This is a genomic window from Pseudomonas sp. BN411 (genome assembly GCF_029871235.1).
Classification (GTDB): Bacteria; Pseudomonadota; Gammaproteobacteria; order Pseudomonadales; family Pseudomonadaceae; genus Metapseudomonas.
This window is the reverse complement of record NZ_SSOM01000080.1, coordinates 152-113507: the sequence shown is the minus strand read 5'-3', so window position 1 is coordinate 113507 and position 113356 is coordinate 152. Positions and strand designations below refer to the sequence as shown.

The 113356-nt window shown below is 63.6% G+C and carries 106 protein-coding genes (1 of these 106 only partly in view); 54 read left to right on the top strand and 52 right to left on the bottom strand.

The window, feature by feature from the left end; genetic code table 11:
* The 3 genes from E8F06_RS23485 to E8F06_RS23475 form a co-directional block, all read left to right on the top strand.
* Window positions 1-299, top strand: partial view of a GlxA family transcriptional regulator gene (locus tag E8F06_RS23485; RefSeq protein ID WP_280371559.1) — the 3' portion only. Its footprint begins 652 nt before the window's first position; only the last 299 of its 951 coding nucleotides appear in the window; its start codon lies beyond the left edge, outside the window; its stop codon occupies window positions 297-299.
* Between the two features lie 205 nt (window positions 300-504).
* A complete protein-coding gene (locus tag E8F06_RS23480) occupies window positions 505-696 on the top strand; it encodes a hypothetical protein (protein ID WP_280371557.1) in 192 nt (63 codons plus the stop codon).
* A 91-nt stretch (window positions 697-787) separates the two neighbouring features.
* A complete protein-coding gene (locus E8F06_RS23475) occupies window positions 788-1519 on the top strand; it encodes a hypothetical protein (RefSeq protein ID WP_280371555.1) in 732 nt (243 codons plus the stop codon).
* A 125-nt stretch (window positions 1520-1644) separates the two neighbouring features.
* On the opposite strand, the gene E8F06_RS23470 is transcribed toward E8F06_RS23475, so the two are convergent.
* The 3 genes from E8F06_RS23470 to E8F06_RS23460 all read right to left on the bottom strand — a co-directional run bounded on the left by E8F06_RS23470 (window position 1645) and on the right by E8F06_RS23460 (window position 3695).
* Complete coding sequence (locus E8F06_RS23470; protein WP_280371553.1) at window positions 1645-2673, bottom strand: D-cysteine desulfhydrase family protein; 1029 nt, start codon at window positions 2671-2673, stop codon at window positions 1645-1647.
* 42 nt (window positions 2674-2715) lie between these two features.
* Window positions 2716-3363 carry a DsbA family oxidoreductase gene (locus tag E8F06_RS23465; RefSeq protein WP_280371551.1) on the bottom strand — a complete coding sequence of 216 codons (648 nt, stop codon included), beginning with the start codon at window positions 3361-3363 and terminating at the stop codon, window positions 2716-2718.
* 125 nt (window positions 3364-3488) lie between these two features.
* Window positions 3489-3695 carry a 4-oxalocrotonate tautomerase family protein gene (locus E8F06_RS23460; protein WP_271407487.1) on the bottom strand — a complete coding sequence of 69 codons (207 nt, stop codon included), beginning with the start codon at window positions 3693-3695 and terminating at the stop codon, window positions 3489-3491.
* Window positions 3696-3889: 194 nt separating this feature from the next.
* Between E8F06_RS23460 and E8F06_RS23455 the strand changes: the two genes are divergently transcribed.
* The 10 genes from E8F06_RS23455 to cax all read left to right on the top strand — a co-directional run bounded on the left by E8F06_RS23455 (window position 3890) and on the right by cax (window position 16674).
* A complete protein-coding gene (locus E8F06_RS23455) occupies window positions 3890-4810 on the top strand; it encodes a LysR family transcriptional regulator (RefSeq protein WP_280371547.1) in 921 nt (306 codons plus the stop codon).
* Window positions 4811-5106: 296 nt separating this feature from the next.
* Window positions 5107-6432: an acetamidase/formamidase family protein gene (locus tag E8F06_RS23450; protein WP_280371545.1), complete on the top strand. Its 1326-nt coding sequence runs from the start codon at window positions 5107-5109 to the stop codon at window positions 6430-6432.
* Window positions 6433-6779: 347 nt separating this feature from the next.
* The gene (gene katG, locus E8F06_RS23445; protein WP_280371543.1) at window positions 6780-8975 is read left to right on the top strand and encodes a catalase/peroxidase HPI; all 2196 of its coding nucleotides are present in this window, start codon (window positions 6780-6782) and stop codon (window positions 8973-8975) included.
* Between the two features lie 334 nt (window positions 8976-9309).
* Window positions 9310-10116 (top strand): hypothetical protein, encoded by an 807-nt coding sequence (locus E8F06_RS23440; RefSeq protein WP_280371541.1) that lies wholly within the window; start codon window positions 9310-9312, stop codon window positions 10114-10116.
* Window positions 10117-10324: 208 nt separating this feature from the next.
* On the top strand, window positions 10325-11179 hold the full coding sequence (locus E8F06_RS23435) for a DUF6502 family protein (protein ID WP_280371539.1): 855 nt from the start codon (window positions 10325-10327) through the stop codon (window positions 11177-11179).
* A gap of 104 nt (window positions 11180-11283) precedes the next feature.
* Complete coding sequence (locus tag E8F06_RS23430; RefSeq protein WP_280371537.1) at window positions 11284-12681, top strand: DUF5666 domain-containing protein; 1398 nt, start codon at window positions 11284-11286, stop codon at window positions 12679-12681.
* Between the two features lie 159 nt (window positions 12682-12840).
* Window positions 12841-13593 (top strand): hypothetical protein, encoded by a 753-nt coding sequence (locus E8F06_RS23425; protein WP_280371536.1) that lies wholly within the window; start codon window positions 12841-12843, stop codon window positions 13591-13593.
* 179 nt (window positions 13594-13772) lie between these two features.
* On the top strand, window positions 13773-14426 hold the full coding sequence (nfsB, locus tag E8F06_RS23420; RefSeq protein WP_280371534.1) for an oxygen-insensitive NAD(P)H nitroreductase: 654 nt from the start codon (window positions 13773-13775) through the stop codon (window positions 14424-14426).
* A gap of 269 nt (window positions 14427-14695) precedes the next feature.
* Entirely contained in the window at window positions 14696-15364 is a 669-nt protein-coding gene (locus E8F06_RS23415) for a TIGR04211 family SH3 domain-containing protein (protein WP_280371532.1), read from the top strand.
* Window positions 15365-15600: 236 nt separating this feature from the next.
* Complete coding sequence (cax, locus tag E8F06_RS23410) at window positions 15601-16674, top strand: calcium/proton exchanger (RefSeq protein WP_280371530.1); 1074 nt, start codon at window positions 15601-15603, stop codon at window positions 16672-16674.
* 41 nt (window positions 16675-16715) lie between these two features.
* Here the strand turns inward: cax and E8F06_RS23405 are convergent, their stop codons facing one another.
* The 7 genes from E8F06_RS23405 to E8F06_RS23375 all read right to left on the bottom strand — a co-directional run bounded on the left by E8F06_RS23405 (window position 16716) and on the right by E8F06_RS23375 (window position 24503).
* Window positions 16716-18143, bottom strand: coding sequence for a TolC family protein (locus E8F06_RS23405; protein WP_280371528.1), 1428 nt, complete (start codon window positions 18141-18143; stop codon window positions 16716-16718).
* Window positions 18144-18160: 17 nt separating this feature from the next.
* Complete coding sequence (locus tag E8F06_RS23400; RefSeq protein ID WP_280371882.1) at window positions 18161-19648, bottom strand: DHA2 family efflux MFS transporter permease subunit; 1488 nt, start codon at window positions 19646-19648, stop codon at window positions 18161-18163.
* A 71-nt stretch (window positions 19649-19719) separates the two neighbouring features.
* Window positions 19720-20844 carry an HlyD family secretion protein gene (locus E8F06_RS23395; protein WP_280371526.1) on the bottom strand — a complete coding sequence of 375 codons (1125 nt, stop codon included), beginning with the start codon at window positions 20842-20844 and terminating at the stop codon, window positions 19720-19722.
* A gap of 411 nt (window positions 20845-21255) precedes the next feature.
* Window positions 21256-21750 (bottom strand): helix-turn-helix domain-containing protein, encoded by a 495-nt coding sequence (locus tag E8F06_RS23390; protein ID WP_280371524.1) that lies wholly within the window; start codon window positions 21748-21750, stop codon window positions 21256-21258.
* 100 nt (window positions 21751-21850) lie between these two features.
* Window positions 21851-22171: a rhodanese-like domain-containing protein gene (locus E8F06_RS23385; protein ID WP_280371522.1), complete on the bottom strand. Its 321-nt coding sequence runs from the start codon at window positions 22169-22171 to the stop codon at window positions 21851-21853.
* Window positions 22172-22201: 30 nt separating this feature from the next.
* Window positions 22202-23566, bottom strand: a complete 1365-nt coding sequence (gene chrA / locus E8F06_RS23380) for a chromate efflux transporter (RefSeq protein ID WP_280371520.1) — start codon at window positions 23564-23566, stop codon at window positions 22202-22204.
* Window positions 23559-24503 (bottom strand): chromate resistance protein ChrB domain-containing protein, encoded by a 945-nt coding sequence (locus E8F06_RS23375; RefSeq protein ID WP_280371518.1) that lies wholly within the window; start codon window positions 24501-24503, stop codon window positions 23559-23561. Before E8F06_RS23375 ends, chrA begins: the two co-directional genes overlap by 8 nt.
* A gap of 142 nt (window positions 24504-24645) precedes the next feature.
* On the opposite strand from E8F06_RS23375, the gene E8F06_RS23370 reads away from it, so the two are divergent.
* On the top strand, window positions 24646-25518 hold the full coding sequence (locus E8F06_RS23370; protein ID WP_280371516.1) for a CAP domain-containing protein: 873 nt from the start codon (window positions 24646-24648) through the stop codon (window positions 25516-25518).
* 48 nt (window positions 25519-25566) lie between these two features.
* Here the strand turns inward: E8F06_RS23370 and E8F06_RS23365 are convergent, their stop codons facing one another.
* Both E8F06_RS23365 and E8F06_RS23360 read right to left on the bottom strand, forming a co-directional pair.
* Entirely contained in the window at window positions 25567-27570 is a 2004-nt protein-coding gene (locus tag E8F06_RS23365; RefSeq protein ID WP_280371514.1) for a U32 family peptidase, read from the bottom strand.
* 106 nt (window positions 27571-27676) lie between these two features.
* Window positions 27677-28093, bottom strand: a complete 417-nt coding sequence (locus E8F06_RS23360; protein ID WP_280371512.1) for a PaaI family thioesterase — start codon at window positions 28091-28093, stop codon at window positions 27677-27679.
* A gap of 163 nt (window positions 28094-28256) precedes the next feature.
* Between E8F06_RS23360 and E8F06_RS23355 the strand changes: the two genes are divergently transcribed.
* Window positions 28257-29045, top strand: a complete 789-nt coding sequence (locus tag E8F06_RS23355) for a CHAD domain-containing protein (protein WP_280371510.1) — start codon at window positions 28257-28259, stop codon at window positions 29043-29045.
* A 51-nt stretch (window positions 29046-29096) separates the two neighbouring features.
* On the opposite strand, the gene E8F06_RS23350 is transcribed toward E8F06_RS23355, so the two are convergent.
* Both E8F06_RS23350 and E8F06_RS23345 read right to left on the bottom strand, forming a co-directional pair.
* The gene (locus tag E8F06_RS23350) at window positions 29097-30320 is read right to left on the bottom strand and encodes a diaminopropionate ammonia-lyase (protein WP_280371508.1); all 1224 of its coding nucleotides are present in this window, start codon (window positions 30318-30320) and stop codon (window positions 29097-29099) included.
* A 35-nt stretch (window positions 30321-30355) separates the two neighbouring features.
* Window positions 30356-31603: a Zn-dependent hydrolase gene (locus tag E8F06_RS23345; RefSeq protein WP_280371506.1), complete on the bottom strand. Its 1248-nt coding sequence runs from the start codon at window positions 31601-31603 to the stop codon at window positions 30356-30358.
* Window positions 31604-31747: 144 nt separating this feature from the next.
* Between E8F06_RS23345 and E8F06_RS23340 the strand changes: the two genes are divergently transcribed.
* On the top strand, window positions 31748-32224 hold the full coding sequence (locus E8F06_RS23340) for an Lrp/AsnC family transcriptional regulator (protein WP_280371504.1): 477 nt from the start codon (window positions 31748-31750) through the stop codon (window positions 32222-32224).
* Between the two features lie 19 nt (window positions 32225-32243).
* Here E8F06_RS23340 and E8F06_RS23335 read toward each other — a convergent pair whose 3' ends face one another.
* From E8F06_RS23335 to E8F06_RS23325, 3 genes are all read right to left on the bottom strand, one after another.
* On the bottom strand, window positions 32244-33089 hold the full coding sequence (locus E8F06_RS23335; RefSeq protein ID WP_280371502.1) for an alpha/beta hydrolase: 846 nt from the start codon (window positions 33087-33089) through the stop codon (window positions 32244-32246).
* Window positions 33090-33304: 215 nt separating this feature from the next.
* The gene (gene nhaA, locus E8F06_RS23330; protein WP_280371501.1) at window positions 33305-34657 is read right to left on the bottom strand and encodes a Na+/H+ antiporter NhaA; all 1353 of its coding nucleotides are present in this window, start codon (window positions 34655-34657) and stop codon (window positions 33305-33307) included.
* 164 nt (window positions 34658-34821) lie between these two features.
* Window positions 34822-35385 carry a GNAT family N-acetyltransferase gene (locus E8F06_RS23325; protein ID WP_280371499.1) on the bottom strand — a complete coding sequence of 188 codons (564 nt, stop codon included), beginning with the start codon at window positions 35383-35385 and terminating at the stop codon, window positions 34822-34824.
* 219 nt (window positions 35386-35604) lie between these two features.
* Here E8F06_RS23325 and E8F06_RS23320 point away from each other — a divergent pair, with 219 nt between their 5' ends.
* Window positions 35605-35790: a hypothetical protein gene (locus tag E8F06_RS23320; RefSeq protein ID WP_280371497.1), complete on the top strand. Its 186-nt coding sequence runs from the start codon at window positions 35605-35607 to the stop codon at window positions 35788-35790.
* A gap of 56 nt (window positions 35791-35846) precedes the next feature.
* Here E8F06_RS23320 and E8F06_RS23315 read toward each other — a convergent pair whose 3' ends face one another.
* Window positions 35847-37103, bottom strand: coding sequence for an OprD family porin (locus tag E8F06_RS23315; RefSeq protein ID WP_280371495.1), 1257 nt, complete (start codon window positions 37101-37103; stop codon window positions 35847-35849).
* Window positions 37104-37358: 255 nt separating this feature from the next.
* On the opposite strand from E8F06_RS23315, the gene E8F06_RS23310 reads away from it, so the two are divergent.
* The 6 genes from E8F06_RS23310 (at window position 37359) to E8F06_RS23285 (ending at window position 41781) form a co-directional block, all read left to right on the top strand.
* Window positions 37359-37535 (top strand): hypothetical protein, encoded by a 177-nt coding sequence (locus E8F06_RS23310; RefSeq protein WP_280371493.1) that lies wholly within the window; start codon window positions 37359-37361, stop codon window positions 37533-37535.
* Window positions 37536-37573: 38 nt separating this feature from the next.
* A complete protein-coding gene (locus tag E8F06_RS23305; protein ID WP_280371491.1) occupies window positions 37574-37870 on the top strand; it encodes a hypothetical protein in 297 nt (98 codons plus the stop codon).
* Between the two features lie 205 nt (window positions 37871-38075).
* Complete coding sequence (locus tag E8F06_RS23300) at window positions 38076-39575, top strand: diguanylate cyclase (protein ID WP_280371489.1); 1500 nt, start codon at window positions 38076-38078, stop codon at window positions 39573-39575.
* 2 nt (window positions 39576-39577) lie between these two features.
* Window positions 39578-40252, top strand: coding sequence for a nitroreductase (locus E8F06_RS23295; protein ID WP_280371487.1), 675 nt, complete (start codon window positions 39578-39580; stop codon window positions 40250-40252).
* Between the two features lie 25 nt (window positions 40253-40277).
* Window positions 40278-40979, top strand: coding sequence for a helix-turn-helix transcriptional regulator (locus E8F06_RS23290; protein WP_280371485.1), 702 nt, complete (start codon window positions 40278-40280; stop codon window positions 40977-40979).
* A 43-nt stretch (window positions 40980-41022) separates the two neighbouring features.
* A complete protein-coding gene (locus E8F06_RS23285) occupies window positions 41023-41781 on the top strand; it encodes a hypothetical protein (protein ID WP_280371483.1) in 759 nt (252 codons plus the stop codon).
* Between the two features lie 35 nt (window positions 41782-41816).
* Here E8F06_RS23285 and E8F06_RS23280 read toward each other — a convergent pair whose 3' ends face one another.
* Together E8F06_RS23280 and E8F06_RS23275 are read right to left on the bottom strand one after the other, a co-directional pair.
* Entirely contained in the window at window positions 41817-42053 is a 237-nt protein-coding gene (locus E8F06_RS23280; protein ID WP_280371481.1) for a DUF2798 domain-containing protein, read from the bottom strand.
* A gap of 60 nt (window positions 42054-42113) precedes the next feature.
* A complete protein-coding gene (locus E8F06_RS23275) occupies window positions 42114-42827 on the bottom strand; it encodes a cysteine hydrolase (RefSeq protein WP_280371479.1) in 714 nt (237 codons plus the stop codon).
* A gap of 150 nt (window positions 42828-42977) precedes the next feature.
* On the opposite strand from E8F06_RS23275, the gene E8F06_RS23270 reads away from it, so the two are divergent.
* The gene (locus E8F06_RS23270; RefSeq protein ID WP_280371477.1) at window positions 42978-43838 is read left to right on the top strand and encodes an AraC family transcriptional regulator; all 861 of its coding nucleotides are present in this window, start codon (window positions 42978-42980) and stop codon (window positions 43836-43838) included.
* Window positions 43839-44134: 296 nt separating this feature from the next.
* Complete coding sequence (locus E8F06_RS23265; RefSeq protein ID WP_280371476.1) at window positions 44135-45727, top strand: NAD(P)/FAD-dependent oxidoreductase; 1593 nt, start codon at window positions 44135-44137, stop codon at window positions 45725-45727.
* Window positions 45728-45841: 114 nt separating this feature from the next.
* Here E8F06_RS23265 and E8F06_RS23260 read toward each other — a convergent pair whose 3' ends face one another.
* Entirely contained in the window at window positions 45842-46819 is a 978-nt protein-coding gene (locus tag E8F06_RS23260) for a LysR family transcriptional regulator (RefSeq protein ID WP_280371474.1), read from the bottom strand.
* A 158-nt stretch (window positions 46820-46977) separates the two neighbouring features.
* Between E8F06_RS23260 and E8F06_RS23255 the strand changes: the two genes are divergently transcribed.
* From E8F06_RS23255 to E8F06_RS23195, 13 genes are all read left to right on the top strand, one after another.
* Window positions 46978-48270, top strand: coding sequence for an MFS transporter (locus E8F06_RS23255; RefSeq protein WP_280371471.1), 1293 nt, complete (start codon window positions 46978-46980; stop codon window positions 48268-48270).
* A gap of 12 nt (window positions 48271-48282) precedes the next feature.
* The gene (locus E8F06_RS23250; protein WP_280371469.1) at window positions 48283-49038 is read left to right on the top strand and encodes a class II aldolase/adducin family protein; all 756 of its coding nucleotides are present in this window, start codon (window positions 48283-48285) and stop codon (window positions 49036-49038) included.
* Window positions 49035-49964, top strand: a complete 930-nt coding sequence (locus E8F06_RS23245; protein ID WP_280371468.1) for a glyoxylate/hydroxypyruvate reductase A — start codon at window positions 49035-49037, stop codon at window positions 49962-49964. The genes E8F06_RS23250 and E8F06_RS23245 overlap by 4 nt, the downstream gene beginning before the upstream one ends.
* 28 nt (window positions 49965-49992) lie before the next feature.
* Window positions 49993-51222, top strand: coding sequence for a Zn-dependent hydrolase (locus tag E8F06_RS23240; RefSeq protein WP_280371880.1), 1230 nt, complete (start codon window positions 49993-49995; stop codon window positions 51220-51222).
* Window positions 51223-51375: 153 nt separating this feature from the next.
* Window positions 51376-52719, top strand: coding sequence for an MFS transporter (locus E8F06_RS23235; protein ID WP_280371466.1), 1344 nt, complete (start codon window positions 51376-51378; stop codon window positions 52717-52719).
* A gap of 70 nt (window positions 52720-52789) precedes the next feature.
* Window positions 52790-54115: an OprD family porin gene (locus tag E8F06_RS23230; protein ID WP_280371463.1), complete on the top strand. Its 1326-nt coding sequence runs from the start codon at window positions 52790-52792 to the stop codon at window positions 54113-54115.
* A 54-nt stretch (window positions 54116-54169) separates the two neighbouring features.
* Complete coding sequence (locus E8F06_RS23225; protein ID WP_280371461.1) at window positions 54170-54556, top strand: RidA family protein; 387 nt, start codon at window positions 54170-54172, stop codon at window positions 54554-54556.
* Window positions 54556-55182, top strand: coding sequence for an RraA family protein (locus E8F06_RS23220; protein WP_280371459.1), 627 nt, complete (start codon window positions 54556-54558; stop codon window positions 55180-55182). Before E8F06_RS23225 ends, E8F06_RS23220 begins: the two co-directional genes overlap by 1 nt.
* A 312-nt stretch (window positions 55183-55494) precedes the next feature.
* Entirely contained in the window at window positions 55495-56274 is a 780-nt protein-coding gene (locus tag E8F06_RS23215; protein ID WP_280371457.1) for an ABC transporter substrate-binding protein, read from the top strand.
* 65 nt (window positions 56275-56339) lie between these two features.
* Window positions 56340-57053 (top strand): ABC transporter permease subunit, encoded by a 714-nt coding sequence (locus E8F06_RS23210; RefSeq protein ID WP_280371456.1) that lies wholly within the window; start codon window positions 56340-56342, stop codon window positions 57051-57053.
* Window positions 57046-57756 carry an ABC transporter permease gene (locus E8F06_RS23205; protein ID WP_280371454.1) on the top strand — a complete coding sequence of 237 codons (711 nt, stop codon included), beginning with the start codon at window positions 57046-57048 and terminating at the stop codon, window positions 57754-57756. The genes E8F06_RS23210 and E8F06_RS23205 overlap by 8 nt, the downstream gene beginning before the upstream one ends.
* Before the next feature lie 63 nt (window positions 57757-57819).
* Window positions 57820-58581 carry an ATP-binding cassette domain-containing protein gene (locus E8F06_RS23200; protein ID WP_280371452.1) on the top strand — a complete coding sequence of 254 codons (762 nt, stop codon included), beginning with the start codon at window positions 57820-57822 and terminating at the stop codon, window positions 58579-58581.
* 10 nt (window positions 58582-58591) lie between these two features.
* A complete protein-coding gene (locus E8F06_RS23195) occupies window positions 58592-59071 on the top strand; it encodes an Lrp/AsnC family transcriptional regulator (RefSeq protein ID WP_280371451.1) in 480 nt (159 codons plus the stop codon).
* Between the two features lie 149 nt (window positions 59072-59220).
* Here E8F06_RS23195 and alr read toward each other — a convergent pair whose 3' ends face one another.
* Entirely contained in the window at window positions 59221-60459 is a 1239-nt protein-coding gene (gene alr, locus E8F06_RS23190; RefSeq protein WP_280371449.1) for an alanine racemase, read from the bottom strand.
* Between the two features lie 351 nt (window positions 60460-60810).
* On the opposite strand from alr, the gene E8F06_RS23185 reads away from it, so the two are divergent.
* Genes E8F06_RS23185 through E8F06_RS23175 form a run of 3 tightly spaced genes read left to right on the top strand, consistent with a single transcriptional unit; the run spans window position 60811 to window position 63103 of the window.
* The gene (locus E8F06_RS23185; RefSeq protein ID WP_280371448.1) at window positions 60811-61758 is read left to right on the top strand and encodes an arginine deiminase-related protein; all 948 of its coding nucleotides are present in this window, start codon (window positions 60811-60813) and stop codon (window positions 61756-61758) included.
* Window positions 61755-62798, top strand: a complete 1044-nt coding sequence (gene astA / locus E8F06_RS23180) for an arginine N-succinyltransferase (RefSeq protein WP_280371446.1) — start codon at window positions 61755-61757, stop codon at window positions 62796-62798. Before E8F06_RS23185 ends, astA begins: the two co-directional genes overlap by 4 nt.
* Window positions 62795-63103, top strand: coding sequence for a hypothetical protein (locus E8F06_RS23175; protein ID WP_280371444.1), 309 nt, complete (start codon window positions 62795-62797; stop codon window positions 63101-63103). The genes astA and E8F06_RS23175 overlap by 4 nt, the downstream gene beginning before the upstream one ends.
* Before the next feature lie 199 nt (window positions 63104-63302).
* Here the strand turns inward: E8F06_RS23175 and E8F06_RS23170 are convergent, their stop codons facing one another.
* The 4 genes from E8F06_RS23170 to E8F06_RS23155 all read right to left on the bottom strand — a co-directional run bounded on the left by E8F06_RS23170 (window position 63303) and on the right by E8F06_RS23155 (window position 67323).
* Window positions 63303-64889, bottom strand: a complete 1587-nt coding sequence (locus E8F06_RS23170) for a DHA2 family efflux MFS transporter permease subunit (protein ID WP_280371442.1) — start codon at window positions 64887-64889, stop codon at window positions 63303-63305.
* A gap of 2 nt (window positions 64890-64891) precedes the next feature.
* The gene (locus E8F06_RS23165; protein ID WP_280371441.1) at window positions 64892-65989 is read right to left on the bottom strand and encodes an HlyD family secretion protein; all 1098 of its coding nucleotides are present in this window, start codon (window positions 65987-65989) and stop codon (window positions 64892-64894) included.
* A gap of 90 nt (window positions 65990-66079) precedes the next feature.
* On the bottom strand, window positions 66080-66493 hold the full coding sequence (locus tag E8F06_RS23160; protein WP_280371439.1) for a cupin domain-containing protein: 414 nt from the start codon (window positions 66491-66493) through the stop codon (window positions 66080-66082).
* 80 nt (window positions 66494-66573) lie between these two features.
* The gene (locus E8F06_RS23155; RefSeq protein WP_280371437.1) at window positions 66574-67323 is read right to left on the bottom strand and encodes an SDR family oxidoreductase; all 750 of its coding nucleotides are present in this window, start codon (window positions 67321-67323) and stop codon (window positions 66574-66576) included.
* A 247-nt stretch (window positions 67324-67570) separates the two neighbouring features.
* Here E8F06_RS23155 and E8F06_RS23150 point away from each other — a divergent pair, with 247 nt between their 5' ends.
* Window positions 67571-69169: a winged helix-turn-helix domain-containing tetratricopeptide repeat protein gene (locus E8F06_RS23150; protein WP_280371879.1), complete on the top strand. Its 1599-nt coding sequence runs from the start codon at window positions 67571-67573 to the stop codon at window positions 69167-69169.
* Between the two features lie 136 nt (window positions 69170-69305).
* On the opposite strand, the gene E8F06_RS23145 is transcribed toward E8F06_RS23150, so the two are convergent.
* Complete coding sequence (locus E8F06_RS23145; RefSeq protein ID WP_280371436.1) at window positions 69306-70256, bottom strand: RnfABCDGE type electron transport complex subunit D; 951 nt, start codon at window positions 70254-70256, stop codon at window positions 69306-69308.
* A complete protein-coding gene (gene rsxC / locus E8F06_RS23140) occupies window positions 70253-71707 on the bottom strand; it encodes an electron transport complex subunit RsxC (protein WP_280371434.1) in 1455 nt (484 codons plus the stop codon). The genes E8F06_RS23145 and rsxC overlap by 4 nt, the downstream gene beginning before the upstream one ends.
* 317 nt (window positions 71708-72024) lie before the next feature.
* Here rsxC and E8F06_RS23135 point away from each other — a divergent pair, with 317 nt between their 5' ends.
* Window positions 72025-73038, top strand: a complete 1014-nt coding sequence (locus E8F06_RS23135) for an FAD:protein FMN transferase (RefSeq protein WP_280371432.1) — start codon at window positions 72025-72027, stop codon at window positions 73036-73038.
* 143 nt (window positions 73039-73181) lie between these two features.
* On the opposite strand, the gene E8F06_RS23130 is transcribed toward E8F06_RS23135, so the two are convergent.
* Window positions 73182-74126 (bottom strand): transporter, encoded by a 945-nt coding sequence (locus tag E8F06_RS23130; protein ID WP_280371430.1) that lies wholly within the window; start codon window positions 74124-74126, stop codon window positions 73182-73184.
* A gap of 489 nt (window positions 74127-74615) precedes the next feature.
* Here E8F06_RS23130 and E8F06_RS23125 point away from each other — a divergent pair, with 489 nt between their 5' ends.
* Complete coding sequence (locus tag E8F06_RS23125; RefSeq protein WP_280371428.1) at window positions 74616-75530, top strand: hypothetical protein; 915 nt, start codon at window positions 74616-74618, stop codon at window positions 75528-75530.
* Between the two features lie 57 nt (window positions 75531-75587).
* Here the strand turns inward: E8F06_RS23125 and E8F06_RS23120 are convergent, their stop codons facing one another.
* The 13 genes from E8F06_RS23120 to E8F06_RS23060 form a co-directional block, all read right to left on the bottom strand.
* Window positions 75588-76283 carry a histidine phosphatase family protein gene (locus E8F06_RS23120; RefSeq protein ID WP_280371426.1) on the bottom strand — a complete coding sequence of 232 codons (696 nt, stop codon included), beginning with the start codon at window positions 76281-76283 and terminating at the stop codon, window positions 75588-75590.
* Window positions 76284-76520: 237 nt separating this feature from the next.
* A complete protein-coding gene (locus tag E8F06_RS23115; protein ID WP_280371424.1) occupies window positions 76521-77951 on the bottom strand; it encodes a glycosyltransferase family 39 protein in 1431 nt (476 codons plus the stop codon).
* A 657-nt stretch (window positions 77952-78608) separates the two neighbouring features.
* On the bottom strand, window positions 78609-79070 hold the full coding sequence (locus tag E8F06_RS23110; RefSeq protein WP_280371422.1) for a PA2169 family four-helix-bundle protein: 462 nt from the start codon (window positions 79068-79070) through the stop codon (window positions 78609-78611).
* 139 nt (window positions 79071-79209) lie between these two features.
* A complete protein-coding gene (locus E8F06_RS23105; RefSeq protein WP_280371420.1) occupies window positions 79210-79650 on the bottom strand; it encodes an ion channel in 441 nt (146 codons plus the stop codon).
* A 12-nt stretch (window positions 79651-79662) separates the two neighbouring features.
* Window positions 79663-80694, bottom strand: a complete 1032-nt coding sequence (locus E8F06_RS23100; RefSeq protein WP_280371418.1) for a DUF2955 domain-containing protein — start codon at window positions 80692-80694, stop codon at window positions 79663-79665.
* Window positions 80684-81814 carry an HlyD family secretion protein gene (locus tag E8F06_RS23095; RefSeq protein ID WP_280371415.1) on the bottom strand — a complete coding sequence of 377 codons (1131 nt, stop codon included), beginning with the start codon at window positions 81812-81814 and terminating at the stop codon, window positions 80684-80686. Before E8F06_RS23095 ends, E8F06_RS23100 begins: the two co-directional genes overlap by 11 nt.
* Window positions 81811-83346, bottom strand: coding sequence for a TolC family protein (locus E8F06_RS23090; RefSeq protein WP_280371413.1), 1536 nt, complete (start codon window positions 83344-83346; stop codon window positions 81811-81813). Before E8F06_RS23090 ends, E8F06_RS23095 begins: the two co-directional genes overlap by 4 nt.
* Window positions 83347-83361: 15 nt before the next feature.
* Window positions 83362-84471, bottom strand: a complete 1110-nt coding sequence (locus E8F06_RS23085) for an AI-2E family transporter (protein ID WP_280371411.1) — start codon at window positions 84469-84471, stop codon at window positions 83362-83364.
* Between the two features lie 397 nt (window positions 84472-84868).
* Window positions 84869-85510, bottom strand: coding sequence for an SCO family protein (locus tag E8F06_RS23080; RefSeq protein ID WP_280371409.1), 642 nt, complete (start codon window positions 85508-85510; stop codon window positions 84869-84871).
* A 13-nt stretch (window positions 85511-85523) separates the two neighbouring features.
* Window positions 85524-87176: a multicopper oxidase domain-containing protein gene (locus E8F06_RS23075; RefSeq protein ID WP_280371407.1), complete on the bottom strand. Its 1653-nt coding sequence runs from the start codon at window positions 87174-87176 to the stop codon at window positions 85524-85526.
* 355 nt (window positions 87177-87531) lie between these two features.
* The gene (arsJ, locus tag E8F06_RS23070) at window positions 87532-88764 is read right to left on the bottom strand and encodes an organoarsenical effux MFS transporter ArsJ (RefSeq protein ID WP_280371405.1); all 1233 of its coding nucleotides are present in this window, start codon (window positions 88762-88764) and stop codon (window positions 87532-87534) included.
* A gap of 18 nt (window positions 88765-88782) precedes the next feature.
* Entirely contained in the window at window positions 88783-89787 is a 1005-nt protein-coding gene (locus E8F06_RS23065) for an ArsJ-associated glyceraldehyde-3-phosphate dehydrogenase (protein WP_280371403.1), read from the bottom strand.
* 58 nt (window positions 89788-89845) lie between these two features.
* Window positions 89846-90202: a metalloregulator ArsR/SmtB family transcription factor gene (locus E8F06_RS23060; protein ID WP_280371401.1), complete on the bottom strand. Its 357-nt coding sequence runs from the start codon at window positions 90200-90202 to the stop codon at window positions 89846-89848.
* Window positions 90203-90353: 151 nt separating this feature from the next.
* Here E8F06_RS23060 and E8F06_RS23055 point away from each other — a divergent pair, with 151 nt between their 5' ends.
* The 6 genes from E8F06_RS23055 to E8F06_RS23030 all read left to right on the top strand — a co-directional run bounded on the left by E8F06_RS23055 (window position 90354) and on the right by E8F06_RS23030 (window position 102254).
* The gene (locus tag E8F06_RS23055; protein ID WP_280371399.1) at window positions 90354-90698 is read left to right on the top strand and encodes a hypothetical protein; all 345 of its coding nucleotides are present in this window, start codon (window positions 90354-90356) and stop codon (window positions 90696-90698) included.
* Between the two features lie 89 nt (window positions 90699-90787).
* Window positions 90788-92044, top strand: a complete 1257-nt coding sequence (locus E8F06_RS23050; protein WP_280371397.1) for a TolC family protein — start codon at window positions 90788-90790, stop codon at window positions 92042-92044.
* Window positions 92041-93522, top strand: a complete 1482-nt coding sequence (locus E8F06_RS23045) for an efflux RND transporter periplasmic adaptor subunit (RefSeq protein ID WP_280371395.1) — start codon at window positions 92041-92043, stop codon at window positions 93520-93522. Before E8F06_RS23050 ends, E8F06_RS23045 begins: the two co-directional genes overlap by 4 nt.
* On the top strand, window positions 93519-96680 hold the full coding sequence (locus E8F06_RS23040; protein WP_280371394.1) for an efflux RND transporter permease subunit: 3162 nt from the start codon (window positions 93519-93521) through the stop codon (window positions 96678-96680). The genes E8F06_RS23045 and E8F06_RS23040 overlap by 4 nt, the downstream gene beginning before the upstream one ends.
* 336 nt (window positions 96681-97016) lie before the next feature.
* The gene (locus E8F06_RS23035; RefSeq protein WP_280371392.1) at window positions 97017-98174 is read left to right on the top strand and encodes a two-component system response regulator; all 1158 of its coding nucleotides are present in this window, start codon (window positions 97017-97019) and stop codon (window positions 98172-98174) included.
* A gap of 42 nt (window positions 98175-98216) precedes the next feature.
* The gene (locus tag E8F06_RS23030) at window positions 98217-102254 is read left to right on the top strand and encodes a response regulator (RefSeq protein ID WP_280371390.1); all 4038 of its coding nucleotides are present in this window, start codon (window positions 98217-98219) and stop codon (window positions 102252-102254) included.
* 90 nt (window positions 102255-102344) lie between these two features.
* On the opposite strand, the gene E8F06_RS23025 is transcribed toward E8F06_RS23030, so the two are convergent.
* The 6 genes from E8F06_RS23025 to E8F06_RS23000 all read right to left on the bottom strand — a co-directional run bounded on the left by E8F06_RS23025 (window position 102345) and on the right by E8F06_RS23000 (window position 106177).
* Window positions 102345-103007 (bottom strand): VIT1/CCC1 transporter family protein, encoded by a 663-nt coding sequence (locus tag E8F06_RS23025; RefSeq protein ID WP_280371388.1) that lies wholly within the window; start codon window positions 103005-103007, stop codon window positions 102345-102347.
* A gap of 69 nt (window positions 103008-103076) precedes the next feature.
* Complete coding sequence (gene arcD / locus E8F06_RS23020; RefSeq protein WP_280371387.1) at window positions 103077-104567, bottom strand: arginine-ornithine antiporter; 1491 nt, start codon at window positions 104565-104567, stop codon at window positions 103077-103079.
* 188 nt (window positions 104568-104755) lie between these two features.
* Window positions 104756-105142 carry a hypothetical protein gene (locus E8F06_RS23015; protein WP_280371385.1) on the bottom strand — a complete coding sequence of 129 codons (387 nt, stop codon included), beginning with the start codon at window positions 105140-105142 and terminating at the stop codon, window positions 104756-104758.
* 5 nt (window positions 105143-105147) lie between these two features.
* The gene (locus E8F06_RS23010; RefSeq protein WP_280371383.1) at window positions 105148-105390 is read right to left on the bottom strand and encodes a hypothetical protein; all 243 of its coding nucleotides are present in this window, start codon (window positions 105388-105390) and stop codon (window positions 105148-105150) included.
* 170 nt (window positions 105391-105560) lie between these two features.
* Complete coding sequence (locus E8F06_RS23005) at window positions 105561-105785, bottom strand: YMGG-like glycine zipper-containing protein (RefSeq protein WP_280371381.1); 225 nt, start codon at window positions 105783-105785, stop codon at window positions 105561-105563.
* Window positions 105786-105796: 11 nt separating this feature from the next.
* Window positions 105797-106177 carry a hypothetical protein gene (locus tag E8F06_RS23000; RefSeq protein WP_280371379.1) on the bottom strand — a complete coding sequence of 127 codons (381 nt, stop codon included), beginning with the start codon at window positions 106175-106177 and terminating at the stop codon, window positions 105797-105799.
* A gap of 187 nt (window positions 106178-106364) precedes the next feature.
* Here E8F06_RS23000 and E8F06_RS22995 point away from each other — a divergent pair, with 187 nt between their 5' ends.
* Together E8F06_RS22995 and E8F06_RS22990 are read left to right on the top strand one after the other, a co-directional pair.
* Window positions 106365-106856, top strand: a complete 492-nt coding sequence (locus E8F06_RS22995) for a GNAT family N-acetyltransferase (protein ID WP_280371377.1) — start codon at window positions 106365-106367, stop codon at window positions 106854-106856.
* Window positions 106857-107070: 214 nt separating this feature from the next.
* Window positions 107071-107382, top strand: coding sequence for a hypothetical protein (locus E8F06_RS22990; RefSeq protein ID WP_280371375.1), 312 nt, complete (start codon window positions 107071-107073; stop codon window positions 107380-107382).
* A 51-nt stretch (window positions 107383-107433) separates the two neighbouring features.
* On the opposite strand, the gene dapF is transcribed toward E8F06_RS22990, so the two are convergent.
* Both dapF and E8F06_RS22980 read right to left on the bottom strand, forming a co-directional pair.
* Window positions 107434-108231, bottom strand: coding sequence for a diaminopimelate epimerase (dapF, locus tag E8F06_RS22985; protein WP_280371373.1), 798 nt, complete (start codon window positions 108229-108231; stop codon window positions 107434-107436).
* 139 nt (window positions 108232-108370) lie between these two features.
* Window positions 108371-109606, bottom strand: coding sequence for an NADH:flavin oxidoreductase/NADH oxidase family protein (locus E8F06_RS22980; RefSeq protein WP_280371372.1), 1236 nt, complete (start codon window positions 109604-109606; stop codon window positions 108371-108373).
* Between the two features lie 120 nt (window positions 109607-109726).
* On the opposite strand from E8F06_RS22980, the gene E8F06_RS22975 reads away from it, so the two are divergent.
* The gene (locus E8F06_RS22975) at window positions 109727-110152 is read left to right on the top strand and encodes a MerR family transcriptional regulator (protein ID WP_280371370.1); all 426 of its coding nucleotides are present in this window, start codon (window positions 109727-109729) and stop codon (window positions 110150-110152) included.
* A 529-nt stretch (window positions 110153-110681) separates the two neighbouring features.
* Window positions 110682-111065 (top strand): hypothetical protein, encoded by a 384-nt coding sequence (locus tag E8F06_RS22970; RefSeq protein WP_280371368.1) that lies wholly within the window; start codon window positions 110682-110684, stop codon window positions 111063-111065.
* 105 nt (window positions 111066-111170) lie between these two features.
* Here E8F06_RS22970 and E8F06_RS22965 read toward each other — a convergent pair whose 3' ends face one another.
* Together E8F06_RS22965 and E8F06_RS22960 are read right to left on the bottom strand one after the other, a co-directional pair.
* Window positions 111171-112208, bottom strand: a complete 1038-nt coding sequence (locus tag E8F06_RS22965; protein ID WP_280371366.1) for a fimbrial protein — start codon at window positions 112206-112208, stop codon at window positions 111171-111173.
* A gap of 61 nt (window positions 112209-112269) precedes the next feature.
* Entirely contained in the window at window positions 112270-112776 is a 507-nt protein-coding gene (locus tag E8F06_RS22960) for a BRO family protein (RefSeq protein WP_280371364.1), read from the bottom strand.
* Window positions 112777-113356: the final 580 nt, after the last annotated feature.

The window sequence follows — 113356 nt, the reverse complement described above, 5'->3', positions numbered from 1 at the left end:
CACGCAATCACCTGAATCGCCCGCTTGGCGTTGAGGAGCTGGCGGAAGTCGTGCACCTGAGCCCGCGTCAGTTCACCCGGGTATTCACCGCCGAAACCGGACAGTCGCCCGCCAAGGCCATCGAGGGGCTGCGGCTGGAGGCGGCACGGCTGATGATCGAACAGAGCCGTCATTCCCTGGATGTGGTCGCCAGGGAAACCGGGTTCCGCGACCGGCGCCACATGCGCGAGGCCTTCATACGTGGTTTTGGCGTGCCGCCCCAGGCCGTGAGACGGGATGCGCGCGGCGTGACGGTTTGAAGGGCAGGGCGCCGCTCCGTGCTCCGCGCTCGGGTTGTGTCCCTCTGTATCCAGGCGCCGCCGGATACATGAGCACGCAAAACAAGTGCTGGGCGACACACGCAGGGCACCGGCCCCGTCGAGACTGAGCTGGCCACCAGCGACAGCCTCGATGGCCTGGAGCTGGTTGGGCCCGATGCCCACAACCTGAGCGGAATCCAGTTCGATGAAGACCCTGAAGAGCCTGCTGACCTCCATCGCCTTTTCCCTGGCCGGTGTTGCCGTGCACAGCAACGCCGCCACCGAGAATCACCGCAACTCCAGCGGTGTCTGCTTCCAGACGACGCCGCTGGGTAGCAAGAAGGTATCGCCGCAGTCGGCCGAGGCCGGTTCCAGCGGCGATCCGCTCGACCGCTGAAGACGACTTTCCGTGCTGCTCGCCCACGATCCGCCGTTGGTGGGCGCGGGCTACAACTGACCACCACAACCTGCTGCCGAGGACTTCCGCCATGAGTGATGGGAACTGCGAATTGCTGAAACAGGTGCTGAACGCCCACGGCGGACTGGACCGCTGGAACCGCTTCAATACGGTGCGCGCCAGCATAGTGACCGGAGGCACCCTGTGGGGCCTGAAGGGCCTGACCCAGGACAGCGACCCACGGGAGATGACCGTCTGGCTGCATGAGCAGCGGGCGTCGGTCACGCCCTTTGGCGCGCCAGACAAACGCACCGCCTACACGCCTGGGCGCATCGCAATCGAGACCATCAGCGGACAGTTGGTGGCCGAGCGTGCAGACCCCATAGCGTCATTCCACGGCCACGGCGAAACCACACCCTGGGACCCGCTTCAGCGGGCCTACTTCAACGGCTACGCGCTCTGGTCCTATCTGACCATGCCATTCCTGTTCACCTGGCCAGGCGTCAGGGTCGAAGAGTTGGCGCCGTGGGAAGAGGGCGCGGAAACCTGGCGCCGGCTGCGGGTGCATTTCCCGGAGAGCGTGGCGACCCACTGCGCGGTACAGGACTTCTACTTCGGCGAGGATTTCCTGCTGCGTCGGCACGACTATCAGCTTGACGTCAGCGCAGGCTTGCCGGCCGCGCAGTACGTTTCCGACTACATCGAAGCGGAGGGCCTGCGCACGCCCGGCAAACGGCGGGCCTATCGACGTGACGAGCAAGGCCGGGCCATCGAGGCGCAATTGCTGGTGTCCATCGACATCAGCCAGCTCCGCTATGAATGAGCTGCCGGGATGGCGGCCGATTGGGCATTGAGAGCAGGAAAGGGGAGGCGTTGCCTCCCTTTTCCATTCAGGCCATTACCACTTGCCAGTGCTTTGGCCACCGTCCATGGCCAGATTCCGGCCGGTCAGCTGTAGGCGCTGCGGTAGGCGAAGATGCCCGGCAGCCCACCCGTCATCACGAACAGCAGGTTGCTGCCGGGCGGAAACTCACCGTTGCGAGCGGCAGCCAGCAATCCCGCGAATGCCTTGCCGCCGTAGACGGGGTCGATCAGCAGCCCCTCGTGGGAGGCGAGCAGACGGGTTGCTTCCAGCATCGCCTGGGTGGGGGCGCCATAGGCTTCGCCGCGCTGTGTCCCATCCACCTTGACCGCGCTTTCGTCCAGCGACGTGGATGGAGCGAGTAACTGCAGTGTCTGCCGGGTCTTTTCCACGGTCGTTGCGAGCGTCTGCTCGGCGGTTCCCAGTACGGAGTAACCAGTGATTCCTGTTGAGGAGCCGGCCAGGGTAACCCCGGACAGCAGGCCTGCCTGGGTTCCGCTGCTGCCGTTGGGCACGATGATCTGCTGGAACTGCACGCCGACTTCGTCTGCCTGTTGCAGGATTTCGGCCGCGCAAGCGGCATAGCCCAGCGCGCCGGTCGGGCTGGAACCGCCAAGTGGCATGACGAAGGGCTTCCTGCCCTGGCGTGTAAGACGGTCCACCTGTTCGGCGGCATAGGCGTCCGGGGCCGCTCCGAGGGGCAGGCGATGGATGGTCGCACCGAACAGGGCGTCCAGCAGGACATTGCCGTTGAGCTGATAGTCATCGTCCGTGCGCACGCCGGACTGGGTGAGGATCAACTCGCAGGCCAGGCCGTGGCGCGCGGCCACCGCCGCGGTCAGGCGGGCGTGATTGGACTGCAGGCCGCCCCAGGTCACCAGGGTATCGGCGCCGGCTGCGAACGCCTCGCCGAGCAGGAACTCCAGCTTGCGCAGTTTGTTCCCGCCGCCACCCAGGCTCGTGAGGTCGTCACGCTTTACGTAGAAGTTGCAGCCGTTGAATTCGGCCAGCTGGCTCAGACGAGATAGCTTCTGGATCGGCGTGGGGGCATCCACCAGCACCATCCGGGGATGGCTGGCGAGGGCCGCCTCGAGACGGTTCAGGTCATGTGACATTGAGGTTCCCTCCGGGCACGGGAAAAGTCGTGTTGGTGTTTTTCAGCGCTCCACAGCGACCTGCCGGAGCGCTTTTTCGTAGTAGTCCGCCGCTTGTGCGCCGCTGATCAGGTGCTTGCCGTTGAGGACGACGGCCGGGACAGCGTGCACGCCGCGGCTGGTGTAGTAGTGCTCGCGCTCCTGGACTTCCCGGCTGAACTGCCCTGAGGAGAGGACTTCCAGCGCCGCGTCGCGGGCGAGGCCCACATCGCCGGCCAGGCTGGCAAGCGTTTCGCGATCGCTGATGTTCCGGCCATCGGTGAAGTAGGCGCGGAACAGCAGGTGGGCAAGCGGCCGCTCCCGCCCCCTGGTTTCGGCCCAGCGCATCAGGCGGTGGGCATCAAAGGTGTTGTAGAAGTGCGTGCGCTTCTTGAGGTCGAAGTGGAAGCCGATCTCCAGTCCACGGGCGGTGATGTTCTCCTGGCTGCGGGCGACATCCGCGGCGCTACGCCCGTATTTCTGCATGATGTGTTCGACCGCATCCTGACCGGCTGCCGGCATATCGGGATTCAGTTCGAACGGCTGGAAGGCCAGTTCGATCTCCAATTCCGCCGGCAATCGTTCCAGGGCTTGCGCCAGTTCTTCCAGTGCAATGGCGCACCAGGGGCAGACGGGGTCCGAGATGAAGTCGATTCGGATGGGTTCACTCACGGAATGTTCTCCGTTTTCCTTCAGGCGTTACGTGACTGTGGACGTTGCGTTCACCCTTGCCTCCGGTTCGAGGACAGGGGATTCCCGCCCGGCCGTGTGCCAGGCGGGAGGCACTGGAATGGGCGTCATCCAGGCTGGTTCTTGCGGTACTCCGTGGTCGTCATGCCGGCATAGCCCCAGTTATCGGTGTCCACTTCTTCGATGACGATGTGGGTGAGATCCGGGCGTTTGCCCAGCACGCGTTGCAGGGTGTCGGTGATTTCGGCGATGACCTGGGCCTTCTGTTCCCGGGTAACCCCGTCACGGGTGATACGTACGCTTACGAACGGCATCTTGAACCTCCTGGGAGGACTGGTGGGTGGTGGCACCGGGTCAGCGCTCGGCTGTGACTTGCCCGTGGGCAGGGCGCGCCTTGGCAGTGGCCGGAAGGTGCCGGGATCGACTGCACGGGACGAACTATATTTGTGCGTATTCGGACGATAAATGTAGGCTCGGATACTTCAGTTGATACCCGGTGTAATGAATCGTGAAGCGCCACTTTGATGACATCCAGTTAGGCAGCATCGAGCTCTTCTGTCTTGCCGCGGAGGAGGGAAGTTTCACTGCGGCGGCGCTGTCGGCAGGGGTCACGCCGGCGGCGGTGAGCCGCTCGATTTCGCGCTTGGAGGAACGACTCGGCACGCGGCTGTTCGTGCGGACGACCCGCAGTATCCGCCTCACGGAAAGCGGTCGCTCCTACTTCGAACAATGCCGGCAGGCGCTGACCCAACTGGTGGAAGCAGAGCGTGAAGTGATGGGCAAGCAGCTCGAACCCACGGGCGAGTTGCGCATCAGCATTCCCACCACCTACGGCCACTACCGCATCCTGCCGCTGCTCGCGCGATTCCGCGAGCGCCACCCGGGCGTGAGGGTCGACATCCACCTGAGCAACCGCAATATCGACTTCGTGGGGGAGGGCTATGATCTGGCGATCCGTGTGCGCGCCCAGCCTGACTCGACGCTGATTGCCCGGCATCTCGAAGATGCACGGCTGGTGGTGATCGCCACGCCGCAATACCTCGCCAAGGTGGGCACGCCCACTTCCCTGGATGATCTCGACCGGCACGACTGCATCCAGTTCGAGCTTCCCAGCAGTGGGCGCCGCATTTCCTGGCTATTCACCGAGAACGGCAAGGAACGGGAAATCTTTGCCAACGGCAATTACTGCTGCTCGGATGACGTTCTCGGCGGGGTGACCCTGGCCAAGCACGGCGCCGGGCTGTTCCAGACCTATCGCTTCATTGTCGAGCGGGAGCTGGAAGAGGGCTCGCTGGTGGAGGTACTCCAGGAGTTCGGCGGGCGCTCCCGCCCTTACACGCTGCTGTATCCCCATGGCCGCCACGTCCCGCTGCGCCTGCGTGCGTTCGTCGACTTCCTGATGGAGTGCAAACGGGAGTGGAGCGTCTAAGGGGCGTGCCAATGATTGACCACGCCATATCCCTCCTGAGGTTCCCGGCCTGACGTTCACTGTTGGCGGCTGGTTTCTGTATCGGCCTGTGTCTGGGGCCATCCTCGTTACATGTGCTTGTGAATCCAGCCCCCGAGCAATACATCCCGGATACAAGCCTGGGTTGAACTGCCTCCGCCGACCGGTGCTACCAGCAGGGCACCGGACCACGGCTCTTGCCAATCATTGCCCGGAAGTGGGTCAGTCCCGCTCTCCGGGCTTTTTTTCCGCAGGCAATGCGGGCCCAGGGAGACAACATGTCGAGAAACCTGCCTGATACGAATTACGCCGTGGACCAGCTCCGGGTCCAGACCTACACCAACGGCATCATCGGTCCCAGCCTGCCCATGCTGGGACCACTGGCCGATGGCGGCACCCTGATCACGGGCACGCCGCCGGGGTGCTGGGGGCCAATGATCACGCCGGCTTTCCAGGGTGGCCACGAGGTGACACAACCGGTGGCGATCGAAGGCGCTGAAGTGGGTGACGCCGTGGCGCTGAAGATCCGGCGGATGCGCGTCACCTCACTGGCGACTTCCTCCGGCGTGATGAAGTTCGTCGAGGGTCGCTACAACGGCGATCCCTTCGTTGCCAAATTCTGTTCGTCCTGCGGTACCGAGCACCCGGCCAGCCATGTCGAAGGCATTGGTGAAGACGCCATCCGCTGCGACCACTGCGGCGCGGAAGTCAGCGCCTTCCGCTTCAGCCACGGCTACGTGATCGTGTTCGACCAGGAAAACCAGGTCAGTCTGACGGTGAACCAGGACGTGGCCAACGGCCTGGCCGGCAACGCCCCGGAAATGTCCGCCTTGCCGGAGCTGGCCGCGCAACATTCGATCCTTTCCCTGGCGCGCGCCGATATGCCCGGCGTGGCCGCCCACATGCGGCCGTTCCTCGGCAACATCGGCACCACGCCAGCCATCGACATGCCCGACTCGCACAACTGCGCCGATTTCGGCCAGCACCTGGTCGACGCGCCGCATCGCTACGGCCTGACCCGCGAAGCGCTGCATGCGGCCAAGACCGATGGCCATATGGACACCAACTCGGTGCGCGAGGGCTGCATCCTGATCTGCCCGGTGAAGGTGCCCGGCGCCGGCGTGTACATGGGCGATATGCACGCACAGCAGGGCAATGGCGAGATCGCCGGCCACGCGACGGATGTCTCGGGGGAAACGGAGCTGACGGTGGAGGTGATCAAGCACCTGAGGCTGGATGGTCCGATCCTGTTGCAGAACCTCGATGACCTTCCGCCCATGGCTCGCCCCATGAGCGCCGAACAACGCCGCAAGGTCGGCGAGCTGGGCGCGCGCTGGGGGCAACACGAAGTCGAACGCAATGGCCCCATCACCTTCATCGGCAGTGGCGAGGACCTCAACGCCGCCACCAAGAATGGCCTGCAGCGTGCCGCCGACGTTACCGGGCTGCCCTACGATGAGGTGCTGAACCGGGCCACCATCACCGGCTCCATCGAAATCAGCCGCCTGCCGGGGACCGTGCGCGTCACCTTGCTGTGCCCGATGGACATTCTCGACCGTATGGGGATCGGGCATCTGGTGCGGGAGAAATATCAGCTCGATTGACCGGCAGGGAAAAGGCAATTGCCAGCATGCGAAGGGTGGAGATCGTCCAGCGGTCTCCACCCTTTGCACATGCCGCACGATTAAATTCGCCTATGGACGAAACTTCGCTCCATCAACCCGCTGAATCTCCTCAGCACTTTGCGCGATAAACCCCAGAAGCCATTGATCTACCGCGATATCTCGACGGGCGAGCCGTGTAGATCAAGGCTTGCAGGCGGTCGCTGCAAACGTGGGATTCATAATCCTTGTCTACTATGAATGCCATTTCCAAAACCTATTGGCTGGGACGCTACCTCGATTCCAAGCTGAATAGAGTGGTTGGCTGAAGACAAAAAGAGGAGATAAGCATGTCAAGCGAAGCAAAATGCCCTTTCTCAGGGAAGAATGTGATCGCCGGTGTAGTGCCATCGAATGCGGAGTGGTGGCCCAACCAACTTAATCTCAAGATCCTTCATCAGCACTCGGCTGAATCCAACCCGCTGGGTGGGGAATTCAACTACGCCGAAGCTTTCAAGACCCTCGACCTCAATGCGGTGATCAAGGACCTCACTGCCCTGATGACCGACTCCCAGGAATGGTGGCCGGCGGACTACGGCCATTACGGCCCACTGTTCATTCGCATGGCCTGGCACGCCGCGGGTACCTACCGCGTCGCTGACGGGCGTGGGGGTGCCGGTACCGGCAACCAGCGTTTCGCACCGCTCAACAGCTGGCCGGACAACGGCAACCTCGACAAGGCTCGCCGCCTGCTGTGGCCGATCAAGCAGAAGTACGGCAACAAGCTGTCCTGGGGCGACCTGCTGGTCCTCACCGGTAACGTTGCGCTGGAGTCCATGGGCTTCAAGACCTTCGGCTTCGGCGGTGGTCGCGTGGATATCTACGAGCCGGAAGACGACGTCTACTGGGGCGCCGAGCATGAATGGCTGGCCACCAGCGACAAGCCCAACAGCCGCTACTCCGGCGACCGGCAATTGGAAAATCCGCTGGCCGCGGTGCAGATGGGCCTGATCTACGTGAACCCGCAAGGTCCGGACGGCAATCCCGACCCCGTGGCTTCCGGCCGCGACGTGCGCGAAACCTTCGCCCGCATGGCGATGAACGATGAAGAAACCGTAGCCCTTACCGTGGGCGGCCACACCTTCGGCAAGTGCCATGGTGCAGGCGACGCGGCCAATGTGGGTGCGGAACCCGAGGCAGCCGATATCACCGAAATGGGCCTGGGCTGGAAGAACGCCTTCGGTAGCGGCAAAGCCGACGACGCCATCACCAGCGGCCTGGAAGGCGCCTGGACGCCGACTCCCACCCAATGGGACAACAGCTACCTGGAAACCCTGTACGGCTATGAGTGGGAGCTGACCAAGAGCCCGGCAGGCGCCCATCAGTGGAAGCCCAAGGGAACGACGGGTGACGGCGTGGTGCCGGACGCCCACGACCCGAGCAAGCGCCACGCGCCGATGATGACCACCGCCGACATGGCGATGCGCATGGACCCGGCTTACGAGAAGATTTCCCGGCGCTTCAAGGACAACCCCAAGGAGCTGGAAGACGCCTTCGCCCGCGCCTGGTTCAAGCTGACCCACCGCGACATGGGCCCGCGCAGCCGCTACCTCGGCCCGCTGGTGCCGAAAGAAGAGCTGATCTGGCAAGACCCGGTCCCGGCTGTCGACCATCCGCTGGTGAACGACCAGGACGTGGCTGCCCTGAAGGCCAAGATCGCCGCGACCGGCCTGTCCGTTTCGCAGCTGGTCGGCACCGCCTGGGCTGCCGCCGCTTCCTTCCGTGGCAGCGACAAGCGCGGTGGCGCCAACGGTGCCCGTCTGCGTCTCGCTCCGCAGAAGGACTGGGAAGCCAACCAACCGGCTGAAGTGGCCAAGGTCATCGCGGCACTGGAAGGCGTGCAGAAAGACTTCAATGCCTCCGGCAAGAAAGTCTCCCTCGCCGACCTGATCGTGCTGGCCGGTGGCGTCGGTATCGAAACTGCTGCGAAGAATGCTGGCGTCAGCGTGACCGTTCCCTTCGCTCCGGGCCGTACCGATGCGTCGCAGGCTCAGACCGATGTCGAGTCCTTCGCGGTGCTGGAACCGCTCGCCGATGGATTCCGCAACTACGCGAAGAAGGGTTACGAGGGCTCGACTGCGGAAATGCTCGTGGACAAGGCGCAACTGCTCAAGCTGAGCGCCCCCGAGATGACTGTCCTGGTGGGTGGCCTGCGTGTCCTGGGCGCCAACTTCGGCAAGTCGCAGCACGGCGTCTTCACCAAGCGCCCGGAAACGCTGACCAACGACTTCTTCGTGAACCTGCTGGACATGAGCACGAAGTGGCAGCGCTCCGCCTCCAACGAGCATGTACTGGAAGGCCGTGATCGCGCGAGCGGAAGCGTCAAGTGGACCGCCACCGTGGCCGACCTGGTCTTCGGCTCCAACTCTCAGCTCCGGGCCATTGCGGAGATCTACGCCAGCAGCGACTCGCCGCAGGCCTTCGTACGCGACTTCGTCGCCGCCTGGACCAAGGTGATGAACCTGGATCGCTACGACCTCAAGTGACCGCATCTGGCAGGCCCTGACAGGCCTGCCATTCCCAGCCCCAACCCAACGCCGCCGGCAGAATTACCTGCCGGCGGCGTTGTTCTGTGCGCGTGCATCACCGGATAGCCGGTCGTTGACACCCATCCTCATAGGTCTAACCTGAGGATGTGGGAAATTTTCCCACGGCAAGTTCCAAACTGGCTTACACGGACCGCTTGATGTTGACGGTTGACTCTACCGCTGTCAGCAACTGCCAAGCCAGTTATTGGGCCGCTTCAACCGGGCGGTCGCGAATTTCTAACCCGTGCGTTCGATAGGGAGATGACTACGCATCACCGTGTGGAGGTTCATCATGCTTCTGAAGAAATGCTTGCTGGCTCTGGCCATTGGTGGCGTTCTCTCAGCGTCGACAGTCCTTCTGCCCGATTCCATCGGCAGCTTCTCCCACGTATACGCCAAGGATGGTGGCAGCGGCGGCGGCGGAGGTGGTAGCGGCAGTGGTGGCGGCGGCCATGGCGGTGGCGGCAGTGGCAGTGGGGGCGGCGGTGGCCACGGTGGTGGCGGCAGCGGCGGCGGGAGTGGTGGCGGCCACGGTGGTGGCGGCAGTGGTAGCGGCGGTGGTGGTGGCGGTCATGGAGGTAGCGGCAGCGGTGGTGGCCACGGTGGCGATGGCGGCGGTCATTCTGGTAATGGCGGTGGCCATAGCGGATCGGGTCACGGCGGTGATGGTGCCGATAACGGCGGCAACAGTGGACCGGGTAGCGCCAACAGCGGTCGCAATGGCGCGGACGACGGACCCGACCACGACGTCGGTGAAGCCCATGGCATCGGCCATGGTGCGGACGACGGCCCTGACCACGACGTTGGTGAAGCCCATGGCGTCGGCCATGGTGCGGACGACGGCCCTGACCACGACGTCGGTGAAGCCCATGGCATCGGCCATGGTGCGGACGACGGACCCGACCATGACGTCGGTGAAGCCCACGGCGTTGGTCAGGGTGCGGACGACGGACCCGACCACGACGTTGGTGAAGCCCACGGCGTTGGCCAGGGTGCGGACGACGGACCTGACCACGACGTCGGTGAAGTCCATGGTGTAGGCCATGGCGCGGACGATGGTCCTGACCACGACGTAGGCGATGATCGCGGAGGCGCCTGATAGGTCCGTCCGCTTGTCCACAAGACCCGGCGTAGCTCCGGGTTTTGTGGCATCTGTGAAGACGGTGGTGATGGTCGCCCCTGGGAGCCAAAGTAGGGTCACCGGTCGACCAGCACCGTCGAAGTGAGTGGGGTGGCGCTACGGACAGCTTGCCCAGCGGCGTTGTCCCCACTTCGCTTTTGTATTCATTTCAACAGGAGTGCCTTGAATGCAAATACCCACTTTCCCGCCCTCACTATTGCCGGCGCTGCAGCACGTCATGCGCCCGATTGTGAGGTTGATGCTGCGGAAAGGGGTGACCTACAACTGCTTCGCCGACCTGCTCAAACAGATCTTCGTCGACGTCGCCGAGAGTGAATTCCGCCTCGACGACAAGAGCCCTACCGACAGCAGGATCAGCCTGCTCACCGGCGTCCATCGCAAGGACGTCAAACGGCTCCGTTCGAAGGCTGGCGGCGAGGAGAACGAGTTACCGGAAAACGTGTCCTTCGGCGCCCATCTGGTCAGCGTCTGGATGAACAACGCACCGTTCTGCGCCAAGCCCGGGAAGCCGTTGCCGCTGGCACGGCTGGCGAGCGTTGGCGGAGAAGGTTCGTTCGACGGGCTGGTGGCGAAGGTCAGCAAGGACATTCGTGCCCGCGTGGTGCTGGATGAGTGGCAACGCCTCGGTATCGTGCGGATAGACGACCAGGATCGTGTGCACCTGGAAACCATGGCCTTCATTCCGCAGCGCGGGTTCGACGAGATGGCGGCCTACTTCCGCCACAACCTCCACGATCATGCCTGCGCCGCCGTACACAACCTCACCGAGACGGCTGATCCGTTCTTCGAGCGAAGCGTCCACTACGACAGCCTTTCCCTGGCCAGCGTCGACCAGCTTCGCGAAGCTGTCAGGGCCGAAGGCATGCAGGTGCTGATCGCCTTCAACCAGATGGCCGCTGATCTGGAAAACAAGGACATTCCTCCTCCCGAGGCTCGCCAGCGCATCACCATCGGCTTGTATTTCTACACTGAACCTAATCCCCCGGCGGCTTCCAAGCCGAAGACACCTGGATCGTCATGAACATCGCCACGCGCATTCTGTGCACCTTGGCCGTGGTTTGTGGGCCATTGCTTGTTGCCATTCCTTCCGCGAACGCAGCACCCGCCTGCCTTGAGCCAGGTGGCATGGGCGGCACGGGTGCGGTGGCTACCGGTGGGATGGGGGGTACCGGCGCGCCAATGGAGAACGGCGGCATCGGCGGTACCGGTGCTCCGGCCGAGCATGGCGGTATTGGCGGCACCGGAGCGCCTGCCGGAGAGGGTGGCATCGGTGGCACGGGCATCGTCGGCACGATCACCGGCTTCGGCTCCATTTGTGTCAATGGCGTTGAGGTGCACTTCGACAACAAGGTTGCGCTCAGCGAAAACGGCGTGCCCGCCAGTGCCAATCGCCTGGCCATCGGACAGGTGGTCGCGGTGGAAGCTGGCACTTCGGCTCGGGGTCTGGAAGCGCGGAGCATCGCAATTCTCCATGCCTATGAAGGCCCGGTGACCCAGGCCGCGAAGGGAACCGCCGCCCTGCGGGTGATGGGGCAGCCGGTGCGTCTCGCTCCAGGGGCACGGGTGGCCGAAGGCCTGCGCATTGGTGAGCCGGTGCGGGTGAGCGGCCTGCGCAATGCGCTGGGCGAAGTGGTTGCCAGCCGCATTGACCGGGCACCGAAGTTGACCCAGGTCAGCGCCATCGGCGCCATCCAGCGACCCGGCGAGTTGCAAGGACTGGCGTTGAGCAAACCGTTGCCGCGCAGCGCCGAGGTGCTGGTCCGCGGTACCTGGAACGGCAAAGAACTGAATGTGGCCGAGACCCGTGCCGATCCGGGGCTGCCCTTTGGCGGGCGTGCCGGCAAGGCACTGATTGAAGGCCTGGTGTATTCGCAACAGGGCAACCGCATTGAATTCGGTGGCTTCACGGCGTTCGTGGGTGACAAGACGGCCTTCGCCGGTGGCAAACACGCCGAACTCGCGGTGGGTCAGCGCATCCGGGTGCGGGGCGTGTTCGACAAGGGACGTACCATCCGCGCTGACCACATCGAGTTCCTCCGCGAACGTCAGGACGGCGCGTCCCACCAGGGTTCTGGCCATCTCGACGAGGATTCGGACGATTCAGGCAAATCGGGCGACTCGAGTGGCTCGGATGACTCGCGTGACTCGAGCGGTCACGGCAGTGACAACTCCGGTTCTGGCAGCGGCAATGAGACCCGCGTGCGCGTCGAGAATGGCGAGACCCGGCAACGTGTCGAGCGGCAGGTGGTATCACCCACGGGCGAGCTGCAACGTCGGGAACGCATAGAAACCCGCCAGTCCGGCGACCGCGTGGAAACCCGCGAACGGATCGAGATCTTCCAGGACGGCGTTCGCGTGGAACGAATCGAACGGATAGAGCGGATCGACCGTCCCGACAAGGTCGACAAACCGGACCGGGTCGAAAAGGTCGAGCGGGTGGAAAGGGTCGAGCGGCCTGAGTCGGTGGAACGGCCGGAACCGGTGGAGCGGGCCGAACGGGTGGATCATTCCGGTCCTCATTGAGCGCGGTTTTTGCGAGGCCAGCTAAGCTGGGGAAAGCACATTGCCCGGAGGCTTAGTCGCGGGGCAGGGTGCAATCAGCTGCCGCGCCCCGAATGGCCCTGTCTGTCTCGGGCAATGCGCCGGCGTGAAGGTCGAAGTCCGCTCCGCAACGAGGTAGACATGAGCCCCACCCGCGCGCTTGTCCCCGGTCTGTTGCTGTTCCTGGCGCTGCCAGCTCAATCTGATGTCTTCTCCATGTCCACTGGCCTTGACTACTCGCAAGGCTCCTACGGAACCCCCGCGACCAGCGAAACCTGGTACGTCCCGGTGATCGCCAAGTACGAAACCGGTCCGATGATCTACAAGCTGACCGTTCCCTACCTGCGCATCACCAATCCTGCCGTGGGGCCGGATGGCGTGCCCGTTGCCGGCGATTGCGGCAGCGTGGAGGAGGGCGTGGGCGACACTGTGGCCAGCGCCGACTACGCGCTACTGGATGGCAGTGACGGTGGAGGCCTGCTGGTGGACCTGATCGGCAAGGTGAAGGTGCCGACGGCCGATGAGGACAAATGCCTGGGAACCGGCAAGACCGACTTTGCCGCGCAGGTCGATCTCACCAAGGGCTTCGGGTCGTTCAGCGGCTTCGCCACCCTCGGCTGGCGCAAGTTTGGCGATCCTTCGGACACCGACTTCCGCGATCCCATCTACACCTCGGTCGGCCTGGTTACCCGGGTGGCGCCGAACACCTCCGTGGGCGCGGCCTATGACTGGCGGCAGAAGGTGACGTCCGACGGCGATGAGATTCAGGAATTCAGCCTGTTCCTGACGCAACGGCTGGGGCCGGAGTGGAAGGTCCAGCTGTACGCCTTGGCGGGCTTCTCCGATGCCAGCCCGGAGTCCGGCGGCGGCGTGCTGCTCAGCCATTCCTTCTGATCCAGGCTTATCGCTGACGCGAAAATAACCAGCTCACCCTGTTTATTTTCGCTTTTCCTTTGAAAGTCCTTCTTCGCCTCGCTGCTGTTTGCTACGGCGAATCCTCGGCAGACTCCCCTCCCATACGCTGGCTGGGTGAGTTCGTCCCGGCTGGCCCTCACAGACAATGGAGCCCAGCCATGAACCTCGCTTCCCTCGCCAGCCAGCGTTACACCACCAAGGCCTACGATCCGGCCCGCCGCATTCCCCAGGCGACCATCGACGAATTGCTGGCGATGCTTCACCAGGCACCGTCTTCGGTGAACTCCCAGCCCTGGCACTTCGTGGTCGCCAATACCGAGGCAGGCAAGGCCCGCCTGGCCAAGGGGACCCACGGCAACTACGCCTACAACCAGCCCAAGGTGCTGGACGCTTCCCACGTCATCCTCATCTGCGCCCGCACGGATCTGACCGAAGCCCACTTGGCGCAGGTGCTCCAGCAGGAGCAGGAGGACGGGCGTTTCCGTGATGCCGAAGCGCGTGCCGCGCAGTTCCGCACCCGCCAGGGCTACGTGGACCTGCACCGCTTCGAGCGCAAGGACCTGCAGCACTGGATGGAGAAGCAGGCTTACCTGGCACTGGGCACCCTGTTGCTCGGCGCCGCCGCGCTGAGTGTGGATGCCACTCCCATGGAAGGGTTCGATGCCCTGGCCCTGGACGCCGAACTGGGCCTGCGCGAGCGTGGCTTCACCAGCGTGGTGATGGTCTCCCTCGGCCACCGCAGCGAGAAGGACTTCAACGCCGCACTGCCCAAGTCGCGCCTGCCGGCCGAGCAGGTCATCACTGCGCTCTGACCCTCCACTGCCGCCACAGCGCCCCGCCATTGCGGGGCGTTTTCGTATCGCACCGCCTATCCTGTCCCGTCGGGTGTAAATGAACTCATTCCGCAATCGCGCTGTCTGTCCGCTGTCGGCCCCGCGGGGAATCGGCATGGCCAGTCGCTAGCGGGCGACTGCGCTGCGCCGAATTTCACCCCGTGGTTTTCCTATCCAGAACTATTTGCCCGGCCGGCTTTTCGCGCCCGTACTTCGGGTTTCATTCCATCGCCATGTGAAGATTGCCCATGTCCCGACACTGTTCTTTCCCCGCCCGTGTTTCCCCGTTCCCACGCCGCCTGCTAGGCGCCATCCTGCTGGGTGGCCTGGCGATAGCCGGAGCATCGGCGCAGGCCGAGGAACCCGCGAGCAACGCGCGCTGGGTAAGCGACAGCCTGACCACCTACGTACGCAGCGGCCCAACCGACGGCTACCGCATCGTTGGCACTCTGACGTCGGGGCAGAAGGTGGAGCTGCTGAGCACCCAGGGCGACTACAGCCAGGTGCGCAGCGAGAGCGGCAACAGCGTGTGGATTCCCAACCGCGACCTGCAGACGGTGCCCGGCCAGACCGAGCGTCTGCCGCAACTGGAACAGAAAGTGGCCGAACTGACGGCGCAGCTCGACGGTATCGACGGCACCTGGAAGAACCGCGTGCAAGGCATGCAAGAGACCCTGGACTCCCGCAAGAAGCTGATCGATGAACTCCAGGCGGCACGTTCGGCGCTGGATTCCGAACTGACCCAGGTGCGCTCCGAGCTGCGGGATGCCCAGGCGCAGCTGGGGGACGAGAACAAGCAGGTGCTGATGCGCTACATGGTCTACGGCGGCAGCATCGCCGGCGCTGGGCTGCTGGCCGGCCTGATCCTGCCGACCTTGCTGCGGGTCAAGCGCAAGCGCAACGACCAGTGGGTCTGAGCCACCTCGTCGAACTCGAATCCTGATGCCGTAGGGTGCGCCATGCGCACCGGCTCCGGAATCGTCCCCGGTGCGGCTGAAGTTCTCGGTGCGCGGGGCGCACCCTACTGGCAATTCGCATCCTCTTGGCATTTCCGCACGCGGTCGGTGCAGCACTATCCTCAGCAGGTGCTTAGACGAGTCTAAGTAGGCGAGCCATCCTTAATGGAATTCACTGCTTCGATGGAGCGACCTGGATGCTCAACTGGATGCTGGTTTTCGTCCCAATCGCTGTCCTCCTGGAGTACGTCGCCGGGGAGTATCACCTGCTGGTATTCCTGGCGGCGGCGCTCGCCATCGTACCGCTGGCGGGTTGGCTGGGCCGAGCTACCGAACAACTCGCGGAGCGTTCCGGAGAGGGTGTAGGCGGGCTGCTCAATGCCACTTTCGGAAATGCCACGGAGTTGATCATCGCGCTCAGCGCGTTGCGCGCCGGGCTGCATGATGTGGTGAAAGCCTCCATCGCCGGTTCCATCGTTGGCAATATTCTGCTGGTTCTGGGCGCCGCCATGCTGGCGGGGGGACTGCGGTATCCGGAGCAACAGTACAACGCGTCCGCTGCCCGTTCGCAGGCCACGCTACTGACACTGGCCGCCATCGCGCTGATCCTGCCCGCTGCCTACAACGCCGTAGTCTCATCGCGTGCCCCCTATGGGCTCCAGGCACTCAGCCTGTACATCTCGCTGGTCCTGCTGCTGGTGTATGGCTTGTTCCTGGTGTATTCGCTGATCACCCACAAGAAACTGTTCGCGGGCTCCCCGGATGTCCGGAGCGATCCGCATCAGGCTCATCTCTGGCCGTTGGGAAAGGCGTTGGCAGTACTGGCAGTGGCAACAGTGCTGATCGCCTGGATCAGTGAAATCCTGGTGGGCGCAATCGAACCCAGCGCCCACCAACTCGGGCTCAGCAACCTGTTCGTCGGGGTGTTTGTCGTGGCCATCCTTGGCAATGCCGCCGAGCATGCGTCGGCAATTTCGGCGGCGATGAAGAATCGCATGGATCTCTCGCTTTCCATCGCAATCGGTTCCAGTGTCCAGGTAGCCCTGTTCGTCGCACCGGTCCTGGTGCTGGCGAGTTATGGCATTGGTGCTCGTCCAATGGACCTGGCCTTCTCCGGCGGCCTGGTACTGAGCGTCCTTCTGGCGGTCCTTATTACCGGCCAGGTGGCTGGCGATGGCCGCTCGGATTGGCTCAAGGGCGTGCAGTTGCTGGCCGTCTACCTGATTCTCGGCCTGGCCTACTTCTTCACGCCTGACGCGTCGGTCGTCTGATCCTTCGTAGCAAAGCAGGAGCAGCCGTAGCCACCCCTGTATCACCAACCCCCGCCCAGCGCTCGAAACGTGGCGACCGCCGCACGGGCGTCATTCGCGGCCAATTGCGCCTGCAGGTCTCGTGCTGCCAGGAGCTGTTGATCCTCATCCAGCACCTCCCGCAGGCTCACCGCACCACCTTCATAGGCCTGCCGGGCTGCCTCGCGCGCGACATGGTGAGCCTCGATTTCCGCATCCAGCTCCTGGCGTTGAACGCTGAGATGCACCTGGGTGGTGATGGCGTTCTCCACGTCTTCGGCGGCCCGCAACATGGTTTGACGGTACTCGGCCAGCGCCTGGGCTTCCGTGCCCCGGGCCTGGGCGACTTCCGCATCGACACGGCCGAAGTCGAACAATCGCCAGTGCAGGCCAATGAAGGCCTGGGGCTGGAAGGCATCGCTGCTGAACAGCCCACCGTGCAGGCTCTGGCTGCCGAGAATGCCGCCAAGCGTCACGTGCGGGTAGTACTCCGCCACGGCCACACCAATGCGCGCCGTGCTGGCCGCGAGTCGACGTTCAGCGGCGATCACGTCAGGGCGCCGGCGCAGCAGGCTGGCTGGCGAGAGGTCGGCGGTGACGCTTGGTACCTGATAGCCCTGCGGGTGCTCCAGTAGCACCTTGGCGTAGGTGCCGGGCTGCACGCCGAGCAACACATCCAGTCGATTGAGCTGCACCGCCAACTCCGTGCGCAGTGGCGGCGGCACGGTCCTCGCTTGCAGCAGCAATGCCTTGGCCTGAGCCAGTTCGCGTTGCGTGGCCACTCCACCGTTGAAGCGATCCTGAACCAGCGCGAGGAGGTCTTGCTGGGTCTGGATCTGCTCTTGCGCCACCTGAATGCGTCGTTGCGCACCGCGGATTCGGAAGTAGGCATCGGCCGCTTCAGCCGCGATCGAAACGCGCACCCCAGCCCGGCTCGCCTCGGCCGCCTGGAGTTCCGCCAGGGCCGCTTCATCGCTGCGTTTCAGGCCGCCGGCCAGATCAGCTTCCCACGATGCTCCAACACCGAGGCTGAGAATGTCCTGATTGCGATCGAACCCCGGAGAGGTGCTGGCCAGTTGGCCCTCCGGGCTTTTCAGGGATTGCCGCTGGTGCAGGTAGCGCCCGTCGAGACTTCCCTCAGGCAGACGTGCCGCGCCCGCCAGGTTCGCCGCCGCACGGGCCTGTTCGACACGGGCCAGGGCAATCGCCATATCGAGGTTCTGATCCAGCGCGCGCTGGACAATGCCGTCGAGCACCGGATCGGCGAAGCCTTTCCACCACTGCTCAAGCGGCGGCGCCGGTGCCCGCATGGGTAACTCCGGTGTGGCGCCGCCTGCCAGCGGAACGCTGAGATTGCTTGCCGGGGTGTGGTAGTCGGGGCCGACCGTGCAGCCGGCGAGCTGGTAAAGCATCAAGCCGATTGCAGTGGTCTTTGCGAGGGTCGAAGGCATTGCGGGTGGTCCTCGGGTCAGTGGGCGTCAGCCGACGGCTGAGAGGGCGGGGCGATCTTGTGCAGCAGGGGAATCAGCACCACGGCGAACGCGAAGCAGACACCGATGATCAGGAACGAGTCGGCAAAGGTGAGCGTCTGTGCCTCGCGGTAAGTCAGGTTCCACAGCTGCCGCAAGGCCTGTTCGCTGTACTGCCCGGACGCGCCGAGGCTCGGGGCCAACCAGTTGTTGAGGGCTTCGTTGCTGGCATTCAGGTGTTCAGCCAGACGCAGGAAGTGAAGATTGGTGCGGTCGTTGAGGATGGTGGCGCAAGCCGCAATGCCGATGGCGCCGCCGAGGTTGCGCATCAGGTTGAACAATCCCGAGGCGAGCTTGAGTCGTGCGGGCGGTAGCGAGCCCAGGGCCAGGGTCACGGTAGGGGCCACGGCAAATTGCTGGGCCATGCCGCGCAGCGCCTGGGGCAGCAGCAGTTCGGCGGCACCCCATTCATGGGTGATCGGCGAGAACTCCCACATCGACAGGCAAAACAGCGTCATACCCAGCGCCAGCAACCAGCGCAGGTCGAAGCGACGCGCCAGCGCGGCGTACAGCGGAATGGTCATGACCTGGAAAATGCCGGTGGAGAACACCGCCAGGCCGATATCGAGGGCGCCGTAACCGCGCACGCGACCGAGGAACAGCGGGGTGAGGTAGATGGTGGCGAAGATGCCGATGCCGGTGATGAAGGAGAACAGGCAGCCGAGAGCGAAGTTGCGCTCACGCAGCGCGCGCAAGTCGACGATCGGGTTGGCAGACGTGAGGCTGCGCGCGATGAACGCGAGCCCGCTCAGGCCGGAGATCCAGGCGGTGGCGAGGATGGTGTCGTCGCTGAACCAGTTCCAGCGCGGGCCTTCTTCCATGGTGTATTCCAGGCAGCCGAGGAACACCGCCATGAGCAGCATGGCCGGGTAGTCGGCGCCCTTGATCAAGGACCATTCGGGCTTGTCGAGACGCACCATGATCGGCACCACGATGGTGACGAACAGTCCCGGCAGCAGGTTCACGTAGAACAGCCAGGGCCAGGAAGCGATGTCGGTGATCCAGCCGCCGACCACCGGGCCCAGGGTCGGCGCCAGGGAGGCGATGGCGCCGATGGTGGCGGCTACCAGTACGCGCTGGCGGCCGTCGAAGTAGATGAAGCCGGTGGTGAACACCATGGGAATCATCGAGCCGCCGAGGAAACCCTGCAGGGCGCGGAATGCGATCATGCTCTGGATGTTCCAGGCCAATGCGCAGAGCAGGCTGGCCAGGGTGAAGCCCAGGGCCGAGGCGGCGAATAGCCAGCGCGTGGACATCACCTTCGACAGCCAGCCCGACAGCGGGATCACGATGATTTCGGCGATCAGGTAGCTGGTCTGTACCCAGGCGGTGTCATCCGCACCTGCCGAGAGCCCGCCGCCGATGTCGCGCAAGGACGCGGACACGATCTGGATGTCGATCAGGGCGATGAACATGCCCATGCACATGCAGGCGAAGGCGAGCGTCTTCTGCCGGGTCGAGAGCTGCTCCACCGGCACCACTTCGGATGACCAGAAGTTCACGGCCGTTGCTCCAGGGCGAGCGCCTGGCCTTGCTGTTGCTCATGCGCCCTGGTGTCGACTTCGACCACCACCGAGAGCCCCGGGCGGAGCTCGCCAAGACGGTTGTCGGCGGGATCGAGATGGATGCGTACCGGGACGCGCTGAACGATCTTGGTGAAGTTGCCGGTGGCGTTTTCCGGCGGAAGGATGCTGAACTGCGCGCCGGTTGCCGGCGCCAGGCTGTCGAGGTGGCCATGGAAAACCTTGCCCGGCAGCACATCGGCTTCCACCGTTACAGCTTGCCCGGGCGTCATCCCGGCCAGCTGGTCTTCCTTGAAATTGGCATCGATCCACAGCCCTTGGGCGGGGACCACTGCCAGCAGTTGCGTGCCGGCGGAGACATAGCCGCCAACCCGTCCCCGGCGATTGCCGATATAGCCATCGACCGGCGCGCGCAGTTCGGTGTAGCCGAGGTCGAGGCGGGCCAGGTCGCGCTTGGCGATGGCTTGCTCAAGGGCGGCCACGGCCTGCTCGCGCTGGCTGTGTATGACATCGAGCTGGCGCTGGGCAGCGAGCAGGGTGGCCTTTGCCTTTTCACTGTTGGCGCGTGCGGTCTTCCAGGTGGCTTCGGCCCGCTGGGCGCTTTCCACGGAGACGGCGGCGCGCTGGACCAACGTGCGGTAGCGCTTGTCATCGTCCCGCGCCCGGTCCTCTTCGGCAGCGGTGGCGTCGATTTCCGCCTGGCCCTGGCGGATCACCGCCTGCTGCAACTGGGCCTGGGCGTCGATGTTGCCCAGCAGGGCCTGTTCGGCATGCACCTCACCTTCGGCCTTGGCCAGGGCGGCGCGGTAATCACGGTCGTCGATGCGCGCGAGCAGGTCGCCGGCATGGACGAACTGGTTGTCGCTCACTGCCAGCTCGGCGATGTAGCCGGCAACCCGGGGGCTTATGACGGTGACGTCACCGCCCACGTAGGCATCGTCCGTTTCTTCCATGTAACGAGCTGTGTTCCACCAATGGGCGCCATAAAGGCCTGCGCCGACCATGACCAGGCCGGCGACGGCCAGCTTGATGAGCTTGCGGGACTTCGGCCGGGCCACAGCGGTGGCTTCGCTGACGGGGATCTGCTCGGGCTGATTCATGGCGGGCTCCGATGGGGTGGTTTCAGGTGGGCGTTGGTCCGGACAGTTCCGCAGGTGCTTCAAGGTGCCTTGCAGTGATTCGGCAGGGGATTGGCGAGGACCATTTCACATGGTGATCATCATTCAATCAGTCCGATCGAAACCTGCTTCCGCACGGTGAAAGCAACGACTGTTCGGGGCATATGATGGCCATAATCCAAACATGGTTACTTCCATCATGCAAGTGATGAAATGACGCTGGAGACGGGCGGTAGGATTCCGCGCGCGGGGAGGGCGAAAGGCAGGAAATTCGGGCTATGCCAGAGGTTCGGCAATACGGAGTCAAGCCGGCTGTGTCAGGGACGCAGCCAGGTCGTCATGGGAATGGGACGCTACCAATGAGCTGCGGACGGCCACAGAAAGGCCGGTCGTTCAGCTCGGCTCGGCTTGAGGTTCGGGGAAGGCGTAGGAAACAGGAGTGGCCTCATCGCGACGCTGTCGAAGCACGCGATGCCGCGAGCTGACTGGCAGTCCGGTGGCACGGTCGATCAGGACGAGGTCCACCGGCTTTCCGGTAACGCTGTCCACCAGCATGGTCCGCCGTTGGCCCAGGTTGCCGTGGCGATTTCCCCACTCAAGCAGTACGAGCATCAGCGGCCGTAGCTCCCGTGCCTTTTCGCTGAGCAGGTACTCGTATCGTGTCGGCTTTTCGCTGTACGGATGCCGCTCCAGGAGCCCTCCGGCCACCAGGTCCTTGAGTCGTCGGGTCAGGGTGTTCGTTGGAATCCCCAAGGCTCGGGCGAAATCATCGAAACGGGAGGCGCCATAAAAGGCTTCGCGAAGAATCAGCACGTTCCAGCTATCACCTATCACCTCCAGGGCTTGGGCGACCGGGCAGGGCATGTCCTGGAAACTGGTTCTTTTCATGGGACCTCGCGTTGCCCCCTGGAGCTAGGCGGCAGATCGTTGAATGATGATCAAAATATAATCAGGCTACTTGCATCACACAAGTGACCATCCATCACCTTCACAAGCCCTGAGTGGGACGTCCGGCTTCGCGCCAACCGGTGAAGCCGTCGATGAGATAACGCGCATCCAGCCCCATGGCGGCCAGCGTGGCAGCGATGCCCTGGCTGATTTCGTGGCCGTGGGCGCAATAGAGCACCACAGGCCTGTCGCGAGGTATCGAGTCCTTCCAGGTGAACACCGCTTCCGGGTCCAGCCAGCGCGCGCCGGGAATCTCGGCTGCATCCGCGCTGCGGACGCTGGCGCGGCGCACATCCAAAAGGCTGAAGCTGCGTGCCGACGCCTGCCATTCCGCCAATTCGCAAATGCTGATGCGGTCCATGGATCACCTCCCGGCCCGGTGGGGCCATCGTCAGATTCGCAGCAAGTGCACCGCCAGGCCGGTTACGGCGCAGGCCAGCAGTACCTGGATGACGCCACGCTTGAAGCGGAACAGCGCGACGGCGGCGGCCAGGGCGATCACCGCCGAGGGCCAGTCGAAGCGGCCCTCGAACCCCTCCGGCCAGAGCACGTGGTAGCCGAAGAACAGCGCCAGGTTGAGGATCACGCCCACTACGGCGGCGGTGATGCCGGTGAGTGGCGCGGTGAACTTCAGTTCGTTGTGGGTGGATTCCACCAGCGGCCCGCCAGCGAGGATGAACAGGAAGGAGGGCAGGAAGGTGAACCAGGTCACTAGGCTGGCGGCGATGGCGCCGGCGAGGAATGCCTGGTCGGCGCCGAACATCGGATGCACGTAGCCGCCCACGAAACCCACGAAGGCAACCACCATGATCAGCGGCCCCGGCGTGGTTTCGCCCAGGGCCAGGCCGTCGATCATCTGGCTCGGGCTCAGCCAGCCGTAGTGGCCCACCGCGCCTTGGTAGACGTAAGGCAGCACGGCATAAGCGCCGCCGAAGGTGAGCAGCGCCGCTTTGGTGAAGAACCAGCTCATCTGGGTGAGGGTGCCTTGCCAGCCGAAGACGGCGGTGAGCAGGCCCATGGGCAGCACCCAGAGCAGGGCGCCGACCATAACCAGCAGCAACAGGCGGGACCAGCGGAAACGCGCATGCTCGGGCGTCGGTGTGTGGTCATCGATCAGCGCTGGCCCGTAGCTGGCCTTGGCCGCGTTGTGTCCACCGCCGAGCGCGAACTTGTCCGGCGCTACGCGGCCACCGATATAGCCGATCACGGCTGCACCCAGCACGATCAGCGGGAAGGGCAGGTCGAGGGCGAAGATCGCCACGAAGGAGGCTGCGGCAATCCCCCACAGCCAGCCGTTCTTCAGTGCCCGTGAGCCGATGCGATGGGCCGCGTGGACCACGATGGCAGTCACCGCCGGCTTGATGCCATAGAAGAGTCCGGCCACCACCGGCACTTCGCCAAATGCGATGTAGACCCAGGACAGCAGGATCAGGATGAACAGCGAGGGCAGCACGAAAAGCGCCCCGGCGATGACGCCACCCCAGGTCCGGTGCATCAGCCAGCCGATGTAGGTCGCCAGCTGCTGAGCCTCCGGGCCGGGCAGCAACATGCAGTAGTTCAGGGCATGGAGAAAGCGCCGCTCGCTGATCCAGCGGCGCCGCTCCACCAGCTCCTGGTGCATGATCGCGATCTGCCCGGCCGGGCCGCCGAAGCTGATGAAGCCCAGCTTGAGCCAGAACAGGAACGCCTCGAACAGGCCCACGGGGGTGGCGAGGGGGCGCGACTCCCCGGTCGGACGCAGGGTGGTTTCATCCATCGTTTTTCTCTTCTCTCGCGAAGGCTGCCAGCAGGCCATCGAAGATGGCTCCCGCTGCGGCCAGGAGTTGATCGTCATCGGCAATGCTCTCGCGCAGGCCGGCCAGGACCCGCTCGACTCCCGCGGCTTCCGCTGGCTGGACACCGCCGACGTCAAGGTAATGCACCAGGGCTGCAACCCGATGAAGGGCGGGCGCGTCCAGCTGGAAACTGTCTTTCAGGGTCTCGAAGGTGACGCGATTGCCCACATGGCTGAAAGTCGCGCCGTCGAAATCGAAGCCCAGCGCGTCGGCCGGGCAATCCCCTGGTGACTCCAGCCAGAGGAAGCGTGCATCCGCGTCGATGAAGCGGCGGATCAGCCAGGCGCTGGCCAGGCGGTCGACCCAGGGCCGCTTGCGGGTGGCCCAAAGGCGGCCCTGATAATCGCGCTGCTTGAGTGCCCTGATCGGTTGCTGATGGCTGCTCGGTTCATCCGCCGACAGAGCACGGCTGACCGACGTTTCCAGTTCGTGCAAGGCGGCATCCAGCTGTTGCCGGGGCTTTCCGGGGAAGAAGTCGATTCCCGTCAATTGCGCGAATGCTTTGCGCAACTTGCGGATCTGCCGGGTGCTGGCCAAGGCGTTCCCGGCGGTCAGCTGGTTGCGGCAGGCTTCGACTTCGTCGCGCAGGGCCTGGTAATCCTCGCTTCGGTCGAACAAGGGGATGAAGCGTTCGCCTTGCGGGTCCTGTACGGGGAGAAGGTAGGCGGTGCCGTTGATGGCGAGGATGTCTCGTTCGACCTCGGAGAGGGCTTCGCGGCATTCCGGTCTATCCGGCAGCAGGTACACACCGTCGCGAAGCACCGCCGCACCGCTGGCCTTCAATGCGCGCCAGGCCCGCATTCGCGCAGTGGCGTTGGAGGTCGGGAGGCCGATGACCAGGGAAAGCCAGCTTTCCATGTAGAGTCTCTAACAAAATATGTATGAAGCATTACATTACTCTCCATTCCACGCACGGAAAAGCACCGTTCGCCCAAGCAACGCGGAGGGTTTGGGCGGGTCGAATATTGGGAGTGCTGCGTCGTTTGACGGAGGTTTTGCCATGCCGGTACTTCATTCGTGGACAAGCACCACTGCAAACGGGCTCAAGACCCTTGGGTTGCTGCTCGGGCTTCTCGCCGGCAGCGCCCAGGCCGCGGGCTCGGACGTGCAGCTGGTCGAGGCGATCAACTCCTACCGTACCCACCCGCAGAGCTGCGCCAGGCAGCAGGCCGACGTCCTGACGCCGCTGGTGGCGGATCCACGCCTGGTGCTTCCAGTGGAAGACAGTGGCTACTGGCAGGACCATCTGGTGCGTTCCGGTTATCAGGCGGCCAGCGCGAAGACCATCCGTCTGACTGGCCCAGTCGACGCGCAAGCGGCCTTCGCGATGCTGCAGGCGCGGCACTGCAATTCGTTGTTGGATCCCCAATTCATCGATATCGGCGTCAGCCAGGCCGGCAGCAGCTGGCGCATCGTGTTGGCGCGGCCATTGCTGGATGACGATCTCGGGGAGTGGCAGGAGGAAGGACAGGTGCTACTGGTGCTGGTCAACGCGCTGCGTACTCGCTCACGCAACTGTGGTGACGTTGCATTCTCCTCGGCGCCGCCAGTGGTCTGGAACACTGCCCTCGGCACAGCGGCCGAGCGCTACAGCCGGGCCATGGCCAACGACAATTTCTTCGCCCGCAAGTCTGGCGCTGGCCTGCAACCGGCCGATCTGGCCCGGGCCGCCGGTTACCGTGGCCAGCAGCTCGACGAGAACATCGCCGCCGGTTTTGGCAGGTCGGTGAGTGTGGTCCAAGGCTGGTTGGCCACCCCGGAGTATTGCGCCAGGATGATGGACCCGAGGTTCACTGAATTGGGCGCAGGCTACGCGGTGGACCCGCAGAGCGATGCCGGAATCTACTGGACCCTGCTGCTAGGAACGCACTGAAGGCCGCCCCTGCACGCCGTATGAAGCGGCGCGAGGGGCAGAACGTGCTTAGTGCGGTGCGCGGTGGCGGATGGTTTTCAGCAGATCATCCGGGGTGATCTGCCCGACTACATTGCTCGCATCGCTGCCCGGCTGCGGCAGGTCGAGGATATGGCCCTTGATCTTGCCGATTACGTGCATTTCACAGGGCTTACAGTCGAACTTCAGGGTCAGCACCTCGTCGCCGTGCACCAGCTGCATCGGCGCGACCTTGGTGCGCACGCCGGTCACGCCCTTGGCCTGTTTGGGGCAGAGGTTGAAGGAGAAACGCAGGCAGTGCTTGGTGACCATCACCGGCACTTCGCCCGTTTCTTCATGCGCCTCGTAGGCAGCATCGATCAGTTGCACGCCGTGGCGCTGATAGAAGTCGCGGGCCTTCTGGTTGTACACGTTGAACAGGAAGGACAGGTGCGCATCCGGGTACACCGGCGGCGGGTTGGTTTCGGCCTTCCGGCTGCCGCGCGGGTGGGCCTTTACGCGGGCCTCGGTCAGGGCCTCGATGGCTTCGCGGCGCAGCGCCTTGAGTTGCGAGTTCGGGATGAAGAAGGCCTGCGGTGCATCCAGCTCGATCTTCTCGGCGTGGTACTGGGTGGTACCCAACTGGCCGAGCAGGTCGTGCAGTTGTTCCAGGGCCTGCTCAGGCTTGTTGGCGGCGCCGAAGGGGCCGTCCAGCTTGACGCTGGCGCTCACGCCTTCCTCGCTGGTGGCGGTCAGCTCCAGGGCTTCTTCGCGCAAGCTGGCTTTCCAGTCGAGGCCGATCCGGCGCTCGGCGGACGTCTTCAGCAGGGCCTGCTGCCAGTTGTGGTCCAGATTGCGCGACAGCGGATGGTTCGGGCGCAGGCGGGAGAGGGCGGCCGGCATCTCGTTGGGTTCGACGCGGTAGCGCCAGCGCTTCTCGCCGTCTTCCTCGAACTCGCCCTTCAGCTCGGCGATGTTGGCGCGGAAGCCCACCACCTCGCGCTTGATCAGCACGTTGAGGCCGTCGCCGTTGGACAGCGGATCATGGGTCACGACCAGCAGATCGCGCTTGCCGACTTTCTCCACCTGACCCACCGGCAGGCCGGTGAAGGTCGGGGTGTCGAAGGCGCCGATGTCGATCTTGCGGTCGGTGACGAAGTAGTCGGTGCTGCCGCGGTGGAAAGTCTTGTCCGGGTCCGGCACGAAGAAGTGGTCCGTGCGGCCGCTGGACGCGCGGGCCAGGTCCGGGCGTCCTTCGAGGATGCCGTCCAGGCGCTGGCGGTAGTAGGCGGTGATGTTCTTGACGTAGCTCGCGTCCTTGTAGCGCCCTTCGATCTTGAAGGAGCGTACGCCGGCATCCACCAGGGCGCTGAGGTTGGCGCTCTGGTTGTTGTCCTTCATCGACAGCAGGTGCTTTTCGAAGGCCACGACGCGGCCCTGGTCGTCCTTCAGGGTATAGGGCAGGCGGCAGGCCTGGGAGCAGTCGCCACGGTTGGCGCTGCGGCCGGTCTGGGCGTGGGAGATGTTGCACTGGCCGGAGAAGGCGACGCACAGGGCACCGTGAATGAAGAACTCGATGGCCGCGTCGGTTTCGTCGGCGATGGCGCGGATCTGCTTGAGGTTCAGCTCGCGGGCCAGCACCAACTGGGAGAAGCCTGCCTGGTCGAGGAACTTGGCGCGTTCCAGGGTGCGGATGTCGGTCTGGGTGCTGGCGTGCAGCTCGATGGGCGGGATGTCCAGATCGAGGACGCCCATGTCCTGCACGATCAGCGCGTCGACGCCGGCGTCGTAGAGCTCGTGGATCAGCTTGCGCGCCGGTTCCAGCTCGTCGTCGTGGAGGATGGTGTTGATGGTGACGAACACTCGCACGTGGAAGCGGTGGGCGAACTCCACCAGCTTGGCGATTTCCGCCACTTCGTTGCATGCGTTGTGGCGGGCGCCGAAGCTCGGGCCGCCGATATACACGGCGTCGGCGCCATGCAAGATGGCCTCGCGGGCGATATTGACGTCGCGGGCGGGGCTGAGCAGTTCTAATTGGTTCTTGGGCAAAGACATGGCAATCACGGTCCGGCACGTATGCAGGGGGCGCATTGTACCGGGCCTGCGACGCCCGGGCATCCATGGGGTGCCGGATGGTGGACGGGAGGGTGCGTTTTCCCGCCTAGCGCATGTGTGCCGGCGGAATCGAATAGGTGCCCACCACGTGAGCCACCGGTTCATCCATCCCTTCCGAATAGAGCGAAACCTCACCCACCGCGAGGGTCTTGCCGACTTTCATCAGCTGGCATTCGCCGATGACGCGCTTGCTGGCTTCGGGTTTGCGCAGGAAGTTGATGGTCAGGCTGGTGGTCACCGCCAGCGGCACGATTCCGATTTCCCCGAGCAGGGCGACGTACAGCGCGACGTCCGCCAGAGCCATCAGCGTGGGGCCGGAAACCGTGCCGCCGGGTCGCAGGTCGCATTCGTCCACCGCCTGGGACACCCGGGCGCTACGTTCGCCCACGGCGTCGACCTCGACGCGGGTCTGGGGAAATTCCTGCTTGATGAATTGCGCGATCGCTTCTGTCTTGTCAGCCACACCGGACTCCCTGGTTTGCCAATTTCGACCGGACGCTGACACAACCTCCGTCCCCTGTCCACGCTGGCCGAAGTGCCGGCTCGTGACGAAATTGACCTGATGCAACATCACTCTCATTTTCCTTGGCTAATCTCCTGGCACACCGTTTCGAAGGGTAGTCAGGATGTCATTCGTCGATTCGCTCATCGCTCAGGTACTGGAACTGGAAGTCAAGCTTCACCACGCCTATGCGCGGCTCGCCTGCCGCACGGATGTCGAGGCACTGCACGATCTGCGAATCGGCTTGCGCAAGTTGCGCAGCCTGTTGCGGCCGATGCGTCGGCTGGAGCCCACCAGGGAGCTGGATGCGGCGGCGGCCGATGTCGGTCGGCTGACTACGCCGGTGCGTGACCTTGAGGTGTTGATCGTCGAGCTGGACCGCCAGGGTTTCCACGACCAGGCGGAGCGCCGCAAGCATCTGCTGGAGTCCCGCTACGCCATCATCGAAGCCAGCGCCACGGTACAACGCTTCATGACGGTGCTCGACGGCTGGCCGGCGCGGATGCGCGCAGCCGAGCGCGATGGCGACCTGGACAAGCTTCGCGAGCGCGTGAAGATTCGGCTGCGGCGCCAGTTGCAGCGCCTGCGCGAGGCACTGGCCGACCCGGAGTACGACCGCCATGCGCTGCGCCTCCTGGTCAAACGCATGCGCTACGTCCACGAGGCATACCCGAAGCTTTCACCCATTTCCCAGGACGCCTTCTACGCTCTGAAGGCCGTGCAGTCCGCACTGGGCGACTGGCACGACCATTTCCAGTGGTGCCTGAAGGCCGATCAGGAAGCTGATTTGCTGGTGCTCAAGGATCGCTGGGAGATTGCCGGGGAGGCGGAACTGAAGGCTGCCGAAGTCGAACTGTCGATCCTTGCCGAGCACCTCTCGGAAGCGGCGCCCATGGAAGAGCAGGGCGCCTGAGCTGGAGTCGCGATGGTCGAGCGCAGCGCCCAGCGAGCCTGAGTGCTCCCCTCAGCGCGTCTCCAGCCAGGCGCGCTGACGCTCCTGCACAGTGGCGGCCGCCTCGCCCACCAGCTCGGCATAAAGCGCCGGTGCGGTGGCGCCTTCGGTGCTGATCAGCAGCACACGGGATCGTCCATCGAACCCCAACAGGGCAGCCTTGCCGGGTGACTCCAGCAGTCGCAGTAAACCCGCCAGTCCCGCCACAGCGGACTCGCCGGCCACCAGCGGCAGGTCGTTCTCGCTGCCCTTGGCCAGTCGTCGCATGGCATCGACGGCCTCCTGGTCCTCGATGGTCATGAAGGCATCGATGCAGCCTTCCAGGAACTTCCACGCGAGAGGCGAGGTTTCGCCACAGGCCAGCCCGGCCATCACCGAATCCACCGATCCACTGGCCTTCGCCGCGTGCCCCACCAGGGCGCTCTGGTAGAGGCAGTCGGCCTGGCGCGGCTCGACCACGATCATGGTCGGCCGCGCTGCGCCGTAGCGCTCCCACAGATAGCTGGCAATTCCGGCGGCCAGCCCGCCCACGCCGCCCTGGAGGAATACGTGGCTGAAGGGGCAGGCGCCGTCGTTCGCGCCAAGGGCTTCCAGCGCCTCGGCGGCGATGATCCCGTAGCCCTGCATCACATCGCGGGGAATTTCCTCGTAGCCCTCATAGGACGTGTCCGAAACCACGGTCCAACCATTTTCCTGCGACAACCTGGCGGCTTCTTGGACCGAGTCGTCGTAGTTGCCTCGGATGCGGATGATTCGTGCACCAAAGGCTGCAATCGCCTGTTCACGTTCTTCGCTGACGTGGGCATGGAGGACGATCACGCAGTGACAGCCGACGCTCTGTGCGGCAGCCGCCAGGGCCCGGCCGTGGTTGCCGTCGGTGGCGCTGATCACGGTGAACCCGGCCAGCTCCTGGGCATGCTTACCAGCGAGCAGGGCACTGGGTTCGAAAGCGCGTTCGGGGAAGCGCTGGAGGATCAGGCGCAGGAGCGCGATGGGGGCGCCCAGCACCTTGAAGCTGGCCAGCGGCGAGCGCACGGATTCGTCCTTGATCAGTACCTGGGCAAGGCCCAGTTCGGCAGCCAGGTCGGGCATCTCGAACAATGGCGTGACCGACCGCTCGAAGCGATTCCAGGTGGACAGCCAGACTCGGCTTTCGGCGGCCTGCTGCATGTTCATGACGGTACGCAGGGCTTCGGGATAGGGGCGGCGCGCGGCCTTGGAATTGACGATCAGCATCTGGGGCTCCGAACGATTGAAGGCGAGCAGGATGGTCAGGACCGGGCGAGGCGCTGGCGAACGACGTCGAGCAGCACGTCGGCACCGGCCAGCAGGAGTTCGTCGCTGGTGTGTTCGCGCGGGTTGTGGCTGACGCCGCCCTGGCTGGGCACGAAGATCATGGCGGCCGGGGCGATGCGCGCGATCATCTGTGCATCGTGGCCGGCACCCGAGGTCATGCGCCTGTGGCTGAACCCCAGGCGACTGGCCGAGGCGGCGATTGTGCTGGCGAGGTCGCTGTCGAAGACCACGGGTTCGAAGCGCACCAGTTGCTCGCTGTGGATCTCGACGCCTTCGGTTTCGGCCAGGTGCGCAAGCAGGTCGGCCAGGCGTTTCTCGGCAGCCTGCAAACGGGCTTCGTCGGGATCGCGCAGATCGACGGTGAAGACGGCCTTGCGCGGAATCACGTTGATCAGGTTCGGCTCAAGGCGCAGGCACCCGACGGTGGCCAGGGTGCCGTCCACGGCGATCTCGCGCAGGTGGGTGATGGCAGCGGCAGCGACTGAACCTGCGTCGTGGCGCAAGTGCATCGGTGTAGTGCCCGCATGGTTGGCGCTGCCCTTGACCGTGACCTGTTGCCAGGAAATGCCCTGGAGATTTTCCACCACGCCGATCTGCAAGCCTTCGGCTTCGAGAATCGGCCCCTGCTCGATATGCAGCTCCAGGTACTCGTGGGGCACCAGCGCGCCGGGCTCCAGATCGCCGGCATAGCCGATGCGGGCCAGCTCATCGCCCAGGCGGGTGCCGTCGGTGCCCAGGGTGTCCAGCGCCACGTCGACGTCCAGACCGCCCGCATGCACCAGCGAGCCCATCATGTCCGGCTGGTAGCGCACGCCTTCTTCATTGGTGAACGCCGCCACGGTGATCGGGCGGGAGGGAAGGACGCCAGCCTGGCGAAACGCCCGCACCACCGCGAGCCCGGCCAGCACACCGTAGCAGCCGTCCAGCGCACCTGCGTTGGCCACACTGTCGATGTGCGAGCCGATCATCAGGGGCGCCTGCTGGTCACCGTCGGCACGCAAGGTGCCGAAGATGTTGCCGATCCGGTCGATCCGTACTTCCAGGTCCAGTGCCTCCATCCAGCGCAGCAACTGGTCGCGGCCAGCCTTGTCGGCATCGGTCAGTGCGATGCGGGTGCGGCCGTCCTGCTCCGGCTCTGCGCCGATTTCGCCCAGCAGCCGGATCTGCAGCAGCAGGGCCTGGCCATCGAGAAGCACGGCGGAGGAAGGGGAGAGCGGACTCATCAGAGAAACTCCAGCAGGGCAGATTGAATGACTGCGTAATAATATTTCTTCGATGCAGTAACGATTTCTCTACTTAGCGGGTAATTGCGTACTTTTATTCCGCTATCGCGCCTTCACAAACAATTTCATTGCGAGCCACCGCCCATGAGCCTGGATGCCTTCGACCTCAAGCTGATCCACCACGTCCAGCAGGACGCCAGCCTGTCACAGGCGGAGCTGGGCAACCGGGTGAATCTGTCCTCCGCAGCGGTCAATCGTCGGCTGAAGCGCCTGAGTGAGGAGGGTGTGATCCGCAAGACGGTGGCGCTGGTCGATCCGCAACAGCTGGGCCACGGGCTGACCATCATCGCCGAGGTGGAAGTGGAGAGCGAACGGCTCGACCTGCTGGACGCGATGAAGCGCAGTTTCCTCGCCTGTCCGCAGGTGCAGCAGTGCTACTACGTCGCCGGCGAGTTTGATTTCGTGCTGGTCCTGGCCTGCAGGAGCATGGAGCAGTACACCGAACTGACCCGGCAGCTGTTCTTCGAGAGCAACAACGTCAAGCGCTTCCGCACCCTGGTGTCGATGAACAACGTGAAAGTGGGGCTGGAGGTGCCGGTCGAACTGGCCACCGACGCCTGACGCCCCACAGCGGAATCCATCAGCCGGCAACGAAGGCCGCAATGTGCCGGGCGGCGGCCTGCGGGTACTGCATGTGCGGCCCGTGCCCCGTGCTCGGCAGGGTCACCAGGTGCAGCGTGGGCAGGGCGCGGTTGAGCGCGTACCAGTTCTCCACCGGGAAGACGATGTCGTGGTCACCGCCAAGGTGCAGGACCGGTGTGCGGGTGGTGCGCAATGCATCCAGCGCCGGTTGCAGCGGGAACATCGGGTTGCGGGGACCGTCTCCCAGCTGCTGGCCGGCCCACTCGTGGGGCACTTCCGGGCAGCGACCGTCCTGGCGTGCCGCAATGCGCTCAGCACAGAGAACGGCGGCTTCGCGACTGGCGGTCGACGTTGGCTCGAAGAAGAGCTTCACGAAGTCCTCGAAGTCGTTCTCGCGGCCCGCCAGCTCATAGAACAGAGGCTCACCGGTCTGCACCAGATGGCCGGGCGGAGTCGTGCCGATCAGCACCAGGTGGCTGACCAGTTGCGGCGCCTGCAACATGGCCACCTGTGCCGCAATGCCACCGAGGGACCAGCCGCCAAGCACCACCTTGCTGAGTCCTAGCGCGGCGATCAGTTCGAGGGTGTCGCGGGCGAGCGAAGCGGGGTCGTAGGTGCGGGTCCCACCGGACAGGCCCAGCCCGCTGTAGTCGAACACATGCACCTTGAAGCCCAGCTCGGCGAGTTCGTCGAGAAAGGCCGGGTCCCACGAATCCATCACACCGCGAAAGCGCAGGCACAGGACCATTGGCGTCCCATCCCCGATCACGCGGTAGGCCAGGCGACGGCCATTGCATTCGACGAACTGATTGGGGACCTGGCTGGCGGACAGGGCGTTCGGCATGAGGCTGCTCCTTCCTGGCATTGGGGCGCGGGAACAAGGTTCGCGGTAATGCCGTCATCGCGGTCCGCGACCGCAACACAGGAGAGGAAAGGGCGCCTACCCCAGTGCACGCATGCGATGCCGGCAACCATGCAGGGTAGTCCAGGCGCCTGGAGAGGGCCGGCAAGAACGCAGCCGCCAATCGGGTTGGCGGCCTGTCCAATAGTCGGAAGGACTTAGCGGCGCTTCGCTCGGGCCACCAGCACGCGGCCGTAGAGCAGCCCGATCACGCCGGCAGTTACCGAAGCCACCAGCACGCCGAGCTTGGCGGCGCTCAGCAGGTCCTGTTGGGTGAAGGCGAGGTTGGCGATGAAGATCGACATGGTGAACCCGATCCCCGCCAGGCAGCCGATCAGTCCCATCCAGGCCCAGGTCATGCCCGGTGGCAGGCTGCACCAGCCCATGCGCACCATCAGCCAGCTACTGGTGAGAACGCCCAGCGGCTTGCCCAGCACCAGGGCCAGGGCCGCGCCGGAGAACACCATCATGGAAGCGCCTTCACCGAGGTTGACGCCGTCGAGGCTCACTCCGGCATTGGCCAGCGCGAACAGCGGCATCACCAGGTAGGCGACCCAGGGATGCAGCGCCATCTGTACGCGCATCACCGGGGGCAGCAGTTCGCGCTGGGCGTGACGAAGCTGCTTGATGGGTTCCATGAGTTCGCTGGCGCCGCTGTCGGCGGCCTGTTTGCGCTCGGCGAATTCACTGATGGCCTTCGAGGCGGTCTGCAGGGGAGGCGCCATCACCTTGACCGGGCGAACCGGCGTCATCAGGCCGAGCACCACGCCCGCCAGGGTCGGGTGGGCGCCGGTCTTCAGCAGGCCGAACCAGAGCAATGCACCCGGCAACACATAGGCATAGGCGGAACCGATGCCGATGTGCTGCAAGCCAAGCACCAGCAGGATGCCGGCACCGGCGATGGCGAAGCCCAGCGGGTCAAGGCCGCCGGAATAGAACAGCGCAATGATCAGCACCGCGACAATGTCGTCGATGATCGCCAGGGCCAGCAGGAAGACGCGCACCGAGCCGGGCACGGAGCGGCCCAGCAAGGCGAGGACGCCAACGGCGAAAGCGATATCCGTGGCAGTCGGGACCGCCCAGCCCTGGCGCAACCCTTCAGTGTTGTTGAGGGTGAGATAGACCAGGGCCGGTACCAGCACGCCGCCGAACGCGGCGATCATCGGCAGGGCGGCAAGCTTGAGATTGGCCAGCGCGCCTTCGTGTATCTCCCGGCGGATTTCCATGCCGACCACTAGGAAGAACACCGTCATCAGGGCGTCGTTGATCCAGAAATGCAGGGAGTTGGAAACGACGAAATCACCGATGCCGAACGAAAGCGGCATGTGCCAGAGGTGCTCGTAGCTGCTGGCGTAGGGCGAGTTGGCCCAGATCAGCGCAGCGGCGGCGGCGATCAGCAGGACGATGCCGCTGACGGCTTCGATGTGGAGGAATTTCTCGAACGCGGAGAATGCCTTGTCGGCAATACGCTGCGCAGCCGGCAGCGCCTTTGGGGAAGGGGCTTGGTTCATGGTCGCTAATACTCAGCAGCTTGTGCGGCGGCCCGACCAACACATGAAACCTGTCGGGCCGCATGAGCGACCCGACACCCGGCGCGTAAAGTACAGCGCCTTTTCCGATTTGACCAGCCGATTTTTCCCCGTCGCCTAACCGCGGGCGTTCCAGAGGCGAGGGTTCAAAGCTCCAGGCTGTGGATCAGTTGCGAGGCTTCCCGAGGGTCTCGCCGGCAGTTGAATCCCAGTTCGCGGGCGAGGCGTTGCATCCGCACGTTCGACACAGCGTCGATGGAGTACAGGCGCTTGAAGCCGTTCTCGCGGGCCGAATCAATGAGGTGGCGGAGCAGGACCTCGCCCAGCCCCAGTTCGTCCCAGCCATCGGCGATGGTCACCGCGAACTCGCACTCGCCGGCATCACCGACAGCGGCGTAGCGGCTGATACCGATCTCTACCAACTCGCCATCCCGATGTACCAGGGCGACGTAGGCCATCTTTTGCTGGTAGTCGACCTCCATCAGGTGATCGAGCAAGGTGGGGCTGACTTCCTTGACCGCGCAGAGGAAGCGGAAGTGACGGGTTTCGGGAGAGAGGTTGCGGATGAATTCGACCTCGCGCTCCCGGTCTTCCGGACGCAGGGGGCGGACCAGGACATGGCTGCCGTCCTTCAAGGGTTCGACCCAATGCTCACCAGCGAGTGCATCGGGAATGGCGGCGTGAGACCGCGAGCTCTGTAGCGTCGACATGGCTGCGTACTCCGATTGGAAATCCTGCCTTTTTTTTTACGCCGAATCCGCTGCGTGGATTTGATGAGGATCAAGCTAATCGGGATGAAGCAGTGGGAGCCGACGAAGCGCAGGTTTCCGCATGGAAACACGCCAAAGCGGTTGCTGCAGATCAACGTGGGGAGGGTGGCTCACGCGCAGGCTGGCGTTATCAGCGTGAAGTCTGAAGAGGGCACTACCATGGCCAAAATCATCCCCATTCGTCCCGATTCGGCGGTGCCGCCGAAACCCGCCGGCCTGCGCGTCTGGATTGCGCGATTGCGCAACCGGCTCGATCGGCTGGTGTTCCAGATCATCAGAGTGCCGTCCCGGCAAGCGCGTGGCCCCGTGGAAGGGAGGGCTGGTAAAGAGAGAGGCAGGCACTAGACGCGCCCGCCCCGAGGAGGGGAGATCGCGCCGGCGAACCGGCGCGACCTTGTGCATCAGAGGATGCTGAGGGGGTACTCGATGAAGGCACGTACTTCGTTGAGGTCCGGCCCCACCTGGTTGTCGGCGCGGTAGATGGAATTGCGCAGCTTGAAGGACAGGTCCTTCGCCGGGCCGTCCTGCACCACGTACTTGAACTGGTTGAAGATCTCGCGCTCGGTGCCGTCGTTCTCGCCACCGGCGACGATGTCGGTGCCGCGCACGTAGGCGAATTTGTAGCTCAGGCCCGGCACGCCATAGGCGCCGAAATCCAGCTCGTAGCTGGCCTGCCAGGAGCGCTCGTCCTTCAGGTTGAAGTCCGAATAGTAGGAGTTGGCCACGTAGATGGTGCTGCCGCCGTCGCCGAAGTCGTAGGCATAACCCGCGTCACCGGTGTTGCGCTGGTGGGCGACGATGAAGGCGTGGGCACCGATGCTGTACTTGGCCGCCAGGCTCCACAGGGTGTTCTTGTCGTCATGGCCATCGCCGCCGAAGTCCAGCGCGGCCGCAGAGCCGTCGTCGTACTTGGTGCGGTAGATGTTGAAGTCGAAGTTCAGCGCCTGCCGGTCATTGAACGGGATGTTGTAGTTCAGGTTGGCGTAGTACTTCTTGTACACGTCCTCCACATCGGAGTGGTACAGCGCCACGCTGAAGTCATCGGTGACGGCGTAGCTACCGCCGACCACGTCGATGCTCTTCAGATGATTCGGGTCGCGCGCCGGATCACCCATGGGGCTGTCGCCGGTGAAGCGTCCGACGTTGAGTTCCAGACCCTCGATCTCCTTGCTGGTGAGCAGGGTGCCGGTGAAGGCCTGGGGCAGCAGACGGCTGTCGTCATGGGCCAGCACGGGCAGGTTGGGGAACTGGTTGCCGTACTTCAGCACGGTGTTGGAGAAGCGCAGTTTCACCGCCGCACCGGCCTCGGAGAGGTCATCCACCGGGTGACCGTTGCTGTCAGTGTCGAAGAACGCGCTGTAGTTACGGCCGCGGCCGCTGTCCAGTTTCACGCCGAGCAGGCCATAGGCGTCGACGCCGAAACCAATGGTGCCTTGGGTGAAGCCCGACTCGAAGGTACCGATGAAGCCCTGGCCCCAGGTCTTGGCGTCGTTGGTGTGGTCCTTGAAGTCACGGTTGAAGTAGGCGTTGCGCAGCAGCAGGGTGGCGCTGGCATCTTCGACGAAACCCTGGGATTCGGACTGCTCGCTGGCAAGGGCGGGCAGGCTGATGGCGGCGGAAACCGCCAGCGCCAGGGCGCTCAGGGGATTGAGTTGCATCACGGGTGCTCCTGATGGTCGTTTTGTTGGTATTGGAAAAGGCAGGAAGGGGAGGAACTGTCGATGCCCGCGAGCCTTGAAGCTCAACGGGTCGACAGGCAAATCCATTCATTGTCGTTGTGGTTGCCGGTTGTACCGGCGCGATGCGCGCAAACAGTTATCACGATGAGTTCCAACTAAAAAACTGTAAGCATCAATTTCAAATATCAATGAGATCAATATTTAAGGAATTTACCTGTCGTTACGATGTGCGGGATGAAGCATGTAATCGCCAACCAACTCCGCCGGACGGCAGATGTTTCATCGAGTTACTCTCTGACTTTGGCTGCTTCTCTTGAGGTGGCCATTTTTTTGTTTCCACAAATTGCGCGGCGGAAATACTGGAAGACGATCATGGTGCGCATGATTAGCTTTGAAATCATTGTCAAGTGAGTTGACAGATGGGGCTTTTAGGTGATTTAGAGGGGCTCATGGATTTTCTCTCTGAATATCTAAAAGAGTTGTCAAGAGTACTTTTTGATGATCTTTCTGGCGGCCTAACAGCTGAAGACAAAGAAACCCATGTATTGACGTTGATAGTGGCTATCAAGGTGTTTGATTTGGGCGGCCGAGTGAAATCGGTAAACTTGCCCTCGATGAAGATTTTTGCCGAGTGCACTTTCTGGTCTCCCCCAAGAATTGCACTCGGCGCCTCCACTTCATCAATCCTTTGGTTTTTATTCATGGCCGCCTTGCCCCAAGGCGGCCTTTTTTTATTTGGCATCTGAAACAAGGGCCGGACCCTCTGCCGAACCTGGGGTAGCCGGTGGCCCGTCGGCCAATGCGTTTTGCGCCAGGCGCAGTAGAATCCGCGCCATCCCTGATCGCCGGTCCAGGACGGGCCGTTTCACGGGATGGAGGATGTAGAACCGTCGTGCCTTCGATACGGCGGAACCTGCAGTCCGGAAACTGGACTTTCCGCGTGGTACCTGGATGAAGCGTGATATCCGCCTGGCCGTACTCTTGCTGTTCGTTGTCTGCCTGTCGCTGTCTCTGGCCACCGCCTGGCAGGTCTGGTCGGCGCGCGATCGCACGTTGGCTGAAATCGACACCAACAACCTCAACCTGGCGCAAACGCTGGACACCTACGCTGAAGGCATCATCACGCAGAGTGCGATGCTGCTCCTCGGCATCACCGAGCGCCTGGAGTCCGAAGGCAGCGGCCCGGCTCACCTGAAACGCCTGCAGCAATTGACCGTGCGCCAGGAAAGCTGGCTGGACCAACTCAACGGCCTGGTCATCTACGATGCCCGGGGCAACTGGCTGATGTCGTCCACCGGACTCATTCCTGAAGGGGCGAACAGTGCCGACCGCGCCTTCTTCGTCCACCACCGGGATCATCCGTCCCCGGACATTTTCATTGGCCCGCCCATCAAGAGCCGCTCCACCGGGGACTGGGTGCTCACCGTCAGCCGTCGCTTCGTCGACCACGAAGGCCGCTTCGCCGGGGTCGTCGCCGTGACCTTGGGCATCGAGAACTTCCTGCGCCTGTTCGGCAAGATCGATGTCGGCGAGCAGGGCACCATCAGCCTGAGTACCACCGGCGGGCAATTGCTGGTCCGTTACCCCTACCGCGAAAAGGACGTCGGCCACGACTTCTCCCGCTCGCCGAATTTCCTTCGCTATTTCTCCGGCGCTACGTCTGGCACCGCCTCCTTCAGGTCCGGACTCGACGGCACGGAACGGATCTACGCCTTCCGCAAGAACGATCGCTACCCGCTGGTGACCACCGTGGCGCTGGGCAAGCACGAAGCGCTGCGGACCTGGAAGAACCAGGCCTGGCTGATCGTTGGCGTGGTGCTGACCCTGTTGGCAATCATCGTCGCCATCGGCCGTTTGCTGATCCTCGACATCAAGCGCCGCATCGACGCGGAAGCCTCGTTGGTGTCCGCTCGCGAAGACCTGCTGGTGGCCAACCGCCAACTGGAGGTACTGGCCGCCCAGGACCAGCTCACTGGCCTTGCCAACCGGCGCTGCTTCGATGAGCGGCTGGAGGCCGAAGCCAGGCGCGCCAAGCGTGATGGCATGCCGCTTTCGCTGCTGCTCATCGATATCGACCACTTCAAGGGGTACAACGATACCTACGGCCATATCGCGGGCGATGAATGCCTGCGCACCTTCGGTGAGCAGCTGCAGCGGGGCGTGAAGCGTTCCGGGGACCTGGTAGCGCGCTACGGTGGCGAAGAACTGGCCGTGATTCTGCCGAACACCGATGCATCGGGCGCCCTGAGCGTCGCCGAGCATCTGCTCGAACGCATCAATGCGCAGGGCATCGAGCACAGCGCCAGCCCCTTTGGCCACGTCACCGCCAGTATCGGCACCGCCACCGTGCACGGTGCCCAGGCAGCGGGACGGGAACTGGAACTGATCGAAAGCGCCGACCGGGCTCTCTATCGAGCCAAGGCGGCAGGACGCAATCGCGTGGAGACCTGAGCATGTCCGTAGCTGAACTCCTGAAGAAACGTATCTCCGTCCGCGCGTTCAGCGACGCGCCCGTCACCGCGCAACAGGTCAGGGACCTGCTGGAAACGGCGCGCTGGTCACCTTCGGGAGGCAACCTGCAGCCCTGGAAGGTGATTGCGGTGAGCGGCGCGGAGAGGCTCGCCGTGGAGCGCCTGGCGGTGGAAGCCCTGCTGAAGAATCCCAAGGGCGAGGCGGGGGAGCACCTGATCTACCCCGAAGCACTGGACGAGCCCTATCGCTCCCGTCGCTACAAGATCGGCGAAGACCTGTACGGGCTGATGGGCATTCCCCGCGAAGACAAGGCCGCGCGGATGCGTGCGCTGTCACGCAACTACCAGTTCTTCGGTGCGCCGGTGGGGCTGTTCTTCGTCATCGACCGCGCCATGGGCCACGGCCAGTGGGCGCACATGGGGATGTTCATGCAGTCGCTGGCACTGGCCGCAGAAGAGCAGGGGTTGTCGACTTGCATGCAGGAAGCCTGGGCGATGGTGCGGGAGAGCCTGCATCGGCACTTCGAATTGCCGGAGCATGAATTGCTCTATTGCGGCATGGCCCTGGGCTACGCGGATCGAACGGCGGTGGTGAACAGCCTGCGCTCCGAGCGGGCTCCGGTGGAGGAGTTCGCCGTGCTCCGGGGATTTGAGTAACCGACACTTCGGGGAGGGCCAAACCATGGATGCAGATACCGCCGACAACCATCTCGCCGCGCTGGCCGGCGCCATTGCCGACCCGGCACGTTCACGGATGCTCTGCAGCCTCCTCGACGGCCACGCGCGTACCGCCACGGAACTGGCCGCCGTTGCCGACATCGGCGCGTCCACCGCCAGTGGTCATTTCACCCGCTTGCTGGAACAGGGACTGGTGGAACTCCACGTGCAGGGCCGCCACCGCTACTACCGCCTGGCCAACCCGCAAGTGGCCCAGGCGCTGGAAAGCCTGCTGCAACTGGCCGGAGTCCCCGCAGCGGCTTTCCAGCCTTCGACGCCTTCGGTGCTGCGTCTTGCGCGCACCTGCTACGACCACTGCGCCGGCGAAGTCGCCGTGCAGGTGCACGATGCGCTACTGCACGCCAACTGGATCAAAGCTGAAGGCCGCGATTACCGCGTCACCGAAACCGGCAGCGATGCCCTGGAACGCCTGGGCATCGACATCGATGCGGTGAACCGCCAGCGTCGCCGCCTGGCCTATCCCTGTATGGACTGGAGCGAACGCACGCCCCATATCGGCGGCGCATTGGGTGCCGCCTTGCTGGAGCTGATGCTCAAGCGCGGCTGGGTGACCCGCCACCTGGATTCCAGAGCCCTGAGCGTGACGCCCCAGGGCTTGTCGAACCTGTCGAAGAGCTTCGGGATGGCCGGGAAGTCCAGGGTGTAAGGGCGGGGAAGGCCCCTCATATTCGAATCATTAAGAGACAGGCATGACTTCAGATACTTCGGCCCCAGTGTTCATCGGTTGGGATGTGGGCGGATGGAACTGCGACAAGAACCCGAGCAGCCGCGATGCCCTCGTTGTGCTCGATAGCCAACGGAATCTCCTGGGCCGTCCTTGGCGAGGCAATTTGCGTCGTCCCATCAATCAGTCTGCGGATACCGACAGCTTCATCTCCCGGCTGCTGGGCCTTTGCGAGCTGGACGCCAATCACTTCGAATCGGCCTCCGTCGTCCTGGCCATCGACACGCCGCTGGGCTTTTCCCAGGGCTTCATCGACCTGGTGGTGAATGGTCAGGCGGCCGACGCAATCGAGGGATCATCGGAAAACCCGTACCTGTTCCGCCGCACCGAGCGTTTCCTGTTTGAGCGCGGCTTGAACCCCTTATCCGCACTGAAAGACATGATCGGCAGCCAGGCCACCAAGGGGATGCATGCGCTGGCGCGTTTCGCCCCAACAATCGAGACCTGCGGGGTCTGGACGGATCAAAACCGGCTGCGCGCTATCGAGGCCTATCCCAGTGCCTGCAAGCGCTCGAACACGATGGCCGAATTGCACGAGCAATACGGCATTGGGAAATCACCTGACGCGGGGCATCCATCGCATTTCCACCACGCCGATCAGGTCGATGCTCTGACCTGCGCCCTGATCGCATGGCTCTTTCACTTTCACTCCGAAAAGCTCGTCCAGCCCACAGCAGAAATTCCCGTAAGGGAAGGGTGGATCTTTGCGCCGGTAGACGGCTGACGATGTACCGGCGGGTAGCGAGTGCCCACGCCGCTTCACGGCAGGTCGTCCTGGACGAAAACGCCTGTCAGACGCCTGACCCAGGGCGTGACCAGAAGGACGATGGGGGCCATGGTGAGCCAGGACAGCAGCCAGCTGTTCATCCAGTACGACAGCAGCGGGGCGGCGGGCAGGTGCATCGGACTGGCGATGGCTGCGGCCACGGCGCAGGTGATCGCTGATTGGATGACGGCCGCGGCGTGTTGGCGATAGCGGTAGGAAATCTTGCGCATGTGAACGGACTCTCTGTGAAGGACCGCGCCGCGGCCGGCGCGGTCCTGCTGCACTGGCGTTCAATTGCCTTTCAGGTGTTCCAGGGTTTCCGCCGTGGTCCACAGCGCATTGGCGATATAGCGGTAATTGATCAGCGCGGCGAGGTAACCGTCGCCTTCCGGCGTCGTGGGTCCGGCAGTCGCATCACGCACCACGGCCACTTCGAAACCCTGCTCCAGCAGTTCGCGCAGATGCGACTCCACGCACAGGTTCGCCGCCATGCCGGCCAGGATGATCTGCGATACACCGTGCTTGCGCAGTTGCAGCGCCAGATCGTTGGTCTCCGGGCCATAGACCTTGTGCGGTGAGGCAATGATGGTCTTGCCGTCGAGGATGTACGGCTTGTACTCAGGCAGGAAATCGGCCCCGGAGTTCTCGAATCCTTCGAGGGTCAGCGGTCCCTTGCGGTCGAACATGCAGATGCTGTGCATGACCTTCTCCAGCGGACCGCCAAACTGCCACTCGTGGTCGCTCGGATAGTAGTAATGCGGGGAAACGGCAACGGTGATACCGGCTTCCTTCGCTGCGGCGAAGAGCTGGCCAATGTGCTTGACGGTATCGTGCTCGGTGATGCTCTTGCCGAACACACCCCAGCTCACACCCTCGGGGCTGAGAAAGTCGATTTGCGGGTCGATGACCACCAGTGCAGCCTTGGCAAGGTCGAGCTGCATGCCCGGATCGGGCAAGGCAGGATCAGTGGGGTCGGTGTAGATGGGGCTGGTCTCACGGCTCATGACGGGACTCCGGTCGGCGATAGGGCAAGTCGTTTTCGCCGTGGCGGGCTGGAAGGCTCGTGGTTACCATCGGCGACGGTTGAATCCTAATTCCGCGTCGAATCGGGCTTTTGCCAGGACGTACCAAATCTTTTGCGGGTTGTCCCTTTTATGGATGTTCTCTCCGAATTCTTCGAGCGCACCAACCTGCAGGGCCGGCTGTTCTTCGCGGGCCCGGTGGAAGGGACACTGGTGCTGGACAAGCCCGAAGACATGGCGTTCATCCATGTCGTCCAGCGGGGTGGCATCGATATGGTCCAGCCCGGGGTGCCGAAGATCTCGATCAGCGAGCCCGCGGTGCTGTTCTGTCCAAGCAGTTGCCGTTACCAGTTGCGGTCCAGTTCCGAGCAGCCTGCGGAGCTCATTTGCGCCTCCTTCCTGTTCGGACGGAACTCCCCGGGGCCATTCCACCTCGGGCTACAGGAAACGCTGGTGTTTCCGCTCGATACGCTGGAGCCCCTGGCGCCGGTGATGGCCTCGCTGGTAACCGAGTTCCAGGGGCGGGCCCCAGGCCGCTCGAAAGCCTTGAACCTGCTGTTCGAGTACCTCTTCGTGCTGCTGGTCCGGCGTGCGGTGGAGGAGGGGCGGATTTCCAGCGGTTTGCTGTTCGCCCTGCAGGACGGACGCTTGGCAACGGTGCTCAGCCGAATCCACGAAGAGCCTGAAGCCCCCTGGTGCGTCGAGGAGTTGGCCCGCCTGGCGAATATGTCCAGGTCCAGGTTTTCGGCGCACTTCACCGAGATCATGGGCAGTTCCCCGATGGGCTACGTCACCCAGTGGCGCATGAAAGTCGCCCAGGACCTGCTGCGTGAAGGCGTGCCGATCAAGGTGATCGTTTCTGCGGTCGGTTACAGCTCCCAGGCGTCGTTCTCCCGGGTGTTCACCAGTGTGGTGGGTTGCCCGCCAGCCGAGTGGGTCAAGCGCGCCTCCAGTCGCGAACCCGCCCTCATCACGGCCAGGGTGCGCGGCTAAAGGCGTGCAGCGTGGCAGTAGCGGGGTAGGCGGAGGATGGACGCACCCACCCTCGGGCCTGGCTATCTATTTAATCGAACGCTGCCTTCTCTATTTAGAATTTGCCGGCCTTTTTAGGCGCATCTAGCCTTCTGGCGCCTGAACGCGGCGCGATATCGCACGGGGGAGTCGGCGTTATCGCAGCAGTGCCTGGTGCCCGGTGTGACCGGGCTGACGTCAGCCCGGCGACAAGGCCGGTCGCTCCCAAACGTAGTTGTTCTATGCAGTCCGATACCAATAACAACGGAGATTCATAGATGGCTCGTACACCTTTGCTCAGCCGTTTGCAGGCGCTGAGCCGCCTTGCCGGCAGCACCCCGGAAACCACGGACTTCCACCAGGCATTGGCCCTGCAGCGTTCGCGCCGCGAAGTGCTCAAGGCCGCAGGTATTGCCGGCGTGGTACTCGCCGGCGGCGGCCTGCCAACATTCGCCGAAGCGGCACCGAGTGGCGGCTCGGGCAGCATTGGCGTGGCGGTAATCGGCGCAGGTTTGGCCGGCTTGAGCTGCGCTTATGAGTTGAAAAAAAGTGGGGTCAGCGCGACCGTCTTCGAGGCTTCCACCCGATTGGGAGGACGTTGCTTCAGCAACCGCAGCACGTTCCCTGGGCAGATTGCCGAGAACGGCGGCGAGCTGATTGACGGCTACCACGTGGAAACCCTGAGGCTGGCCAAGGAACTGGGCCTGCAGGTAGATGACCTGTTGGACTACGACAAGGCCCAGGGCGGCGAGGATATCTACTTCTTCGCGGGCCAGCGCTACGGCGTAGAGGAAGCCTTTGCCGACTTCCAGACGATCCAGGCGCAGCTCGCCAGCGAGGTGAAGGCCGCACCCTTCCCGACCTTGTGGAACAGCTATACCGCGCGCGGTCAGGTGCTGGACAAGATGAGCATCACCGAGTGGATCAACCGCTATGTGCCTGGCGGCAACACCTCGCGCCTTGGCCGCCTGCTCGATGTGGCTTACGAAATCGAATACGGCGCGGCCTGCAGCGAGCAAAGTGCGCTCAACCTGATCTATCTGCTCGGCTACTCAAGCAAGCAAAAACTCGAAATGTTCGGCGAGTCCGATGAGCGCTATCACATCCGTGGCGGCAATGACCAACTGGTCAGTGGCATGGCCAGCCGCCTCAGCGAAGGCCAGATCAATCTCGGTCACGAGCTGACGCGCATCAGCCTCAATCCGGATACCAGCTACAGCCTGGATTTCAACACCAGCAAGGGCCCGCGCCAGGTGATCGCCCAGCGGGTGGTAATGGCCATTCCATTCAGCATCCTGCGCAGCAGTGTCGACTATTCCGCGGCCGGCTTCGACGCGCGCAAATGTCTGGCGATTGGCAGCATGCCAATGGGCAACAGCAGCAAGTTCCAGTTGCAGTTCCGCCAACGCATCTGGCGTCAGCAGAACAGCAACGGGTCGAGCTATTCGGACACGGGCTATCAGGACACCTGGGAGGTCACTCGCGGTCAGGCGGGCAGCGAAGGCATCCTGAACAACTTCACCGGCGGTGCGACTGCGGTGGCGATGAACAATGCTTCGCTGGACATCAAGGCGGCGCAATTCCTTGGCCAACTGGAGCGGGTACTGCCAGGCATCACCAACGAGTGGAATGGCCGGGCCATCCTCAATTACTGGCCAGGCTACCGCTGGACCAAGGGGGCATACGGCTATTACGCGCCGGGGAACTACACGGCGTTCGTCGGCTATGAAGGCACCCGGCAGGGCAACTGCCACTTCTGCGGCGAGCACACCTCGATCGAGTCCCAGGGCTACCTGAACGGCGCAGTCGAGACCGGCCAACGCTGCGCCACGGAGATACTGGCCGACCTCAAGGTCGTGCGAGTCGCCTGAGTTGATCGCCAGCGTTATGAAGGGGCATGCCGTAACGAGGCATGCCCCGAATTACGAGCACTCCAGCCCAGGCAAACTTCAACTCAGGGAGCTCACCATTAGCTCTCGCTGACGTCAGGAATCATTCGCCGTAGCCAGCCGGTGCTGGAAGCTCTCCAGGAAGACGCTTTCGGCAATGGTCATCTTCTGCTCGCGGTTCCACAGCAGGTAAATATCGACATCGACGATGCCTTCCGCTGGTGGCAGCCGCCACAGAAGGCCTTCTTCGATGTCCTTGTCGAGGACGTGCTCGGGAAGGCAGCCGATACCGAATCCGGCGCAGACCAGGCGGTGAATCTCTTCGAAGCTCGATGACGAGGCGACGATCCGCCCGGTGAAGCCCTGTTGGTCGCGGAAAATCGCGAGGGGAGACAGGTTGCCGCCGAACTGGTCGCTGACGAAGCTCACGAAGTTCTCGCTCTTGAGCTCTTCCAGCGGCACATCGCTGCGGCCGAAGAAACGATGGCGCTGGCCGCAGAAGAAGGCATAGCGCTGACGCAAGAGCTGACGTTGCTCCAGCTTGGGTTGGGGAATGCGGCACAGGCCCAGGCCCGCCGTTGCGGTTTTCTGCATCAGAGAGCTGATGATGTCCGAGCTTCGCATCACCTCGATCTCCAGCTCCACGCGCGGGTGCGCTTGGTGAAACTCAGCGAGGAAATCGTCGTAGAGCGGGGACTGTACCCGACTGATGCTGAGTAGCCGCACCTTGCCCGCCACACCGTCGTTGCGTTCTTCGACCGCCGCGCCGATGCGCGAAATGTCGCCATAGATATCGGTGGCGATGCGCAGTACTTCCTCACCCGCAGCAGTGAGGTCGAAGCGCGGACCGCGCCGCAGGATCAGCGCGCATTCCAGTTGTTCCTCCAGCCGTTTCAGAGCCTGGCTCACCGCCGACTGGGTGATGTGCAAGCGGGCCGCTGCGCGGCTGATGCTGCCTTCCTGGCCGATCACCAGGTAGGTGCGCAGCAGGTTCCAGTCGAGGCGGTCGTTGAGGAAGCGACGTCCCTCCCATTTGCTGACCAATGCGTCAGATTGTGACGTCGGAATTGTCATCCTAGCTCCCATTAGTAGCCTTGCTAATACGGCGGATAAGAATTAGCAAATTGACTAATCATAGCCTGGGCGCGATAAAGCCGAAAAGCGCCAAAGAGCGCGACCGGCTTAGCCAGAACAGAACACTGCCTCGATAAGTAATCCAAGAAGGGCCTTGCATGCACACGTCCAATCAGCCGCGTCGCGCGGCGGCTGCCGCATTCGTCGGCACCACCATTGAGTTCTACGACTTCTACATCTACGCGACTGCCGCGGCCCTGGTGCTCGGACAGGTCTTCTTTCCCAGTTCCAATCCTTTCCTCAGCACTCTGGCGGCCTTCGGCACCTTTGCTGTGGGCTTCATTGCCCGGCCCATGGCCGGCATGGTGTTCGGCCACTTGGGCGATCGTCTCGGGCGCAAGAAGATGCTGCTGGTAACCATGGCGCTGATGGGCCTGGCCACCACCGGCATCGGCCTGCTGCCGAGCTACGCCAGCGCCGGAATCTGGGCGCCCGTCGGCCTGATCGTCCTGCGCATCATCCAGGGCATCTCGGTTGGCGGCGAGTGGGGCGGGGCGGTGCTGATGGCCAGCGAGCACGCGCCAGCCAAACGCAAGACCTTCTATGCCTCCTTCGCCCAGTTGGGCAGCCCCGCGGGGCTGCTGCTGGCGCTGATTGCCTTTCGTCTGGCGTCCATGCTGGATCAGGAAGACTTCATCGCCTGGGGCTGGCGTATTCCTTTCCTGATCAGCGGCCTGTTGATGATGGTTGGCCTGGCGATCCGATTCGGCGTGGATGAATCGCCCGAGTTCAAGTCGGTGCGCGAGAAGGACCAGACGGTCAAGTACCCGGTGCTGGAGGTGATCCGCACCTGCTGGCGGCAGATCCTCTTCGCTGCGCTGGCCGTGACCATCGGCTCGGCGGGCTTCTTCTTCACCAACACCTTCATGATCACTTACGTCACCACCTACCAGGGCATCGAGCGCTCCACCATCCTCGACTGCCTGTTCCTGGTGACCATCCTGCAATTCCTGTCCCAGCCGCTGTCGGCACTGCTCGCCGAACGCATCGGCGAAGGCCGCTTCCTCAAGCTGGTGGCACTGCTGTGCATGGTCGTTCCGTACCCGATGTTCCTGCTGGTGGGCACCCAGAACCTGGTGCTGATGACCCTAGGTATCGCCCTGGCGGTGGTCACCCTGTCGGCCCTCTATGCGGTGATCGCCGGGTACATGTCCCAGGCCTTCCCGGCGCACCTGCGCTATTCGGGCATCTCGATGGCCTACCAACTGATCTGCGCCATCGCCGGCGGCAGCACGCCCATCATCGGCACCCTGATCGCCAATCAGTTCGCCGGTCAATGGCTGCCGCTGGCCTGCTACTTCACCTTCCTTTCCGCACTTTCCCTGATCGGGGTCTGCGGCCTCTCCCGCCTGCGCGGCGAGGTGCAGTCCAACCCCGTCCTCGCTCGCTAACCAGGAGTTTTCATGAGCAAGCCGCACAACATCAGCGATGTCGAATGGCAGGCCCGCTGCGAACTGGCCGCGCTGTACCGGATGGTCGCGCACTTCCGCATGACCGACCTGATCGACACCCACATCACCCTGCGTATCCCGGGGCCTGAGCACCACTTCCTGATCAACCGTTACGGGGTGATCTTCGACCGCATGCGTGCCTCCGACCTGGTGCGCATCGATCAGCACGGCAATGTGGTGGATGAGGCCTTCGGCGAGCGCCGGGTCAATGCGGCCGGTTTCGTCATCCACTCGGCCATTCACATGGCGCGGCCGGACATGAAGTGCGTGGTGCATACCCACACCGCTGCCGGCATCGCGGTATCGGCCCAGGAGCAGGGGCTGCTGCCCATCAGCCAGCACGCGCTGAAGTTCTACGACAAGCTGGCCTACCACCAGTACGAAGGCATCGCCCTGTCCCTGGACGAGCGCGAGCGGCTGATCGCCGACCTCGGCCCGCACAAGGCGATGATCCTGCGCAACCACGGCTTGCTGGCCGGCGGCAACAGCGTGGCCGAGGCCTTCCACGAGATCCACTTCCTCGAACGTGCCTGCCAGGCGCAGGTCCAGGCGCTGGCCGGTGGCGCCAAGCTGGTGTATCCGTCCGACGAGGTATGCCGCCACACCGCTACGCAGTTCGAGCGCGAGGAGGCGGCCGAGATCGTCGAGCTGAGCTGGAACGCCGCGCTGACCCTGATCGAGTCCCAACGCGAGTCTTACTGCTCATGAAACCGCTAGTCCTGCTATCGGCCGATACCGTGTTGCTCGGTCAGCTGCAAAGCGCTTTTGCCCGAACGGAGCCGGAGTTGCACGTGGTGCTCGCCGACGACCCCGCTGCGCAGCAGGCCGAAGTCGCCGCCTGCTGGTTTCCGCCGGCTGGCAGCCTGGCGCGACTGCCGAACCTCAAGCTGATCCACTCGGTAGCCGCCGGGGTGGACCACCTGGGCACCGACCCGGAGCATGCCGAAGTACCGGTGTGCCGAGTGGTCGACCCGGCGCACCGCCAGGGCATGGCCGAGTACGTGCGTTGGGCGGTGATCCACTACCACCGGGACTTCGACCGCGCCCTGGAGCAGCAGCAGCGCCAGGTCTGGTTACGCCATCCGCAGAAGCCCGCGGCCGATTACCGCATTGGCGTGATGGGCCTCGGTTCTCTGGGCGGTGCCATCGCCGAAGAGTTGGCCGCAGCCGGATATGCCGTGCGCGGCTGGTCGCGCACCGCCAAGCGGATCGAAGGCGTGCAGACCCATGCGGGGGATGAGGGCTTCGCTGCCTTTCTCGACGGGCTGGACTTGTTGGTGAACCTGCTGCCGCTGACCGAGGCCACTCGCGGCATTCTCTGCCGCAAGACGTTCGAGTCCCTGGCGCCCGGCGCGGCGGTGGTCAACTGTGGCCGCGGTGCCCATGTGGCGGTGGACGAGCTGATCGATGCGGTGCAGGACGGCCGCCTGCGCGGCGCCTTGCTGGACGTGTTCGAGAAGGAACCGCTGCCGCTGGACAGCCGCCTCTGGATCACCCCCGGTATCGTCGTCACCCCGCACATGGCGTCGGCTGCTTCCCACGATTGCATTGCCCGCCAGATCGGTGAGAACGCCCGTCGTCTGGAAGCAGGGCAGCCCCTGTTGAACCGCGTGAACACCCGTCTCGGTTACTGAACCCTCCGCCTGGAACGAGGAAATGAGCATGTTGAAATGCAATGGCGAACGGCTGTGGGACAGCCTGATGCAGATGGCCAAGGTGGGCCCGACGGAGAAAGGCGGCAACTGCCGTCTGGCGTTGTCCGAAGAGGACAGGGCTGGGCGGGAACTGTTCGCGCTCTGGTGCCGTGGCCTGGGGATGAACATCCGCCTCGATCCCATCGGCAACCTCTTCGCCCGCCTGCCCGGGCGCAACGACGCGCTGCCCCCCGTGGTCATGGGCAGCCACCTGGATACCCAGCCCAAGGGCGGCCGTTTCGATGGCATCTACGGGGTGCTGGCCGGGCTGGAAGTGGTCCGCAGCCTGAAAGAGGCAGGCATCGCGACGGAGCGCCCGTTGGAGATCGCCGTCTGGACCAACGAGGAGGGCGCCCGCTTTACCCCGGCCATGCTTGGCTCGGCCGTGTTCACCGGCGACCTGCCGCTGGAGCGCGCCCTGGCCATCCGCGATGCCGAGGGCATCAGCGTGGCCGAGGCCCTGGAGCGGACCGGCCAGGCGGGTGAGCTGCCCCTGGGCCGCGAGTTCGATGCCTACTTCGAAGCCCATATCGAACAGGGCCCGATCCTCGAGGACGCCGGCCTGCCGGTGGGCGTGGTCACCGGTGGCCAGGCCATCTGCTGGTTGGACATCGAGGTGCAGGGCGTGCCGGCCCATGCCGGCACTACCCCCATGCCGTTGCGCAAGGACGCCCTGTTCGGTGTCGGCGAGATGATCACCGCGCTGGAACAGCTGTCCCGCGACTTCGCCCCCAAGGGTCTGGTTACCGTCGGCCAGTTGAACATCGCGCGCTCTTCGCGCAACACCATTCCTGGCCGGGTGGCGTTCACCTTGGACTTGCGTCACCACGAGGACGAGCAGATCGCCGCCATGGAGGCCAGCGCTCGTGACCTGATCGCCACCATCGCCGCGCGTCGTGGCCTGGAGGTGAAAGTGGAACGGCACTGGCTGAGCCCGGCGACGCCTTTCGACCCGGATTGCATCGCCGCCGTGAGAAATGCCGTGGAGGGCCTGGACTACCCGCACCAGACCATCGTCAGTGGCGCCGGCCATGACGCCATCCACTTGGCGCGGCACTGCCCGACCACCATGGTGTTCATCCCCTGCGTCGGTGGCCTCAGCCACAACGAGGCCGAGGACGCGCTTCCGGATGACGTCAGCAAGGGCTGCGATGTGCTGCTCAACGCCGTACTGAGCCGCGCCGACCGAACAAGCTGATCCAACCGCATCACCCCGGGTGCCCGGCGGCGATCGCTGCTGCCAGGCGCCACGGGTTCCCTTTGCCCGAAAAACAAGAAACGCCTGAAACGAACACAACTGCCAAGAACAACTAAACCCCATGCCCGCCGGGCATAAATCGGGAGAAATGGCATGACCAGCCCTGCGTACACCGAGGTTGCGACCTCTCAACCTGAACAAACAACCGACATGAAGAAAGTCGCCGTCGCCAGCGTCATCGGCACCACGGTGGAATGGTACGACCTGTTCCTCTTCGCCACGGCCTCAGCCCTGGTGTTCAACAAGATCTTCTTTCCCGGCTTCGACCCTCTGGTGGGCACGTTGCTGGCCTTCGGCACCTTCGCCTCGGCCTATGGCGCGCGCATCGTTGGTGCCGCTCTGTTCGGCCACTTCGGTGATCGTCTGGGGCGCAAGTCGATGCTGTTGATTTCGCTGCTGACCATGGGCGCAGCGACCTTCGGCATAGGCTTGTTGCCGGACTACGAGTCCATCGGCATCTGGGCGCCCATCTCGCTGCTGACCCTGCGCATCATTCAGGGCCTGGCCCTGGGCGGGGAGTGGGGTGGCGCCGTGCTGATGGCCGTCGAGCATGCGCCGAAACACCAGCGAGGACTTTATGGTTCCTGGGTGCAGATCGGTGTGCCGGCGGGCACCATGCTGGCCAACCTGGTATTCCTGCTGATCGCCACCACCCTGACCAACGAGGAACTGCTCGCCTGGGGTTGGCGTGTGCCGTTCCTGGCCAGCATCCTGCTGATTGTCGTGGGCCTGTACATTCGTCTGAATATCCACGAAACCCCGTCGTTCAAGGCGGTGGAAAAGACCGGCGCGAAAGTGAAGGTCCCGCTCTTCGAGGTATTCAGGAAGTACTGGAAGCAGGTGCTGCTGGGTGGTGTGGCCACCATGTCCACGGGTACCTCCTACAACCTGATCGTCGCCTTCGGTCTCACCTATGGCACCCAGACCCTGGGCTTCTCACGGGGCGAGATGCTCAGTGTGGTGCTGGTCTCCTGCGCCGCTTGCATCTTCATGCTGCCGCTGTTCGGCGCACTGTCCGACCGCATCGGGCGCAAACCGATCATCGTCGGCGGCATCATTGCCGAGGCCCTCGTGGCGTTCCCGATGTTCTGGCTGATGGACACCAAGGAGTTGCCGCTGGTGTTCGCCGGCTACCTGCTGCTGATGACCGCCTTTGCTGCCAACTACGGCCCCATCGCCACCTTCCTCGCTGAACTGTTCGGCACCAAGGTGCGCTACTCCGGACTGTCGATCAGCTACATGCTCTCGGGCCTCCTGGGCAGTGCCGCTACGCCGATAGTGACCACCGCGCTGCTGTCGATGACCGGCAAGGGTTCTTCGGTGGCCTGGTACATGGTCGGCTCGGCGGTCGTTTCGCTGATCGCCCTGTTGCTGCTCACCGAAACCTTCAAGAAGGACCTCAATGCGGTGGCGGGCAAGTCCCCCAGCGCTGCCTGATTCCAACCCACTCACGCGAGCCCGCCCCGAGCTGGGTGGGCCGCCTGTTCCCTGAATTCAGAGTCCTTCGATGAACAAGACCTTTCACAGTCTCGGCCTTGCCGCCGGGGTCCTTGCGCTACCGTTCAGCCCTGCTGTTCTCGCAGACCTGGTCGGCGACAGTCACGCCAGCCTCAACCTGCGCAACTTCTACTTCAACAACGATTTCCGCGACCGGCCCGGCAGCGCCGGGCAGAGCAAGACCGAAGAATGGGCCCAGGGCTTCATGCTTAACTTCGCCTCCGGCTACACCGAGGGCACGTTGGGCGTGGGCCTCGACGCCATCGGCCTGCTGGGCCTGACTCTGGACAGCGGCGGCGGGCGTCATCGCGGCAGCAGCATGATTCCCGATGACGGCGACGGCGCGGCCAGCGAGTGGAGCCGACTGGGCCTGACGCCCAAGCTGAAGTTCTCGAAGACCGAGGCCCGCTACGGCACCTTGCTGCCCAAGCTACCGGTGTTGACCTACAACGATGGCCGCCTGCTGCCGCAGACCTTCGAGGGCGGCCAGGTCACCTCCGGCGAGATCGACGGCCTGACCCTCACTGCCGGCCGCCTGGAGCACGCCACCGGGCGTGGCTCCAGCGACCGCACGGGGCTCGCCGTCAGCGGCGGCACCCGTGAAAGCAACCAGTTCCTCTTCGCCGGCGGCGACTACAAGCTCGGCCAGGACCTGCTGGCCCAGTACTACTTCGCCAACCTGGAGGACTACTACGACCAGCACTTCCTCGGCCTGACCCACAGCCTGCCGATTGCCGAGGGGCAGTCGTTCAAGACCGAGCTGCGCTATTTCCGCACCACCTCCGATGGCGCAAACGCTACCGCTGCCGGCCGTGCAGCGGGCTTCCGCGTCGGTGGTTTCACCGAGGACGGTACAGGCGAGATCGACAACCACACCTGGAGCGCCGCCTTCACCTACAGCATCAAGGGCCATGCGCTGATGGCCGGTTACCAGGTGGTGTCCGACGGCAGCAACTTCGTCCAGCCCAACCAGGGCTCGCTGCCGGGCAAGGGGGCGGGCGGCGCCAGCATCTACCTGCATACCGACCGCATGCTTGCCAGCTTCAACCGGGCAGGGGAGCGCACCGGTTTCGCCCAGTACAGCTACGACTTCGCCGCCACCGGCATTCCCGGCCTGAAGGCTTCGGTCATGTATTTGAAGGGCGAGGACATCGAGAGCCTGTCCGGCGCGGGCAAGTCCGAATGGGAGCGCGACATAGGCCTGGACTACGTGATTCAGGACGGCGCTCTCAGGGGCCTGGGCGTCGCCTGGCGCAATGGCGCCCTGCATTCGGACATCGATCCGAACCAGGAGCAGAACCGCCTGATCCTCAGCTACAGCCTGCCGCTTTTCTGAGCCATCCGCCGCCGGCGTGGCCGGCGGTTTCCCGAGCCGAACAGGAGACACCCCATGAAACGCATCAACGCCGCCCCCGGCACCATCGGGCCAGTGGGTCCTTACTCCCAGGCCGTGGTCAGTGGCCACCTGGTGTTCACCGCCGGGCAGATACCCGCCCTGGGTAGCCTGGACGAACAGCCCGCCAGCTTCTCCGAGCAGGTGCGGCAGACCTTCGCCAATCTGGCGGCGATCCTCAAAGCGGCCGGCTCCAGCCTGGACCACATCGTCAAGGTCAATGCCTACCTCACCGATCCGGCGCAGCTGGAGGAGTTCAACCGCGTGTACCGGGAAATCCTCGGCCACGCGCCGCCAGCACGTACCACCGTCTGCGTCTCGCTGTGGGGCGTGTCGCTGGAGATCGAGTGCGTCGCCGAGCTGATCGACGCGGGAGGCCGCTGATGGACCTGGAACGCCTGCTGGCGCAATTGCGCGAGATCAGCTTCGCCACCCTCGGCCACTTCCTGGAGCAGGGCTTCGTCAGCCATGAGATTCGCGCCCTGGTCCCGGATGTCCGCTTCATCGGCCGCGCCGTCACCCTGCGCGTCGCCCAGGCCGACGCCATCGCGGTGAGCCGCGCCCTGGCCAGCCTGAAGCCCGGCGATGCGCTGGTGATCGACATGGCTGGCGACCATGAGCACGCCTGCGTGGGAGCGGTGACCCAATGTGCTGCCCAGTGCGCCGGGGCGGTTGGCATCGTGGTCGACGGCGTGGCGACGGACCTGGCCGAACTGCGCGCCGCCGGCCTGCCCGTGTTCGCCCGCGGTACCAGCCAGCTCACCACCAAGCTGGTGGGCACTTCGGCCAGCGCGCTGAACGTGCCGGTGACCTGCGGTGGTGTGCCGGTACAACCCGGTGACCTGGTGATGGCGGACGACAACGGTGTGCTGATCTTGCCGCCGGAGGTGCTGGCGGATGTGATCGAGCAGGCCCTGGCGTCGGATCGCGCCGAGCCCGGGCTGTTGGTCCGCCTGCGGGCTGGCGAACCGCTGGAACGTGTGCTGGCGATGGAAGCTCCGAAGGCGTGAGTCCCGGCTCCGGCGCTGCCCCGGCAGCGTCGGAGCCGACTTGTGCCGTGAGCGCGACAGATTCGGCTGTGCAGGCTGATTCAACAGCCGAAAGCGACTGTCAGGAAGCGGTGTTACGACACCAACGGAGAGGGTGGTGGGGGCATTCTGGCGCCGTCCGCTCAAGCCACCTGGCAGCAAGCAGACAGCCCCCACGGCAATAACAAGAACCGGATGCCACGCGTCCACCGATCCATTTCTCTGCCCCGTTGAAAAGTGCTGACCGAGCCCATTCGGTTGGCGATAAATCCAATCAAAGCTGGGACCCTCCTCATGAAAATCAAATGGTTGGCCTTGTCCGCTATCACCCTCGTGCTGTCCTCCGGCGCCGTCATGGCCAAAGAGTGGAAGGAAATCCGCTTTGGCGTGAACCCTGCCTACCCGCCTTTCGAATCCACTGCGCCTGACGGCTCGTTGCAGGGCTTCGACATCGACCTGGGCAACGCCATCTGCGCCGAACTCAAGGTCAAGTGCACCTGGGTGACCAACGACTTCGACGGGCTGATTCCCTCGCTGAAGGCGCGCAAGATCGATGCCGTGCTGTCCTCCATGACCGTGACCGAACCACGCAAGAAGCAGATCGACTTCTCCGACCGCCTGTTCTCCGGCCCCACCTCCATCGTCACCCGCAAGGGCTCGGGCCTGGAGCCCACCGCCGAATCCCTCAAGGGCAAGGCCATCGGTTTCCAGCAGGGAACGATCCAGGAGGCCTATGCCAAGGCGAAGCTGGCCCCCGGTGGCGTACAGCTCAAGGCCTACCAGAACCAGGACCAGGTCTATGCGGACCTGGTATCCGGCCGCCTCGACGCCTCCATCCAGGACATGCTCGAAGCCGAGCTGAGCTTCCTCAAGTCGCCCCAGGGCGCCGACTTCCAGAGCAGCAAGGGCATCAGCGACCCGATGGTGCCCTCGGATATCGCCATCGGCCTGCGCAAGGGCGACGAGGAGCTGAAGGCGCTGATCAACAAGGCCATCGCGGCCATGCACGCCAACGGCACCTACCAGGAGATCCAGCGCAAGCACTTCGGCGAACTGGACCTCTACAACAACTGACCACGCCTTGGCCGCGTGGCTGCTCCCCCGGCAGTCGCGCGGCGTTTTCAATCAGGTAGGCAACCGTGAACGATCTCCTTCCTTTCCTGGACCTGCAGGGCTTCGGACCGCTGCTGCTGCACGGCACCTGGGTCACCCTGAAATTGTCCCTGCTGTCACTGGCGCTGAGCGTCGCCATCGGCCTGCTGGGTGCCGCGGCGAAGCTCTCGCCGCTGACTTTGCTGCGCGTGCCGGCGACGCTCTACACCACCCTGATCCGCGGCATCCCCGACCTGGTGCTGATGCTGCTGATCTTCTACAGCCTGCAGGGTTGGCTGAGCAGCCTCACTGATGCCATGGGCTGGGACTACATCGACGTCGATCCTTTCGGCGCCGGCATCGTGACCCTTGGCTTCATCTACGGCGCGTATTTCACCGAAACCTTTCGTGGAGCCATCCTCTCTGTGCCACGCGGGCAGCTGGAGGCGGCCACCGCCTATGGCCTGGGGCGCCTCCAGCGCTTCGCGCATGTGGTCTTCCCGCAGATGATGCGCTTCGCCCTGCCGAGCCTCGGTAACAACTGGCTGGTGCTGCTCAAGGCCACCGCGCTGGTGTCGATCATCGGCCTGGCCGATGTGGTCAAAGTCGCGCAGGACGCCGGCAAGACCACCTTCAACATGCTGTTCTTCCTGATTCTCGCGGCGCTGCTGTATCTCCTCATCACCAGCGCTTCCAACGTCGTCCTGCGTTGGCTCGAAGCGCGCTACAACCTCGGCGTAAGGGGGCACAGCCATGATTGAACTGATCCAGGAATACTGGCGACCCTTCCTTTACAGCGATGGCTACAACACCACTGGCCTGGCGATGACACTCTGGTTGCTGTGCTTTTCCCTGGCCCTGGGCTTCGTGCTTTCGGTGCCGTTGGCCATCGCGCGTACTTCGCGTTGTCGACTATTGCGCTGGCCGGTGCAGTTCTTTACCTACCTGTTCCGTGGCACGCCGCTCTACATCCAGTTGCTGATCATCTACACCGGCATCTACGGCATCGCCGCCGTGCGAGCACAGCCGGTGCTGGATGCCTTCTTCCGCGACGCGATGAATTGCACGCTACTGGCCTTCACCCTGAATACCTGCGCCTACACCGTCGAGATATTCGCCGGCGCCATCCGCAGTATTCCCCACGGGGAAATCGAGGCGGCCCGCGCTTACGGGCTCAGCGGCTGGCGCCTCTACGCCTACGTGATCATCCCATCGGCCCTGCGCCGCTCGCTGCCGTACTACAGCAATGAGGTGATCCTCATGCTGCACGCAACCTCGGTGGCCTTCACTGCCACGATCCCGGACATCCTGAAGGTCGCTCGGGACGCCAACGCCGCGACCTTCCTGACGTTCCAGTCATTCGGCATAGCCGCGCTGTTCTATCTGGGCCTGACCTTCGCCTTCGTCGGGCTGTTCCGCCTGGCCGAGCGGCGCTGGCTGGCCTTCCTCGGGCCGGCCCACTGAACCCCGATCCTCATCTGCGAACAAAAGCGCTGTGCCCAGGCAGCACAGCCATTGGAGTGCCTTATGTACAAGCTGACGGTAGAAGCCTTGCACAAGCGATACGGAGACAACGAAGTGCTCAAGGGCGTGTCGCTCAATGCCCGAACGGGTGATGTGGTGAGCATGATCGGCGCAAGCGGGTCAGGAAAGAGCACCATGCTGCGCTGCATCAACTTCCTCGAACAGCCGGACGAGGGGGCCATCACCCTGGATGGCGAGGCCATTCGCATGCGTGGACCTGCCGGTGCCCTGCGTCCGGCCTGCGACAAGCAGCTGCAACAACTGCGCACCCGCCTGGCCATGGTGTTCCAGCACTTCAACCTGTGGAGCCACCTGAGCGTACTGGACAACATCACCCTGGCGCCCATCCGCGTCCTCGGCGTCAGTCGCAAGGAAGCCGAGGAACGTGCCCGTACCTACCTGGACAAGGTGGGTCTGCCGTCCCGCGTGGCGGGGCAGTATCCGGCCTTCCTCTCTGGTGGGCAGCAGCAGCGGGTAGCAATCGCCCGTGCGTTGGCGATGGAGCCGGATGTCATGCTTTTCGACGAACCCACCTCGGCGCTGGACCCGGAACTGGTGGGGGAAGTGCTGAAGGTGATCCAGGCGCTGGCCGAGGAGGGCAGGACCATGCTCATGGTGACTCACGAAATGGAGTTCGCCCGGCGTGTGTCCAGCCAGGTCCTGTTCCTGCATCAGGGCCGCGTCGAGGAGCAGGGGAGTGCAGAAATCCTCGAAAGGCCGCAGAGCGAACGCCTGCAACAATTCCTCTCCGGCCGCCTGAAGTGAGGACGTCGTGATGATCGAGTCAAGCGAGTCGTCGGTGGCGCTGGACCGTATCGATCAAGCGATCCTGGAGGTGCTGCGCCATGACGGGCGCATCACCTACCAGAAGCTCTCCGAGCGCGTGCACCTCACACCGCGTCCGTGCCTGGAGCGGGTGCGCAAGTTGGAAAGAATGGGCGTGATCCGGGGCTATTCCGCCATCATCGACCAGCGCAAGCTTACGCCCGGACTATCGCTGCTGGTACTGGTGGCGCTGTCCAACCAGAGCGGCCGCGCCGCGCAGAAGGCCTTCGAGGCCAAGGCGCGCAGCTGCGCCCAGGTGCTGGAGTGCCGCCTGATCAGCGGCGCCTTCGACTACAGCCTGCGCATGCGCTGCCGGGACATGGAGCACTATCGCGTGCTGACGGAAACCTGGTTCAACGACCCCGAGCTGCACATCGACAAACTGGTCAGCCACCCGGAGCTCGCCATGGTCAAGACGGCGAAGGAGTAGCGACCGGCCGGGAGAACGTAGGATGGGTGGAGCGGAGCGATACCTATCACGGCGGGATTGATGGGTATCGCAAGCTCCACCCATCCTACGGAATGCGAATTCATTCGCCCCCACAGAGTACGCCGCCCCACGGGCGGCGTACCGGTCCATCACTTGGCCTTCAATACCTTCGGATTCGAATTGCCCCAGACCGTGTAGAGGTCAGCCAACAACGCGCCGTTGATGGCTTCCAGCTCTGCCTGGGTGATCTCGTCCTTGCCTTGCCTGCCATAGAGCACCACTTCATCGCCGGGTTTCACCCCCTGGATGTCGGTAACGTCGACCATCAGGGTATTCATGGTGACCTTGCCGATCACCCGCGCCCGTTGCCCGTTGATCAGCACCGAAGCCTTGTTGGAGAAGGCGCGGCGGTAGCCGTCCGAGTAGCCGGCGGGAATATTGGCAATGAGAGAATCCCGAGTCAGGGTGTAGGTGCGGTCGTAGCTGATGCTGCTGCCGGCCGGATAGGCGTTGACCGACGCCACCTGAGGCTTGAACTGCATGACCCGCTGGAACTCCTCGTGGCCGCCCACTGGGTAGCCGTAGAGCGCGGCGCCGGGGCGGACCATGTCCAGCCAGCCTTCGGGGACTTCCAGAGTGGTGAAGGTATTAGCGCAGTGCAGCAGGACTTTGCTGCGGTCCAGCTTCGCCTGCTCGATCAGCCAGGCGGATTGCTCCTTGAAGTGGGCGAGCCCCTTGAGCACGTCCTCACGCTCTTCCACCGGGAAGTGGGTCATGATGCCGACCACCTCCAGATGCGGCAGGGTGGCCATAGCGACAGCATCCTTCTGCCCCTGGGGTGTACCTACTTCCAGGCCGTTGCGGCCCATGCCGGCCGAATTCAGCGCCAGGTGCACCGCCACCTTGCGGCCATTGCGCTGGGCCAGGGCGTCCAACTGGCGGGCGACTTCCAGGTTGCCGACCATTTCATCCATGCCGTAGGGCAGGGCGTCTTCCATTTCTCCCAGTTTGGCGGTGCGCAGGCGCATCAGGCGGCCCTTGAAGCCCTTTTCCCGGACGATGCGGGCTTCCTCGTTACTGGCGACGCCGATGCAGCCGATGCCCATGCGAATGGCCGAAGGCACCAGCAGGGCGATGCCAGTGCCATAGGCATCGGCCTTCATCACGGCGCAGACCTGGCTCTTGCCGGCCACCAGTTTCTGGATACGGGCGATGTTGTTCTCGAAGGCGGCCTGGTCGATCTCCAGCCAGGCATTGCTTTCGGCCATGCGCGCGGCGGCGGGCACGTTGTCACGGGTGGCATCCAGCAGAGGGGCTGCGTGGGAGAGTCCGGCGCTGCTGGCGAGGGTCAGGGCTATGGCCAGGCGACTAAGGGTGTATCGGGTCATGTCTAGCTTCCGTTCTTGTTGATGGGACGGGCAGTCAGCGTCCTGGTTGGGGATCAGGAGCCCGCCCTGGAAGTCTCACGGATGCCCTGGGGCGAAACCTGTCGTGCTAGGCCTTGCGCACGGCGGATCGGGTCGTTACGGATGCGTGGGCGACAGCTTTGGCTGGGCGCGCTAACTCGGAGTACGTGGCCGCTGGACGTGGTCGGGAACGGCTCGGAAGGCGGCAGCCAAATCCGCTGTCGCGCGGCCAGTTTCGGCGTTCCTGGTCGCCGGCGCGGGCCAGATCAGCCGGGTTTGCAACGGCGTCGACGGGAGAATGGACCCCAACATCCACCCCACGAAGCGGCCCCCATGCAAACCACCAATACCGTCCTGATGATTCGGCCCACCCGTTTCACCTTCAACCTGGATACCGCCGGCAACAACAAATTCCAGCAACAGATTCTCACGCCGGAAGAGGCGCAGGTACGTGCTCTGGAAGAGTTCGATGGTTATGTCGCGGCCCTGCGCGAACAGGGCGTGGACGTGCTGGTGGCCCAGGACAGCGAAGCGCCACATACCCCGGACTCGATCTTCCCCAACAACTGGTGGAGCAGCCATGCCGACGGCACCCTGGCGCTCTACCCGATGGAGGGGCACAACCGCCGGCTCGAACGCAGCAAGGGCGTACTGGAAAACCTGCTGCAGGATTACCGGATCGAGCGGGTATTGGACTTCACCGAGATGGAAGGGCAGGGGCTGTTCCTCGAGGGCACCGGCAGCATGGTGCTCGATCGCCAGCACCACATCTGCTACGCCGGCTACTCCAGCCGGACCCACGCCAAGGCGCTGCGCCACTTTGTCGAGCAGTTCGGCTACAACCTCTGCGCCTTCCATGCCGAGGACCGCCAGGGCGTGGCCATCTACCACACCAACGTGATGATGAGCGTTGGCACCAGCCTGGCCGTCGCCTGCTTGGACTCGGTCAGCGCCAACGGCGAGCGCACTGCGCTAGAGACCCAGCTGCGCGCCACCGGCAAGGACATCCTCGCCCTGAACTGGGACCAGTTGGAGTCCTTCGCCGGCAACATGCTGGAAGTGCATAACCGCGCCGGCGATCCAGTTCTGGTGATGTCGCGCACCGCCTGGAACTCCCTCGGTTCCGCCCAGCGCACGCTCATCGAACGCCACGCCCAGCCCTTGCCGGTGAACATCGACACGATCGAGCGCATCGGCGGTGGCAGTGCGCGCTGCATGCTGGCTGAGGTGCACCTGCCGCGAAAAGCGACCCAGGCCTGTGGGGCGGAGGACCGCGCATGATCGTTCGACCCGTTTGCCGCGCCGACCTGCCGGCCCTGCTCGAACTGGCACGCAGCGCCGGGACCGGGCTCACCACCTTGCCGGCGGACCCGGCGCGTCTCGATCATCGGGTTTCCTGGGCGGAAAGGACTTTCGCAGGGGACGCCGAGCGGGCGGATGCTGACTACCTGTTCGTGCTGGAAAACGATGCAGGAGACGTGGTTGGCATCTCCGCCTTGGCCGGTGCAGTAGGCCTGCGCGAACCCTGGTACAACTTCCGTGTGGGCCTGACGGTCGCCGCCTCGCCCGCTTTGGGGATCAACCGACAGATGCCGACCCTGTTCCTTGGCAATGAAATGACCGGCCACTCGGAACTCTGTTCACTGTTCCTCCATGCCGGTCACCGCAGCGGGCTCAACGGGCGCTTGCTTTCGAAGGCGCGCTTCCTCTTTCTCGCCGAGTTCCCCCAGCTCTTTGGCCGCACGGTGATTGCAGAGATGCGCGGCTACTCCGACGAGAACGGGTTGTCGCCTTTCTGGGAAGGCTTGGGCCGGCACTTCTTCAAGATGGAGTTCGCCCGCGCTGATTACCTGACTGGCATCGGCAACAAGTCCTTCATCGCTGAACTGATGCCCAGGTTTCCGCTCTACACCTGCTTCCTGCCGGAGTCCGCCCGCGCGGTGATCGGCCGTGTACACCCGAACACCGAGCCGGCCCTGGGCATGCTCAAGGCGGAAGGCTTCGAGCATCGGGACTTCATCGACATCTTCGACGCCGGCCCGGTGATCGAATGTGACGTGGCCAAGGTCCGCGCGGTGCGCGAGAGCCGGGAGCTGGTCCTGAGCCTGGGCACCCCCGGCGACGACACCGAGGTGTTCCTCATCCACAACCGCCAACTGGCCGGCTGCCGCATCACCGCCGCTCCGGCCCGCGTTGCCGCCGGGAGCCTGGTGGTGGATGCGTTGACAGCCAGACGGCTGAAGCTCGGCGCGGGCGGGTTGGTACGGGCGGTCCCCCTCTCTCCACGCAAGGCGGCTACCGGACAAGGTGCAGCGGCATGAGCGAGTTCCGTTTCGTCAATGGCGCGCCGAGGAAGATGCTGCTGGTGATCGAGCCACGCTCCTGCGAGTTCTGGATCAAGAGCAAGGCTACGGTGCAGGTACTGGTGGAGGACGGCGATCAGGGGCTGGCGCTTGACGTGGAGTATCTGCCCAATGGGCTGGTGGTCTACGTAGAGGAGGGCCTGCGGGTAGAAGTTCACCAGGATGGCCGGTTAATGGGCCTGGACAAGCGCTCCCGCCGGCTCGGGCACCGGCTCAATCGGGCAGGGGAGACCGCTGGCGGGCAAGAAGTGCCATGTGCGTAGACACAGCTTTGAAAGCCAGATTCGATGTTCATCGTTCTACCGGCAGCTTCACAATGCCGACCGTCTCTACGAGCATGAGCGACCTTGCCGAAGTGGCTGGATTTGACCCAGCCGATGGTGCGGGCTAATGCCAGAGGTGCGGGGTTGTCGGCATCGCTTCAGAAGCTATCAGTGCCTCCGCGCCTGGACGGGTGCAGACTCACGCAACCGCTCGTGCAGCGCGGCGTTTCGCGTGTTTCGAGAGCCCGATCTTGATGCCGACCAACACCGGCGCGGCGAAAACGAAGAGCAGGGCGACTGCGTTGAACGCGGTGTCGAAGGCAATCACGGTGGACTGACCTGTCACCACCCGGCCCAGTAGGCTGGTGGCTGCACGGCCAGCGGCCACCGCATCCATCCCTTTCGCCGCGAGCATCGCTGTGGTGGTGCTCAGCCGTTCGATAACCGCCGTTTCCCCGGCGGTGACGTTAGCGCCGAGGACCACGCCATTGGCGACGATGTGATGCTCGATCAGCGTCTGGAGTACCGCAACGCCCATCAGACCGCCCAGCTGGCGGCCCGTATTGAACAGGCCGATACCGGCGGCAAGGTTTCGGCTGTTGAGCCTGGTGAATGCAATCAGCGTGATCGACAGGAACAGGAAGCCGAGGCCCAGGCCGCGCAACAGGATGGCCGACATCATGTCGGCCGTATCGCTTTCGTTGGTGGAGCCGGAAAGCATCCACATCGCCGTCATGATCATCAGGATGCCAAACGGCACGGTGGCGACTGGAGGAACGCGGCGGGCCTGCATGAGAAAGGCGGCAAAAAGGAGCGCGCCGATGAAGAACGCGCCGCTGGGCAACAGCAACAGGCCGGCATCGGTAGGGGTGAACGCGAGAACGGACAGGGCGAATGCGGGAATCAGGAACGCGCTGCCGAACAATGCGGCACCGGCTACGAAACTGACGATGAAGGCGAAGGTGAAGTCTTCCGATTCGAACAGGGTGAAATCGAGCAGGCCTCGGCCATTGGCGAGCACTTGTTGGCCGAGGAAGGCGAGCAGGGCAGCCACGCCGGTCAAGGTCAGCCAGAGGATGCGAGGCTCTTCGAACCAGTCCCAGCGGCTGCCCTGGCTCAGGACGTAGGTGAAACAGAGGATCACGGTGGCGATCAGAGCCGAGCCGAGCCAATCGAAAGGACGCCGCTGTACCTTGGCGGGCGCCGGGGCCTCTGCGATGAGCAGAAGCCCGACGGATGCAAGGGCAAGCGGAACGGCGCTGAGGAAGATCCAGGTCCAGGACTGGCTGTCGATCAACCACCCCTGCAAGGCCGGCGCGAAGGTGGCGGATGCGACGACGGCGCCCATGGCGAACAGGGCCTGCAGGAGTGGCTGCTGATGCCGGGGATAGGCGAAGAAGATGAGTGTCTGCCCTGCCACCAGCAGGGTGCCGCCGGCGAAGCCCTGAATGATGCGAAGCGCGATCAGCAGGTCCAACCGGGCGGTAATGGCAGCCAATCCGCATGCCAGTCCCATCATCAGGGTTGCGCCGATCATCAGCTGGCGCGGCGGGTAACGGCTCAGCAGCCAGGGGGCGATCATGAACCCCAGGAGCTTCAGTGCGGTGTATCCGACATCCAGCCAGGCGAACTCATCCGGTGTTGCATAGGTGTCGCCGATGATGTCGCTGCGTCCCAGGGCGAGAACAGTGCTGGCAGTGGCTTCCGTCAGCGTGGCAAGCACTACGCCTAGCAGCAGAACAATGCTGGTCCGGGCTTCCACGCGGCTCGGAAGGGTGGCGACCATGGTCATGAGCCTGCCCCCCGTTCGATTTCGACCCGTGCGGACAGGCCCGGCACGATACGGCCCGGCAGCGGATTGTTGACGAAGCGGATCTTCACCGGAACGCGCTGCACGACGCGGACGAAGTTGCCGGTGGCGTTGTCGGTGGGGAGCAGGGTGAATGCCGACCCGCTACCGGGGGCAAAGCTGTCGACTACCCCTTCGAGCGTCCCGTCCGGGTAGCCGTCGATGGTGATGCGTACGCTCTGCCCGGGCTGAATGTGTTCAAGCTGGGTCTCCTTGAAGTTCGCCACCACCCAAACGTCGTCGACCGGGACGATATCGAGAAGGGAAACGCCGGGCGTGACGAAGCGGCCAATGCGGACCTGGCGGTTGCCGACGACGCCATCGACGGGCGCGCGCACGACGGTGCTGTCGAGATCGATCTGGGCGACTTCGAGCGCTGCCTCGGCCTGCGCCACTGAGGCCACGGCGGCTTCTCGCTGCGCAACCAGCACAGCGATGCGTTGATGCTGGGCTTCGACCGTCGCGGAAGCGGCCGATACCGCCGCCTCTGACCTGAAGCGTGCCGAATCGCTCTCATCGACCAGGGCCTGGCTGACCGCGTTACTACGGATGAGCTTGTGGCTGCGGTCGTGGGTCTTGATCGCCAGGTTCATCTCGGCCACAGCCGAGCGCTTCTGGGCTTCGGCTTGGCGAATCAGGGCACGCTGAAGCTGGGTCTCCGCATCGACATTGGTCAGTCGCGCCTCGGCCGCCTTGACGTTGGCCACCGCTTGCGCGAGCCGTGCCCGGTAGTCCCGATCGTCAATGCGGAACAGGACATCACCTGCCTTGACGGCCTGGTTGTCCTGGATTTCGACCTCGGTGACATAGCCACTGACCTTGGCGGCGAGGGAGGTGACGTCACCACGGACGTAGGCGTTGTCGGTCGACCTCGCGCCACTGGAAAGCGCCATGATCGATCCGCTGGCCACGACCAGGATGGCGCTCGCAAGCAGCAGCAAGCCAACCACCTTTTTCTTGTTCGGCCGCGCCGCTGCGACACCGGTCCCGAAGCTTTCGCCGGTTGTGCTGGTGACCTTGTCCTCACGCGCTTTCATCTCTCAGTACCTGTTGAATGCCGATGAACCCCGGCAGCCTCAGGAGCAAACACCTTCGGGCTGCCGAGACTCGATCAGCGCGTTGATCGGTTACTTCTTGGCCGGTGTGACGAGCTCCTTCTCGTTGCTGTCGAGAACGAACACCGCCAGCAGGCGTGCCGGTTCCGTGTCACTGGCGTTCGCGCTTACACCGTGAAAGGAGCCAGGCTCTTCAACAAAGTTTTCCCCGGCCTTGTAGACCTTTTCCGGGGAACCGTTGACGCTGCTGCGAATGGCGCCCTCCAGGACCGTTGCATAGATGAAGGCCGACTTCGGATGGGTGTGGGACGGTGACCCGGCGCCGGGCGCGTACTCCACGAGCACGCCCCTCATGCTCTTGCCAGGAACGTTCGGGATGGGGCGGTCGAAGACCACTGTCACCTTACCCGGGGGCCGGTCACCGGCAGACGCTGAGGTGATCGAGAGCGCTGCAAAGGCAGCGGCCAGGAAAGCTTTTGTGAACATGACAATTCTCCTGCGCGTGCATGTGTTGCGAAGGCGCGACCTGCACGGGTCTACGCCTTCCTGATTTGTCTTTGCGAGCGTCAGGCCACCGACTTGGCGAGCCAGTCCTCGAAATGGATCGCACCGAGGCGCGGGTTTCTGCCAGGGGTCAGCGATTGATCGTCGAGCAGGGCGCCGAAATAGCGGGCATGCACGTCTGGTACGACCTTGCGCGTGTCTTGGGTTCCGCGCAGGAAACGCCGGACCAGTTCATCGATCGGCATGGCCTCAGGGCCGGCGACTTCGAGCGTGCCATTGACCGGCGCTTCGAGGGTGACGTCGGTGAGGGCCGCCGCTACGTCATCGGACGCCATCGGTTGGATCAGCGCCGGCGATACATGCAGCTCCGTACCAACGGCGAAGGACTGGGCAATGCCGCTGACGAATTCGAAGAATTGCGTCGCACGCAGGATGGTGTAAGGGATGCTGGACGCCTTGATGAGGTTTTCCTGCGCAACCTTGGCCCGGAAGTAGCCGCTGTCGGGAAGGCGCTCGCTGCCGACAATCGAAAGTGCGATGTGATGGCGCACGCCAGCGGCAGCTTCGGCTGCCAGCAGGTTGCGGGTGGAGGTTTCAAAGAAGTCGAGAACAGCCTGATCCTCCCACACCGGGGCATTGGCCACGTCGACGACGATCTGCGCGCCATCCATCGCCTGGGCCAGACCCTCGCGGGTGATGCTGTTCACACCCGTGTTGGGGGAGGCCGCGAGCACGTCATGGCCGCGCTCGCGGAGGTTCTTCACAAGTTTCGAGCCGATGAGGCCGGTGCCTCCGATGACGACGATCTTCATGGTTTCTCTCCGCTTCTACCGACGGCAACCATTGCCGTCTGTGTAGGGGGGAGAGTGCGCACGCGCTTCAGGGAAGTCCTTGTGCCGGCTTTGAATTGTCCTTCGGGAAAGCTTGGTTTTTCGTCCAAGGAAGCCCTTGTCGTGGACGGTACAGCCAGTTACTCGCTGCCGTGTTATCTATATCAGCTTCCAATCGCCAGCCGCCTCGGACACGGAACCGAAGGCACTCATCCAGGGGATCCTGACTTTGCAATTCATGTTTGGAGACTACGTGCTCGATCAGGGGCGCCGGGAGTTGACCTTGCGCGGGCAAGTCGTGGCCGTCGGGCCACAGGTCTTCGATCTGTTAATGCATCTCGTCAGGAACCGCGATCGCGTCGTCAGCAAGGACGACCTGCTCCAGGCGGTATGGAGCGGCCGGATCGTCTCGGAATCGACTATCACCAGCCATATCAACGCAGTTCGCAAGGCGATCGGCGATACCGGCGAGGAGCAGCGCCTTGTTCGGACGGTCGCCCGCAAGGGTTACCGCTTCGTCGGCGAGATCAAGGTCGGTGATTCGGGGGAAACTCGACAACCCGAAGGGCCAGGCATCGACGATCCCGTACCCGCCGAACCGAAGGAAACGCCACCATCCGTGCTCGTCCTGCCGGACAAGCCTTCCATTACCGTCCTGCCGTTCCAGAACCTGGGCGGGGATCCTGAGCAGGACTATTTCGCCGACGGCGTGGTGGAGGACATCATCGCCGCCCTGTCGCGTATCCGCTGGCTGTTCGTCATCGCGCGCAATTCGAGCTTCACCTACAAGGGGAGGGCGGTGGACATCAAGGATGTCGGCCAGGAGCTCGGCGTGCGCTACGTGCTGGAAGGTAGCGTGCGCAAGTCCGGGAACAAGGTGCGCATCACCGGGCAGCTCATCGACGCGACGACCGGGATGCATATCTGGGCGGAGCGATTCGAAGGAACGCTCGACAACCTCTTCGACCTGCAGGATCAGATCGCCGAAAGCGTCGTCGGTGCCATCGCGCCGCAGCTCGAACGGGCGGAAATCGAGCGCGCCAAGCGCAAACCCACGGAAAGCCTGGACGCCTACGACTATTACCTGCGCGGAATGGCGAAGCTGCACAACGGAACCCGGGAGGCTATCGAAGAGGCGCTACTGTTGTTCTACAAGGCCATCGAGCTCGATCCGGAGTTCGCCTCGGCCTATGGCATGGCCGCCTGGTGCCACTTCTGGCGCAAGTTGAATGGCTGGATGAGCGACCGAGCGCGAGAAATTGCCGAAGGTGCCCGGCTGGCGCGATTGGCGGTAGAGCTTGGTCGCGACGATGCAGTGGCGCTGACCCGCGGCGGACACGCGCTGGCTCATCTTACTGGCGATCTCGATGGCGGAATCGCGCTCATAGACAGGGCGCGGTTGCTCAATCCCAACCTCGCTCCGGCCTGGTTCCTGGGCGGAATTCTTCGGGCACTTCGCGGGGAAAGAGACTCCGCGATCGAGAACCTGACCCATGCAACGCGCTTGAGCCCGCTGGATCCGGAGATGTTCAGGATGCAGGTTGGGATGGCCCTCGTGCACTTCTTCGCCGGGCGCTTTGATGCCGCTACGGACTGGGCGGAGAAGGCCTTGGGGAACCTGCCCAGCCTGCTGGCTGCGGCTGCGCTCCTGGCGGCCAGTTATGCGCATCTCGGGAGAATGGAGAAAGCGAAGCTGGCGATGCAGCGGCTCCAGGAGCTGGATCCCTCTTTGCGTATATCCAGGCTAAGGGATTGGTTGCCGATTCAACGGGCGGAGGATCTTGCCCTGCTAGCGGATGGTCTGCGGCTGGCCGGATTACCGGAGTGATGAAGCCGATCCGGTAGGGTGCGCCGCGCGCACCGGTGGTTTGACGGGGTGCCGAAGCCGATCCCGGAATCAGTGCGCAGTCTCCCTCACAGGAGAGGGCGGGCGCCTATCTGAGGCGCCGCGCACGCTCTCCGTATCAGGTGTGCGCCGTATACCAGGGGCGCTGCAGGCGCAGTGCCAACCGGTCGATCTGCGGCACCAGCAGGTTGGCAGCCAGCACGGCGAAGCAGAGGCCATCGGCATAGAGCCCGAATTCGCGAATCAATTCAGTCAGCGCACCAATGGCCACGCCGAAGAGGATGCGACCGGCGCGTGTATCGGGACTGGTGACCGGATCGGTGGCGATGAAAAAGGCTGTGAAGAGATAACCGCCGAGACTGAGGCTGTACAGGCTTTCCAACGGGGTATGGCCGGCTGCCATGCACAGCAATACCGTGCTCGCGAGCATCGCCAGCGGAATCTCGATGCGGATCACCCGCAGCACAGCCAGTATCAGACCGCCGGCGATATAGCCGTACCCGGACAGATTGGGGGTGATCAGGGTGAACTGGTTCTTGGCCAACTGAGTGGCGCCGGCGAACGCATCCAAATCAAGGCGTGGCGCCAGCTGCAGCTGCTGCAGAAGAACCGCCTTGGCATCCAGGGTGAGGGTCCAGGGGGCATAGTTCGATGGCGCGGGGTACAACTGCTGGTAGAAGCAGATGGCGATGATTCCCAGGCCGACCATGGCGGGATTGAGACGGTTGCGACCCAGTCCTCCACTGCCGTGTTTACACAGCGCCAGAGCGGCAAAACTGGCCACGGCCATCATCCACAGCGGCACCATCAGGGGTAACGCGCGAGCCAGTATCAGGCCTAGCACCAGCCAGCTCAGGTCGCTCAGGCCCTCGCGAACATTATGTCCGCGCAGGCGCAGCAAGCCGGCTTCGAAGCACAGGGCGAGCAGAACGCACCAGAAACTCTGCAACCAGACCACGACGCCGAATTGCCAGGCGTACAGGGCGGTGCCCGGCATGAGGCACAGGCTGACCAGCAGCATCACCGTGCGGAGCGGTCGGTGTGCGGTGGGGCGAAGTAGCAGGCTCATGCGCGCAGCTCCGTCTTGCTCTGGCGGAAGGTTTCGCGCAGCGGCAGGTTGCTCGGGCAGGTGCTGCTGCAGCTGCCGCATTCGATACAGGCATCCAGTCGCAGCTCCTGCAGGCTCGCCTTGTCCTGGCGTTCGGCGGCAGCGTAGAGATCCAGCGGTCTGAGCGACATCGGGCAGACATCCACGCAGCGCGTACAGCGAATGCAACTGCCGGCGGGCTGGGGTGCCGGCAGGAAGCGCTCAGCGCCGAAAATCAGGCAACTGCTGGTCTTGCTGATGACAGCAGTCGGGTCCGGGAGCGGCTGTCCCATCATCGGACCGCCGACCTGGGTCAATTGGCCGTCCGGGGTCGCGCCAGCAATCTCGCGCAGTGCGCTGACCGGGTAACCCACCGGCACCAGGACATTCCCGGGGCGTTCGCAGTCCCCGGTCAGCGTCAGCACGCGTCGTACCAGTGGTTCGCCATGGAAGACAGCCCGGCCCAGTGCGTAGAGCGTCGCGACATTCAGGGCCAGGACGCCGATATCGGCGGGCAGGGTCCCCGGCGCCAGGTTGCGGCCACTCAGGCTCTTGATCATCAACGGCTGCCCGCCGGCCGGGTAGCGCGCCGGCAGCGGACATATCTCGACCGGGGTGCGCGCCTCGCGAGAAGCGGCACGCAATGTGGCCATCGCCTCAGGTTTGTTGGTTTCGATACCGAAACGGGTCAGCGTGATACCCATCAGATCGGCGAGATAATCGGCAACCTCGATCAGCGCGTCGGCGCGTTCGCGCATGAGACGGTCATCGCAGGTAAGGAAGGGTTCGCATTCTGCACCGTTGATCAGCAGCAGATCGGGTTGCTGGGCGCCGGCCAGCTTGAGGGCTGTCGGGAAACCCGCCCCACCAAGGCCGACGATACCCATCTGCAGTGCGCGTTCAACCAGCTCCTCGGGGGTTTGCGGCAGTTCGAGCACCGGGCGTTCGATCCATTCATCCAGGCCATCTGCATTCAGAATGACGGCCATGACCGGCTCGGCCGAGTCGGCCACGAAAACGTGATCGATCCGCTCCACGATGCCGGAGGTGCTGGCATGCACCCAGGGAGTGTTGTCGTCGCCAATACCGATCACTTCGCCTTTGCGCACATGCTGTCCCGGCTGCACGCACGACTGGACAGAGCGGCGACCACGTTCGAGCGGAATTGCCAGCTGCACGTTTCCGACTTCGAGCAGGGTAACCGGCGTGGAGTTGGACAACTCCTTGTAGCCCCTGAGCTCGAGCCCACCTTGCCAGTTGCGCTGTGGGGAGGAGGCGAAGGCCAGCATTTGCTGCCAAAGGGGCTTCTGTTGCGGCTTTCGGCGGGCGCGGACGAGGTTCTGCGTGCGCTCGTTGTTCTGCAACGAATGGCTAGACATGTTCTGTCCTCCAACTTTTCTTTGGGCAAAAAACTCTCCTACGCGCTGATGCACGTGATGGTTTTTTGCTTCCGGGAAATTGAGCGAATAGCGAGGGCGATACCCGATAACTAACGGGACTAAGAGCCCCTAATATTGGTTTTGTTCAGTTTTTGACCATATTTGCTGATGAACGGTAGGCCAATTGCCAGCCCACCCGGGGCGCCGGAACGATCCCAGGCCTTGATTGGTGCGGGCTGCGCTCATTTGTGGGCGTGCTGGGCGCCAAATTCGGGGATGCGGCTCTACTCTCTATTAACGAGTTGGTGCCTGCTGTTGGGGTAGATACCGAACGCCGCCAAGGGCGGCCGGGATCAGCGAGGTCTCAGACGATGCGCGCAATCCTGCTGGTGGTGCTGTTGACGGTGCTGTACGGCTGCGGCGAGCAGATCGAGCGCTTTTCTGGGCCGACCATGGGAAGCACGTATTCGATCCAGTACGTACCCACCGCGCAGTCACCCGGCCCGCAGCGAGTACAGGCCGAAGTCGAGACGATACTCGGAGCCCTCGACCAGCAGTTCTCCAACTGGCGCGCCGACTCCGCGGTTTCCCGCTTCAACGATCTGCCAGCCGGCGCTTGTCAGGCGGTACCGGAAGATATGCGTCGCTTGCTGGAGTACGGTGAGTCTCTGTCCCGCGACAGTGGCGGAGCCTTTGATCTGACGGTGCTGCCATTGATGAACCTCTGGGGTTTCGGCCCGAACGCTCGGGGGGAGAAGGTGCCGGATGCGAGCACGCTGGCACGGGAGCAGGCGAGGGTAGGGCACCAGCACGTGCGCCTGGATGGCGAGAACCTTTGCAAGGATGTGGCAGCGCAACTGGATTTCGACAGCATGGTTGCCGGCTATGCGGTGGATCGGGTCAGCGAAAGGCTTTCGGCCCTGGGTATCCAGGCCTATCTGGTCGAGATCACCGGCGAACTCAAGGGGGTCGGCCGCAAACCGGATGGCTCGCCCTGGCGCATAGCCCTGGAGGTGCCGAACGGCGGGCAAGAGCAGCAAGTGGAGCGCGCCATTGCACTGGACGGCTACAGCGTTTCCACCTCCGGCGATTACCGCAATTATTTCGAGGAAGGTGGCCAGCGCTATTCGCACACCTTCGATCCACGTGTCGGCAGGCCAGTGAAGCACGCGCTGGCAGCAGTGACGGTGGTCGATCCTTTGGGGTTGCATGCCGATGGCTTGTCTACGGTGTTGATGGTGCTCGGTCCAGAGGAAGGCTATGCCTTCGCCGAGCAGCATGACGTTGCTGCCTATTTCATCATGCGCAAGGGAGTGGGTTTCGTTGCCCGGGCGACGCCGCGATTCGAGTCGTTGTTTCCAGGCGAGGGCAAGACGGAGCGGTAGTTGAAGGAAACCCGTCTACCGCTTGAGCGGGCGATGCGCCATGAGCAAAACACTGGCCGGTATTTACCTGGGCGTTGCGGGAGATTCGCTACGTGCTGTGGCATCCCGTTCCCTTGCCCGGGCTGCCGACCCCGCCTGGAAGGTCAAAGCTCGAATGGAATGCTGAGCTTGGCCCACAGCATGTCGCCCTCCGGGCGGTTCTCCACATCGAACTCCTTGGCCCAGCGGATCTCGGCGCTGCAGTACTCGAGGAAGGTGTAGTGGAGTGCCGGGCCGACGGCGAAGACCTGGCCGCGCACGCCGTCGTCCACATCCTCGCCGAAAAACTGCACGGTCCTTCCATGCTGTTTGTCGTCAGTGGTCTGCTTCAGGTAGTAGCCGTTCAGGCCCAGGCGCAGGTTGTCGGTCACCCCATAGCTGGCCGAGTAGTCGAAATGGAAGATCTGCCCGGAGCGATAGTCGGTGTCGTGGTTTTCCTCGTTGAAGCTGTAGGTAGCCTTCAGCGACAGCTCGGTACGTTCCGTGGGTAGCCAGGTGAAGGAAAACAGCGGCTTGTACGTGTAGAAGTTGTTGCTGGTATTGGCCAGCCGATCAGCATCGTAATTGCCAGTGGGAATGGTGATTTCCAGCGCGGCGCCCAGAGTGAGGCTCTTGCCCATGTCCCAGAGGACGATCGGGGCCAGGGTAGTGTCACCGATGCTTTTCCGCTCGTCGTTCAGGCCGAAGGCGGAAACCCGCTGCCGTACGTAGGGAACGGCGACGTAGCCCCCCAGCCGCCCGCCGAAGATCCGCAGTGGGCTCACGTAGTCCAGGCGCGCGGTGATCGAATCCGAGGTGACCTCGGCGCCGGGCACCTCGCCTCCCTGGGAGCTGATGTTCAGCTTTCTGGCTTTGTAATGGTTGTAGTACACGACGAACGCGAACAGGTGATCAGGCAGGTTGTTCACGTCCAGAGGCAGGGTGAAGAAGCCATCGGTTCCAGGCGCAATGTTGTCCACGCCGTTCTCGGTAGCGTGGGCGGAGGCACCGAGGACCAGGATGAGGCAGGTCGCCACGCGCAGTGGCGTATGCGCAAGGTTCGAAGTCATGTTTGCGCTCATCAGCATTGGATACGGAATGGCGGGTTTGGCCCTGCTGTAGGTATAGGCCGATTTGAAATGCCTTGTTGCACCGGCCGTGATCGTTGTGACCAGGCAGGTAACCGAGGGATCAGCGCCGACTCTTGAAGGCTGGGTACGGCAAAGGCAGAGCGCTTGAGCTTTATTTTGAGAAGGGCAACGGCAAAGCAGCAGTTGCCAGCCAGGTTCATTATTTTTTTGGCTAGGGTGGCCTGCGCCAGGAGCTAGCCTCGGATTACCTCCAGCCAGGTGTCCCTACATGATTTAACATAATATAGATTATAGGAAGTATAGTCCTACCACGGGCTAGGCTCAGGGCTGCAGATATCGCTTCGCATAATCGGTGTTATGTTCATTGGCACCTCCTTGATAGCATCCCTCGGGCATCAAGGTTCGTGGTCGCTGGCTGAACCTCGCCTATGCTGAGTCACTCCCTCCAGCCGCATTGGACATTCAGCAATGGACTGCGAATTCGTCGTCGGACTGATCCTCTACACCAACAAGGGCAAGGCTGAACTGGATGACTGTGACCAGTTGCTGCAAGCCCGCTACGGCGACAAGTACGTTTCGGTAAAAGTCGATTTCGGTCATGTAAACAGTCTCGCGTACACAGGTCTGCCGGATATGCCCAACGGCAGTCTTCTGAATGCTGTTTCGGATGTATGGAGTCAACGCCGGGAGTTTTCCGGTGGGCTCGGCTTGTTCATCCAGGCCCATGGCGACGCGACCAACATAGATGCCAGGATTGACAACGCCGTACTGGCGATAACAGCCCTATACGACCTGGGCCTGCGTTTTAGGAAAATAAATGTCGGCTGGTGCTTCAGCGGCGGTAACCCGGGGTTCACCAATGCAGACGCGTCCACCGGCGTCGCCCTAATAAAGCAACTGGTCAGTGCGCTGGGTACCGAAGATGGCACACACCAAGGACTTCACAAGCTGCACGGGGCCACATTCTGCTGCTACATGGCGGCGATCACTTACAAAACGCCCGGCAAGTACCAGAACAGGATCCAGGAGTTCGATGCCAGCTTGCAGGAAAAACCCCGGAATTTCCTCAACAGAAGTTCAAGGCTGACCCACCCTCACATCGCTTCCGGCACTTCTCTCACCGAATATCTCGATTCCCGAAAGCCCGATACAGTGAATCAGAACACGTTGAACAATGTGACATCCCAGATCCAGAACAATAAGAATCTCCAGGACGCTATCAAGGCCGCGGTCGAGTACCTCACCAGGCACAAGAGCGCTTGGAAGGTCGTTGATGGCGCAGTGGTTCGGGTGGGGCTGGACGAATACTCCGATGCGGACTACATCAGGCACATGCATCAGACCATAGTCGTCAGCTATGCGAGACCCTTTCATAACGGCTAGAACGAACCGGTCTTCTCCCCTCCTCTCCCTGCCTCGGCAATCCGTTCCAGGGCCGATTCACTTCGAAGCAGGTGCTGGCGACAGCTTTGACCAACTGGCGACCCCCAGATACCCCATCACCTTGAGCGATTTCTTCGAATCATCAAGGGTGAGAAACAGGGATTCCCCGTAGTTGGGCGTCCGATAGTCCAGGAGCGCCAGGCTGTCTTCCAGTTGGCTCACACACTCACTGTGCGTGACCAGCACCAGGTTTCGATTGGCTTGCTTGTGCCGGACGATCTGGTCGAGAAAAGCTTCCCGGCACTTGGATAGCCAGTCCTGTTGCGGCACGCCTGCGTGGAACATGAAGGCCGAAGTCTGCATCGCCCTGGTCACCGGACTGGTGTAGAGGTCCGTCGACTCCAGGCCGAGCTCCTTGAACTCATTGCCGAGGTCGACCGCGACGTCCACGGCCCGATGAGTGATGCCTTTCTCGGCATCCAGGCAGGGCGCTTCGGAGTGGTCACATCGCTCGACATGACGTACCAGCACGACCAGATCGCCTTGCTTCCAGTGCCTGAGCAGGGATTCGCGCTTCGCCGAGTCGGCGCGGGCCAGGTTCGGGATGCCTCGCTCATGCAGGAATCCCTGGGCCGCCACCGCCGTCGCATAGACGGAAAGCCCGAGCACAATGAACTTCACCTTCTTCGACAGCAGCAGCGACGACCAAGCGACGCGATTTCGCCAACCGGGCGGCAGCTTCAACCTCGACATGCCGCACTCCTCGTAACTGCCAGGGCCGGACGCCCTGCATGCTGGTACTCCGCCAGGACCTGCTTTCCCACTAACTGCAACATCGTCTGGCCCCCTTCAGGCAGGTACAGGAATGATGGGCAGCGCTGTTTGAAAAAAACGTCAAAGAGACGTTACGAATTCGAGAAATCGGACCAGAACGCTCCAGGTGTTATCGCTTTGGACCCTGTTCCCCGCGCCCTCCTCCACCCATGACGATCAGTGGCCCGAGCACCTTGCACCGAGCGCGATCAACCAGGCTTCCTTGCCGTGTTTCAGGAAGGGTTTGAAGTGTTCCGTGACGCAGGGCTCCAGTGCTTGCAAAGGCGCGGGAATCGCGCCTGAGACGAAGAGCTGTACATCTTGCGCGGTTACGGTTTGAGCCTCTTCTGCCGCCAATGGCTTGACTGGACGCCCTGCGTAGTACACCAGGCGCATATCCGGTTCACCGAGGCTGTACAGCGCCTGGGCCGGATGCGCCTGAACCGTCTCGCTGATTCGCGGCAGCGCCTCCACCCGGTAGGCGAAGACCCTGGGCTCCAGGATGGCGAAGAAGACAATGAATCCACCCAGGACGAACATCGGCAGCCAGGCCAGTACGCGCTGTTTCCAGCCCTGCCAGGCATCGAGCAACCTGAGCCAGTGCCAGGCCAGCAACAGCGCCATTGCCGGATAGATCGGCAGCAGGTACTTGGCGTGCTTGTCACTGAAGGCTGAGAAAATCACCAGCGGGACCAGGACAACACAGGCCAGCAACATCAGCTCGCCGTTGCCACGAATGCTCTTCCACAGTTGTCGCGGACGCACGAAGAGCAGCAGCCAGAATGGGAAAAAGTCACCCGCCAGATACCCCAGGTAGGCGTACCAGGGCTCTCCGTGGCTGCCGCCAACCTTGTTGACGATGTCCTGCTGCAGGATCGACGCCCAGATGCCGATGCCTTGCTGAAAAGTCACCACGCAGTACCAGGAAGCGCCTATGGCCAGGGCGATCAACCAACCCAGGCGATCGCATAGCAAAGCCCTGGCACGGCTTGATCGCTGGAGAATCGCGAATGTCAGTAGCGGCGCCGTCACCAGCAACAAGCTGACCGGCCCCTTGGTCAGCAAGCTGCATCCCAGCAGCGCATAGCTGAGCAGGACCCACCGCCGCCGCGTGTCGTGGAACACATAGAACCAGGCCGCCAGTAGTGCCAGGAAGCAGAAGCCGGTCAGCGTCATTTCGATTTCGGCACGCCGGGCAAAGATACTGAAGCCCGCGTTTGCGGCCAGGAATATGCACGCGAGTACACCGACGCGCGGGCCGGCAATCCGGCTACCCGCCAGGTAGACGCCTGCCAGCACCGCCAATGCCGATAGCGCCGAGGGCAATCGCATGGCCCATTCGGACACGTGTCCCGACAGTTCCACCGGCAGCAGGGCCAGCCAGTAGAAGAGCGGCGGCTTTGCCAGGTAAAGCTCGCCGTTCATGTGCGGGATCATCCAGTCGCCGGCCTCGTACATCTCCCGTACGGTCACGGCGCGCCTGGCTTCATTGACACTCAGGAATGGGATGTCGCCGCTGCCCCACAGGCAAAGCAGCATTAGCAGAGCAATGAACAGCAGACCCCAGAACCACCGTTCCCGTACTGATTCCATTTCCATCGTCAGCATTTTTGCCGGTCCTGCATTGGCCCTATCGAGACTCTTCGATCACCTCCCCGGACCGCCTGCGCCGCCGTGAGGCGGGATGGGCACGGCGCTTGAGCGCTTCCATGACAAGGATTCGAGGATGAAAGCGTGAATTGCAGGCGAGCCTATGCAGCGGCGCGTGAAGGTAGCGTCAGGTCTGTGTGAAGAATTCGTTGAGAGAAGGCCGCGTGCATTGCGGACGCGGGAATGAAGAAGCCCCGGCCAGTGGGCTGACCGGGGCTTTGTTCAGGGGGAGTCATCGACGCTCAAAGGCACTACCTGTCGAGGGACGAAGCTTCTTCGGCGCCACGTCAAACCGCTGGTGCGCGCGGCGCACCCTACCGGGTCGGCTTCATCCTGCTGGCCCGGGCATTCGAGTCGACACAGGCAGAGCCACACTGACTGCTCTCCTGCGCTGCTTGCGGCGGCGTGCCGCCAGGGATGTCACGACCTTCACGCCAAAACGCTTTTCGGGCACCCAACTGTTGCCAGGATCGCTCATGAGCAACCTCCTCACGTTGTCGTTCCTGTTGCAGTCGACACACTCGCGTTGGCAATGATTCAGGCTTTCCGCCGACCGACTCGGCGTGGCCCGCACGAGCCACACCGATGTTGGAAATGAGCCAGTCGTTTCTGTAGTCAGCCCGCACGTGCGCCGTTGCGCATGGCGCGGATCTCCGCGTGATTGCGCTGTACACCTTCGTACTGGCGCTCGACCATGGCGCGGATCTCGGTGGGCAATGTCTGATGCAGGGCCTCGGCGTACTGCTTTGCCGCCAGTGTTCCGTCACGCTCGGCCTCATCGAAGATGACTTGTTCGTCCTTGCCGGAGACCAGGGATTTAAGGTCGACCCAGCGGCGATGCAGTTCGCCGCTGACGCTGGCGTTGTGCCCGGGTTTGCCGCCGAGTTCCACCACTGAACGCTGCAACTCGGTAGCAGAGCTGCCGCATTCCTTCGAACGGGTCGTGAACCATTCCTGCAAGTCCGGCCGCTTGGCGTCCGCGGCACAGGACTTGAAGTCGGCTTCTCCGTCCTTGCAGGTCTCGATCAGGGTATTGAGGGTGCGGATGATATCTTCGCGATCGTCTGGATTGTCCATGGGGCTTGCTCCCGGCCTGGCGCCGACGATGCCGCGTCGAGCCAATAGGTGGCTGAAAGGCCCGCGTGGGGCCTACCCAGATTCCGACGCACCACCGGGGTAATTCGTTCAGACTTTTTTTTGGGGTGGGCGCCCTGCCCTAACCCTGATGTCGCTGCTCGAACGCGCGCTTGAGCACATCCGTGACGGTGGCCGTCATCACCGCCGTCGACACACCGAACATCAAAATGCCGTTGGCGGCTTCCAGCGGTCCCAACAGCCGCCACTCCGCGCTCATGACCATATCGCCGTAGCCCAGCGTGGCGAAGTTCACCCCTGAGTGGTAGACCGCCGTGGCGAAGTCCTCGAACTCCCCCAGCGCCAGGAACAGCACGCCCCAGACGCCCATCTGGACGAAATTACCCAGCAACATCACCAGCATGACCAGCGACAGCAGCAGGGTGTTGTGCCACATGGACTCCTGCCCCGTCCGGCGCCGCATGTAACGAACGTAGGGGCGCAGCCCGTACGCCACGAATATCGCCTGCAGCACCAGGCAAAGCACCATCACGGGGATTCCCACCAGCAGATCGACAAACATTGGAACTACCTCTCAAGGGGCTGCGCGGCGCTGCCGGTGGAACCGCCGACGGTCGATCAGGTACACCGCCGCGCAGGCATACAGGGTGACGGCGATGAACAGCGCCATGCGCACCGCGAAGGCGGTGTACACGTCCTTGCCGGACTCGCTGTCCTGCACCGACTGGCCCAGCAGGATGATCAGGGTCACCAGCGTGTTCATCCAGAACCCCGGCGTCTGCTGGGTCGCCGCCAGGGCGTAGAGCCGGCGGCCCAGCACCAGGCCGAATAGCAGCATCCAGAGAAAGAACATCCACAGATGGGGAAACAGGCTCAGGGCGCTCCAGAACAGGATTGCCAGCAGGCCGCCGAGTAGCGTCGAACCCAGCAGCTCGCGGCCAGCGGTGCGGGCCGAGGTGCCGCAGACCTGCTGGCCGAGGCTGACCGACTTCATGATCAGCGGCATGTAGCTGCTCGGGTCGATCAGCGCGAGAAGAAAGGCCGGCAGCACCACCAGCGCGGCTCGCAGGGCTATCCAGGCGGACTCGCTGGCGTCCAGCACCGGGCGGGGTCGCGCCGCCGGGGCATCTGCGGGCTCCGGGAACAATGCGTGGCTGACCAGGGACACCAGCACGGCAAGCAGCATGCCCTTGGCCAGGGCCTCGATTACGGTGACCGCGAGGGGAAAAAGAAAGGTGCCCGCCGCAGAGATCATCGTCAGGCCGACCACGAGGAATTGCGTCACCAGCGGATTGCCCCCGCGCAAGCCGTGGCGGAAACAGAGGAACAGGCACAGGCCCACCAGCAGCACCCCGGCGGGTGGCGCGTGTTGCAGCAGCGGGATCATCAGCAGGCCGGTGCCGGTGGTGAGCATGATCACCAGGGCCAGCGCCGGGGCGGCCTTCAGGGGCAACGGACGGTTGTTCGTCACCAGCAGCAGGAGCGCGAAGATCGGCGCCAGGAAGGGAATCGGCAAGGCCATGCCGAAGCTCACCGCCAGGGCCAGGGCGACACCGCTGGCCAGGCGCAAGGCGCGCCGGCCGCGCGGGTCGTGCTCAGTAGGCATAGGACAGCCAGCTCATCAGTCGGATGAACAAGCGGCCCAGGGGATTGAGCGGATTGCCCTCGATGGGGAAGGCCATGACCTCCGCCTGGCCGCCAACGCGCAAGCCACGCAGCTGATCCAGCTCACCGGGCGCGAACTCCACGATGACCGGGAAGCGTTGCGCCGGTCGCAGCCAGTCACGGCTGTTCTCCACCGTCGGCAAGGTTCCGGGCGCCGGGGCCTGGCCCACGCTGACGCCGTAACCGACGCTGCGCACCCGACCTTCGAATACCCGCCCCGGAAATGCATCGAGCACGATGGCCACCGGGCTGCCCACCTCGACGTGGCCCAGGTTGTTCTCGGTCATCTCGGCGCTCAGCCAGAGGTCATGGATGGCGATCAGGGTCATCACCGGACTGCCCGCCCCGACGTACTGACCGACATCCGTGCGCAGGTCGGTGATCAGACCGGCGGAACGCGCCTTAACACGCGTGTTGGCTTCATCGAGCTGGGCCTTTTCCAGTGCGGTGGCGGCGCTGCGCAACTGCGCGTTCTCCTCCTCGCTGCCGCCCTGCTGCTCGCGGGCCCGCTGCACTTCGGCACGGGCCGCGGCCACCTGGCTTCTGGACTGTTCCAGGGTGGCGCGCGCCACTTCCAGGCGGCGCACGGAGATGGTGCCCGGATCTTCCCGGTAGAGCCGTTCGAGGCGATCGCTGTCCTGGCGGGCCTTGACCTCGTTGGCCTGGGCCGCCCGCAGCGAGGCCAGGGCCGAGTCGATGGCGGCGGTACTGGCGCCGATCTGCCGACGCATGGTTTCCAGGTCAGCGCGAGCGCGATCGGCGGCGATGCGGTACTGCGCCGGGTCCAGCTCGAAGAGCACCGCGCCCGCTTCCACGTCCTGGTTGTTGCGCACATTCACCTTGGTGACCCTTCCTGCGACTTCCGCCGCCACCGGCACCACAAAGGCCTGCACGCGGGCCTGCTGGGTATAGGGGGTGAAGCGGTCCGCCAGCAGGTACCAGACCAGCGTCAGGACGATGACCAGCGCCACCCAGCGCGTTCCCTTCGCCGCCGCATCGGGCTTACCCGTGGGCTCGGACTGGCTCGGCGCCTCGGCCTGCGCCTGCGATTGCTCGCTCATTCTCGTTCACCTTGTTCGCTATCGGAGACCGGCCGGGCCGGAGGCGGCTCGTCCAGCAGGTCGTCCCAGTCGGTCCGTTGCTGCATCTGTTTGCGGGTGGCGTCGTCGATCATCGGGCCGTCCCGGTACCAGCCGCCGCCGAGGGCCTTGTACAGGCCGATCAGGTTGCTGACGGCGTCGCTGCGGCTGAGCAGGTAACTCTCCTGCTGCTGGAACAGTTCGCGCTGGGCGTCCAGCACCCGCTGAAAGTCGGCGAACCCCTCGCGGTACTGGGCGTTGGCCAGGTCCAGGGAGCGCAGCGCGGCCAGGGCGCTCTCGCGGCGGATGCTCTCGCTTTCCAGTGCCTTGGCCAGACCGGTGGCGGCGTCGTCGGCTTCCCGCGCTGCCTGGCGCACACGGTCGCGATAGGCCTCGATCAATTGCTGCAGGCGTGCGTCCTGCACCCGTACATCGTTCTTGATGCGGCCATGATCGAAGACGTTCCAGGCAATGCTGGGGCCGGCGACCAGATCCAGGCTGTCCGGCACGCCGTCGAGTGTCGAGGCGCTCCAGGCGATGCTGCCCAGCAGCGTCACCGAGGGGTAAAGGTCGGTTTCGGCAACACCGATCAGCGCCGACTGGGCGGCCACCGCCAATTCGGCGGCGCGCACATCCGGGCGGCGCAGCAGCAGGTTCGCCGGTACGTCCTGCAGGACGGCGCGATCCAGCAGCGGCACCTGCCCTTCCCCGCCCGACAGCTCAGGCAGCGGTCCGGGCGGGCGGCCGATCAGCACGGCGAGGGTGTTGCGCGTCCGCTGGAGCTGGGCTTCGAGGTCCGGAATGGTCGCCAGGGTGCCCAGGTACTGGGTCTTGGCCTGCTGGAAGTCCAGTTCCGAGCTGTCACCGCTGTGGAACAGGCGCTCGGTGATCTCGAAACTGCGCTTCTGTCGCTCAGCGTTCTCCTGGGCGATGCCCAGGCGGGCTTCGAAGGTGCGCATGACGAAATAGGTATCCGCCACCTGGGCACGCAGGAGCACCAGGACATCTTCATAGTTGGCGCGGGCGGCGAAGTAGGCGGCGTCGGCCGATTCGATGGCGCGGCTGAAGCGCCCCCAGAAGTCCAGTTCCCAGGCGATATCGAACCCTGTGCTGTACTGCCAGGAGTGGGTGTCGCGGGGGTTCTGGCCACCAGACTGGTTACGGTCCAGGTAGAGACTGTCGGCACTGACCTGCTGGAATTGCGGATAGCGGCCGCTCACGGCGATGCCCAACTGCGCGCGGGCCTCCATCACTCGCAGGCCGGCGATTTCCAGGTTGGCGTTATAGGCGTCCGCCTCGGCGATCAGCCCATCGAGGATCGGGTCCTCGAACACCTGCCACCACTGGACGAAGTCCGGTTGTGGGCGGTTGAGGCTGATCTGCTCCATCGCCGGGCTGTTCCAGTGCTCCACCCAGGGCTCGCGCGGCGACTGGAAGTCGGGGCCCAGGCGTACGCAGCCGCCAAGGCCCAGAGCACCCAGCAGCAGAAGACGCAGGCAGGAAGGATGAGCCATGGCGCCCGTTCCGGGTCAGGCCGCTCGCTCCTCTTCTTCCGCGTCTTCCTGAGCCTTCGGCTGGTCCTCCACCCAGTGCCAGAACAGCATGTAGCCCACCGCCAGGAGCACCGGCCCGATGAACAGCCCGATGATGCCGCCGGTGACCATGCCGCCCAGGGCGCCGATCAGCACCACCGGCATCGGTACGTTCACTCCACGGCCCAGCAGCAGCGGCTTGAGGATATTGTCGGACATGCCGGCAATGAAGCTGTAGACGGCGAACACGACGGTGCCGACGGTGGCCCCTTCCGTGGCGAAGACGAAGATGATTGCCGGAATCGTGAGCAGCACCACCGGCAATTGCATGATGCCCAGCAGCAGGACCATCAGCGCCAGCAGGCCGGCGCCCGGAATACCCATGAGAACGAAACCGACGCCAACCAGCAGCATCTGGATGAAGGCAATGCCCACCACGCCCTGAGCCACGGCACGGATGGTCGAGGTGCACAGCTGGGCGATCTGCGGCCCACGATCCGGACCGGAAATCCGCGAGGCGATCTGCACGGCGCTGCGGTGGCCGTTCTCGCCAAAGGCCATGAAGATACCGCCCACGATCAGCGCGGCGATGAACAGCAGGAAGCCCGCGCCAACGCCGGCCAGCTTGCCGAACAGGCCCAGGCCGAAGCCGCGCAGGTGCGGCAGTAGTTGCTTGAGCAGACTGGTCAGGTCGCTGGACGCACGCTGCCAGAAGTCAAACAGCGGCTGGCCGATCAACGGCCAACTGGCAACGGATTCGTTCGGCGCCGGTACCTGCAGGTTGCCGCTCTTGATCAGTTCGATGGCCGCCTGCACCGACTCAGCCATGGAAGACGCCAGCATGTAGATAGGCACCATCAGCAGGATCAGCGAGACGACCACGATCAACGTGGCCACGTGCCCGTCACGCAGGCCCAGTCGGGATTTGATGCTCAGATGCAGCGGATAGAAGGTGACGCCCAGGATCATTGCCCAGAGCATCAGGTTCAGAAAAGGACGGAACACCTCGTAACAGGAGATGGCCAGGATCGCCACCAGCCCCGCTCGAATGAGCACATCCATCAATCCGCGGGACAGGATCCTTTCTGAAACGGCATTCGGCAGCATTTAACTCTCCTTCTGCTGTGGCACTCGGGCGAGAACAACCGGACTTGGCGGTGACCCGGCGGGCAAGGGCGGAGATCCTCAGGTCACGCCGGCTCTGATCCAAATCATTTCTGTTCAATGATCGTCATTTCTGCCGGAATTCCGGCCTCGACATCCCTTTCGGGTCATGCGCGCTGCAGCGTCGACCTTCCACTGCCAATACGGCTGAGTTCCAGCATAGTCGCTGCAAAGGAACTGGCAGGCTCTACGCCGTTATCTTTAGCCGGCCTGGCGCCTTCCTGCAGGGGCCAACTCATGTGCGCGGGCCAGCAGGATGAAGCCGATCCTACGGGCTGCCAAGCGATTGAAATCGCCCCCACAACCTTCCTCTAGGGGCGAATTCGTTCGCCACGGGGAACTACGTTGCACCCTCCAACGCGCTGGTAGGCTGGTACCGGGTCACCACCATCGCGGTATCCACATGGTTGATGGTGGTGATGATGCGCCTGGCATCGCACCGGGCCGGGGCCATGGCCCAGCGGTTGGTGCGGTCGTTGCCGATGCGCAGCATCGCGGTGTGATTGGACAGCAGGTTGTCCACCTCCGGCACCGGGTCATAGAAGCCCAGGCTGTAACGAAGGCGGCGGACGTCCTCCGCCCTGCCCGTCAGGAACAACCAGCCCGGCCGCGCACCATAGCGTTGCGCGTACGCCTTGAGCGCCTCGGGCGTATCCAGCTCCGGCTGCAGGCTGATGGAGTAGAGAAAGACATCGCGCCCCAGCCGCTCGCCCAGCAAGGGCTGCAGCATGCGCAGGTTGGCGATGGTGGTTGGGCAACTCCCTTCGCACTGGATGTACATCATGCTGATGGCCACTACCTTGCCGCGCACAAGGTCGTCATAGAAACGCAGCTGACGACCATGCTGGTCCTGGAGTGCAACATTGGGGAAGCGGCCGCGTGGCCTTTGGCCAGGCAGCGCGCGCTCCGGCATCGAATACCAGAGCGCGCCACCCAGCGCGGCGGTCGCCATGCTGCTTAACACCATGCGTCGAGTGTTCATGGTTCGCCTCCGGTTAAGGGGTTGTCGTGCCGGACGAACCAGGGCCCGCGCTCGGCGAAGGCCCGGAACTGTCTGCTTCGATGTCCCAGCGGGCCATCATGGCGTGGTCCTCGTGGATCAGGTTGTGACAGTGGATGGGGTACTTGCCGAGGAAGTCGCGAAAGCGCAGGAAGACCCTGATGGTCATGTCCTCGCCCAGTACATAGACATCCTTGCGCCCCTGCTCATGGGGCAGCACGGGCACCGCGCGGCCAAGGACGGTCTTGCCGAGGATGCGGCCCTCTTCGAAATGCACGTGGATAGGGTGATCCCAGCCGTCCTCGGGGTTCACGAACTCCCAGATTTCCGCGCCGCCCTGAGGGATGTCGGCATTTACCCTGTCGGGGTCGAAGAACCGCCCGTTGACCGCCCAGAGGCCGCTGTCGCGCTCGAACACCCAGCGCCGGACGGGCGCTGCCGCAAGCTCGGCTGGGTCCAGTGGGCGCAGCTCCCTGAGGAGATCGGGCACCTGGCTGAGATCCTGTTCGGGCGGAGCCCGGTCAACGATGAACTTCAGCACACGCACGCCCGGGCGGCGTACGTCCTTGGGCTGGCGAGTGTCCTCGGGGCGGTGGGTGAGGCGATTGACCAGATAGAGCTCGGTGCCCAACGGGTAGACGGAGAAGTCCACCACTATGTCGCCGCGCTCGGCCACGCCGAGCCGCACACTCCTCTGGTTGCGAAGTGGCGCCGGCAGCAGGTTGCCGTCGTTGGCAATGTAGGTGAAGGCCTGTTCCCGATCGGCCGGGGTTACCAGGTAGAACTCGTAGAAGTGGCTCGGGCCGCCATTGAGCAGACGGAATCGGTACTTGCGCGCGGCGACCCGCAGCACCGGTTCGATGATGCCATTCACCGTGATCTTGTCGCCCAGCACGCCCTCCGGGCTGACCTGGTCCCAGAACAGAATGCCGTCAGGGGCAAAACGCTTGTCGCTGAAGGCCAGCGGGTAGTCATAAGGATGGCTCGGCAGGCGCAGCGCAGCGGGGTTGGGATCGCGCTCATTGCCCGAGTCGATGTCGTCAAACAGCAGGTAGAAGCCCAACAGGCCCTTGTAGACATTGGCTGCGGTGAAATCCATGGTGTGGTCGTGATAGAAGAGCGAGCCCAAGGCCTCCCGCGAGTCGCCGATGCCGTTCTGGAATTCGTCCAGGCCGGCGTAGATGTTGCCGTACAGGTGGTCGAGGAATTCACCGGCAGCGGACAAGTTTGGCCCCGCTTTCACCGCGCTGTAGAAGTCCCCCGGAAAGCCGTCGCTCTCGGAGCCCGTATGCGCGTTGTGCAGGTGGGTGGCGATTTCCGGAGTGCCGAACCCCTGGTGGTCCTGGGGCAGTTGGTTGCGGATGCGTACCAGGATCGGCTGGCCGTAGTGGGCAAAGAATGTCGGCCCCGGCGTGGTGACCTCGGTATTGCCCCTGAAACCCCAGATGGGCTGGGGCGGATACGCCGGATTGAACACCCAGTCCGGGCGCTCCAGGGCCGTGAGCTCGTAGGTCAGCTCAAAGCCCAGTTGGGCGAAGCGTTGGTGGGCTGCACGACCAGCCTCGCCGGCGTCGATGTTCGCGGTTTCGGTAGGTACCGGGTCCAGAGTGACCGGCAGTATCGGCGTTATCTCGGTGGGCAGCTCCATCGCCCATGGAATGGTGGGTGGGCTCGGCGGTAGCAGCAGACGCTCGTCGTCATCATCCGAGCTGAGGGCATTGCCGGCGAATGGAGCAGCAACCGCGGCTGCCGTGAGTTTGAGGAATGTCCGTCTCGTTCTTGGCGAGGGTTCTTGTTCTTTCCCTGTTCTTCGCTCTAGTCCTGAAACTGCAGTTTTCATCATGCCTCCCTCCCCCCAATGACCGGTTTGTCAAAGAAATGGGCAGAAGCGCCGGCTTCAATTTTGCGCCGTTAAATTGACGCAAATGAGCACTTATTCGTATGAAAGTGTTTCAGAGCCATAGATTTGGCTCACACGTGACTGAGCTGAAACCGCGACGAAATCAGGTGCGGTCCACCCGACTTGCTGCGTGCCGAGGCAAGGCGTAGGAGATTGCGGCTGCCATCAGGACGAACAACGTGGAAATCCACAAGCAGGCTTCCATGCCATGGGCCTGGTAGACCCAGCCGGACAACAAGGTACCCAGCAACCGGCCCAGGGCGTTGGACATGTAGTAGAAGCCCACGTCCAGCGATACCCCGTCCTCCTTGGCATAGCTGACGATCAGGTAGCTGTGCAGCGACGAATTCACCGCAAACAGCACGCCGAACAGCATCAATCCTCCCAGCAGCACGGCCTGGGTCGAGCTACTTACCGCAAGTCCGAGGGCAATCGCCGCCGGCACTACTGCCAGCATGGCGGCCCAGGCAAAGGCGGCGCGACCATCCGGCACATGTCCGCGCTGCTTGCCGGTAAGGGCTGGCGCCAGGGACTGCACGATGCCGTAGCCGATGATCCAGGCCGCGAGGAAGCCGCCGACCAGCCAGAAGTCCCAGCCAAATGCCGTGCTCAGGTAGACCGGCAGCGCCACCACAAACCAGACATCGCGGGCTCCAAAGAGGAACAGGCGCGCCGCCGAGAGCACGTTTACCGCCCGGCTTTTCGACAGGATGTCGCGGAATTTCGGCTTCGCCTTGGCCTTGCCCAGGTCCTTCTTCAGCATCACCAGGCTGCCGAGCCAGATCAGGGCCAGCACTGTCGCCATGGCAAACACCGCTCCCGTGAAGCCCAGCAGCGCCAGCAAGACGCCCCCGAGGAAGAAGCCCACACCCTTCAGGGCATTCTTCGAGCCGGTGAGGATGGCCACCCACTTGTAGAGGGTGCCCTGTTGGTTGCCTGGCACCAGGAGCTTGATCGAACTCTTGGCGCTCATCTTGTTGAGATCCTTGGCGATGCCCGACAGGGCCTGCGCCCCCATCACCCAGGGAATGGTGAGCCAGGCTGCCGGTACGGTGAGCATCAGCAACGCCACGACCTGCATCCCGAGACCGATGTTCATGGTGCGGTTCAGCCCCAGGCGAGCGCCGAGGTAGCCGCCCACCAGGTTGGTGAAGACGCCGAAGATCTCGTAGAACAGGAATAGCGCGGCAATCTGAAGCGGCGTGTAGCCCAGCGTGTGGAAGTGCAGCACCACCAGCATGCGCAGGGCACCGTCGGTGAGGGTGAAGGCCCAGTAGTTGCCGGTTACCAGCAGGTATTGGCGGACATCCGGAGACAGACCTGACAACGCATTCATGATCGCCGCTCGTCCTTATCAGACTGCCAGACCGACCAGCTTGGCCAGCTCGACAGTTCGATTGGCGTAGCCCCACTCGTTGTCGTACCAGGCATAGAGCTTCACCTGGGTGCCGTTGACCACCATGGTCGACAGCGCGTCGATGATCGACGAGCGCGGGTCGGTGCGGTAGTCGATGGACACCAGCGGACGCTCCTCAAACCCGAGGATGCCCTTCAGCTCGTTGTCGGCGGCGGTTTTGAGCAGTTGATTGACCTCCTCCACCGTGGTCGCCCGCTCCACCTCGAACACGCAATCGGTCAGCGAGGCATTGGCCAGCGGCACGCGCACGGCATGGCCATTCAGCCGGCCACGCAATTCGGGGAAGATTTCCGCGATGGCCGTGGCCGAACCGGTGGTGGTGGGAATCAGGCTCATGCCCGAGGCACGGGCCCGGCGCAGATCCTTGTGCGGCTGGTCGAGGATGCTCTGGGTATTGGTCAGGTCGTGGATGGTGGTGATGGAGCCGTGACGGATACCCAGCTTCTCGTGGATCACCTTGACCACCGGCGCGAGGCAGTTGGTGGTGCAGGACGCGGCAGTGACGATGCGATGCTCAGCCGGATCGAACAGATGCTGGTTCACGCCCATGACCACGTTGAGCGCGCCCTTCTCCTTCACCGGGGCGCTCACCACGACCCGCTTTACGCCCTGATCCAGGTAGGCCTGGAGCACCGCAACCGTCTTCATCTTGCCGCTGGCCTCGATCACCAGATCGCAATCCGACCAGTCGGTGTCGGCGATGGCTTTGTTGGTGCTGACCTGGATGCGCTTGCCGCCGATGACCACGCAATCGCCTTCGGCACCGGCCTCGTGGTGCCAGCGGCCATGCACCGAGTCGAAGTTCAGCAGGTGGGCGTGGGTGGCGGCGTCACCCGCCGGGTCGTTGATGCGGACGAATTCGAACTCCGGCCAGCCCCAGGCGGCCCGCAGGGCCAGGCGACCGATGCGGCCGAAGCCGTTGATACCGACTTTGATGCTCATGTAGGTGTGCTCAGTGGTTGCAAAGGAAGAAGGATCAATCGCCTGTCGCAGTGGGCGCTCAGCAGCAGGCCGCGGTCCGTTCCGGGCGGCCGCCCATCGCATCCAGGCGCGTGACATCCGCGGTCAGCCAGCCCTGGTTGGCGTCCAGTGCACTGTTCAGCACGCTGTGTACCCAGTCCGGGAGGTCGGGATGCAGGCGGTAGTGCACCCACTGGCCCTGGCGGCGATCCGCCAGCAGCCCGCTGGTACGCAACTGCGCGAGGTGGCGGGAAATCTTCGGCTGACTTTCGCCGAGCGCACTGGTCAGCTCGCAGACGCACAGCTCGCCCTCACGCGCGATAAGCAGCATCAGTCGTGCCCGGGTCTCATCGGCCAGGGCCTTGAACACGGCAGTTGGGGTCAGGAGATTTGCCATGGGAACCTCTACGAGGGAGACGGCAATGAATATATGGAAAAGTGAATATATGGATTTCCGCATGTAAAGCAACACCACCGAAGCCAGGCCGCCGAAATTCTGATGCGTGGACAATTGCGACGCCCACCAGCCACGAACTAAACTCCGCCGCATGAAACGGTGCCTGCGCGTTTTCTTCTTCTTCCTGATCAGCCTGTCGCTTCCCTTGACCGGGATGGCGGGCGTCGAAGCGCCGACCGAGCCCTGCCCCATGCAAGCCAGCGGCATGAGCCACATGGCCGACATGGATGAGGATTGCTGCCACGACATGGGCAAGATGGCCGAGCATGGCAAGAAGGCCTGCAAGTCCGGTCAGGAATGCAAGACCGGCAGCATGCTCCAGGTTTCCGTCCTCAAACCGCCCGTCACCCACAACGGACCCGTACTGGCCATCGCCCCTTCCCAAGCGATACCTGACCGCTCCCCTGCCGATCTCTGGCGACCTCCCACCGCCTGATTCCTCTCCTGAGCTGAATTCCCCTCTGCATCACCTGTAGCTGCAGTGGGGCTCGCGCCTGTGCGCTGAAACTTCAGAGGAATCAATTGATGACCTCCCCCAATCCTTGCCGTGGATGGCCCGTGCCTGCTGCCCTGGCAATGATGCTGCTCGCCCTGCCCGTCCAGGCTGCATCGCTCTCGCTGGACGATGCCTTGCAGCTGGCTGAACGCAACGCCCCCTCATTGTCGGCGCAAGCCGCCAAGCTGGATGCCGCGAAAAGCGCTGCGATTCCGGCCGGCGAACTGCCCGATCCCAAGCTGGCCCTGGGCCTGCAGAACGTCCCCGTCGAAGGTGAAGACCGCTGGAGCCTGGATCGCGACTTCATGACCATGCAGATGGTGGGCGTGATGCAGGAAATGCCCAACCGTGCCAAGCGCGATGCCCGGATCGAAACCGCTCGCGCCTCAGTTGACCGCGCCGCCGCCGAAGCCGATGCCGAGCGGGTGAAGGTCCGTCGCGAGACGGCCCTGGCCTGGATCACCACCTACACCGGTCAGCGCAAACTGGCCCGTTTCGACGATTTCTTCCGCGAAAACCGCCTGCTCGAAAAAGCGGTACAGGCCCGCCTGGCGGGCGGACGCGGCCAGGCGCAGGACGCCGTGGAGCCCAGGCAGGAAGCGGCGCAATTGGCCGAGCAGCAGGACGAACTGGAACTCCAGGTCGCCCAGGCACGCGCGGCACTAAAGCGCTGGATTGGCCAGGACGCCGCCCTGCCCCTTTCCGGCGAATTCCCGAGCTGGCACATCGATGCAGCCCAGTACCTGCATGCCCTGCATCGCCACCCCGAACTGGCCACCTACGAGCCGATGACCCGTGAAGCCGAAGCCCAGGTGCGCGAGGCCGAATCGGAGAAGAAACCGGACTGGAGCTGGGAAGTCGATTACCAGCGCCGTGGCCGTGAATTCGGCGACATGATGACCGTGCAATTCACTTTCGACCTGCCGGTGTTCTCCGGTTCGCGCCAGGACCCGAAGATCGCCGCGCGCAGGGCTCAGGTCGATCAACTGGAGGCTGAACGCGAAGCGCTGCTGCGCGAGCACGCCCAGCAGTTGGAGGCCGACGTAGCGGATTACCAGCGACTGGATCGGGCGGTCAGCCGCAGCCGCACCACCCAGGTTCCACTGGCCGAGGAAAAGGTGCGCCTGGCCCTGGCGGACTACCGGGCCGGCAAGTCCGAGCTGGCCAGCGTCATCGCCGCGCGACGCGAGCTCGTCCAGGTCAGGCTCAAGGAAATCGACCTGCAAGGACAGCAGGCCCTGGCGGCAGCCCGCCTCTACTTCACCTACGGGGAGGGTCGCCCATGAGCCGCTCTAACTGGACCCTGCCGGCGCTGATGGGCGCCATGCTGCTCCTGGGCGCTGCCGGGGGTTACTGGTTCGCCGCCGAGAGCCACGCGCCGGCACCCGCCACTGGCACCGACCACAAAACACCTCAGGACAACCGCCAGCCGCTCTACTGGTACGACCCCATGTACCCGCTGCAGAAGTTCGACCAGCCCGGCAAGTCGCCCTTCATGGACATGCAGCTGGTCCCCAAATATGCCGAGGACGCGGATGAAGCTGGCTCCGTTCGCATCGAGCCGGACATCCAGCAAAACTTAGGCGTGCGCCTGGCTACGGTCACCACGGGGAAACTGGAGCAAGACATCCAGCTGACCGGCGTACTCGCCTTCGACGCGAGGAACGTGGCACTGGTCCAGGCGCGCGCCAGCGGGTTCGTCGAGCGCGCCTACGCTCGCGCTCCCGGTGACCTGATAGCCGCTGGTGATCCCCTCGTCGACGTGCTGATTCCCGAATGGGCAGCGGCCCAGGAAGAGTTCCTCGCCTTGCGCCGCTCCGGTGATCCGAGCCTGGCCGCTGCGGCGCGCCAGCGCCTGCAACTGGTCGGCATGCCCAGTGTCCTGATCGAGCGCATCGAGCGCCGTGGCAAGGCTGAACCGGCGCTGACACTTACCAGCCCCATCAGCGGCGTGATCCGCGATCTCGAAGTGCGCACGGGCATGGCCCTATCCGCCGGACAGACGCTGGCCAGAATCAATGGCATCGACCGGGTCTGGTTGGAGGTAGCCGTTCCGGAATCCCAGGCGGCCACGTTGAAGGTCGGGCAAGCAGTCGAAGCACGCCTGCCGGCCCTGCCGGGGGAGACCACCCACGGCGTTCTCGCCGCGATTCTGCCGGAGGCGGACCCGCAAAGCCGGACGCTGCGGGTTCGTATCGAACTGGATAACGCCGCCGGCCGCCTGAGACCGGGCATGACGGCGCAGGTGCAGTTGAATCAGCAAGGTCGCGACGCTGTCCTGCTGGTCCCCAGCGAGGCGGTCATTCGCACTGGCAAGCGCGTGCTGGTGATGCTGGCCGAAACGCAAGGCCGCTTCCGCCCTGTTGAAGTCCGGTTGGGACAGGAAAGCGAAGGGAAAACGGTGGTGCTCGCCGGCCTGGAAGCAGGTCAGCAGGTCGTGGCCTCCGGGCAGTTCCTGATTGATTCGGAAGCCAACCTGCGCGGCATCGAAGCCAGGACCTTGCACGACGCCGAGCCTCTCAAGGCAGGTCCGGCACTGCATGAAGCCGACGCCAGCATCGTCGAGGTCGGCGAGCAGGAGCTGACCATCTCCCACGGTCCGTTCAAGACCCTCGGCATGCCGGGGATGACCATGACCTTCCCCCTGGCCCGCCCCGATCTGGCGCATGGCCTCAAGGCCGGCGACCGCATCCGAATCAAGGTGCGCGAGACCGATAGCGGCCTGCTGATCGAACAGGTGGAGAAACTGGAGTCCGCGCCATGATCGAGAAACTGATCCGCTGGTCGGTCGCCAACCGCTTCCTGGTGCTGCTGGCCACGCTGTTTGCGGTGGGCTGGGGCATCTGGTCGCTGCGCGAGACGCCGATCGATGCCCTGCCCGACCTGTCCGATGTACAGGTCATCATCCGCACCAGCTATCCGGGCCAGGCCCCGCAGATCGTCGAGAATCAGGTCACCTACCCGCTTGCCACCACCATGCTCTCGGTGCCGGGCGCCAGAACGGTCCGGGGGTTCTCCTTCTTTGGCGACAGCTTCGTCTACGTGCTCTTCGAAGACGGCACTGACCTCTACTGGGCCCGTTCACGGGTGCTGGAATACCTGAACCAGGTCCAGGGTCGCCTGCCCTCGACTGCCCGTGCGGCCCTGGGGCCGGATGCGACCGGGGTTGGCTGGATCTTTCAGTACGCCCTGGTGGACCGCAGCGGCACCCATGACCTGGCACAGCTACGCGCCTATCAGGACTGGTTCCTCAAGTACGAGCTGAAAACCCTGCCCAACGTCGCCGAAGTCGCCACCGTGGGCGGCATGGTCAGGCAGTACCAGGTCCAGCTCGACCCCATCCGCCTCACCAGCCAGGGCCTCACCCAGGCCGATGTGGTGGAGGCCATCGGCAAGGCCAATCAGGAAACCGGTGGCGCCGTGCTGGAAATGGGCGAGGCCGAGTTCATGGTCAGGGCATCCGGCTATCTCAAGACCCTCGCCGACTTTCGGGCCGTCCCGCTGAAACTCACTCCACAGGGCACGCCCGTGACCCTGGGCGACGTGGCCACCGTCCAGCTCGGGCCGGAAATGCGCCGGGGCATCGCCGAGCTGGATGGCGAAGGCGAGGCCGTTGGCGGCGTGGTAGTGCTGCGCAGTGGCAAGAATGCGCGGGACACCATTACGGCGGTCAAGGCCAGGCTGGAGGAGCTGAAGGCGAGCCTCCCGCCAGGTGTGGAAATCGTCACCACCTACGACCGCAGCCAACTGATCGAGCGGGCCATCCGCAATCTCAGCCAGAAGCTGATCGAGGAGTTCCTGGTCGTAGCCCTGGTCTGCGCGGCGTTCCTCTGGCATCTGCGTTCGTCCATGGTGGCCATCGTCTCGCTGCCGGTGGGCGTGCTGGTCGCCTTCGGCGTCATGCACGTCCAGGGCATCAACGCCAACATCATGTCCCTGGGTGGGATCGCCATCGCCGTAGGCGCCATGGTCGATGCGGCGGTGGTCATGATCGAGAACGCCCACAAACGCATCGAGGCCTGGCACGCCCGCCATCCCGGCCAAGAGCTGCGCGGTGACGGGCACTGGCGGGTGATGACCGAGGCGGCGACCGAAGTCGGCCCTGCGCTGTTCTTCAGCCTGATGATCATCACGCTGTCGTTCATTCCGGTGTTCACCCTGGAGGCCCAGGAAGGACGGCTGTTCGGCCCTCTCGCCTTTACCAAGACCTATGCCATGGCCGCGGCCGCTGGCCTTGCCGTCACCCTGGTGCCGGTGCTGATGGGCTACTGGATACGCGGCCGGATACCGCCGGAGCAGCGCAACCCGCTCAACCGCGCGCTGATCAGGCTGTACCAGCCAGCGCTGGACGTCGTCCTGCGTTTCCCCAAGGCGACCCTGGCGGTGGCCGTTCTGGCTTTGCTGACGACCCTCTGGCCCATTGCCCGCCTCGGTGGCGAGTTTCTCCCGCCGCTGGACGAGGGAGACCTGCTCTACATGCCCTCCGCGCTACCCGGCTTGTCCGCACAGAAAGCCTCGGAGCTGCTGCAACAGACCGACCGCCTGATCAAGACGGTACCCGAGGTCGCCAGCGTCTTCGGCAAGGCTGGTCGTGCGGAAACGGCCACCGACCCCGCACCGCTGGAGATGTTCGAGACCACCATCCGCTTCAAGCCCAAGGACCAATGGCGCAGCGGGATGACCCCGGAAAAGCTCGTGGACGAACTGAATCGCGTGGTCAGGGTGCCCGGCCTGACCAACATCTGGATTCCGCCCATCCGCAACCGGATCGACATGCTGGCAACCGGCATCAAGAGCCCCATCGGGGTCAAGGTGGCGGGCACCAACCTGCAGGAGATCGACCTGGCCACCCAGGCCATCGAACAGGTGGCCAAGGCCGTACCCGGCGTGACCTCCGCCCTCGCCGAGCGCCTGACCGGCGGACGCTATATAGATGTGGACATCGATCGCCAGGCGGCAGCCCGCTACGGGATGAACATCGCCGACGTGCAAGCCATCGTGGCCAGCGCCATCGGCGGCGAGAACGTGGGGGAAACCGTCGAAGGCCTGGCTCGCTATCCGATCAACGTGCGTTACCCGCGCGAGTGGCGCGACTCGGTGGCCGCGCTCCAGCAACTGCCGATCTACACCCGCCAGGGCGGCCAGATCACCCTCGGGACCGTAGCCGCCATCCGCGTCGTCGACGGCCCGCCCATGCTCAAGAGCGAGAATGCGCGCCTCTCCGGCTGGGTCTACGTCGACGTCCGGGGGCGGGACCTGGCGTCCGTGGTGAAGGACCTGCGGCAGGCAGTCGATGGCTCGGTGAAGCTCGCGCCCGGCATGAGCATCAGCTACTCCGGGCAGTTCGAGTTCCTGGAGCGGGCCAATGCGAGGCTGAAGCTGGTGGTGCCGGCGACGTTGACGATCATCTTCGTGCTGCTCTACCTCACCTTCGGGCGCTTGGATGAGGCCGCGCTGATCATGGCTACCCTGCCCTTCGCGCTCACCGGTGGCGTGTGGTTCCTGTACCTGATGGGCTTCAACCTGTCAGTGGCCACCGGCGTCGGCTTCATCGCCCTGGCCGGCGTGGCCGCCGAGTTCGGCGTGATCATGCTGCTCTACCTGAAGAACGCCTGGTCAGACCAGCAAGCCGCCGGGCAAACCACGAACAGGGACTTGCTGGGCGCCATTCGGGAAGGCGCAGTACAGCGCGTACGCCCCAAGGCAATGACCGTCGCCGTCATCATTGCCGGCCTGCTGCCCATTCTCTGGAGCGGCGGCACCGGCAGCGAGGTGATGAGCCGGATTGCCGTGCCGATGGTTGGCGGCATGGTCACCGCGCCCTTGCTGTCCCTGTTCGTCATTCCCGCGGCTTACTGGCTCATGCGTCGTCGCAGGTTGTACTCGCCAGGCGCAGAAACCAGCGCTGGAGCACGCTCATGAGCGGCACATTCACCTAAACCTGTGGCCGCGCCTTGTAGGGTGGGCTTTAGCTCACATGTTTCTGTAGTGGTGGGCTGAAGCCCACCCTACGGTTAACCCATCAAGCCGTCGCCGCCTCCTTGAACAGGCGATGGACGGCCTTGTGGCAGTTCTCGTCGTCAAGGAACTCCAGGGGGAACCAGCAGCATTCCGCAATTTCGTTGAGCGGCTGCGGGGCCTGTGAGGCGGGAAGGTGGGGGCCAGAATCGTCATCTCCACAATCCACGACTAATCTCCCCTACAACCGAGCGGCAGGAGTCTGCGCCGCTCACTGACTGGCTGGGGGAGCTTCTGATCATGGACAGCACGCAAGACACCTATAAGGCAGCCACGGTGCTCGTTGTGGACGACACGCCCGACAACCTGATGCTCATGGCCGACCTGTTGAAGGACCGGTATCGGGTCAAGGCCGCCAACAGCGGCGAGAAGGCACTTCGGTTACTGCAGGCTGATCCACTGCCGGACCTGATCCTGCTGGACATCATGATGCCGGGGCTTTCCGGCCATCAGGTGGCGGAACAGCTCAAGCACGATCCTCGTACCACTGACATTCCCATCATCTTTCTCACTGCCATGGCAGCCATGGAGGACGAGATCCTTGGCTTGAAACTGGGCGCCGTGGACTACATCACCAAGCCGATCAGCCCACCGGTGGTTCTGGCACGGGTGGAAACCCAGCTGAAGATCAAGGCCGCAGCCGACTTCCTGCGTGACCAGAAGGAATACCTGGAGAAGGAAGTGCAACGCCGCACCGCCGAAGTCATGGCCATTCAGGACGTGACCATCCAGGCCATGACCTCGCTCGCCGAAACCCGGGACAACGAGACGGGCAACCATATCCGCCGTACCCAGCACTACGTGGAGCTGCTGGCCGAACTGCTGCGCGACCATCCACGCTTCAGGCACTTCCTCAATGACGAGACCATTCGACTGCTGTTCAAGTCAGCTCCGCTGCACGACATCGGCAAGATCGGCATTCCCGACTACATCCTGCTCAAACCAGGGCGCCTGACCCCGGAAGAGTTCGACATCATGAAAACCCATACCACCCTGGGTCGGGATGCCATCCAGCATGCCGAGGATCAGTTGGGCATCTCCGTCGGCTTCCTGCGTCTGGCCAAGGAAATTGCCTACAGCCACCAGGAAAAGTGGGACGGCAGCGGCTATCCCGAGGGGCTGGCTGCCGATGACATTCCCATCAGTGCGCGGCTGATGGCCGTTGCGGATGTCTATGACGCACTGATCAGCCGGCGCGTTTACAAGGCAGGTATGTCTCATGAGCAGGCGGTGGAGATCATCCGTCAGGGGCGCGGCTCGCACTTCGACCCTGACATCTGCGATGCCTTCCTGAGTTGCCATGGACAATTCCGCACGATTGCAGAACGTTATGCCGACAGCGACCAGGACATGGCCAGGCAACTCGCGGCCCTTGAGCACATCGCGCAGGAACCCTGAGTCTCGGCGTGACCTTTCTGGTTTCGGCAATGGGGAGTTGCCATGAACAAAGTGTCTGCCCTGCTTGAGCGCCTGTCCCTGCGCAACAAGCTGGTCATGGGATTTGCCGCGCTGCTGGCGCTGGTCCTGGTTCTCGGCGTGCAAAGCCTGCGCACCCAGGAATTGTTGCAGCGCGATATGCAGCAGCTGTACCAGAAGGATCTGGTAGGCGCCGCCCACCTGCAGGAAGCACGTGCGCAGCTGCCGCATCTGGTCCAGGCGCTGCAGCGCGCCGTGGGAACCAGCAGCGGAGAAATCCGTATCGAAGCGCTGAAGCAGCTGAACGAGACCCACGAGCGATTACAGGAGTCGCTGGCTCAGGCGCGGCCGACGCTGCGCCTGCCACAGAGCCTGGTGCAACTGGCCGAGCTGGAGGTGCTGCTTGAACGCATACAGCGTGGCGGTGAGGAAGCCCTGGATCTGGTCGGCCGGGGGTATCAGGGCCAGGCGCTGATGCAGCTCAACAGCGACGAGTTCCAGGCCCTGGACCAGCAGGCCGACCAGTTGCTCAACCGCATGGCACAGGTCAAGGAAGACTTCATCCATGACACCGCCAAGCAGATCGCCGAGTTCGCCCGGTTCAGCACGACCCTGACCTACGTACTGCTGCTGGGTGGGCTGACGCTGGCACTGCTGCTCGCCAGCCTGGTCAGCCGCTCGATTCGACTGCCGCTCAACCGGGTGCGTGTTGCCGTCGACCAGCTGACTGCGGGGCAGTTGGATCAGCACATCCCCCATACCGACATGGCGAACGAAACGGGCGACCTGGCCCGCGCCATTGCCACACTGCAGACCAAAGCCCAGCAACTGGATCGTCAGCGCTGGATTCAGGCGCAGTCAGCGCACTTGCAGGCCGACCTGCCGCAAGCAACCACGCCGGATGAGCTCGCCCAGACCTTTCTCCGACACATGGCCGGCATGCTCGGCACCTGCCGTGGCGTGCTCTACAGCCTCCGGCAAGGCAGTGATCATCTGGAACTCATGGGCAGTTACGCCACGGACCCGGAATACCCACCGAATGACGTTGTAGCACTGGGCACCGGCTTGCTCGGACAGTGCGCGCTTGACCGCACGCCGCGCCAGTTCGAGGGGTTGCCACAGGAGTTTGGCCGGCTGCGCTCGCAACTGGGCGAACTGCCGGCCAGCTATCTGCTGCTGCAACCAATCCTGCGTGGCGACCGGCTGCATGGCGTGCTCGAACTGGCTGGGTTCCAGGCGTTGGGCGAGCGCGAGACGGCCTTGTTGCAGGAGGCGCTGCCCAGGCTGGCCGGGGCCATGGCGCTGATGGAGCGCAATCTGGCCGTGCAGGAATTGCTCGCGGAAACGCGCCGGCAGGCCGACGAAATGGGCGCCCAGGCGCTGCAACTGGAACAGCAGGCGCAGGAACTGGAATCGCAGCAGAGTGCGCTGCGTGCTACCGAGGCCTGGTACCGGGGCATCATCGAGGCGGCGCCCGACGGCATGATCGTCATTGGCTCTGACGGTCGCATCCTGATGACCAACCCACAGCTGGACAGCCTGTTCGGCTACGCCACCGGTGAACTGATAGGTGAATCCGTCGAGCGTCTCGTGCCCAGCGCGTACCGTGCACGCCACGTCGAGTTGCGGGACGGTTTCATGGCTCAGGGCGGCACCCGGCAGATGGGCGCCAACCTGGACGACCTGCAGGGCGTGCGCAAGGACGGCAGCCTTTTCTCCGTGGAGATCGGCCTGTCACACCTGCCGGCGCTGGAGGGGCGCGGCACCTGCGTGTGCGCCTCGGCGCGTGACATCAGCGAGCGCAAGCAAGCCGAAGCCGTGGTGCAACGCGCCAGGGAGATGGCCGAAGAGGCCACCCGAGCCAAGAGCGATTTCCTGGCCAACATGAGCCACGAGATCCGCACACCGATGAACGCCATCATCGGCATGAGCCATCTGGCACTGCGCACGGAGCTGGACCCGCGGCAACGCAACTACATCGAGAAGGTGCATCGCTCGGCAGAAAATCTGCTGGGGATCATCAATGACATCCTCGACTTCTCCAAGATCGAAGCCGGCAAGATGGACCTCGAAGTCATTCCCTTCCACCTGGAGGATGTACTGGAGAACTTCGCCAGCATGGTCGGCCTGAAGGCGGAGGACAAAGGCCTGGAGCTGCTCTACAACACCTCCCCCAACCTGCCGACGGCGCTGCTGGGCGATCCGCTGCGTCTGGGGCAGGTGTTGATCAACCTGGGTAACAACGCGGCGAAATTCACCGAACGTGGCGAGATCGTCGTAGGTGTGGAGCGCATCGGGGGCGACGATGCGCGGGTGGAACTGCATTTCTGGGTGCGCGACACCGGTATCGGCATGAGCGAGGAACAGTGCGGGCGCATGTTCCAGTCCTTCAGCCAGGCCGACAGCTCGACCACCCGCAAATACGGCGGCACCGGGCTTGGCCTCTCCATCTCCAAACGCCTGGTGGAACTCATGGGCGGGCGCATCTGGGTGGAAAGCGTGCCCGGCCAGGGCTCGACCTTTCATTTCAGCCTGAGCCTGGACATACAGCGCAATGCGCAGCCACGGCGCATGTTCACCGCCGACGAATTGCTCGGCACGCGGGTTCTGGTGGTGGACGACAATGCCAGCGCCCGCGAAATCCTCTCCAGCATGGCCAGGAGCTACGGCGTGGAGGTGGACGTAGCCGACAGCGGTGGCCTGGCCTTGCGCATGCTGGTGGATGCCGAGCAGCGCAACCTGCCCTATGACCTGGTGCTGATGGACTGGCGCATGCCCGGCATGGATGGCGTGGAGACGGTACGGCGAATGCATGAGGCCAATCTGGAACGCACGCCATCGGTGATCATGGTCACCGCCTTTGGCCGTGAAGAGGTGCGCGAGCAGGCCCAGCGTCAGGGCGTGACTCTGCCGGTCGTACTGACCAAGCCGGTGACCCCTTCCACCTTGCTGGAAGCATTGGGCACGGTGCTCGGCAAGGTGCCCCAGGCCGGAACCCGCGCCAGCGAGCGCTACGGGCAAAGTGCAAACGACATGGCCGGCTTGCGGGGCGCCCGCCTGCTGCTGGTGGAAGACAACGAACTCAACCGTGAACTCGCCAGCGAGCTGCTGCAGGGCGCCGGAGTCGAGCTGAGTCAGGTGGTTGACGGGCAACAGGCGCTCGACCTGCTGGAACAGGACGCGGATTTCGATGGCGTGCTGATGGATTGCCAGATGCCGGTGATGGATGGCTACACGGCCACCCGCCGGATTCGCCAGCAACCCCGCTTCGATGAAATGCCAGTGATTGCCATGACCGCCAATGCCATGGCGGGTGATCGCGAGCAGGCCCTGGCCAGCGGCATGAACGACCATATTTCCAAGCCACTGAACGTGACCGACATGTTCGCTACCTTGGCCAGGTGGATCAGGCCGGGTGCCCGTCGCAAGGCTGAGGCGCCGGTGGTCAAAGCTCCCGAGGCAACCACGGAGCTGCCCGAGCGCCTGGAAGGCATCGACATGGCCGCAGGTCTCGCGACCTGCATGGGAAACCGTGACCTGTACCTGCGTCTGCTACGTAAGTTCCATGCCAGCCAGGCGCGTTTCAGTGAACAGTTCCAGCAGGCAAGTGCCAGCGACGATCCGACGGCGCCAACCCGGCTGGCCCATACCTTGCGCGGCACCGCCGGCAATATCGGTGCCGGGACGGTGGCTCAGGCAGCCGCCGCGCTGGAACAGGCCTGCCTCGCTGGGGAGGCGTCCGAGGAGATACAGGCCCGGCTCCTGGAGGTCGAGCGCTGCCTTTCTCCGTTGCTGGCCGCCCTCGCTGGGGTCGCGCAATCGAGTCCCGCCACTGAGCTGCCCGCAGTGCCACGTTCACAGGCCCGGTTTGGCGCTCGCCTGACCGAACTGAAGCGGCTCCTGGCCGATAGCGATACAGCAGCCTTGGATACCCTCAAGGCGCTGCAAGCCATGGCTAGCGGCCCGGAAGAGGCGGCGCTTCTGGCCAAGGTGGCGCAGCAGGTCGAGCTTTTCGACTTTGATCGAGCGCTGGAGATGTTGCAGGAAATGGCCACTGAGTGAGCGTGGTTCGTAGGTAGGGTGCGCCATGCGCACGGGTAACTGAGCTTCGCGCAATCCCTTGAACGGTGAGCGCGACGCACCCTACCTCGGTCACCCGCCCAGCGCGATGATTGCGAAGAGCAACGCCGTTCCCACCAACGCCAATGCCGCGCCCGTTGCCCAGGTGTTGCCGCCGGAGTAGCGGGCCAGCAGCCAGCCGCTGAGGAACAGCATCCCCAGGGCCACCAGGTTGGAGGTGCGGATCGCCACTCCGGTGGTATCGATCAGCAGGAACGGAACCACCGGAGGAAAGGTCGCCAGCACCACCAGCAGGAAGGTGCCGAACGCGCCCTTGATGTCTTCGAAGTCCAGCCGCGAGCGAAAAGGCTTGTCAGCGTTGAGCAGCAAGCGCAAACGCAGCATCTCCAATCCGTCGGGGTCCGCCGCCTCGGCTATGCGCGGCGGCAGCGCGTCGGCTATCAGCGCCCTCCCCCTGTCCGCCCCTGCGTCCCCCTGCAGGCGGGCCATCAGCGTTCGGCTACGGGTACGTTCGGTCCAGGTGCGCAGCAGGTAGATCACGGAATCGGCCAGGCCCCACGCGAGGTTGCAGCCGAAAGCCGCGATCAGCATGGTTCGCGCCTCTTCACGGCCCGACGTCGCAACGCTCAGTGACCCGATGAAGGTCATTGCCATCAGCAGTCCGAAAATCACTTCGGTAGCGCGATCCACGGGATCAAGCACCCGCTGCCTTGATTCGTCTCCAGGTCTATCCATGGCGTACTTTCTCGAAATTCGAACCGGTCACGGCGGACGGATAACGCCGTCCGCCGTGGATGCCCGGCGTCAGAGGCTGAGGAAACCGCTGTACAGGCCGTATCCGGCGATCAGCGCACCAATCAGCACCACCAGGAAGATCACCTTCTCCACCGAGGTGAACACCGGCTGCCCCAGTTCGCGCTTGGCCTTGGCGAACAGGATCGCCCCGGGGGCATAGAGCAACGCCGACAGCAGCAGGTACTGCACCCCTGCCGCGTACACCAGCCAGACGGCGTAGAGCACGGCGATCAGTGCGATCAGCAGGTCCTTGCCACGCTCGCCGGGAGCTTGCTCGTAGGTTTCATGCCGCCAGGCCAACAGCAAGGCGTAGGCGGCGGACCAGAAGTACGGCACCAGGATCATCGAGGTGGCCAGGTACAGCAGGCTGAGGTAGGTGGAGCTGTTGAACAGGGTGATGATCAGGAACAGCTGGATCAGCCCGTTGGACAGCCACAAGGCGTTGACCGGCACCTGGTTGGCGTTTTCCTTGCGCAGGAACTCCGGCATGGTGTGGTCGCGGGCGCTGGCGAAGAGAATCTCGGCACACAGCAGTGTCCAGGACAGCAGAGCACCGGCCAGGGAGATGATCAGCCCGACGCTGATGAGGACAGCACCCCAATGACCGACCACGCTCTCCAGCACGCCAGCCATCGACGGATTCTTCAAGCCAGACAGCTGGGCCTGGGCCAGGATGCCCTGGGACAGCACGTTGACTGCCACCAGCAGCAGGAGCACGCCAACGAAGCCGACCACCGTGGCCTTGCCGACGTCGCTGCGCTTCTCGGCGCGGGCGGAGAAGATGCTCGCACCCTCGATGCCGATGAACACCCAGACGGTGACCAGCATCATGCTGCGCACCTGGTTCATCACTGTGCCCAGGTCACTGTTGCCGGCGCCCCAGAAATCTGAGGTGAACACATCCAGCTTGAAGGCGATGGCGCAAATGACGATGAACAGCGCCAGCGGCACCATCTTGGCGATGGTGGTCAGGGTGTTGATGAAAGCCGCTTCCTTGATCCCGCGCAGCACCAGGAAGTGCAGGAGCCACAGCAGCACCGAGGCGCAGATGATCGCGGGCAGGGTGTTGCCCTCACCGAACAGGGGGAAGAAGAAGCCCAGAGTGCTGAACAGCAGCACCATGTAGCTGACGTTGCCGATCCAGGCGCTGATCCAGTAGCCCCAGGCCGAAGAGAAGCCCATGTAATCGCCAAAGCCGGCCTTGGCATAGGCATACACACCGCCATCGAGCTTGGGCTTGCGGTTGGCGAGGGTCTGGAAGACGAAGGCCAGCATCAACATGCCGACCCCGGTGATCAGCCAGCCGATCAGGGTGGCGCCGGCGCTGGCGCTCGCTGCAATGTTCTGTGGAAGGGAGAAGATACCGCCGCCAACCATCGAGCCGACGACCAGGGCGATCAGCGCCCCGACCTTCAATTTATCGCTGGAGGCGGCGACCTGTGTCTGCTTGCCGGGTTCGGCCTGCTTACCCAACTGCACGTTGCTGGTTGAATCGACCATGTAAAGCTCCTTGCCAAAAAGGCATCGCTCAATTGAATGGCCGGCCAACTGGAAATGGTCGCTACCGCACAGCATGACCCTTCGAGTGGTCCCCGCCACCGAACAGACTGCTTGAATCACTGCTGGGAGCTGGTTCGATCCAACTCGTGCCCCGCAGCCGGGCACTGCCTTTCGAATCGCTTGGACCGCTAGGAGCCTCGTAGCATGTGGTAATGCTCAGCTGCCCAATGCTTCACCGCTTCCGCTGAAAGTTGGTGAGGCGCGTCAACTCGCTCTTGCAGCTTAGTCGCGAATTGCACGGCGGAAGCCTCGTCATGAAAACTGAACGTCATGCCGCAGGCATGGACCAGCCATACAGGTTTCTCCTGCACGGTGGCCTGCTCAATCATTAGCTCCACTTGGCTCTCCCAATTTCTGGAGAAGCACGCTCGAATCGATATGAGTGTAGCCAGCAAGTTGAAGGCAGCAGCCTGTATCGCCGTGCCCATCAGCCAGCGGGATGAAACTGCGCCGGTGGGGTGCGCCATGCGCACGAGCGGATTGCCAGGGCGCCGAAACGCTGCGCAATTGCTCAAGGGGATTACCTGGCCTTCTGACGATCCAGAACCAGCGTAATGGTGCCATCCGTATTCGACGCCACATACGGATCAAGCGCCGGGAACCGGTCAGCGGCCTGCTCCACCAGAAACTCTCCGGCAAGCAGGACCCGCTCGCGAGTGGGGTTTGCCAGCACGATGCTCTCTCTTGCCCGACCATTGGCTTCAAGCGCGGTGGCGGCTCGCTCGACCAGATCGGCCAACACGGCCAAGGTTTCTAGATCCATTGCTCACCTCACCCGGAACAATCGGCTCCGGGAGCCAAACGTCGCTTCTGTAGGATGTGGCGGCTATCGACCGCGAACATCTGTCCGGCTGGTGGGCTACTGGCCTGAAGTCACTTCGCAAGCTTGTCCCTGGCAATTGAAAGCCATTGCCAGGGTGCGGACTGGCCCGCCTACTTCTGCTTGCTGCCCCTGATGTTGCCGACAACCCCGCCGGCGACGGCGCCCACCGCCGCGCCGGTCCATCCACTGCCACCGGCGATGGCGGCAATACCGGCACCGGCCGCGGCACCGATAGCCGCGCCGCTCAGGGTTCCCTGTTGCTGGGAAGACATCGAAGTGCAGCCGATCACACCCACTGCGGTGAGGACTGCGGCAAACGTAAGCAACCGCTTCATGTTCATCTCCGCTACTTGTTCTTCTCAAGGCCGGGCACGACCATCTCGAACCAGATGGTCTCAATGACGGGCCGATTCACACGGTCGGGATGGGCGGCGTACCACTGGTTCAGCCCTTCGCGCACAGTATCGAGCGTGTGCCCCTTCAGGCCCCTGCCGAAACGCGGAATCAGGCTCTGCTCATCGGTCGGCGGCTTCGACGCGTGGTAGGCCGCTTCCACCTCGAAGGCGTTGGCGATGCCGATGAGATAGACCTTCTTGAGCTCCTCCGTTGACCGCATCCATTGCTCGCCGGTGATCATGGGCACTTCGGAGGCACGGGCGATGCCTGATGCCGCTGCCAGGGTCAGGCATACCGCCAATGCCAGCGTGCCCAATCGCAATGTTCTCATCGTCTCCCCTCCTCGCCAGGCTGAACCACGACGCCACATCTATCGGTGCAGAGTAGACCCTCCCGTTTGGGCCAGCAAAAGCGCGCAGACCGCCGTGGCTGTATGGAAAATTTGCTTGCGATCTGCACCTACCGGTGACTTCTCCCCGGCCCTAGCATCGATCGCTCCAAACAGGCAGGACCGTGCGATGAACGAGATTCCCGGGGACATCGACTTTTCAGGATTGAAGGCGCGTCGGCTGGAGCCGAGTGACCTTGAGATGATCTGCGTACATCGCGAAGCCATGTTCCTCGAAGCCGGAGGCGTTCCGTCGGAGTTGCGGGTGATGACCGAGCACTTCCGGCCCTGGCTGCGTCAGCGGCTGACCGATGGCCGTTATTACGGCTTTGCCCTGCAGGGCGGAGGGCAGTCTGTGGCGGCAATAGGCCTCATGAGCATCGAATGGCCTCCGCACCCGTCCCATCCAAGCCTGGACCAGCGCGGCTATGTACTGAATGTGTTCGTCGAGCCGGCCTATCGACGCCGGGGTCTGGCGTCGGCGCTCATGAAGTTGGCCGAAGCCGAGTTTGCACAGCGCGGGGTGAGTTTTGCCGTGCTGCACGCGACCCAGGCCGGCAGGCCGGTATATGAAGAGTTGGGCTGGGCGGCCACCGCTGAAATGTCCAAGGCCATCGGCTGACCCGAACGGCCGGCAGATTTCGCGAAGCACACGATCCCCAACACCAGGCAGCGCCAATCGTCGCCACGCGTGCTGAATGTGGCGCCCCTGCACCGCAAGGTGTCGGGCGCGGATAACCGATAACCGGGGCTACACTCTAGAGTGCAATGCATGTTGTTCCCCTAGCTGCCATGGCGTCCCGTGTCGCTGTGGCAGCGTTTTTAGGAGGATGCCCATGCATGCCCTCTCCGAAACTGACCGCCATTTCATTTCCGCCGTCCATGCGCTGATGCGTGAATACAGCATCAGTCGATCGCAGCTGCTCGCCATGCTGGATCGAAACACCCGGCGAGCGGTGCCAGGCCCGACGCCCCAGCCCCTGCGGACCTATCTCAATCCGCACACGCGACAGTCCATACAGGTGCGCGTGGGCCGCAACCTGACCTACCGGGCCTGGGTGGCCGAGTACGGCGAGGAAATCGTCGCAACCTGGCAGATCGAGCCAATCAGAAGCCGCAAGAGGAAGACGGAACGCCCCGCCAGGTGAGTTTCCGCCTCACCCGTCGTAGGGTGCGCCACGCGCACCGATTCCGCGATTTCAGGCCAGGCACTCTGGGTCCAGGCTGTAACTGCCCACGCGGCACACCGGTCCTTGCATCAGGACTTCGAACTCATCATCCAGGACGATCTGGATCATCCCGCCTGGCATATGAACATCGACCTTGTGATCTACCAGCCCCAGCCGCCGGCTGACCGCCGCCGCCGCGCAACTGCTGGTACCCGAGGACAGCGTATAACCGACCCCGCGCTCCCAGATGCGTACCTCCAGATTGTTGCGGTCGATCACCTGGACGAACTGCACATTGGTGCGGTTCGGAAAGTGCTCGAGGTGCTCGATGATCGGGCCAAGCGAACGCGCGATAAGCTCATCGGGCTGCTCGACGAAGATCACGCAGTGGGGATTCCCCATGGAGACCGGATTCAGCCGAAGCCTGCGCCCCTCGACGTTCAATTCCGGCAGGATCCTGTCGGGAAACTGCGCACGTCCCATGCGAATAGCGACACTCCGGCCTTCGTCCAGCACCTGGCAAGACACCACGCCGCCGGCCGTACGCACCTGGAACTCCCCAGCAGATACATGGCCGCGATCCCAGAGGTAGCGACAGAAGATTCGCAGCCCATTGCCGCTTTTCTCAGCCAGGGAGCCATCGGTGTTGTAGATGAGCACGGCGGGCATTTCGGCCGGCGCGAGCACCGGCACAAGAATACCGTCGGCCCCCAAGCCCCTGTGCCGGTCACAGGTCCTTGAGATTTCCGCCGAACTAAGGTCGAAGGGCTGTTCGCCCGTGTAGACCAGGTAATCGTTGCTCGCAGCGTGATACTTGATGAAATCCATAGCGACTGAGGCTTCCGTTCTCAAAGTTCAACGAGATTAGGCAAGCCGGATACTGCTAACAAGCGTCATTCCCACGAGTCCCGAAGGACTCCGACAGCCCTGCGCCGTCGAAGTCCATCCGCCCGCTTACCTCGGTGCCTCAACCCGCCCGGCTGCTCATCATCCGCCGGTACTGCCGCGCACGATGAAGGGTGCTCCACTGTTCCTGCAGCAACGTCCGCAGCGGCGAGGCGTTCGGCTGCGGATGCGTTCCATCGGCCAGGCGACGCATCTGGTGCTTCACCAGGGACATATAGGCCAGCGCAGCGAGGGCCTTGCGCTTCCAGCGGATCGACGGCAATTCCGCGCTGGCCTTTTTATTGCCCGCCTTCCAGAGGTTCGGCAGCGCCGGATTGACCGCCAGGGCGGTAGCGATGCCTGCCATTGCCACGCCGCCCGAGAGCACCTGCTCCACCACCGGCAGGCGGCGGATGCCACCGGTGACCATCACCGGCATCCGCGCGACGGCGGCGATCTCCTCGGCAAACTCCAGGAAGTAGGCTTCGCGAGCCAGGGTGCGGCCGTCACGTGCATCACCCTGCATGGCCGGCGCCTCGTAACTGCCGCCGGAAAGCTCCACCAGGTCCACGGAAAGATCATTGAGCCAGAGCACGACCTGACGCGCGTCATTCGTCTCGAAGCCACCGCGCTGGAAGTCTGCCGAGTTCAGCTTCACGGCAACGCAGAAACTAGGCGACACCTGGGCGCGAACGGCCTTCACCACTTCCAGCAGCAGGCGTGCGCGGTTCTCGATGGAGCCGCCCCAGCGGTCCTTGCGGCGGTTGCTCAGGGGCGACAGGAACTGGCTCAGCAGATAGCCGTGGGCGGCATGCACCTGCACGCCGCTGAAGCCAGCCTGTTCGGCCAACACCGCCGTGCGGGCGAAACGTTGGATCAGCTCGCCGATCTCGTCCTCACTCAGTGCCCGGGGCACCGGGAACATCTTGGAGAAGCCGCCCATATCCAGTGCCACGGCGGAGGGAGCGACGGTGGGCTGGCCGAGATTGGCCTGCATCTGCCGGCCGGGGTGGTTGATCTGCATCCAGAACTGCGCGCCCTGCGCTCGGCCGATTCGTGCCCAATCGCGGAAACGCTCCAACCGCTGGCCTTCTTCCAGCACCACACCGCCGGGGCCAGTCAAGGCGCGGGCATCCACCATCACGTTGCCGGTCAGCAGCAGACCGGCACCGCCGTCGGCCCAGGCCTGGTAGAGACGCAGCAACTGGTCCGATGGGGTCTGGTCCTGGTTGGCGAGATTCTCCTCCATCGCCGCCTTGGCGATGCGGTTGGGAATGACGGCACCATTGGGCAACTGCAGGGGCTGGAAGGGCGACATGGGGCTCTCCGGAAGGTTGCGCCGTGCGTCGGATTGCAGATCGCAGAACCACGGCGAGGTTGGGTTACGGAGAGCCTAAGGTTAAAGTCAACCTTAAGGTCAATAGAGGAGTTTCATTCAATGAAGATCGGCGAACTCGCCCGCCGCAGCGGCCTGACCGCGTCGCGCATCCGGTTCTACGAAGCCAGCGGCCTGATCAGCGCCCAACGCCTGGGCAACGGCTATCGCGATTACTCCGAGGAGGCATTGCACACGCTGGAAGTCATTACTTGTGGGCAGCAGGCCGGTTTCAGCCTTGAGGAAATGCGCAACCTCATGCCCGCTCCGAACGAGCCTGGCGACCACCATGATCGGCTGCTGGAAAGCCTTCGCCGCAAGGTCGTCGAAATCGACGCCCTGCAGGAGCGCCTGACGCAAAACCGCGAGCAATTGCTGGCCCTCATCGCCGATATCGAAGGCAAGCCAGAGGGAATGGGCTGCGAGGAAAACGCCCAGCGCGTGCTCGCCGGGATGCGGGAGCGTAGAGGGAATGCAGCCAATGGCTGAGCGTGAGGGTGCGCCATGTGCGCACCAATTTCGGAGTCAGTCCCGGCACCGCTGAAAACCGCCGGTGCGCCCAGTGCACCCTACCCGTCTCTGCGTGCCGGGTCGCTTTGGGCGTAACCGCGTCCGGGAGGAAATCCGGGAGCACTTTCCCTGCGACGAAACTGGCCGCGACGACGTAGCAACGTAGGATGGGTCGGGCGGCGTTCCGCGAGCCTGCGATACCCATGCTGTTCGTTGGGGCCGATGGGACTCGCTTCGCCACATCCTACGAACGTCATCCTGATACCCGGGCAACCCAATCGTCACAAGCAGAGCCGATGGTTCATGACCACGTCCTCGGGACGTGGTTTCCCAGGATCAAATGAATTTCCTTTCTTTTTTCTCAGGGCAAGGAATAAACCAGGCTGCGGGCCGTCTCTCCCCCGCAGCCACGGGTCCCCTGCCTCGCTACGGACCCGTCCGCCACAGCTTCACGCACTCAAACCCATTGGCGATAGCCGGATCGCCACCCTGACGAGAGAGACTCGCCATGCTGAAGAGAATGCTGGTTCCTGCCGTTGCCCTGAGCCTTTGCGGCCTGTCCCATGCGGTCCTGGCCGACACCCCGACCAAGGCGGTAGCCACCGCGCTGGGCCCGACGCTGGCCGATGGCCGGGGCATGACGCTCTACACCTTCGACAAGGACGCCAATGGCCAGTCCGTCTGCAATGACCAATGCGCACAGAATTGGCCGCCTTTCATAGCCCCGGCCAATGCGAAAGAAGAGAACAGCTACAGCGTGGTCGTACGCCAGGATGGCAGCCACCAATGGGCCTACCAGGGCAAGCCGCTCTACACCTGGGTCAAAGACACCAAGCCCGGTGACACCACAGGTGACGGCGTGAATCAGGTCTGGCATGTAGCCAAGCCCTGATTGGGGTGAGGCTGTGGGGGCAAGAGTCCCAGGGCAGCCCCGCAGGCTGCTCAGCGATTGAAATCGCCCCCACAACGCCAGTTTCCACCCACGGATTCTGTGGGTTCAGTTGTAATCCAGCACGTAGGTGAGTGACGCGTCCGCTTGACCAGTGACGAGCGGAGCGTCAGTCGGAATGTACTGGGCGTTTCCTTCAAAGCGGTAGAGGTGCCCCTCAGCGTCCTCCCCGGTAAATCCGAGCGGATATGTGCGGCCAGAGCCGAAATGCAAAGGATTGTTCTGGGCATCGGTCAGAGCCAGCGCCACACCACTTGCTTGCCCGGCGGCTCCAACCTGGACGTCGAGTACGCCAGTGCGTGGTGAGTTGCCTTCGAAATAAGCCCGGACCAAATGGTTCGGACGCTTTATCCCCTTGCAGCGGACGTCAAAGGAGAAGGGCGTCACCGGAGCCCGCCCCGCTTTCACATCCTTGCCCGGTACCTCGCCCATATCGACGGTGACTACAGGTTTTGCTGGTTCGCAACTGGCATACATGGCCTCGTTGATGACCGTGGCACTCCCGGTGCTTCGCCAAGCCAGGCGAAATTGGGTGCCATGGGTAACCACGTAGCTGGTCAAATTCACGTAAAAATCAAGGGAAATGGTGCCTGACCCCACTCGTTGCCCCATGCGAACGAGTTCCAAAGCGAATTGGTTGCGAGGCGTGTAGGCGTTGTAAGCAGAGCTGTCATGGCTAGGCACATAACCCTCTTTGATCCAACTGCCCGAGGATCCGCTACTGAAGATTCTCAGGCCGATCCCCTCGATACCACTTTGGTATACGTCGGGATAGCCCGCTACTAACTTGAGACCATTAAGTGAGTACTTATGGGTGTTCGGTGCGACGCTGCAAGTCAGTGTTGGCAGGCGTTGAGGGTCACTGCGAAACGGTACGCGCAATATTGTGCTACCTATCGCTACTCGCTCGTCGATGCGTAATATCGGGTCAGGCAGCTCCAGCGTGATGAGGGTGGAGGACGGAAAGCGGTCCCATTCGCAGAAGTCCTTAGGAACAGCAGCTTTGGCTAGTGCTGGGAAGAAGCAGACCAGAAATAGTGCCACTCTGACCGGCCCTTGGTGTATCCCGGTTGTGTTGATGCTCAAGGCGTTTAACCTCCTTCAGGGTTGGAAATGCGAGATAGGGAAATCACTGGGGCCTTCCTCCTCAATCTCCACTAGGCGCCCTACTCCAGGTCGGATCACCCCGCAGCTGCGGGTCATCAGTTGCGGCCATGAACACGGGCAGGTCCCTGCGGGCGATCCAGATTTCCCCTTGCCACTTCACTACTCCGATTCGCTGGTTGGCCCAGGTCATCAACGCCCGCTGGGGCGAGGCATCCGCGACGCGGTGATAGTCATGCAGCGTCGGTACCAGCACTTCACTCACCCATTGGCTGATCACCCGATGTTCCGGGTGGCCGAATCGGTACAGCGCCTTGTAGGCCCCGGCATCGCTGATCACCTCCACCTCTTCACGCAGGCCGCTGGCGTACTGCAGCAGCACAGTGCGCTTCTGGTGTGGGTCCATGCGGCTGGGCAAACGGTCAGGGCGCTGGGCGCCAATAAGGCGGGCGAAGTCCTGGGCGACGAACCAGGGCTGGTTGTCGATCATCACGGCACGTAGTTGGTGGGAATGGCGTTGGAAAACGACGGGGATATATGCGTCTTGCATGCTGAAACTCCACTTCGTTCCTGAAGAATCCCGCCGTCAATGAAAGGAGGCGGATCGCATGGGGTTGACGAACCGGCTAGCTAGGACCCGGCAGCCCTAAAGGACTCCCCACACGATCCGCCATGAAGTAGGCAGTCCAGAACTGCCCAAGTGCCGATGCCTGCAAGATTGCTCTCACATGCACCTCATGGCGCTATCGCACCTAACTAGTTCGGGTCGTCAAACCCGGTCACGACTAACCGTGACGGCGGGCACTCTATCCATCGCGTTTGTAGGCGCTCAAGGTTAAAGGCGCGTAGGAACGCTGGCTGTCGGCAGCGCGACTCTTCGCAGGACGAAAGCTGTAGGAAAAGTCTTAGGAAAAACCGGGCGGCTTTCCTGTAGGGGCGATTTCATTCGCCAAGCAGGACGCCGTCCTGCCGTAGGTTGGTCCGAGGAACGAGGCCCAACATCGGTGTTGAGTCTTGGCTGCCGAGGATTGGTGGATGAAAAGAGCGCCATCCACCCTACGGGCCAGCTTCGCCGGCCAATCGCGATTGAAATCGCCCCCACAACAGTTCCCCACGCAGGGTATTCCTGT

What these genes read in the sequence shown, in the direction of transcription:
- E8F06_RS23480 (WP_280371557.1), top strand. Translation starts at nt 505, where the DNA reads ATGAAGACCCTGAAGAGCCTGCTGACCTCCATCGCCTTTTCCCTGGCC.
- E8F06_RS23475 (WP_280371555.1), top strand. Translation starts at nt 788, where the DNA reads ATGAGTGATGGGAACTGCGAATTGCTGAAACAGGTGCTGAACGCCCAC.
- E8F06_RS23470 (WP_280371553.1), bottom strand. Translation starts at nt 2,673, where the DNA reads ATGTCACATGACCTGAACCGTCTCGAGGCGGCCCTCGCCAGCCATCCC.
- E8F06_RS23460 (WP_271407487.1), bottom strand. Translation starts at nt 3,695, where the DNA reads ATGCCGTTCGTAAGCGTACGTATCACCCGTGACGGGGTTACCCGGGAA.
- E8F06_RS23450 (WP_280371545.1), top strand. Translation starts at nt 5,107, where the DNA reads ATGTCGAGAAACCTGCCTGATACGAATTACGCCGTGGACCAGCTCCGG.
- katG (WP_280371543.1), top strand. Translation starts at nt 6,780, where the DNA reads ATGTCAAGCGAAGCAAAATGCCCTTTCTCAGGGAAGAATGTGATCGCC.
- E8F06_RS23440 (WP_280371541.1), top strand. Translation starts at nt 9,310, where the DNA reads ATGCTTCTGAAGAAATGCTTGCTGGCTCTGGCCATTGGTGGCGTTCTC.
- E8F06_RS23435 (WP_280371539.1), top strand. Translation starts at nt 10,325, where the DNA reads ATGCAAATACCCACTTTCCCGCCCTCACTATTGCCGGCGCTGCAGCAC.
- E8F06_RS23430 (WP_280371537.1), top strand. Translation starts at nt 11,284, where the DNA reads ATGGGCGGCACGGGTGCGGTGGCTACCGGTGGGATGGGGGGTACCGGC.
- E8F06_RS23425 (WP_280371536.1), top strand. Translation starts at nt 12,841, where the DNA reads ATGAGCCCCACCCGCGCGCTTGTCCCCGGTCTGTTGCTGTTCCTGGCG.
- nfsB (WP_280371534.1), top strand. Translation starts at nt 13,773, where the DNA reads ATGAACCTCGCTTCCCTCGCCAGCCAGCGTTACACCACCAAGGCCTAC.
- E8F06_RS23415 (WP_280371532.1), top strand. Translation starts at nt 14,696, where the DNA reads ATGTCCCGACACTGTTCTTTCCCCGCCCGTGTTTCCCCGTTCCCACGC.
- cax (WP_280371530.1), top strand. Translation starts at nt 15,601, where the DNA reads ATGCTCAACTGGATGCTGGTTTTCGTCCCAATCGCTGTCCTCCTGGAG.
- E8F06_RS23405 (WP_280371528.1), bottom strand. Translation starts at nt 18,143, where the DNA reads ATGCCTTCGACCCTCGCAAAGACCACTGCAATCGGCTTGATGCTTTAC.
- E8F06_RS23400 (WP_280371882.1), bottom strand. Translation starts at nt 19,648, where the DNA reads ATGTGCATGGGCATGTTCATCGCCCTGATCGACATCCAGATCGTGTCC.
- E8F06_RS23395 (WP_280371526.1), bottom strand. Translation starts at nt 20,844, where the DNA reads ATGAATCAGCCCGAGCAGATCCCCGTCAGCGAAGCCACCGCTGTGGCC.
- E8F06_RS23390 (WP_280371524.1), bottom strand. Translation starts at nt 21,750, where the DNA reads ATGAAAAGAACCAGTTTCCAGGACATGCCCTGCCCGGTCGCCCAAGCC.
- E8F06_RS23385 (WP_280371522.1), bottom strand. Translation starts at nt 22,171, where the DNA reads ATGGACCGCATCAGCATTTGCGAATTGGCGGAATGGCAGGCGTCGGCA.
- chrA (WP_280371520.1), bottom strand. Translation starts at nt 23,566, where the DNA reads ATGGATGAAACCACCCTGCGTCCGACCGGGGAGTCGCGCCCCCTCGCC.
- E8F06_RS23375 (WP_280371518.1), bottom strand. Translation starts at nt 24,503, where the DNA reads ATGGAAAGCTGGCTTTCCCTGGTCATCGGCCTCCCGACCTCCAACGCC.
- E8F06_RS23370 (WP_280371516.1), top strand. Translation starts at nt 24,646, where the DNA reads ATGCCGGTACTTCATTCGTGGACAAGCACCACTGCAAACGGGCTCAAG.
- E8F06_RS23365 (WP_280371514.1), bottom strand. Translation starts at nt 27,570, where the DNA reads ATGTCTTTGCCCAAGAACCAATTAGAACTGCTCAGCCCCGCCCGCGAC.
- E8F06_RS23355 (WP_280371510.1), top strand. Translation starts at nt 28,257, where the DNA reads ATGTCATTCGTCGATTCGCTCATCGCTCAGGTACTGGAACTGGAAGTC.
- E8F06_RS23350 (WP_280371508.1), bottom strand. Translation starts at nt 30,320, where the DNA reads ATGCTGATCGTCAATTCCAAGGCCGCGCGCCGCCCCTATCCCGAAGCC.
- E8F06_RS23345 (WP_280371506.1), bottom strand. Translation starts at nt 31,603, where the DNA reads ATGAGTCCGCTCTCCCCTTCCTCCGCCGTGCTTCTCGATGGCCAGGCC.
- E8F06_RS23340 (WP_280371504.1), top strand. Translation starts at nt 31,748, where the DNA reads ATGAGCCTGGATGCCTTCGACCTCAAGCTGATCCACCACGTCCAGCAG.
- E8F06_RS23335 (WP_280371502.1), bottom strand. Translation starts at nt 33,089, where the DNA reads ATGCCGAACGCCCTGTCCGCCAGCCAGGTCCCCAATCAGTTCGTCGAA.
- nhaA (WP_280371501.1), bottom strand. Translation starts at nt 34,657, where the DNA reads ATGAACCAAGCCCCTTCCCCAAAGGCGCTGCCGGCTGCGCAGCGTATT.
- E8F06_RS23325 (WP_280371499.1), bottom strand. Translation starts at nt 35,385, where the DNA reads ATGTCGACGCTACAGAGCTCGCGGTCTCACGCCGCCATTCCCGATGCA.
- E8F06_RS23320 (WP_280371497.1), top strand. Translation starts at nt 35,605, where the DNA reads ATGGCCAAAATCATCCCCATTCGTCCCGATTCGGCGGTGCCGCCGAAA.
- E8F06_RS23315 (WP_280371495.1), bottom strand. Translation starts at nt 37,103, where the DNA reads ATGCAACTCAATCCCCTGAGCGCCCTGGCGCTGGCGGTTTCCGCCGCC.
- E8F06_RS23310 (WP_280371493.1), top strand. Translation starts at nt 37,359, where the DNA reads ATGAAGCATGTAATCGCCAACCAACTCCGCCGGACGGCAGATGTTTCA.
- E8F06_RS23305 (WP_280371491.1), top strand. Translation starts at nt 37,574, where the DNA reads ATGGATTTTCTCTCTGAATATCTAAAAGAGTTGTCAAGAGTACTTTTT.
- E8F06_RS23300 (WP_280371489.1), top strand. Translation starts at nt 38,076, where the DNA reads ATGAAGCGTGATATCCGCCTGGCCGTACTCTTGCTGTTCGTTGTCTGC.
- E8F06_RS23295 (WP_280371487.1), top strand. Translation starts at nt 39,578, where the DNA reads ATGTCCGTAGCTGAACTCCTGAAGAAACGTATCTCCGTCCGCGCGTTC.
- E8F06_RS23290 (WP_280371485.1), top strand. Translation starts at nt 40,278, where the DNA reads ATGGATGCAGATACCGCCGACAACCATCTCGCCGCGCTGGCCGGCGCC.
- E8F06_RS23285 (WP_280371483.1), top strand. Translation starts at nt 41,023, where the DNA reads ATGACTTCAGATACTTCGGCCCCAGTGTTCATCGGTTGGGATGTGGGC.
- E8F06_RS23280 (WP_280371481.1), bottom strand. Translation starts at nt 42,053, where the DNA reads ATGCGCAAGATTTCCTACCGCTATCGCCAACACGCCGCGGCCGTCATC.
- E8F06_RS23275 (WP_280371479.1), bottom strand. Translation starts at nt 42,827, where the DNA reads ATGAGCCGTGAGACCAGCCCCATCTACACCGACCCCACTGATCCTGCC.
- E8F06_RS23270 (WP_280371477.1), top strand. Translation starts at nt 42,978, where the DNA reads ATGGATGTTCTCTCCGAATTCTTCGAGCGCACCAACCTGCAGGGCCGG.
- E8F06_RS23265 (WP_280371476.1), top strand. Translation starts at nt 44,135, where the DNA reads ATGGCTCGTACACCTTTGCTCAGCCGTTTGCAGGCGCTGAGCCGCCTT.
- E8F06_RS23260 (WP_280371474.1), bottom strand. Translation starts at nt 46,819, where the DNA reads ATGACAATTCCGACGTCACAATCTGACGCATTGGTCAGCAAATGGGAG.
- E8F06_RS23255 (WP_280371471.1), top strand. Translation starts at nt 46,978, where the DNA reads ATGCACACGTCCAATCAGCCGCGTCGCGCGGCGGCTGCCGCATTCGTC.
- E8F06_RS23250 (WP_280371469.1), top strand. Translation starts at nt 48,283, where the DNA reads ATGAGCAAGCCGCACAACATCAGCGATGTCGAATGGCAGGCCCGCTGC.
- E8F06_RS23245 (WP_280371468.1), top strand. Translation starts at nt 49,035, where the DNA reads ATGAAACCGCTAGTCCTGCTATCGGCCGATACCGTGTTGCTCGGTCAG.
- E8F06_RS23240 (WP_280371880.1), top strand. Translation starts at nt 49,993, where the DNA reads ATGTTGAAATGCAATGGCGAACGGCTGTGGGACAGCCTGATGCAGATG.
- E8F06_RS23235 (WP_280371466.1), top strand. Translation starts at nt 51,376, where the DNA reads ATGACCAGCCCTGCGTACACCGAGGTTGCGACCTCTCAACCTGAACAA.
- E8F06_RS23230 (WP_280371463.1), top strand. Translation starts at nt 52,790, where the DNA reads ATGAACAAGACCTTTCACAGTCTCGGCCTTGCCGCCGGGGTCCTTGCG.
- E8F06_RS23225 (WP_280371461.1), top strand. Translation starts at nt 54,170, where the DNA reads ATGAAACGCATCAACGCCGCCCCCGGCACCATCGGGCCAGTGGGTCCT.
- E8F06_RS23220 (WP_280371459.1), top strand. Translation starts at nt 54,556, where the DNA reads ATGGACCTGGAACGCCTGCTGGCGCAATTGCGCGAGATCAGCTTCGCC.
- E8F06_RS23215 (WP_280371457.1), top strand. Translation starts at nt 55,495, where the DNA reads ATGAAAATCAAATGGTTGGCCTTGTCCGCTATCACCCTCGTGCTGTCC.
- E8F06_RS23205 (WP_280371454.1), top strand. Translation starts at nt 57,046, where the DNA reads ATGATTGAACTGATCCAGGAATACTGGCGACCCTTCCTTTACAGCGAT.
- E8F06_RS23200 (WP_280371452.1), top strand. Translation starts at nt 57,820, where the DNA reads ATGTACAAGCTGACGGTAGAAGCCTTGCACAAGCGATACGGAGACAAC.
- E8F06_RS23195 (WP_280371451.1), top strand. Translation starts at nt 58,592, where the DNA reads ATGATCGAGTCAAGCGAGTCGTCGGTGGCGCTGGACCGTATCGATCAA.
- alr (WP_280371449.1), bottom strand. Translation starts at nt 60,459, where the DNA reads ATGACCCGATACACCCTTAGTCGCCTGGCCATAGCCCTGACCCTCGCC.
- E8F06_RS23185 (WP_280371448.1), top strand. Translation starts at nt 60,811, where the DNA reads ATGCAAACCACCAATACCGTCCTGATGATTCGGCCCACCCGTTTCACC.
- astA (WP_280371446.1), top strand. Translation starts at nt 61,755, where the DNA reads ATGATCGTTCGACCCGTTTGCCGCGCCGACCTGCCGGCCCTGCTCGAA.
- E8F06_RS23175 (WP_280371444.1), top strand. Translation starts at nt 62,795, where the DNA reads ATGAGCGAGTTCCGTTTCGTCAATGGCGCGCCGAGGAAGATGCTGCTG.
- E8F06_RS23170 (WP_280371442.1), bottom strand. Translation starts at nt 64,889, where the DNA reads ATGGTCGCCACCCTTCCGAGCCGCGTGGAAGCCCGGACCAGCATTGTT.
- E8F06_RS23165 (WP_280371441.1), bottom strand. Translation starts at nt 65,989, where the DNA reads ATGAAAGCGCGTGAGGACAAGGTCACCAGCACAACCGGCGAAAGCTTC.
- E8F06_RS23160 (WP_280371439.1), bottom strand. Translation starts at nt 66,493, where the DNA reads ATGTTCACAAAAGCTTTCCTGGCCGCTGCCTTTGCAGCGCTCTCGATC.
- E8F06_RS23155 (WP_280371437.1), bottom strand. Translation starts at nt 67,323, where the DNA reads ATGAAGATCGTCGTCATCGGAGGCACCGGCCTCATCGGCTCGAAACTT.
- E8F06_RS23145 (WP_280371436.1), bottom strand. Translation starts at nt 70,256, where the DNA reads ATGAGCCTGCTACTTCGCCCCACCGCACACCGACCGCTCCGCACGGTG.
- E8F06_RS23135 (WP_280371432.1), top strand. Translation starts at nt 72,025, where the DNA reads ATGCGCGCAATCCTGCTGGTGGTGCTGTTGACGGTGCTGTACGGCTGC.
- E8F06_RS23130 (WP_280371430.1), bottom strand. Translation starts at nt 74,126, where the DNA reads ATGACTTCGAACCTTGCGCATACGCCACTGCGCGTGGCGACCTGCCTC.
- E8F06_RS23125 (WP_280371428.1), top strand. Translation starts at nt 74,616, where the DNA reads ATGGACTGCGAATTCGTCGTCGGACTGATCCTCTACACCAACAAGGGC.
- E8F06_RS23120 (WP_280371426.1), bottom strand. Translation starts at nt 76,283, where the DNA reads ATGTCGAGGTTGAAGCTGCCGCCCGGTTGGCGAAATCGCGTCGCTTGG.
- E8F06_RS23115 (WP_280371424.1), bottom strand. Translation starts at nt 77,951, where the DNA reads ATGCTGACGATGGAAATGGAATCAGTACGGGAACGGTGGTTCTGGGGT.
- E8F06_RS23110 (WP_280371422.1), bottom strand. Translation starts at nt 79,070, where the DNA reads ATGGACAATCCAGACGATCGCGAAGATATCATCCGCACCCTCAATACC.
- E8F06_RS23105 (WP_280371420.1), bottom strand. Translation starts at nt 79,650, where the DNA reads ATGTTTGTCGATCTGCTGGTGGGAATCCCCGTGATGGTGCTTTGCCTG.
- E8F06_RS23100 (WP_280371418.1), bottom strand. Translation starts at nt 80,694, where the DNA reads ATGCCTACTGAGCACGACCCGCGCGGCCGGCGCGCCTTGCGCCTGGCC.
- E8F06_RS23095 (WP_280371415.1), bottom strand. Translation starts at nt 81,814, where the DNA reads ATGAGCGAGCAATCGCAGGCGCAGGCCGAGGCGCCGAGCCAGTCCGAG.
- E8F06_RS23090 (WP_280371413.1), bottom strand. Translation starts at nt 83,346, where the DNA reads ATGGCTCATCCTTCCTGCCTGCGTCTTCTGCTGCTGGGTGCTCTGGGC.
- E8F06_RS23085 (WP_280371411.1), bottom strand. Translation starts at nt 84,471, where the DNA reads ATGCTGCCGAATGCCGTTTCAGAAAGGATCCTGTCCCGCGGATTGATG.
- E8F06_RS23080 (WP_280371409.1), bottom strand. Translation starts at nt 85,510, where the DNA reads ATGAACACTCGACGCATGGTGTTAAGCAGCATGGCGACCGCCGCGCTG.
- E8F06_RS23075 (WP_280371407.1), bottom strand. Translation starts at nt 87,176, where the DNA reads ATGGAGCTGCCCACCGAGATAACGCCGATACTGCCGGTCACTCTGGAC.
- arsJ (WP_280371405.1), bottom strand. Translation starts at nt 88,764, where the DNA reads ATGAATGCGTTGTCAGGTCTGTCTCCGGATGTCCGCCAATACCTGCTG.
- E8F06_RS23065 (WP_280371403.1), bottom strand. Translation starts at nt 89,787, where the DNA reads ATGAGCATCAAAGTCGGTATCAACGGCTTCGGCCGCATCGGTCGCCTG.
- E8F06_RS23060 (WP_280371401.1), bottom strand. Translation starts at nt 90,202, where the DNA reads ATGGCAAATCTCCTGACCCCAACTGCCGTGTTCAAGGCCCTGGCCGAT.
- E8F06_RS23055 (WP_280371399.1), top strand. Translation starts at nt 90,354, where the DNA reads ATGAAACGGTGCCTGCGCGTTTTCTTCTTCTTCCTGATCAGCCTGTCG.
- E8F06_RS23050 (WP_280371397.1), top strand. Translation starts at nt 90,788, where the DNA reads ATGACCTCCCCCAATCCTTGCCGTGGATGGCCCGTGCCTGCTGCCCTG.
- E8F06_RS23045 (WP_280371395.1), top strand. Translation starts at nt 92,041, where the DNA reads ATGAGCCGCTCTAACTGGACCCTGCCGGCGCTGATGGGCGCCATGCTG.
- E8F06_RS23040 (WP_280371394.1), top strand. Translation starts at nt 93,519, where the DNA reads ATGATCGAGAAACTGATCCGCTGGTCGGTCGCCAACCGCTTCCTGGTG.
- E8F06_RS23035 (WP_280371392.1), top strand. Translation starts at nt 97,017, where the DNA reads ATGGACAGCACGCAAGACACCTATAAGGCAGCCACGGTGCTCGTTGTG.
- E8F06_RS23030 (WP_280371390.1), top strand. Translation starts at nt 98,217, where the DNA reads ATGAACAAAGTGTCTGCCCTGCTTGAGCGCCTGTCCCTGCGCAACAAG.
- E8F06_RS23025 (WP_280371388.1), bottom strand. Translation starts at nt 103,007, where the DNA reads ATGGATAGACCTGGAGACGAATCAAGGCAGCGGGTGCTTGATCCCGTG.
- arcD (WP_280371387.1), bottom strand. Translation starts at nt 104,567, where the DNA reads ATGGTCGATTCAACCAGCAACGTGCAGTTGGGTAAGCAGGCCGAACCC.
- E8F06_RS23010 (WP_280371383.1), bottom strand. Translation starts at nt 105,390, where the DNA reads ATGGATCTAGAAACCTTGGCCGTGTTGGCCGATCTGGTCGAGCGAGCC.
- E8F06_RS23005 (WP_280371381.1), bottom strand. Translation starts at nt 105,785, where the DNA reads ATGAAGCGGTTGCTTACGTTTGCCGCAGTCCTCACCGCAGTGGGTGTG.
- E8F06_RS23000 (WP_280371379.1), bottom strand. Translation starts at nt 106,177, where the DNA reads ATGAGAACATTGCGATTGGGCACGCTGGCATTGGCGGTATGCCTGACC.
- E8F06_RS22995 (WP_280371377.1), top strand. Translation starts at nt 106,365, where the DNA reads ATGAACGAGATTCCCGGGGACATCGACTTTTCAGGATTGAAGGCGCGT.
- E8F06_RS22990 (WP_280371375.1), top strand. Translation starts at nt 107,071, where the DNA reads ATGCATGCCCTCTCCGAAACTGACCGCCATTTCATTTCCGCCGTCCAT.
- dapF (WP_280371373.1), bottom strand. Translation starts at nt 108,231, where the DNA reads ATGGATTTCATCAAGTATCACGCTGCGAGCAACGATTACCTGGTCTAC.
- E8F06_RS22980 (WP_280371372.1), bottom strand. Translation starts at nt 109,606, where the DNA reads ATGTCGCCCTTCCAGCCCCTGCAGTTGCCCAATGGTGCCGTCATTCCC.
- E8F06_RS22975 (WP_280371370.1), top strand. Translation starts at nt 109,727, where the DNA reads ATGAAGATCGGCGAACTCGCCCGCCGCAGCGGCCTGACCGCGTCGCGC.
- E8F06_RS22970 (WP_280371368.1), top strand. Translation starts at nt 110,682, where the DNA reads ATGCTGAAGAGAATGCTGGTTCCTGCCGTTGCCCTGAGCCTTTGCGGC.
- E8F06_RS22960 (WP_280371364.1), bottom strand. Translation starts at nt 112,776, where the DNA reads ATGCAAGACGCATATATCCCCGTCGTTTTCCAACGCCATTCCCACCAA.